Origin of the sequence: Stieleria maiorica (assembly GCF_008035925.1) — a bacterium.
Lineage (GTDB): Bacteria > Planctomycetota > Planctomycetia > Pirellulales > Pirellulaceae > Stieleria > Stieleria maiorica.
The window spans coordinates 6970383-7085725 of record NZ_CP036264.1 but is presented as its reverse complement, the minus strand read 5'-3'; the positions used below and the strand labels follow the sequence as shown (position 1 = coordinate 7085725).

Annotated in this window: 60 protein-coding genes (2 of these 60 cut by a window edge); 26 read left to right on the top strand and 34 right to left on the bottom strand. The window is 61.1% G+C overall.

The features are described from left to right. The 3 genes from Mal15_RS24135 to Mal15_RS24125 all read right to left on the bottom strand — a co-directional run. Nucleotides 1-534: the 5' portion of an IS4 family transposase gene (locus Mal15_RS24135; protein WP_147870102.1), read on the bottom strand. Its footprint begins 819 nt before the window's first position; 534 of the gene's 1353 nt are visible here — the first part of the coding sequence; it begins with the start codon at nucleotides 532-534; its stop codon lies off the left edge, out of view. A 143-nt stretch (nucleotides 535-677) separates the two neighbouring features. Then, nucleotides 678-920, bottom strand: coding sequence for a hypothetical protein (locus Mal15_RS24130; protein ID WP_147870101.1), 243 nt, complete (start codon nucleotides 918-920; stop codon nucleotides 678-680). Then, on the bottom strand, nucleotides 917-39253 hold the full coding sequence (locus Mal15_RS24125) for a CARDB domain-containing protein (protein ID WP_147870100.1): 38337 nt from the start codon (nucleotides 39251-39253) through the stop codon (nucleotides 917-919). Before Mal15_RS24125 ends, Mal15_RS24130 begins: the two co-directional genes overlap by 4 nt. 375 nt (nucleotides 39254-39628) lie before the next feature. On the opposite strand from Mal15_RS24125, the gene Mal15_RS24120 reads away from it, so the two are divergent. Both Mal15_RS24120 and Mal15_RS24115 read left to right on the top strand, forming a co-directional pair. Next, nucleotides 39629-40333, top strand: a complete 705-nt coding sequence (locus Mal15_RS24120; RefSeq protein ID WP_147870099.1) for a hypothetical protein — start codon at nucleotides 39629-39631, stop codon at nucleotides 40331-40333. Between the two features lie 74 nt (nucleotides 40334-40407). Beyond that, nucleotides 40408-41040, top strand: coding sequence for a Uma2 family endonuclease (locus tag Mal15_RS24115; protein ID WP_167547017.1), 633 nt, complete (start codon nucleotides 40408-40410; stop codon nucleotides 41038-41040). 167 nt (nucleotides 41041-41207) lie between these two features. Here Mal15_RS24115 and Mal15_RS24110 read toward each other — a convergent pair whose 3' ends face one another. Next, nucleotides 41208-43418 (bottom strand): PQQ-dependent sugar dehydrogenase, encoded by a 2211-nt coding sequence (locus Mal15_RS24110; RefSeq protein WP_147870097.1) that lies wholly within the window; start codon nucleotides 43416-43418, stop codon nucleotides 41208-41210. 291 nt (nucleotides 43419-43709) lie between these two features. On the opposite strand from Mal15_RS24110, the gene Mal15_RS24105 reads away from it, so the two are divergent. Next, nucleotides 43710-45173: a sulfatase gene (locus Mal15_RS24105; protein WP_147870096.1), complete on the top strand. Its 1464-nt coding sequence runs from the start codon at nucleotides 43710-43712 to the stop codon at nucleotides 45171-45173. A gap of 62 nt (nucleotides 45174-45235) precedes the next feature. Beyond that, complete coding sequence (locus tag Mal15_RS24100; protein WP_147870095.1) at nucleotides 45236-47173, top strand: ATP-dependent helicase; 1938 nt, start codon at nucleotides 45236-45238, stop codon at nucleotides 47171-47173. A 375-nt stretch (nucleotides 47174-47548) separates the two neighbouring features. Here the strand turns inward: Mal15_RS24100 and metX are convergent, their stop codons facing one another. The 4 genes from metX to Mal15_RS24080 all read right to left on the bottom strand — a co-directional run bounded on the left by metX (nucleotide 47549) and on the right by Mal15_RS24080 (nucleotide 53455). Then, entirely contained in the window at nucleotides 47549-49321 is a 1773-nt protein-coding gene (metX, locus tag Mal15_RS24095) for a homoserine O-acetyltransferase MetX (protein ID WP_199773723.1), read from the bottom strand. Then, nucleotides 49318-50622, bottom strand: coding sequence for an O-acetylhomoserine aminocarboxypropyltransferase/cysteine synthase family protein (locus Mal15_RS24090; protein WP_147870094.1), 1305 nt, complete (start codon nucleotides 50620-50622; stop codon nucleotides 49318-49320). Before Mal15_RS24090 ends, metX begins: the two co-directional genes overlap by 4 nt. Nucleotides 50623-50924: 302 nt before the next feature. Beyond that, a complete protein-coding gene (locus Mal15_RS24085) occupies nucleotides 50925-52055 on the bottom strand; it encodes a S1C family serine protease (RefSeq protein WP_147870093.1) in 1131 nt (376 codons plus the stop codon). Between the two features lie 5 nt (nucleotides 52056-52060). Beyond that, on the bottom strand, nucleotides 52061-53455 hold the full coding sequence (locus Mal15_RS24080; RefSeq protein ID WP_147870092.1) for a Gfo/Idh/MocA family protein: 1395 nt from the start codon (nucleotides 53453-53455) through the stop codon (nucleotides 52061-52063). Nucleotides 53456-53692: 237 nt separating this feature from the next. Here Mal15_RS24080 and Mal15_RS24075 point away from each other — a divergent pair, with 237 nt between their 5' ends. The 4 genes from Mal15_RS24075 to Mal15_RS24060 all read left to right on the top strand — a co-directional run bounded on the left by Mal15_RS24075 (nucleotide 53693) and on the right by Mal15_RS24060 (nucleotide 59227). Continuing rightward, entirely contained in the window at nucleotides 53693-54733 is a 1041-nt protein-coding gene (locus Mal15_RS24075; RefSeq protein ID WP_233902989.1) for a TIGR00266 family protein, read from the top strand. A 209-nt stretch (nucleotides 54734-54942) separates the two neighbouring features. After that, the gene (locus Mal15_RS24070) at nucleotides 54943-55344 is read left to right on the top strand and encodes an SseB family protein (protein WP_147870091.1); all 402 of its coding nucleotides are present in this window, start codon (nucleotides 54943-54945) and stop codon (nucleotides 55342-55344) included. Next, nucleotides 55341-56531, top strand: a complete 1191-nt coding sequence (locus Mal15_RS24065; RefSeq protein WP_147870090.1) for a hypothetical protein — start codon at nucleotides 55341-55343, stop codon at nucleotides 56529-56531. The genes Mal15_RS24070 and Mal15_RS24065 overlap by 4 nt, the downstream gene beginning before the upstream one ends. A gap of 380 nt (nucleotides 56532-56911) precedes the next feature. Next, a complete protein-coding gene (locus Mal15_RS24060; protein ID WP_147870089.1) occupies nucleotides 56912-59227 on the top strand; it encodes an efflux RND transporter permease subunit in 2316 nt (771 codons plus the stop codon). Here the strand turns inward: Mal15_RS24060 and Mal15_RS24055 are convergent. Next, nucleotides 59224-60870, bottom strand: coding sequence for a sulfatase family protein (locus tag Mal15_RS24055; RefSeq protein ID WP_147870088.1), 1647 nt, complete (start codon nucleotides 60868-60870; stop codon nucleotides 59224-59226). The genes Mal15_RS24060 and Mal15_RS24055 overlap by 4 nt on opposite strands. A gap of 45 nt (nucleotides 60871-60915) precedes the next feature. Then, nucleotides 60916-61689 (bottom strand): AraC family transcriptional regulator, encoded by a 774-nt coding sequence (locus Mal15_RS24050; protein ID WP_233902988.1) that lies wholly within the window; start codon nucleotides 61687-61689, stop codon nucleotides 60916-60918. Nucleotides 61690-61873: 184 nt separating this feature from the next. Between Mal15_RS24050 and Mal15_RS24045 the strand changes: the two genes are divergently transcribed. After that, nucleotides 61874-62896, top strand: coding sequence for a DUF3500 domain-containing protein (locus tag Mal15_RS24045; RefSeq protein WP_147870087.1), 1023 nt, complete (start codon nucleotides 61874-61876; stop codon nucleotides 62894-62896). A 145-nt stretch (nucleotides 62897-63041) separates the two neighbouring features. On the opposite strand, the gene Mal15_RS24040 is transcribed toward Mal15_RS24045, so the two are convergent. Further along, on the bottom strand, nucleotides 63042-63581 hold the full coding sequence (locus Mal15_RS24040; RefSeq protein ID WP_147870086.1) for an NUDIX hydrolase: 540 nt from the start codon (nucleotides 63579-63581) through the stop codon (nucleotides 63042-63044). Between the two features lie 27 nt (nucleotides 63582-63608). On the opposite strand from Mal15_RS24040, the gene truB reads away from it, so the two are divergent. After that, a complete protein-coding gene (gene truB, locus Mal15_RS24035; RefSeq protein WP_147870085.1) occupies nucleotides 63609-64574 on the top strand; it encodes a tRNA pseudouridine(55) synthase TruB in 966 nt (321 codons plus the stop codon). Nucleotides 64575-64835: 261 nt separating this feature from the next. Next, nucleotides 64836-67547 (top strand): DNA gyrase subunit A, encoded by a 2712-nt coding sequence (gene gyrA, locus Mal15_RS24030; RefSeq protein ID WP_147872424.1) that lies wholly within the window; start codon nucleotides 64836-64838, stop codon nucleotides 67545-67547. Between the two features lie 704 nt (nucleotides 67548-68251). Here gyrA and folP read toward each other — a convergent pair. The 6 genes from folP to Mal15_RS24000 all read right to left on the bottom strand — a co-directional run bounded on the left by folP (nucleotide 68252) and on the right by Mal15_RS24000 (nucleotide 73276). Next, complete coding sequence (folP, locus tag Mal15_RS24025) at nucleotides 68252-69115, bottom strand: dihydropteroate synthase (RefSeq protein ID WP_449336643.1); 864 nt, start codon at nucleotides 69113-69115, stop codon at nucleotides 68252-68254. Nucleotides 69116-69136: 21 nt separating this feature from the next. Further along, entirely contained in the window at nucleotides 69137-69646 is a 510-nt protein-coding gene (gene lptE / locus Mal15_RS24020) for an LPS assembly lipoprotein LptE (protein ID WP_233902987.1), read from the bottom strand. A 188-nt stretch (nucleotides 69647-69834) separates the two neighbouring features. Continuing rightward, nucleotides 69835-71229, bottom strand: coding sequence for a tetratricopeptide repeat protein (locus Mal15_RS24015; RefSeq protein WP_147870083.1), 1395 nt, complete (start codon nucleotides 71227-71229; stop codon nucleotides 69835-69837). After that, nucleotides 71226-71984, bottom strand: a complete 759-nt coding sequence (gene recO, locus Mal15_RS24010; RefSeq protein WP_147870082.1) for a DNA repair protein RecO — start codon at nucleotides 71982-71984, stop codon at nucleotides 71226-71228. The genes Mal15_RS24015 and recO overlap by 4 nt, the downstream gene beginning before the upstream one ends. Further along, nucleotides 71985-72320 (bottom strand): tetratricopeptide repeat protein, encoded by a 336-nt coding sequence (locus tag Mal15_RS24005; protein WP_147870081.1) that lies wholly within the window; start codon nucleotides 72318-72320, stop codon nucleotides 71985-71987. Between the two features lie 2 nt (nucleotides 72321-72322). Beyond that, nucleotides 72323-73276 (bottom strand): hypothetical protein, encoded by a 954-nt coding sequence (locus Mal15_RS24000; RefSeq protein ID WP_147870080.1) that lies wholly within the window; start codon nucleotides 73274-73276, stop codon nucleotides 72323-72325. 306 nt (nucleotides 73277-73582) lie between these two features. On the opposite strand from Mal15_RS24000, the gene Mal15_RS23995 reads away from it, so the two are divergent. The 3 genes from Mal15_RS23995 (at nucleotide 73583) to Mal15_RS23985 (ending at nucleotide 76862) form a co-directional block, all read left to right on the top strand. Further along, nucleotides 73583-74218: a cytochrome c oxidase subunit 3 gene (locus Mal15_RS23995; RefSeq protein ID WP_390623400.1), complete on the top strand. Its 636-nt coding sequence runs from the start codon at nucleotides 73583-73585 to the stop codon at nucleotides 74216-74218. 138 nt (nucleotides 74219-74356) lie between these two features. Beyond that, the gene (locus Mal15_RS23990) at nucleotides 74357-75958 is read left to right on the top strand and encodes an ABC transporter permease (RefSeq protein ID WP_147870079.1); all 1602 of its coding nucleotides are present in this window, start codon (nucleotides 74357-74359) and stop codon (nucleotides 75956-75958) included. 160 nt (nucleotides 75959-76118) lie between these two features. Then, the gene (locus Mal15_RS23985) at nucleotides 76119-76862 is read left to right on the top strand and encodes an ABC transporter ATP-binding protein (protein WP_233902986.1); all 744 of its coding nucleotides are present in this window, start codon (nucleotides 76119-76121) and stop codon (nucleotides 76860-76862) included. A 116-nt stretch (nucleotides 76863-76978) separates the two neighbouring features. Here Mal15_RS23985 and Mal15_RS23980 read toward each other — a convergent pair whose 3' ends face one another. From Mal15_RS23980 to Mal15_RS23970, 3 genes are all read right to left on the bottom strand, one after another. After that, complete coding sequence (locus Mal15_RS23980) at nucleotides 76979-78121, bottom strand: iron-containing alcohol dehydrogenase (protein ID WP_147872418.1); 1143 nt, start codon at nucleotides 78119-78121, stop codon at nucleotides 76979-76981. Between the two features lie 258 nt (nucleotides 78122-78379). Then, nucleotides 78380-79351, bottom strand: coding sequence for a serine O-acetyltransferase (locus tag Mal15_RS23975; protein WP_147870077.1), 972 nt, complete (start codon nucleotides 79349-79351; stop codon nucleotides 78380-78382). A gap of 349 nt (nucleotides 79352-79700) precedes the next feature. Then, nucleotides 79701-80084 (bottom strand): hypothetical protein, encoded by a 384-nt coding sequence (locus Mal15_RS23970; protein WP_147870076.1) that lies wholly within the window; start codon nucleotides 80082-80084, stop codon nucleotides 79701-79703. A 535-nt stretch (nucleotides 80085-80619) separates the two neighbouring features. On the opposite strand from Mal15_RS23970, the gene Mal15_RS23965 reads away from it, so the two are divergent. Beyond that, nucleotides 80620-81039, top strand: coding sequence for a hypothetical protein (locus tag Mal15_RS23965; protein WP_147870075.1), 420 nt, complete (start codon nucleotides 80620-80622; stop codon nucleotides 81037-81039). A 692-nt stretch (nucleotides 81040-81731) separates the two neighbouring features. Here Mal15_RS23965 and Mal15_RS23960 read toward each other — a convergent pair. Further along, complete coding sequence (locus Mal15_RS23960) at nucleotides 81732-83141, bottom strand: Gfo/Idh/MocA family protein (protein WP_147870074.1); 1410 nt, start codon at nucleotides 83139-83141, stop codon at nucleotides 81732-81734. Nucleotides 83142-83436: 295 nt separating this feature from the next. On the opposite strand from Mal15_RS23960, the gene Mal15_RS23955 reads away from it, so the two are divergent. After that, the gene (locus Mal15_RS23955) at nucleotides 83437-84798 is read left to right on the top strand and encodes a leucine-rich repeat domain-containing protein (RefSeq protein WP_147870073.1); all 1362 of its coding nucleotides are present in this window, start codon (nucleotides 83437-83439) and stop codon (nucleotides 84796-84798) included. Between the two features lie 153 nt (nucleotides 84799-84951). On the opposite strand, the gene Mal15_RS23950 is transcribed toward Mal15_RS23955, so the two are convergent. The 10 genes from Mal15_RS23950 to Mal15_RS23905 all read right to left on the bottom strand — a co-directional run bounded on the left by Mal15_RS23950 (nucleotide 84952) and on the right by Mal15_RS23905 (nucleotide 97471). Next, nucleotides 84952-85857 carry a DUF1571 domain-containing protein gene (locus tag Mal15_RS23950; protein WP_147870072.1) on the bottom strand — a complete coding sequence of 302 codons (906 nt, stop codon included), beginning with the start codon at nucleotides 85855-85857 and terminating at the stop codon, nucleotides 84952-84954. A 331-nt stretch (nucleotides 85858-86188) separates the two neighbouring features. Beyond that, entirely contained in the window at nucleotides 86189-87187 is a 999-nt protein-coding gene (locus tag Mal15_RS23945) for a hypothetical protein (protein WP_147870071.1), read from the bottom strand. A 377-nt stretch (nucleotides 87188-87564) separates the two neighbouring features. Beyond that, nucleotides 87565-88716, bottom strand: a complete 1152-nt coding sequence (gene ribD / locus Mal15_RS23940) for a bifunctional diaminohydroxyphosphoribosylaminopyrimidine deaminase/5-amino-6-(5-phosphoribosylamino)uracil reductase RibD (RefSeq protein ID WP_147870070.1) — start codon at nucleotides 88714-88716, stop codon at nucleotides 87565-87567. Nucleotides 88717-88724: 8 nt separating this feature from the next. Beyond that, nucleotides 88725-90896: a tetratricopeptide repeat protein gene (locus tag Mal15_RS23935; RefSeq protein WP_147870069.1), complete on the bottom strand. Its 2172-nt coding sequence runs from the start codon at nucleotides 90894-90896 to the stop codon at nucleotides 88725-88727. A 122-nt stretch (nucleotides 90897-91018) separates the two neighbouring features. Then, the gene (locus Mal15_RS23930) at nucleotides 91019-91531 is read right to left on the bottom strand and encodes a putative molybdenum carrier protein (RefSeq protein ID WP_147870068.1); all 513 of its coding nucleotides are present in this window, start codon (nucleotides 91529-91531) and stop codon (nucleotides 91019-91021) included. Further along, nucleotides 91528-92301 (bottom strand): RluA family pseudouridine synthase, encoded by a 774-nt coding sequence (locus Mal15_RS23925; RefSeq protein WP_147870067.1) that lies wholly within the window; start codon nucleotides 92299-92301, stop codon nucleotides 91528-91530. Before Mal15_RS23925 ends, Mal15_RS23930 begins: the two co-directional genes overlap by 4 nt. After that, on the bottom strand, nucleotides 92298-93572 hold the full coding sequence (locus Mal15_RS23920) for a competence/damage-inducible protein A (RefSeq protein ID WP_147870066.1): 1275 nt from the start codon (nucleotides 93570-93572) through the stop codon (nucleotides 92298-92300). Before Mal15_RS23920 ends, Mal15_RS23925 begins: the two co-directional genes overlap by 4 nt. A 309-nt stretch (nucleotides 93573-93881) precedes the next feature. After that, entirely contained in the window at nucleotides 93882-94391 is a 510-nt protein-coding gene (locus tag Mal15_RS23915; RefSeq protein ID WP_147870065.1) for a DUF6702 family protein, read from the bottom strand. Further along, nucleotides 94388-96862, bottom strand: coding sequence for a M1 family metallopeptidase (locus Mal15_RS23910; protein WP_167547016.1), 2475 nt, complete (start codon nucleotides 96860-96862; stop codon nucleotides 94388-94390). The genes Mal15_RS23915 and Mal15_RS23910 overlap by 4 nt, the downstream gene beginning before the upstream one ends. Nucleotides 96863-97018: 156 nt before the next feature. Beyond that, complete coding sequence (locus tag Mal15_RS23905; protein WP_147870064.1) at nucleotides 97019-97471, bottom strand: nucleoside deaminase; 453 nt, start codon at nucleotides 97469-97471, stop codon at nucleotides 97019-97021. 177 nt (nucleotides 97472-97648) lie between these two features. On the opposite strand from Mal15_RS23905, the gene eboE reads away from it, so the two are divergent. After that, nucleotides 97649-98869 carry a metabolite traffic protein EboE gene (gene eboE / locus Mal15_RS23900; protein WP_233902985.1) on the top strand — a complete coding sequence of 407 codons (1221 nt, stop codon included), beginning with the start codon at nucleotides 97649-97651 and terminating at the stop codon, nucleotides 98867-98869. Between the two features lie 35 nt (nucleotides 98870-98904). Here eboE and Mal15_RS23895 read toward each other — a convergent pair whose 3' ends face one another. Continuing rightward, complete coding sequence (locus Mal15_RS23895) at nucleotides 98905-100185, bottom strand: 6-phosphofructokinase (RefSeq protein WP_147870063.1); 1281 nt, start codon at nucleotides 100183-100185, stop codon at nucleotides 98905-98907. A 121-nt stretch (nucleotides 100186-100306) separates the two neighbouring features. Here Mal15_RS23895 and Mal15_RS23890 point away from each other — a divergent pair, with 121 nt between their 5' ends. The 3 genes from Mal15_RS23890 to Mal15_RS23880 all read left to right on the top strand — a co-directional run bounded on the left by Mal15_RS23890 (nucleotide 100307) and on the right by Mal15_RS23880 (nucleotide 102192). After that, a complete protein-coding gene (locus tag Mal15_RS23890) occupies nucleotides 100307-100606 on the top strand; it encodes a hypothetical protein (protein WP_147870062.1) in 300 nt (99 codons plus the stop codon). A gap of 48 nt (nucleotides 100607-100654) precedes the next feature. Then, nucleotides 100655-101353, top strand: coding sequence for a hypothetical protein (locus Mal15_RS23885; RefSeq protein ID WP_147870061.1), 699 nt, complete (start codon nucleotides 100655-100657; stop codon nucleotides 101351-101353). 71 nt (nucleotides 101354-101424) lie between these two features. Continuing rightward, complete coding sequence (locus Mal15_RS23880; RefSeq protein ID WP_147872412.1) at nucleotides 101425-102192, top strand: class I SAM-dependent methyltransferase; 768 nt, start codon at nucleotides 101425-101427, stop codon at nucleotides 102190-102192. A gap of 127 nt (nucleotides 102193-102319) precedes the next feature. Here Mal15_RS23880 and Mal15_RS23875 read toward each other — a convergent pair whose 3' ends face one another. Then, complete coding sequence (locus Mal15_RS23875; protein ID WP_147870060.1) at nucleotides 102320-103726, bottom strand: hypothetical protein; 1407 nt, start codon at nucleotides 103724-103726, stop codon at nucleotides 102320-102322. A gap of 180 nt (nucleotides 103727-103906) precedes the next feature. Here Mal15_RS23875 and xylB point away from each other — a divergent pair, with 180 nt between their 5' ends. From xylB to Mal15_RS23860, 3 genes are read left to right on the top strand one after another with little or no spacing between them, the layout of a single operon-like run. Beyond that, nucleotides 103907-105430, top strand: coding sequence for a xylulokinase (gene xylB / locus Mal15_RS23870; RefSeq protein ID WP_147870059.1), 1524 nt, complete (start codon nucleotides 103907-103909; stop codon nucleotides 105428-105430). A 2-nt stretch (nucleotides 105431-105432) separates the two neighbouring features. Then, nucleotides 105433-106218 (top strand): enoyl-CoA hydratase/isomerase family protein, encoded by a 786-nt coding sequence (locus Mal15_RS23865; RefSeq protein ID WP_147870058.1) that lies wholly within the window; start codon nucleotides 105433-105435, stop codon nucleotides 106216-106218. After that, the gene (locus tag Mal15_RS23860; protein ID WP_167547015.1) at nucleotides 106209-110153 is read left to right on the top strand and encodes a serine/threonine-protein kinase; all 3945 of its coding nucleotides are present in this window, start codon (nucleotides 106209-106211) and stop codon (nucleotides 110151-110153) included. The genes Mal15_RS23865 and Mal15_RS23860 overlap by 10 nt, the downstream gene beginning before the upstream one ends. Before the next feature lie 322 nt (nucleotides 110154-110475). Here Mal15_RS23860 and Mal15_RS23855 read toward each other — a convergent pair whose 3' ends face one another. After that, complete coding sequence (locus Mal15_RS23855) at nucleotides 110476-110856, bottom strand: hypothetical protein (RefSeq protein ID WP_147870056.1); 381 nt, start codon at nucleotides 110854-110856, stop codon at nucleotides 110476-110478. 113 nt (nucleotides 110857-110969) lie between these two features. On the opposite strand from Mal15_RS23855, the gene Mal15_RS23850 reads away from it, so the two are divergent. The 3 genes from Mal15_RS23850 to Mal15_RS23840 form a co-directional block, all read left to right on the top strand. Further along, complete coding sequence (locus tag Mal15_RS23850) at nucleotides 110970-111350, top strand: hypothetical protein (RefSeq protein WP_147870055.1); 381 nt, start codon at nucleotides 110970-110972, stop codon at nucleotides 111348-111350. Next, nucleotides 111347-115000, top strand: coding sequence for a GEVED domain-containing protein (locus Mal15_RS23845; protein ID WP_147870054.1), 3654 nt, complete (start codon nucleotides 111347-111349; stop codon nucleotides 114998-115000). Before Mal15_RS23850 ends, Mal15_RS23845 begins: the two co-directional genes overlap by 4 nt. Nucleotides 115001-115194: 194 nt before the next feature. Then, nucleotides 115195-115343: the 5' end (the start) of a phosphatidylinositol-specific phospholipase C/glycerophosphodiester phosphodiesterase family protein gene (locus tag Mal15_RS23840; protein ID WP_147870053.1), read on the top strand. 652 nt of this gene lie beyond the right edge of the window; the window shows 149 of its 801 coding nt (coding positions 1-149); the start codon lies at nucleotides 115195-115197; its stop codon lies off the right edge, out of view.

Genomic DNA, 115343 nt, shown 5'->3' with positions numbered 1-115343 from the left:
CAGGCAAGAGACCAATGAGCCATCGACAAGGGTGATCGTCTGGTTGATGCCGTGCAGGCTCTTTTGGCCATGTACCGACTGTGCGTGCTGGCCGAGCTCGGCAATGACTTCTTTGAGACGGTCGGCGTCGAACACGCGCGAAGCTTCGCTCAGTGAGCCAAGGGATGTTCGTCCGCAACCGAGTCGTTTCTTGACTTTCGCAAGTTCCGTGGCTTGAGGAATTGACCGCAACGCGGTAATCGCCGGTTTAAATAGATATAGCAGTACCAGCATGCAGAGTTGGTCGTAGTGCAGGTCTCGATTGCCAGCTTTGTCGCGTTCGCATTGGTCGTCATGAAGTCGCTCCAGCAGAGGAGCGATCATATCGAGATACTTCAGACCTTGAATGTCTTTGCTCTTGAATTTTCGATCTGAGGCATCGGTGGTCGCCTCTTGCTGTGCCTGATCGACCGACAGATCATCTGGAGTACCAGGAGTGACAACTGGTTTCCCACGTTTTGGAACTATTTTGGGCTTGGTTTGCTTGGCGGGCATGACGAATCGTCAGCGACAATGACACTATGGCAGCCGTCCTCTGTGAGCGTGTCCATGGCGCAAACCGCGTGCCAAAATATGCTAAAACTTCGTGCGCAAATCTTGTGCCGAACAGTATTGGGCCTGACCCCTTTGATGCGCCGTTAACTGAACAGTCCGATGTTCTCGGGTACCGAACGATAAAACTCCGACTTCTCTTCGTTAGACTCAGCAGCTTGCTCCACGAATTTGGCGAACTGATTCCGTTCACGCGTGGATAGCTGCTGAAGAAGAAACGCTATTTCTTCGAGCTTGGCCACCGAAACGTCAGGATCCACTAAGTCATCATCACAATTCGCAAAAAAGTCAATCATGTCTAGTGTGAGCTGCATTAAGTGTTTGTTCATACGGGAATAACCTTGATTGCAATGTTCGTAATTAGTTGATTGGCAAGTAGATTTGCTGCACGTTTTGCCTCAGCTTCTGTTGGGACCTCCCAACGTCCCACGTAATTGTTGGCAGATAACGCTTCCGATTGGCGTGTTGCTTGCCGCTTGGACTTTGGAAAGGTCGTAATCGCGCGTTTTCTGTCCACCAAGGTTTCACCATCTACGCCATCAAACTTTGCTCTGCGGCGTTGTCCAGATTTATCAATGTAGTCAAGAGCAGGAGCTTTTCCTTTTCGAGAGCCGGGAGCATTCTCGTCATAGAACCTCGCTTCTTTTGACATATGGGCATGCTCATTAACCCATGTGATCTTTCCCTTCTTGCTTGCCAACCGATGCTGATTTCGAGCTACAAACTGGCGCCAAGTGAGTGTCCCACCGGTTCGTTTGTATTGGCCAAAACGTCCTTTAAGCTGGTTGAGAGTGTACTGGTTTTGGTTGTGGACGAGGACCCCGCTCGTTCCGACGGCGTAAACATGCTCGCCGTGAATCTCTAGATTGAAGACGGTTTTTCGTCTGGGGACAGTGTCCGTTGCGATCAGATCCTTCGCTCCTGAAAACGCCCTTAGGACGGATTGGCAATCCAAACCTTTCGCGTCTACGAATTGTCCTTTCGCTTCATCCCAAAACGGATGGTCGGGGGTAGTTTGGATGGGGGTGGGTTCTCCTTCGATGGTGAGGGAGAGGATTTCGTGGGCGGTGTGGCGGAAGGTCGATAGGATGACTCGGCCGGGGCCGGGGGGGATGGCCGGGCAGGGGTTGATCGCGGTGATCAGGGCTTCGTTGTGGGCGTCGGCCACCGGGATGTCCATCAACGTGCGTTTGCCGACTTGCACGTTGTTGGTCTTCAGCCAGATGTCGGGCTTGAGCGTCGTGAGTTCCAGGATGTCGCCGTTGCGCTTGGTGACTTTGGCCGTCACCGCGACGTATTGACTCCAGTCCGGTTCGATCAAACAGGGATCGTGGCGGTCAATCAGAGGGTTCTCGCCCAGCACCCGATCGCCGACGCAGAGTTGTTCGATCGGTTTGGTGGCGGAGCGCCCGTTGGGATCGCCGGAGGGAATGTGGACCGGTGTGCCGGCGACGAAGCAGGCGATCGTTTTGGCGCCGACCGCGCCGGTGATCATCTGGCCGTAGAACCCGTAGGTCAGGCTGGTCTGCAAATCCTGTCCGGTGGCGATCCCGTAACCGAACCCGATCACCGCGCCGCTCGATTCGACCGCCACGGCTTTGGCCGCATACCCGAGTGCGCCGTCCGTTCCCAGTTTCGCGAGCGCTCGCCCGTAAGCCGAATACCCCGTGCCGGTGACTCCGCCGATCAGGCTGCCAGCCATGTATCCGGTTTCCAGGCTTCCGCCGGCGGCGTAGGCCGTTGCCAATCCGGTCAATCCGCCGCCCAGGCCGGCCATCGCACCGACGGGATGCAACGCGCCGAAGGTCGCTCCAAGTGCGACTTGCCACCACACGGCCCCTTCGCCGAGTTCGCCCTGAATGAAGGCGTCGGCGCCGCCGGCCCAAGCCCCCAGCACCGGCATCAACGCGGTCCCACCTGAGACCACGACGACGGCGGCGCTGGCCGCTGCGAGCGCCGTCGTGACCACCGCCGCTTTGGCGATCCGCGTCGCTTCGATTCCCAGGAACGTGTTGTCGGCGATCCCGGCTTGGCCCGACGCGATCCACGACTGACCGACGTCAAAGCCGTAGAAGTCGGCCACGATTCCCGCGCCGACGATCACCGTGTTGGCCACGTCGGAAACGGCGTTGACGGCACCGGCAAGCGTGTCGCTGATGGACGTGTAAACGGCGCTGCCGACCGCCGACGCCCAGGCGATCTCGTCTTGATACGGTTCCAACTGCGTCGCGATGAACCCCGAGACAGCGTTGTAGATATCTGACCCCGCCGCAACAAACGGCGCCGCCGCCGACTGGGCCGTTTGGATCAACTGGTTCGTCGCGTCGACGACGTCGGCGAAGCCGCTGTTTTGATAGGCTTGGTTGATCACCGGCACCAACGCGCTGCCGTAGGTGAACGTGCCGAAGGAGTCGTTGTGGACCAGGACGAAGTGATCGGTCCCCGGCAGCCGAACGTGGTAGTTGTGATGCCGGGCGACACAGAAGTTGAACACCGGAACCGGCGGCGACGTCTCTTGCGAGATCGCCGTGATCGTTAAGCCATCACCGCTGGCGGTTTTGAGTTGATCTCCGGGGCGGAGGTTTTTGGCGAGGGTCCAGCTTTCATGTTTCAGGTTCCAAGTTTCATGTTTCAAGTGCTCCGATGCGGTGGGCTTGGGGCGGACGTAGAAGGGGTGGCCGGCGGTAGTGGCGATTGATGCGTCACCGAGGTGGATGGTGAGGAGTGGTTGGGGTGAGTTGTGGTAGGTTTCGGTGACGGTCCCGGCGATGAGGTTGCCGGTGTGTGCGTCGTCGTTGAATTCGGCGGAAGCGACGGTGTCGCCGGGGACGATTCGTTCGATCGGTTTGGATCGGCCGTCGGCGAGCAGGATCTCGGTTCCGGCGGGGAAACAATATTGCTCGATCGTCGAGCTGCCGGTTTGGGCGTAGCGGTCGACGGTCGCGCTGGAGGACCACTGGCTTCCAGGCGTGATGGCCGGGATGCCGCTCGATTGCACGTCGCGGAACGCGGCTGCGGAAAGGCTGCCGACCGGTGCGACGGCGCGAGACGAGATCGGCGAAGCGGAGACTTCGCCGAGTGATTCGGCGCCGCCGGCCGTCGGGAGCGTTGGTGCGGTGCCCAGAACCATCGGGACACCGGTCGGTGAATGATCCAGATCGCCGACCGTGCCCGTCGGGGCGTTGGAGGTGTCGACGAAATCGATCAGTGCGTCGTAGCGTCCGTTGCCGGTGATCGTGAGATCGATGTCACCGTCGATGTAGTTGCCCTGCGCTCGGACGATTTGATCGACTGCTTCGGTGAAGTCGGTTGCTGCACCCGAAATCGTGCGTGTCCCCGTCACGCTCCCGTCGACTTCGGTAGATCGATCGAACACGCCGGTTTCGCAGCTGGACGTCTCCGTTTCGGTAAAGCGATCCGTGCCCGTCAATGCGACTTCGTAAACGCCCGCGGCGCCGGTGCCCGATTGTGAAAGCGAATAGGTGTCGGATCCTTCCGTGCGTCGCGAGAGGTCTCCGGTCAGTCGGTTCTCGTCCAGATCGACGGTGTAGGTCTTCGTCCCCGAACCGCTGACGGAGGAGTTTCCGTCGAGGCCGCGGTCGATGGTTTGGGTGAAGGAATAGGTGTCGGTTGCCGTGGTCGCGTGCTCAAAGCTGCCGGTCAAGGTATTGCCGGTAGAGTCGGTTTCGGCGACGTCGGTTGACGTGGAATCGAAGTCGACGGTGAGTCCGCCGACCGTTCCGTCCTGGGTTAGCGTTGTTGTCGTGGTGGTGTCGGCGTGTGACGTGACCGCGCCGGTGACGGAGTTGCCGCTGGAATCGGAGGCGGTTTCTTGGGTCACCGTGTTGACCGCGGTGTGGTCGTGCATTCCATCGGCGGACTGGACCGTTTGGGTCGTCGTGACGGTCGCGTCCGATTGGTCGGAACTTGTGAACACGCCGCTGATTCGGTTTCCGGATTGATCACCAATCGAGTTGCCCGCGGCGTTTTCGGCGATCGCGAGACGGGTGCCCGTGGCGTCGGTCAACGATCGGGTGACGGCCGAGGTGAACTCGACGGCGGTCGCATCATCGAAGGTTCCGACGACGGAATTACCTTCTTCGGTCGATGAAGACGTCGATTCGATGTGCGACGTGGCGGTGTAGGATTCGCTGCGGGTGCCGGCTTCGTTGACGTCGGTCGTGGAGGAACTGGAAGTCGACGCGGTGTAGACGCCGGTGATCGCGTTTTCGGAGGATGATGAAGCATGCGTGCCGCTGCGGGTGACGGTTTTCTGGTCGCTGCCGTCTGCGTAGGTCGTTTGTTTGGTGTAGTTGTACGTCTCGCTGGATGAAGACGTGGTCGACGAGGCCGACGTGATTTCGTTTCCGGTGGTCGAGACGAGTCCGGTCGTCGACCTGGATTCGGTCAATGTGAAGAACCGGTCAGCGATCGTCCCGGATTGATCGCGAGTCGACTCGCGGTCGGATTCACGGGTTTCGTTGAAATCGCCGCTCACGCGGTTGCCGCTGGCGGTCGTGGTGACTGATGATGAATGGTTCGCCTGGCCCGTGACGTTGCGATCGGTGTTGGATTGCGATAGATCGTCGGCGGAGGTCGACGTGGTGGTTGACGTCCAGGTGTACAAACCGGTGATGTCGTTGCCGATTTGCCGAAAGACTTCGTCAACGGTGCGAGATGTCTCGCTGTTTTCAGTCTGGGTCTGGTTGGTGGAGGATCCGGTGCCGGAGGAAACCGTGTTGCGGGCGGTGTCTTCGGTGAAGTCGCCGCTGGTTCGATTGCCGCTGCGGGTGGTGGAGGACTCGGTGGTCGTCGCGGCGGTGGCGGACGCGGAGGAAGTCTGGTTTTGTGACGATTGCGTGGTCGTGGTTGCCTGTGTCGAAGTCGACTCGGTCTGGTAGGTGTCGAAGCGTGTGTTTCCGGTTTCGGTTGACGTTTCCGACGTCGTTTCGGTTTGTGCGGTCGTGGCGACGGTCAGTGATTGGTTTTGGGTTTGTCCGGTCGCGGAGGCGGAGGACTCGATCGTCATCGCGGATGTGTAGTCACCAGTGATCTGGTTTCCGCTAGTTGTGGTAGCGGACTCGGAGTTGCCGTCGCGCTGGAGTGTCTTCGTTTCCGTCTGATTCGTTTCCGTTTCACTCTGCCGGTACGTTTGCTCGATCGTCGAGGTGGATTCATAAACCCCGGTGATCGCGTTCTCATTGCCAGAGCTTGTAGAGGTTGATTGAGTGAATTCGGTGGAGGTGACGGAGAGTGTTTGGTTCGTGTCGTTTTGTAAAACGGTTTGTTCGTCGGTTCCGGTGGACTGGTGGGCGGATGTGCCGGTGATCGTGTTGCCCGAGGACGATGATTCGCCGGTGCCTTCGGAGCTGGTCGTGACGACGCTGGTCAGCGTTTGGTTGGTGGTCGTTTCGGTTTCAGTGCCGTTGTGACTGGAGGTGCCGGATTGCGAGAACTCACCGGTCACGTTGTTGCCGGTTCGCGTCGTGGTCTGGTTGGATGTCCAGGACGCGTTGGACTGGTGGGTCAGCGATTGGTTGGAGCTCGACTCGCTGCCGGAGTTGGTCGCCGCGGTCGTGGTGGTGCTGGAATGGACGCCGCTGATCGAATTGGACGTCGATTCGGTGTCGCTGGTCGAGGAAGCGGTGAATGTCGTTTGGACGGTCACAAGCTGGCCGTTCGATTCGGTGGAGGTGCCGGCCGAGGTTGATTCGCTGTGGTGGGTGACGATTCGTGTGCCGGCGATCTCGTTGCCGGTTTCGGTGGACGTGCTTTCGCGGGTGCTGCTGGAGACCTTGGTCGCGCTCAGATCCAGGTAGGCGAAGGATTCGGTGAAGGTCGAAGCGGAGTTGGACGACCCGGACGACACGTAGGCGCCGGTAATGTGGTCACCGTTGGTGGTCGATGTCGAAGACGACGTGTTGGTGGTCGCGTTGTTCGACGTCGGTCCGATCTGATTCGACTCGGTCGCCTGATGCGACGACGACGTGGTCACCGTGGACCGGTACGTTCCATCGATCGCATTTCCCGATTCGACGGTTTCTGTCGTTGATTCGCTGTTGAAGGTGGAGTCGACGACGAGCACTTGGTTGACGTCTCGGCCCGCGCCCGAAACGGTGTTGATCGAGGTCGATTCGGTCTGATAGACGCCGGTGATGTGGTTGCCGGAATCCGACGCGGTCGTCGAAGTCGTGGCGGACTGCGTGAGCGTGACCGAGAGGGTTTGGTTTTCCAGTGAAGACGTGGAGGTGGTCGTTTCGGAGTGGGTGGATTCGGACGCGTAGCCACCGGTGATCGTGTTGTACGTCGCGGTGGACGACGCCGTCGACTCGGAGGTCGTCGATTCGCTGACCGTCTCGGTTTGCACGGAACTGGACGCGGTGGTTTGTCGGCTGGACGTGGCCGAATCGGTCGATGAGGAATCGCCAGTGATAGAATTCCCGGTGCTGGTCGACTGGGTGGTTTCCGAGGAAGTGACCGTGGCGTTTGATTGGTAGCCTTGATTGACGGTGGTTTCGGAGCGGACGTCGTTGGTGGTGGTTGTTGATTCGCTGGTGAAGTCCCCCGTGAACCGATGATTCGTCGAGGTAGCTTCGGTGTGCGAGGTTGCCGCGGAGGTGATCGCGACGTCGAGGCTTTGGTTCGAGTCGGTCTGAGTCAATTCGGAGGTCGCGTCGATCGTCAACTGCGATGTGCTGGTTCCGGCGACGTTGTTGCCCGCAATCGACTCGGTCGTTCGCTCGGTCGTGTGCAGCGTCGAATCGACCGTCAGCGGCCCGTTCGTTTCCTTGGCGACACGCGTGCGATCGGACTGCGATTGGGACGTGCTTTCGAAGACGCCGGTCGTGTTGTTTCCCGTTCCCGCGTTTTCGTAGGAACTGGATTCGGTGATCGTGTAGTCAACGTCGAGCGACTTGTTTTCGTCGGTTCCGGTGATCTGAGAGGTTTGGGAGCCGACGATCGTTTCGCTGAACGCGCCGGTGATCACGTTTTCGGAACGCTGGGCGGTGGATTCAAACGATGTCGATTCGGACGCTTGGGCGCTAAGCGTTCCGTTGGTCGCGGATTCTTCGCGAGTCCGCGTTCCGGAATTTTCGGTCGTTTGCGTGTTTTCGGCGGCGATCGCGTTGCCGGTGAACGTTGTGGCTCGGGTGACGGATTCGGCGATCAGAGCGGCGACGGACAGCGATTGGTTTTGCAGCGCAGTTTCAAGAGTGCTGATGGTCGATGTAGCGATGGATCCGCTGCGGTCGCCGGTGATCGAGTTGCCGGTGGTTTGTTCGCTGGACGTTTCGGATTCGGTGGCGAGGACGGTGTTCGTCGACGTCTGATTGGTCGTCGATTCGTCGGACTGTCCTGTCGTGGTTGATGTGGCGGTGCGGGAGAAGTCGCCGGTGATTTGATTCCCGGATTCGTCCAGCGCGGAGCTTGACTGTGTGGTGGTCGTGTTCTCGATGCGTTCGGTTTGGTTGGCAGCGACGGTGTGGCGTGTGGATCGGGACTGAATCGACGTCGTTTCGGTGAAGGTGCCGGAGAGGGCGTTGGAGTTGCGGCGGGTGGTTCCGGAGGTTTCGTCGTTGAGGGAAAGCGTGGTGGTTTCGAGACCGTTGGCGGATTGGTCGGCTTGCCGAGAGGTCTCGGAGAATTCGCTGGTGACGTCTTTGGTGCCTTCGATTGTGTTGCCGATCAAGGTCGTGGTGCCGGAGCTTTTCGATTGCACGGACGTTGTGACCGTGAGGGTACCGTTGGTCGTGGTGTCGCTTCGAGTGAGCGCCGATTCGTCGCTCGTGATGCGGGTGTAGTCGCCACTGGAGTGATTGCCCGTGACCGATCCGACGCTGGTGCTGGTGCCGGCAGAGGTCAGTTGGGTGGTTCGTGTTTGATTAACGTTGGTTTGGGACTCGCTGGTGGTGGATTCGTTTTGCCAGGAATCGGAGTAATCGCCGGTGACGGAGTTGCCGCTGCGATCGGACATGGAAACCGTTGTCGCGGTCGACGCGGTGGTTTTGTGGAGGGTCTGGTTGGTTTCGACCGTTGACGCCTCGGTCGTTTGATTCAGCGTCTCGGTGGATTGAAAAAGCCCCGTGGCGTTGTTGCCGGTCGAGGCGCTGGTCGTCGTCGACAGTGTGGTTTCGGTGCCGGTGATGGTCTTGGGACCGTTGGCCGAATCAAATTCGCGGTCGACGGTGGTCGATGCCGATCGGGATTCGCTAAAGTTGCCTGTGTTGGCATTGCTGTCACTGGTGACGGTGATGGAGGAGACCGATTCGGAGATCTCGGTGGACGCGAAGGTTTGGTTGGTGAGGGTCGATTCCGAAGTCGTCTCGGTCGAGAGTTGTTGTTCGGATTGACTGGTGCCGAGGATCCGATTGCTCGATTGGTTCGCCGTCGTGGTCGAGGTCGTTTGGGTGTCGGTTTCGCGGCGGAGTGATTGGTTGATGATGATGGAGTGCGAGGATTGGTTGTCGGTCGAGATGGACTCGCTGGTGAAGATCCCGGAGAGTTCGTTGCCGGACGCCGAAGTGGATTGCGTTGACGTCGCAGTTGATGTCTCGGATCGGGTGAGGCCTTGGTTTTCGTTCGTCGATGAACTTTCCCGCGACGACGATGCCGTTGATGAAGATGTTTGGTCACCCGTGATCGCATTGCCCGATTGACCGGCGGATTCGCTGCGAACGTCGATCGTGTGTGACGTGGTCGTGGAGCTGTGATTGCCCCGACGCGAGCGAGTTTCTGATGTGGAGGTGCCGGACGAACTGTTTTCGTAGACGCCCCGGATGCTGTTGGCGGTGCTGGTCGATGTGGTTTCGGAGGTGGTGGACGAAGCCAATAGGGTTTGGTCGTCGTTGCCCAGGGTGGTGCCGGCGGGGATCGATAGGGCGAGGTCGCCCGCGAGGAGTCCGAGTTCCGAGTGCGGATTGATGCGAACGTTCAGATCCGCGCCGATGTCGATTCTGTTGGGGCCACTGAAGGTGACCGCAAGGGAACGTCGACTGGATTGGGATTCCACCTCACGAACAACGTCACCACGGATCGAGTTTCCGATCGATCGAGTCGTCGAAGAAGACTGGCCGGCCGCGGTTTGGTGTGATGTGGTCGTCTGGTTCGTGTTGGCGGTGGACTGTTGTGATTCGCGGAGGACCGATTCGGTGGACGTGAATGCGCCGGTGACGGAGTTGCGGGCGGATTCCGATTGTGATTGACGGGTCGAGAGGCTGGACGAGGTAGACGACTGCGAGAGCAGGCTGGACGATCCGGTCGAAGATTGTGTCGCCGAAGATTGGATCCGGGTGACGGCTCGGCCGGTGATACGATCCCCTTCCACGTTCGAGTCGGAGTTTTGGTCGACGATCAGCGTCTGAGACGACACGGCGTCCTGGTTCACGTCGGACGTGGTCGTGGTCGACGAAATGCGCGACTGGGTGGACGTGGAGAACAGACCGGACAGCGTGTTGGACTGCGAGACGATTCGACTGGACGAATCGCTTTGGGAAGTTTGCTCGGTGCGGGATGTTTGGTGGGTGGTGGTTTGGGTGGAGGTCGATTCGGACCGATTGTCTTCCTGTTTGGTCAGGTTGCCCGAGCGCGCGTCCCCCTCGCCGAAGTACTCCGATTCGCTGGTCGCTGTCTCACGTGTGTCGACGGTACGCGAGACACCCGACGCGTGGGTGTTGGTTGAACGGCTGGTCGTTTCCGATTCGCCGAAGCTGTAGCCGTTGAAGGTGTAGCGGCCTTGTTTGGCGTTGCCGGATTTTTCGGATTCCGATTCGGTTTCGGTGTGCGTGGTCGAGGTTGATTGAATCGTCTGGTTGTTGGTGGTGGAGGTCGAATCGCCGGTCGAAACGGAGTCGGAAACGATGGTGAACTCGCCGCTTTTCTTGTTACCCGTGGTTTCTTTGGTACCGGTGGTTTGGCCGGTCGCGTGGGTGATGGTTCGGCTGGGGCCGTTGTCGGTGACGGTGTCGGTGGTGTAGGACTGGTCGAACCGTTCGTCGTAGACGTAGTCGCCGCCGAACAGGTTTCCGGACTGGTCGATCAACGACTCCGTCACGCTTTCATGGGTCGACTGCACGCGATAGATCGCGTCGACCGTGTTGGTCGTGACCGTTTCCGTCGTGGTTTCCGAGGTGTTGATGTTGCTGAAGGAGAACCATCCCGTTTGGTCGTTTCCGGTCCCGGTGACGATGGACGTCGAGATGCTGTTGGTGACGGACGTGTTTTGATGGCCTTGATTGGTCAGCGTGGTCGATTGGTTGCCTGTCGAGGTCGACGTGGTGGACAGGTTGAAGGCTCCGGACTGGCTGTTGCCGGACTTTTGCATCGTCGTGACGACTTGGTTAGATCCTGACGTGGTCGTGGTTTGGGGTCCGTTGGTCTGGCGTCGATCGGTGATGATTGCGTTGGTGGTCGTCGTGACGGTGATCGAATAATCGCCGGATTTCCCGACCGAGCCGTTGGACTGGACCACGCGTGTGCTGGTCGCTGCGTCAAGAAACTCGAATCGCTGGCGTCCGCCCTGGTGATCCGATGTGGTCGTCGTCTCGATGCGTAGATTGCGCTGGGCCGAGTCGTTTGAACCAGATTCGGTCAACACCTCGATCGTCGACTCGGTTCCCCGCATGACGAAGTTACCGACCAGCGAGCTTCCACCGCCGCCGATCAGTCCGTCGAGTTGGCCGACAAGATCGCCATCGACGTAGCGCTCGCCGCTGGTGGTGTACTGGGTCTGCTTTTGCGACCGCAGCGTCCATTCGAATTGTCCATCGTTCCACGTCTTCTCGTCGACAAAGTTGCTGGCGATCGTGGATGTGGTGGTGGCGTTCTGGCTGGATGAATTCGATTTGGTCGTCGCGGTCAGGTCGGCGGTTCCGTCAAACGCGGTCTCATAAGAAGCGACGTTGAAGGCGGCGGGGGCAAAGCTGACCCCGTCGACGGAGCCGCGCGCGATGACTTTTCGAACATTGACGCCCGAGCCGTCGCCCCGTTGGCTGGCGTTCGGTTCGCCCTGGCCGTTGCTGCCGGCGGTTTCGTACCCGAAGGCGTAAGAGAATCCGGCCGTTCCGAGCGAGACGACTTCATAGGTCCCCGCGGCGCGATCGAGGGCAACGTGTGTGGACAGACCGAAGGAAGTCGGCGCTGCACCGGTTCCGCCCGATGCGGAGCCTCCGCCACCGCCTTGATCGCGGTCGGTGATCGGTGATGCGAAGCTTTGCACTTGCGGCGTGATCGAGTTGCCGTCGTCGTCGGTCAACGCCAGACGCTGGATGTTTTCTTCGCTATTGACGTCGATGATGTTGGCCAGGGTGACCGCCAGGCCACCGGTTTCGTTTTTCGTGTCGGTGATTTGGACGGTGATCGCGTAGGGGCCTTCGCGGTGATAAGCGTGATCGGCAACGACTTCAAAGCTGAGTGGGATTGCGGCTGAGCCGCTGGTCGTTTGACGCACCCGACCGACGGCGGTTTCTCCGTCACCGAAGTCGATCGTGGCGACGAATTGGGACGCGGATGCGGTGGGATCGCCGGCGATGAAGGAGGCGATCGCGGCGCCGTCGTCACGGGCGAAGGTTGCGTTCTCGCTGATCGGGCGGCCTTCGAGCGCGTAGACGACTTCGCCGGTGGCATACACCGGTGCCGTTGCGCGAACGACTGTCTGGCCGGTGGAGAACACGATTTGTCCAGAGTTGTTGACGATGTCAAAGCCTTCGATCTTGTCGACCGCTCCGATCCCGGGCAGGATTTCACCGAGATCGACGACTTTCCCGTGGCCGACGAACAGCGGCCCCGGCAGCACGTCGCGGTCGGTGTCGGAGGGAAAGTAGAACTGAGCCGAGTGCAGGCCCTGTGTGCCGTTTCCGTCGGCCGCCATGAAGGAGACGGTCAGGAACGGTGTCCCGACCGATGGGGTTTTGCCGCCGGTGAGTTGGCCGGCCAACCCCTGTGTCAGGTCCTCGCCGATTTCACAGAAATTGCCTCCGCCGCCTCCGCCGTTTTCACCGCTTTGGTCGTCGATGTCGCCGCGATCGCTGGTCCCGGTGCTGAGCGCCCCGTTGATCCCGATCGGGCCGCCGAGCAGCGAGGCGATTCCGCCACGGTCGGCGCCGTCCACGTCGACCTCGTTCGCGTCCAACACGCCGTCGCCGGATTCGCCGACCACCTTGACCCACTGGCCCGTTTCGGGATCGATCGCATAGATGCCGCGTCCGAGCGGCCCGTCGGCCGCGGCTGCGATCACGCCGGTGTCGCTGATCGCGATTTCGTCACCGATCGCCGTCAAACCGAAGGACTTGATTTCACCGTCGATCGACATCGCCTTGACCATTCCGTCTTGGACGAAGGCGGACCATCCGGTGTCGGACAGTTGAACGTTCTTGACCGGCGAATCGATCAGGCTTCGAACGTAGGGCTGGTCACGTTCGCGGCTGAACGTCACCAGGCTCAGCCCGGGATCGACTTCGGAGTCATTGGTGTCGGCGACGAAGACCGCTTCGCCACGATTGTTGACCGAAGCAGACTCCGGGTGAATGGATACGAACGGAGTGACGTAAAGCTGGTCGACGTAGATCGGCATCAGCGACGTCACAAGCGCGGTCGATCGCAACGTCGTCAGGTTGATCGCGTCGGGATGTTGAAAGGCGTTCCAAACAGGATTGACCGGTGTGAAGAAGGCGCTGGACCAGACCGGGTCGACGGTCCAGATCCGCGGGACCATGGTGAATTGGGCCGTTGCGGCGGTGCCCAGCAGCGGCGGCAGCACGGCGGTGGTCTGGGCGAACACCATGTCCAGCATCGTGGGGTCGCCCCAACGCAGTCCGGCCGCAGCCAAGCCTTCATCACCGACGGCGATTTGGCGCGGGCTGGCAAAGTTGTTTTCCGCCGGCGGGATACGTTCAGCCAGTTGGCCATCGCCAGTGTCTTCACTGCCGGTGTCTTCACCCCCGGTGTTGCCATCGCCACCAAACGCGGCACAGAAGTTCGTGCCACCACCACCCTGGGCCGCGTCGCCCGATCCGGGAGTCGGCAACGGGTTGTACAACCGATCGGCGTTCCACAGTTCGGCATAGGTCATCGCGACGTTGGTTCCGGTCAACAACGGCAACCCCAACGCGACCATTCCGGTGATCGCGCGGGCGTTGAGTTGGCGTTGCGCATAGACTCCGTTGGCGTCGTTGACTTGAACGGTGTCGCTGAAACGCATCATCGGCGAATCGCTGAGTTCTCCTCGCGGCGGTGTTGAAACACTGTTTTCGCCGAAGACCAACTTGTCGGGGATCAACGGTTTGACGCCGCCGGTTTCATCCCAGATGTACAGGTTGTCTTTACCGTCTTCGGTGGCTGAAAACGCGACCAGGCCATAGTTATTGATCGAGACACCACTGCCGATTCGTTCGTATCCGTCGGCGACCTTGTCAAAGCTGTACGCGGAGGGGCCGCTGCGGAGGACGATTTCGACGACGCCCTGGCTGGAGGCTTGACTGGATGGTGGGGCTGCAAATCCAGATACCAGCGGAGAAGCGATCGGTGATTGCGGTGTTGCTTCGGTGACGGTGTAGGTAAAGGTGTCGATGACGTCGACGCCGTCGGCTTGCAGTTGCCGCAGGGTGTCGCTGGTGGTCGGGTCGTAGCTGAAGCTGCCGTCGGCGTTGACGACCACGCGTGCGCCGTACTGGCTGTATCCGTCAAAGGAGGCCTGCAGCGTGGTGGCGCTGGAATCGGTGTCGGGGTCACGGTCGTTGGTCAAGACGCCTTCTGCGGCCGAGACATCGAGCCGCCGAGAGGCAACCGTCCAGAAACCTCGCTCGATGCCGTCGTCGCCCGCGACGGGGGCGTCGTCGACGCCGACCACTTCGATGGTGACCGTGGCGGTGGAGGTTGCGCCAAAATCGTCGATCACCGTGTAGGTGAAGGTGTCCAGCGCCCGCTCGCCTGCAGCCAACTCGGTGAACACACCCGTCGGGTCGTAATCAAAAGTGCCATCGGGGCGCAGGGTCACGGCCGCGCCGCCGGCGGACAACGCATCGGTCAGACTGGGATCGATCAGCAACGGCAGCGGCGAGTCGGGGTCAGAATCGTTTCGCAGCAGGCCGTCGGCGAGCGTGGTTGTCAGACGCCCGTCCGCCGCGATGCCGTTGTATCGATCGTCGATCGAACGCGGCGCATCGTTGACGCCGATGACCGCAAGCGAGACGGTTTGTGGCAACGAGTTATCCCGGCCGTCGGTCAACCGAAAGATGAAATGATCTTCTGCGGTTTGGCCCGGAGCGAGGGATTGGATCGTGGCGATGTCGGCGGCGTCGTAGCTGAATGTTCCGTCATCGGCGATCATAACGCTCGCGCCCAAGTGACTGGTGACCGTTTCGACAACAGACGCCAGCGGCGGGTCGGAGGGCAAACGATCGGCGTCACTGGAAGCGGCCAACAGGCTGTCAAAGCTTGTCGGATCGATCTGTCCGTCTTCCGTGATGGTTGCCGACAGGGACGCGGCGGTCGGCGGTAGATTGACCTCGCTTTGCACCCAGAGTTCGGCGACGGCGGGCGAGCTTTCCGCTTCGCCGTCGGTGATCGTGTACGTGATCTGGTCGATCAGATGCTCACCGGCTGCGAGGTTGTCAAACAACGCCACACCGGACGGGTCGTAGCGGAACGTCCCGTCGACTCGTGTCACGCTGGCCCCCAAGGCACTGGTCATGGCGATCGATGCAACGCTGATCACATCGTTGACATCCGGATCGCTGTCGTTGCGGAGCAGGTCCGCGGTGTCGATCGCGACTGGGATTCCCGCTCGTGTGTGCAGCGATGGCGTGAAGAGTGTCGGCGTATCCGCGTGCGCGATGGGATCATGATTGTCACCGGCGACTTGGATTAAGACGCTGGCCGAGTGCAGACTGAAATCTGCGGCCCGCACGGTGTACTGTAAGACGTCGGTGATGGATTCGCGCGATCCGACGCCTTCATAAATCCGTCCCGGCGAGAGGGTGAAGCTGCCGTCGGGATCGACCGAGACTGCCGCCCCCCAACGCGTGGTCGAATCGAATTCAACGATTGACGTGACCGCTGCGGCATCGTTGGCGAGCAGACCATCAGCGACATCGACCGACAGCAACGCTGACGCGCTGGCAGCGTAGTAATCGCTGACGGCGATAGTTCCGGCGGCGGATGGAACTGCGATCGCGACGTTGACCAAGTGTGTTTGCCCACCGTCGGCCAGATCCGCGACGGTTTCGCCCGCCAGTCCCGGCGTCGGTGCGGTGTCGGCAGTGAAGCGGAATGTCAGCCGATTCGACCCGGCCAATCCGTCGGCGGGATCGTTGGGCGAAACGACGATTTCCGTGGCACCGGCGGTGTAGGCGAGCGACCAAGCGGGTGGAGCGACGATGTCGGCGAGGGTGACATCGCTCGGGACAGGAAATCGGATTTCATCAAGGCGTAATGTGGGGTCGGCAGCCGCGGTCGCGGTCACCACGTAGCGATAATGGTCGCCGATCGGTGTGACGCTGGATTGCAAATCGGCGTGCCGCGTTGAGTCTTGCGTCCAAGTGACGACTGCCGTTTCGCTTCGACGGCCTTCGCTGTCGCTGGCGCGGAAGTAGATCGCATGTTGCCCATCGAGAAACGGTCCGCCGTGAATTGATTCCAGATCCGTTGCGTCGAGTGTGAATCGGCCGGCGGTGATTGAATCGGTGACGTCGACGACGCGACCGTCAAAGCTCGAGTCGGTGCTGACGAAAACACTTGCGAGCGGCGACTCGGAATCCACTCGGCCCTCGACGATCGGCGGTGTGATGTCACCTTGATCGGTCATCGTCAGCGTCACCACGGGAGGCAGCACGCCGCCGCGTGTGAAGACGAACGCTCGCTCGGTCGGGTTGCCGGCCGGATCTTCCGACGCGACAACAAACGCGTTCGCTCCGATTGCCAAGTCGACCACAAAGAAGAATCTGCCGGACGCATCGGCGATCGGCGTTTCCTGTTGACCGGTCATCGTGATCCGGCTGCCGGGTTCCGCGATGCCGGCCAAAGTGACTTGATCGTCCGTCGTGTGACTCGGATCCACGCTGCTTCGGTGCAGCGGCAGCAGCTCGAGCGAGAGTTCCGCGGGAGGCTGATCATCGATCGACAGCACCAGCGGATCGCTTGGCCCGGCCACGTTTCCGGCGGTGTCTTCGATCGTTGCCGTGACTTGGTAGGTGCCCGACGCGAGTGCCGGCAGCGTGTACTGGGCGACGCCGGTCGAATACACGTCGCCGGATAGGACGCCATCGACAAAAAACGTGACCAATGCGCCACGCTCGGCGAACAACCGTACGGTCGGCTGAATTTCGGCCGTCAGGTTGTCGAATGGATCGTGACCGAGATCGCTGGCGGTCAGCAGATCGGGACCGGATTGAATCGGTGGTGCGTGGCGATCGAGATCAAATTGCAATGTGGCGGACGATTCGTTCCCGAACGCGTCGGTGGCCAGCAAGGCCACTTGATAGCGACCGTCGGGCAGCGGCTGGCCGGCCAGGCTGTCGAGCGTCGAAGGGGCGATGGATAACGTATCACCGGCCAGTGACGCCGAGATGTCGAGTGGCGGGAATCCGTTGATCGATCCGATCAGCGACTGGATCGTCGAGGCGTCGCGGAGCGTTCCGCTGATGGATGGGTCTTGGGTGATCCGATCGTTGTCGCTGCGACCGGTGTCGTTGGTCAAACCGATTTCGAACGTCGGGCCATCGGAATCGATGAAGACGACTTCCAACGGAACCGTTTGTACGTTTCCGGCCGGGTCGGTGGCGGTCACCGAGATCGGATTGCTGCCCGGGGCGAGCTGAACAGCATCGATCGAATAATTACCAAAGCCATCGGCAACGGCAAAGTTGGGCCGGCCGTCGATTTCCAACCGTGTGCCCGGTTCGGCGGTACCGACCAAAGAAACGTGTTGTGAAGCGGTGTGAAAGGGACCGCCCAAGTCATCGCGGCGGTGCGGAGTGTCCAGGCGGATCGTCGGTTCGACCAGTGAGGTGTCGACGGTGATGAAGCGGGGCACCGTGAAGGGGCTGACGTTGCCGGCGGCGTCGACCGACTGGGCGACATAGCGATGCCGGCCGGGCGACGCGTCGACGGCCAGGTGAACGGTTTCGGAAGCCGCGACCCGTGCCACTTCGTCGCCGTCGGCAAACAGAACCACCTCGGCGTCGTCACTGATTGCGCCGCTGATGAAAGTCAGCGTCGTGCTATTGGTGATGGAGTCACCGGCGGTGCCGCTATCATCGTCGCCGTGCAAGACCAACGGCGAGGGCACGGCGGGGCGTGATGCATCCAACAGATAAGTCAACTCCGCGACGTCGGATGCATGGCCCAAGACGTCAGTCGCTCGCGCGCGAATGGTGACTTGACCGTCATCCAGTCGATGCCCGGCGATCGTTTCCAGGACGCTGCGGGTGAGCGTGAAGGTGTTGTCGTGGAGCGATCCCAACGAATTGACAAAGGGGCCGCCGCCCGCGCTGATTTGAAAACTGGCGATCCGGCTGGCGTCGTCGATGGTTCCGGTGACCGTTGGATCGTTCGTCAATCCGTCCGAATCGGACTGTCCGGTGTCGCTGGCCAAGGCCAAACGGATTTCGGGGGCGGACAAGTCGGGTGCGTCAAAGCGGACCGACACGATCGTTTCACTTGCGTTTCCGGCCAAGTCTTCGGCAACCACGCGGAACCGATTGACACCATCGGCAAAGCGCAGGTTGTCGATGCGGAAGCTGCCGTCGGCGGCCGCGATTGCCTCGGCGGCGGCGGTTTGCGAGTCGAGTCCGCGATAGATGCGAACGCTCGCGTCCGGTTCGGTTGTCCCGGCCACCGTGCCGGCGTCGGAGCCCGTAGCGGGCAGTTGCAGGTCGACGACGGGGGACGCCGGTGCAGTGGTGTCGATGCTGACATCCAGTGCCGCGCCCGCCGCTTGCGTGTTTCCGGCAACGTCGGTCAGCGACGCGGTGATCTGGTGCAAGCCTTCCGTCAGGCCGGGCAACGTGACCTCGCCGATTCCCGCCGGCAAGCGGACTTCCGTGTGCTGCGTTCCATCGACAAAGAACGTGACCGTCACCGGTTCGGGCACATCCAATACCACGTTAAGCGAACTCGCGCGAGTAATTCCATCACTCGAATCGCGACCGAGATCACTGGCCGGCGAGAGCAGGATTTCGCTCGGGACCTGGGGAGCAGTCCGGTCAAGCGTGAAGGAGATCGAGCTCGGCTGCGAGGCGTTTTCATACTGGTCCACGGCAACGAGGTGGAAGGTCACCTCTCCATCGTCCAGGGGCAGTCCCAGGATGGCGTCAATGAGCGTTTGGTTGATTTCAAAGGTATCCCCGGTGATGGCGACGGAAACGTCGAACGACCCTACGTCCGAGCGTGTCGATTGGTTGCCGGAGACGGATTCGATGGACAGGAACAGTCCGGTCACGTCGGAGTGGTCGGCAAGTGCGCCGCGGATCGCCGGCGAAGACGTGACGGCATCGCTGAAGTAGTGCCCGGTGTCCTCGGCCAGGGACAACGCGATCGTCGGCGGATCGGATTCCAATCGCGGCCGGAACACGTTAATGCTGCGTGTCCGCTCGTTCCCCAAGACATCGGCGGCGGTGACGGTGAATCGATTGGGGCCGAAGCGGAGCGGAATGTCGCCGAGCTGAAACGTCCCGTCGGCGTCGGCAATGATGGTGTTGTCCACGTCACCTGCCAAAGAAACTCTCGCGCCGGGCTCGGTGATTCCGATCAACGTAATCTGTTCCCGGTCGGTCGTTTGATCGCCCGCGGTGCCCGTGTCGCTGCGTGGATCCAAATCCAGCGATGGGATCAGCGGAGCAGTCGTGTCGATGGTGATGGCAAGCGATTGCGAGGATGCGCTTCGGTTACCCGTGGGGTCTTCGGCGGTTGCGGTGAAGGTGAACGTCCCGTCACCGAGCGATCCAAGATTCACGGGGAAATCGACGGGGCTTTGCGCGATCCCCAAACCGACTTCGCGGCCGTCGCGGTACAGACGCAGGATGCTGTGGGTTTCGCCGATCGATCGAATCATGACGTTCGGATTTGCGACGGTCAAAGCCGATGAGACGTTGCCTTGGTCGTCCAGCAACATCGGCGCCGACGGAGTGGCCGGCGCGGTGACATCGATCGAGAACGTGACGTCCGTGGGATCCGACGCGTTGCCGTATTGATCGATCGCAATCAAGGTCAGCGAGTGTTCGGTCGCGTCGAGCGGTTGCCCGGCGGTCGCAAACAACTCCGCCAGAGGTAACCGCAACGAGTTTTCAGCGGACAAGCGTCCCGAGATTTCCACAGGCGTCGAACCATCGACCGAAATCGTCAGCGAAGCGACCTCGCTGACGTCATCGACCACCAGGGACAACTCCGCGTCGGTTTGAAAGGCGCTGACCAACGGCAACTGATTGTTTGGCAGCGTGACGGCGGCCAAGACTTGGGGCGCGTCCTGATCGGTCGTCAGCCCGAGTCGGTTTCGCCAGGCGACGAAATCATGGCGGTCGATGATCCCTTCGCCCGTCAAATCCCGGTGTCGCAGGTAGCGCGGCGAGTCGGCGTTGGAGTTCAGGCTGATGCGGATATCACGCCAATCGTCGACGTCGACTTCATTGTTGCCGTTGACGTCGCCGAGCAGGCGGAAGAACGGCAGCGGCAGAAACTCGCTGCCCGATTCCGGTCCGCTGGCCAACGTTTGCAACCGGTTCGCACTGCTGGCGATGCCGGCGTTTCGCAGCAACAAATAGTATTGATCGTCGTCGGTGATCAGGTCGTCGACGTCGATCGTCAGCGTGAATGCATCGCGATCATAGGCGAACCGTTGTGGCGGGATTCTGATTTCGTCGCCTTCGTGGTTGACGACAAACACGTCGGCCGGAGCGTCGGCGATCCAGGCGTCTTGATTGAAGGTCACCGATAGTGTGTGCAATCGCGACCGTTGAGTTTCTCCGCCATTGATCTCGAAGGCTCGAATCGACATCGGGCTGACGATCACGCTGCCCACGTCCAACAGCAACGAACGGTCGATGGAGACGGGATCGGCGGACTGGTCGGTCGCGGTGACGGTGACGTCGACGATTGCTTGTCCGCTCCAGCCGGCCGAAGGCGTCAATTGCAACCCGTCCAGATCCTCGACGTCCAGTTGGTATTGTCCGTCGGCGATTCGGATGCCTTGGTTCAGCGTCGCGCCTTGGGGCAACGAAGTGATCGTGATCCGAACGTCTTCACTGTCGTCGATGTCGGTTGCTGCCGCGTCGATTTCCAGTGGCAACGCCGTATCTTGATCGCCACGAACCGTTGTCAGGTTTAATCGCGGCGTGTCGGTGATCGGCGACACGTGGATGCTGACGAAGGCTTCGTTGGACAGGTAACCGTCGGCGTCTTTGACGGTGTAGGTGAAGGCATCGTCGCCGGAGTAGTCGGGATCGGGGGCGTAGGTGATGATGCCCGAATCGGCGCTGACAAACACGTGCCCGTGATCGGGCGCCGTCACGATGGTCAGCGTGGCGGGGTCCAGGGTCGACTCGGGGTCGGAATCGTTTTCCAGGACACGCAGATTGATCGGCACGTCTTCGCCGGTCGTGGCCAAATCGGTGCGGGCGACGGGCGATCGCAAGGGGCCGGCGACCAGGAAGACGTCGTCGATGCGGACGCGACTATCGGAAGCCGCAAACCCGATCAAATCAATCGACAGCACCGCCAGCGTCCCCGTAGGGATCGAGCCGATGTCGATCTGGACGAGCATCGTGCCGTCACCGGGGTTTCCCGCCAAGTCCATCGCCGGATCCAGTGATCGGGCATCGCCGACGATGACGCCCGTGCCACGCTGGTAGGTGCCGTCGGCGGTGAAGTTCAGCAAGGCGTCGCTGTCGCCGATGGGGATCGCATCACCCAGCGGCGCGAAGGTATTGGCGTCAAGCAACGCGATTTCCAAGGCATCGGGTGCGCGATTGGCGGCCGCGGAGAGTTGCAATCCAGAAAGAGCCAGTCGTAAGATCGACGCGCCATCGGAAACGTAGAAGGCTTGGCGAAGCGACGTGCGCTCGGCGGACGTTTCCCGCAATTCCGCGACACCGCCGCTGAAGTCGACGTCGCCGGTGGTTGTCCAGGCGTCGCCATCGATCTCGAATCGGCCGTTGCGAATTCCGAACGTCGCCCCGACCGTGGGCGCCAGGGACGTCGGTGTCAACGTCGGCGGCTCCGTGATCGGCGGCAACTCGGGCTTGGGGGTGATGCGAGTGTCGTCGCCGGTGGAGGGATCGACGGGCTGATCGATCGGCGGTTGCGTCCCGTCGCCCGGTGGCGGTGTGTACGTCGGGAATTCGGACGTGGCGACAAATCGGTCGCCAACCGTCGTCGCGGCGAAGTCGGACGTCAGGCCGAAATTAGCGGCCAGCAACTGTGCATCGGCGATCGTGATCGCGCCGTCGGCGTTGAAGTCCGCGCGGACGTCGTAAACACGGTCGCCGATGAATCCGCCCACCGAACCGGCGAACAATTCGCTATCGATCCCATCAACGGCGCCGTCCTGGTTGATGTCGCCCACCACGTCCAAGTGCAATCGATACTTGCCCACGCTGTCGGCCGATGCCCCTTGAACGTTTATCAAGAATTGATCGGCTCGATCGATCGCGAACAAGGCAATCGTCCGATCGCCATCGACGCTGCGGGCGACCGGCGACAGTCCTGCGATCGTGGGCGTGTCGGCGACGAAGGTGCTGCGGTAACGCTGGACGATCGCTCGAACCCAAACCACTTGCTGGGCGGTGCTGCGAAGCTGCGATTGGTCGATCGTGAACGCGTACTGATCGATCTGGCCGGCATCAAGCTGGCCGATGATCGCGGTGCCGGAAAAGTCGGCGGAGCGTCCCAGGTCGGCCGTCAACGAAACATCGCGCGGATAGGCACGGTGATTTCCATCGCTGCTGACGGCGACCGCCAGTTCCGCGCCGGTCGCAGCGGTGTAACCGTAACGGTGCAGCGATTTGGCTGCGCCGGTGTCTCGGAGCACCTCCACCAGTCGACCGGCAACGTCGTACACATAGTGCAAGTCGCCCGCCGCCGTCCGGACCGATGCAATTTGGCCGTCCGTGTGGTGGACGATCGGCAGAAACAGATCGGCGGAAAGCAAAACCCCACTGTCACTGATCTGCCAGATGTCACCATCCGGCCATGCCACTTGTTTGATGCGGCCCGCGGAGTCGATGGTGTCGATCCTGGCATCGGGATGTCGCAATTGGTAGGCCCCGGTGCTGCCACCGGAGACGTCGTTGGCGGGATGATAGGGGCGACCGGTCGCGTGATCATAAAAGCGTTTTCCGCCAAGGACCAACAGGCGATCGGCTGACGTCAGTTCATATTCGACACCGTCGTCGGCGTTCCAACGCGGCTCGTAAAGCACCAGCGACTCGTTGGCGGGAAAAGGCCGAACCGGTTGGGGATCGAACGTGAATCCGACGCGTCGCCCATCGGGCAGACTCAGGTAGACGCGATCACCGCGGGACAGTGCCGGATGGATCCCGACCGATGCGGTGTCGCTGGAATCCGCGACCGATTGCAAGGCGACGTCTTGGAAGGTGAAACGCCAGGACCTTCGATGGGAATCGTATTGCCGGGCGATCGAAAACGTCTTGTCGCCGATCGCAATTTCTGCATCCACGTCGGTGCGGATGAAGGCATCGGTTTTCGAAGCCGAGTTGATTTCGACGTCCAGCGAGGTCTGCGCCGAGCGGCCGTCGATATCGGTCGCCGAAAGCCGGACGGTGTAGAAACCGTTGGCCAAGGTTGCTGGATCGAGGGTCGCGAGTCGCAAGTCATCGCCGGTCGTCTCGCCATCGACCAATCTCTCAAATGCCCCCGATCCGCGGGAGGCGATTTCCAGCGTCCATCGATCCAGGTTGACGTCGCCCACCGAACCGACCAGTTCGGCGGTCTCGGTGATCGTGGTCGAGCCATCGATCCGCAGCGTCACGCGGGGGGCGTCGTTGTCATTGACGTTTCGGACACGGATCGTTTCGGTCGCGATTCCCGCAAACCCATCGGTATCGATCGCGGTCACGGTGAGTGTGGTCTTTCCGGGCGCCGCAGCCACGATGTTTGCGCGGCCCTGATCGTCGAGCGTGACGTCGATGCCTTCGTAGGTCAACTGAAGCGAATCGATCGGCGCAAAACCGTCCGCGATGACTGCAACGCGGATTGATTGTCCCGGCATGGCGGGAAAGCTGGGTGTGGTCACGATTCGGACGTCCGGCAATCGCGGCGTCGAAACCGATTCGATGACCACGTTGTGCTTGGTTTCCGCCAATCCATCGCTTGCCCGGACGTCGATCAGGTACGTTCCGAGTTGGCCCGGATTGGGGATCCACGCGATCCGCCCCGTTGATGCATCCAGCGTCGCTCCGTCGGGCAAACCGTAGGCGGCATAGGTCAGCGTGTCATCGGGATCAGGGTCGGACGCGCTGACGTCGAACTCCAACAGTTCACCGACGACCACTTGATGGTGCCGGCTGTCGATGACCGGTGCACGGTTGACGTTGTCGACAAAGATCGGGACGGTGATCGAATCGAACGCGCCCTCCGAATCGGCCAGCGTAAAGACGACGTCGTGGTTTCCGGCCTGATCAAATTCTGGTTGCCAGCGGAACAGGCCGCTACTGGCGTCGAACCAGGCTCCGTCGGGCAGGTTGTTCGCGGCCAACGTCAACAATCCGCCGTCGTCATCGGCTCCGCTGACTTGAAACTCGGTCACCGCACCTTCACGCCCAAATTGTTGTGCCGGGTACGCCAGTCGCGGCGCCCGATTGACCGGGTCGACAACGACGGAAATTGATTTCGTGTCCGATGCCGCACCGTCGGACGCGGTCACCGCGATCGCGTACGAGCCGGACGCGTCAAACGAAGGCGTCCATTGCAGCACACCGCTGATGGGATCCAGTGTTGCTCCGTCCGGCAAAGCCGGTGACGTGTACCAGATGGCATCGTCATCGGAGTCGCTTGCCGCCAACTGAAGCGTCAACGTTTGGCCTTCATCGACGCTCGAATCGGGAACGTCTGCTAAAACGGGCGCGGTGTTGTGGTCTCGGACCTGGATCACAAACGCTTGCGAGGACGAGAGTGTTTCCGCCGTGCCGTTGTTTCCCGAATCAGTCACCGTGACGGTCACGTTGTAGGTCCCGATGTCGGCCGCTTGTGGATCCCAGTTCAACCGTGCTTCACCGTAGCCAACCGAATCGACGATTCGGGCGCTCTCCGGCAGCCCGCTGAATGTGTAGTGCAGCGGTTCTTGATCGATGTCGGTCGTCTTCAGCGGCAAACGCAGCAGGTCACCGGCCAGGACCACGGTTGATGGCAGGGGCGAAAGCACCGGCGGGTCGTTATCGGATTGGATGGTGACGACAAAGTCATATTGCGTCGTTTCGACACGGCCTCGCCCGAGACCATTGCCGTCGTCACGTGCGATGATCGATAGCGTGTAGCTGCCCCGATCGCCGGTGCCGGGGGTGAAGTGAAAGAACCCGGTTCCGTTGCCGTTGTCGCTGAAGGTTGCGAAGTCCGGCAGCGGCAGGCCCGGCAGTCCGCTGGCGGCGGTCAGCGTGATCACGTCTGCGTCTGGATCAAACGCGGCGACGGGAAGGTCAACGATTTGTCCGCGCTGGAGCACAAGGTTTTGGATGCTGTCGATCGCCGGCCGCCGGTTGACGTCACGGACAGAGATCGGAACCAGGGACGTGACGGTGACCGGGGCGCCGGTGGCGTCTCCGTCATCGGTCGCTTCGAATCGCACCGTGTACTGGCCGGATTGGTCGTGGTTGGGCGTCCAGGTCAACGTGGCCGTTTCGGGATCGAAGGATGCCCCCTCGGGCAACTGGGTCGCCCGATAGCGGACCGGTGACGTCAAACCGACGGGGACGAGCGCGCCGTGTTCATCGCGGACCGGCAAACGAAAGCCGGGGTTGTCCGGGTCAAAGGCGAAGGCTTGGACGACCAACGTTTGACCTTCGTCGACCGACCGGCCGTGCATCGATTCAAAGCTCGGTGCCCCGTTGGCGTTGATCACATCGACATTGATTTCGCTGTGAACGGATTGGCCGCCCGCGCTGACTGTGATCGGAATGGTTCGTGTCGCGGATTGATCGAACCCGACGGTCCAACGCAACGTCCCGGTGTCCGCATCCAGGGTCGCACCGCCGGGCAGGTCGTCGCTGGCAAACGTCAACGCGTCGCCGTCGGGATCACGCGCCGAGATGCGATAGGTCCACTGGTCGCCTTGCCGCAACGTGACTGGCGGGGGCGGATCGATCAGCGGTGGTAGATCGGCCTCGGCGACGGCCAAATCGAACGCGTGGCGGGTCGTGTTGATGCCGTCGCTGGCGACCAAAGTGACGTCGCGATAGATCCCCGCCGCGTTTTCGCCCGGTGACCAAAACAGGGTTCGATTGGTCGCATCGAAAAACGCCCCCGGTGGCAGGTTGTCGACCCAAACACCGATCGCCGTGTCGTCTCGGTCGATCACGTCGACGTTCAAAACCAGCGATTCGTTTTCCGTCATCACGGCCTGGTCCGGCGGCGCGAGGAATTCGGGAGCCCGATTTCCGCCGACGACGGTGATCGTCCAGGATTGGGTTGTGAAACCGCCGCGTGCGTCGAAGGCGTACAACACGACTTCGCTATGTTCGGCCGTTTCCACGCCGGTTTGCCAAGTGATGTGTCCCGTGTCCGGATCGACCTGCATGCCCGCCGGGCCACGCTGCAACAGGTAAGCGATCGTGGTGGAGTCCGGATCGTTGGCCAGCGCGTCGTAGCGATAGACGGCACCGGCGGAGACGGTTTCCGTTGGACTGGAGTCGAAACGCGGGCGTTGGTTGGCCGCCGCGGCAGCGAGAAAACTTGGCACAAAGTCTGCGATTGTGTCATCCGGGGCCAGCCAACGAATCGATTTGGCCGTCGTCGATTCCCCCGGTTCAAGCCGAACGCCGTCGGGAACGTTGATCGCCAAGTCGAACAGCCAGCGACCGTCGGTCGACGCAATCGCGGTTTGCCCCGGGACGGCACTGTTGTCCCCACTGCTACCTCCGCCGGCCGGGTCGAATGCCAAAGTGGCTGGTAGCAGCAAGTCGTGGTCGCTGCGATTGGTGATCACGACTTCATACGTGATCGCCTGGGATTGACGTTCCAGCCGCGTGCCGGAGAGTTCGATGTCGACGTCGGCCGAAAACTCGCTGACGGTGGTGAACGGGATGTCATAGTTGGCCGGCAGAGAAAACCCGCCAACGTTTTGGATGCCTTTGCCGATGTGCAACGTTTGCTGGCCGACGGAGAATCCCGTGACGAACAGGTAGGCTGTACGAGTGGCTTCGTCATAGCGGACTTCGGTGACCGCGGGAGAATCCGCTCCCTGGCCGCGAATCGCATAGTTGCCGGGGTTCACGACCGAATGCTGCTCGGTTCCCAATCCCGTGAACATGTCTTCGCTGAACGACACGCTGACTAATCCCAACGGCAGCGCGGCAACGGTTTGTGGGGCCGGGTTGGTGGCCAGAATTTCGGGGACGGCGATCGGGCGAAGGACATCGACCGCCTCGGTTTGGCTGATCAAGACGCGACCGTCTCGGGTGGTCGCGACCACATCGCCCCGTGTCCCACCGCTGGCCAAGGCGACTCGCCGCCAACTGGCGACGTCGACCATCGTCAATTCGCTGCCGCCGGTTCCATGTCCGTGACTTGTCGGTCCCTCGTTGTGCGAGACGAACATCAGGCCCTCGAGCGGCGTGTCACGTTGCCCCAGTGCGATCGAATCGATCGGCGTGCTGAACGACAGCACGGGTTCGGTGCGCCCGGACGACGTGAATCGGATCACGGCATTGCGCTGGGGCCACTGGACGCCATACAGCGTTCCGTCGTCGGCAAACGCCAGGCTGCCCACCCGCAGGTTTTGATCTCGGCTGAGTCGTGAAAACCTTCCGCGGGTCGGATCAAACCGTTCGACACCGTAGCGTGATCCGACGACCAGATCGCCTGTTGCCTCATCGACGGCCAGCCCCATCGTCAGTCCGTCGCCGTGCTGGGCCAGCAGAGAGCCGTCGTTCGGGTCGAGTTCTAACAGCGGGCCGCCGCCGGTCGTGGCCCAAAGGCGACCGGAGGCGTCGAAGGCCAGGTTGAAGATCGGGTGATCCAATTCAGCCCACACGCCGTTGGCTGTTCCGCCGTCCGACGTGAAACGATAGATCTGGTTTCGCGCCGGTCCGCCGCTGACCAGGATATCACCGCGGGGTGTTTCCGCGATCGCCATCGGGCCGATGTCGGATTCTGCCGCGGCACCGACCGCGACGTCAAACCCTCCGGCAAAACGCTGGGCCGAAAACGGTTGGAACACGTCGTCAAACGCGGCCGGGTCTGCGTTGCTATGCGGCGACGGAATCCGCTGTTCGGCCGATGCGAATAGCGGATGAATCGACGTCGACGCGGGTGCGGGCGGTTGCCCCAGATCGGGCCGCGTCGTCTCACCTACGGTTGGCAACACGCCGAACAAGGTGGTCGATCCGTCGTCATCGGCGGTCGCACTCGCCGGCGGCGTTTCTCGATTGCCCGCTCGATCGGTGGCAAGTGCCAGGAATTCATAGGTCCTGCCGACGCGTCCGACAAACACGTCCTCGCCGCTGGATTGCGGCAGTTGCCGTTTCCACAGCTTGAAATCGCCGCGGTCTTCGGCCACGTACAGGGAAACGTGTCGAAACCCGCTGCCGCCTTCGTCATCGGCCACGTTCCAGCGGATTCGAAAATCGTTCTGATCATTGAGCGGCGTGACGTCGATGTGACTGGTCGGCGCAACCGCGTCGATGTTGTACGTCAACGCGTCGGCCTGTTCCGGCGGCGCGTTGTCAAAGATCACCCGAGCCCGCGAGGTGATCGTCTGGCCGGTTTCGACCGCGTCAGATAACTGGACGTTGTAGGAGACGAACCCGGCGCCTTGACCGCGGGCGTTGTTCGGTGGTAGCAATCCGCCGTCGCGGCCGGTGCGGACCTGGCCGGTCAGCGGATCGATCGCCTGAATCAACCACGTCGCGGCGCTGGACTTGACGTCGATTCCGCCACTGACCCGCAGGTTAAAACCGAGGCTGTCGTGGAAATCGAATTCGCCCTGGTAAAGCGATCTTCCCTCGGGGATGCGAATGGTGATATCACCGATCTTGATGTCACCGAGTCGGAAACTGCGGGGATCGACGGCATCGTCCAGCGGAACGACAACGCGGACTTCGTTGGCGTCGTTGGTCGTGCCGGGATCGTTTTGGAAGTTGACGGTGAACGGCAACGGCTGGCCGGCCGGTACAAAGCCACCGGTTTCCAACGTGAACGGACCGGTCTGGGACACCGCCCCGGTACTTGAGTCTTCTTGATCGTAATAGCCCGCCAGATTCAGCGGAAAGAAGACGTCTTCATCGTTCGGCGTGATCCCGCTGATCTGATACTCCGCCGGAATCCCCGCGCCGCGATGACCGAACGGCACCCACGGCACATAGACACGCATGGCTTGGAAATGGGTGTTCGCATCGAACGACAAGTCGTAATCATCCAGCGTCGGAAGAGCCGCGACCGGATTGGGGCTTTGCAGGATTCCCAGGAAGGACAGCGAATCGGAGGTGAAGTTGACTTGGTCGGGATCGATCGCGGCCTGCAGCGTCGGGTCGTGTCCGTACCATCGTCGCACGTCGTCAAAAAAGTCGGTCAAGTTGCCGCTGGCGATGACTTGATCGCCGCCGGGACCGGTCAACACGGCGCCGGCCAGGGTGGCCATCAGGCTGGTCAGTTCCTGGTCACGTCGCGTCGGCGGGGGCGTATCGACCGCGCGCAGTGTTCCGCTTTCGGTCAGATAGCTGCCGTACAGCGATCGCCATGCGTCGCCGTCGCCGGCCAAACTGACCAGTGCCGCGTCGGCGTGTTCGTCGGCGAGGATGCCTTGACGAAGACGATCCGCCTGGTCGAGCGCATGTTGCAGGAACTCCTCGCGCGCCATCGAGGTTGCCGACGCGACGACGTGGAACTGGAACGGGATCAGCGGCTGGATCAACAAATCCGGCACCGCACCGAACGCTTCCCAGACCAGTGCCAGACCGGGTGAGATCTTATCGAGCGACTCCGGCCCCTCGGCCAAGAAGTCCGTCGCGGCGTAGTGCGGGATCGCTTCGTAGATCTTTGCCTTGAACGCTTCCCAGGCATGATCGTGCAATTCACGCAGCCCCGGATACGTTTGGACTTGGAACGTGAACCCGGCGAAACCATCGGCCGGATGATCCAGCAGGTAGCCGCCGGCGGTCACGTGCCCGTCGACGTTGACCGCCGAATCGAGTTCGGCCCAGGGCAGGTCGGCCAGCGGGCCGTCCATCCCGCCACGCAGGTTGGATGTGAAATGGTTGTAGGGCAGGTTGTAGACGTTTTGGTTGATGCCCAGTTCGGGAATCGCGACGTTGTAAAACACGTACGGTGCATCGACGTTGCCGGTGTTTTCCAGCGTGACGCTGTACGTGCCGCTGTCGCCGGCCAAAACGTAGCGTGGACCGCCGATGCCGACGGTCACTTCGGGTTCGATCGTGCGTTCGATTTGAAAGCGATACGGCACGACCGCGATTTCGCCGTCCGGGTTGATCACGTGGACGTCGTACAGACCATGCGGTGCGTCGTGCAAGTCAAACGTGGCGATCAAATGCGACGCCGAAACATGGTTTTGCGCCGCCGGAACGAATTCGGCAAAACCCGGACGGACCAATTTGACGATTGCATCTTGATCGAATCCGGCACCGGAAATCGTCGTCGTCACCAGTCCCGAATCGCCGCCGATGTCGGTGCGAATGTCGGTGATCGCCAGCGGCAACAACTCCGCCAGAACTTCCAAGGGCGAATCGTCCGATTCGGTCGAAAAGCCACGAATCAGGACATAGTACGTTCCCGCTTCGGTGGCCGGGACGATCGCCGCGGGAGTGTCGGTCAGTGCGCCGCCGGAATAGGCATCGAAGGTGCGGACCGAGGGGGCTTGATTGTGTCGCAGGAACACCTCATGAATTGAATCGTCAGCGGCAACGGCGGTGACTCGCAGCGTTCGATCCGGCGGGACATCCACGGCGAACAATCGTTGCTGTGACGTCGCCAACGTGGTGTCCAGTGGAACACCCAGTGTCAACGACGGCGCGGCCAGCCCGATCGTCGATGCCGATGCGGTCACGTTGTTGCTTTCGCCGACGTCCTCATAGACTTGATCAAAGATGTCGGACCGCACGATGGCTCGGTAGCTGCCGGGCGTCAGCGACGGCGTGATGATTTCGGTCGACGAGGTATAACTTTCGCCGGCGGCCAACGTCCCGCGAAACTCGACGCGCCCGACCGCGGCATCGTCGATGTCCCAGGCCGCGTCGCTACTGAAGTACAGGCTGTCGGACCAGCGACCGGAAACCGCGACGTCGCTGGTGTTGGTCACCGTCCATGTGATCTGGGTCGGCGCGCCGGCGGTGACGTCTTGCGGAACGTCGATCGCCGTCACTTGCAGGTCGGTCGGTTCGGGCAGCTGGATGACCATCGGAACCGGCGGGACCGCGGCATTGTTGCGTTCCTGCGGGCCTTCGAACACCTCACCGGTCGGGCGTGACCGATCGGGATCGGTGACGACAATCACGTAATACTGTCCCAGCAACTTGGCCGGCAACGACGTGGTCAATGTGTTCGTGTACGAAGCTTCCGCCGCCAACCCGCCTTTGTGCGTGAACGATCCCAGGTAAAGATCGCTATGGAGGTCCAAGAACGAGTCGCGTGAAAGGTAAACACCGTCGATCCAATCGCTCTGCCCTTGGACCGTCGCACCGCCGCGGTTGGTCACAGTGTACGTGACATCGATTTCTTGACCGCGTGTTGCGCGGTCGGGAGCGGTGATGGACGAGACTTGCAGATCGGGCACATCGGACAACGTCACCGGCAAGCTTTGCACCGCGATGTTGTTGCCTTCGGATTGATACTCCGCAACGTCACCGCGCGCCGATTCACGCGCCGCCGCCGATGCCAAGTCCCAAGGGGCGAGAACACCCGGCAGTTCAAATTCGATCCCGACGCGACGAAACCCGATGTCGCTCGGTCGCCCCGAACGATCTCGCATCGCCGCCGAATCGGTGAACACCAGCAGATGGAAATCACCTTCGATGCCGTCGGGAATCTGGACCGACACGCGCTCCGTGTACGATTCACCGAGATCGAGCGAGCCGCGGTGCGACATCGATGCGACTTGGGTGTCCAAGTTGTCCAGCGATGCGTCATGGGACAAAAAGATGCGATCCGTCCACGAGTCCACTCGCGTCGCACGGCTGCCCGTGTTGTGAACCGTGTAAATCAATTCGATCGTTTCACCGGAACTGGCCCCCGCGGGCACTTGGAAGTCGGTGATGGTCAGATCGGCTTCGTCGTAGCGAATCGCCAGGTCGGCCCGGGCCAGGTTGTCGGTGGGATCGTCAAACGCCCAATGCCCAAAATGCGAACGCCACTGGGCATTGTCGCCTTCATCGGCGGGGTACCAATCGGTCAACAAACGCCGCGATTGATAAGGGAACAGAAACGGTGACTGATCGTTATTGGCGTTCAAGTGCACCCACAACGAGTAATCACCGCTGGTGCCTTGGGGCAAGGTCGCGGTGAAGCTGACGGTGTATTGATCACCGGGGTCGATCGTCTCGGCGGGCGCGAAAATCGATGCGCCCAGATACGACGCCCGCTCGCGAATGAAGGTGGGGTCGGGCGAAAGCCACAAAAAATCTTTCCAATACGTCGTTCCGCTCCAAACCGGATGCTCGCCGATGTTTTCGACGGTGTAGCGCAACGTCACTTCTTCGCCGGACCTTGCATCAACGGGAAGATCGAAGCCGACGACTTTCAGGTTGGCTGCGGCGGATCGGATCGACGTCGCAACCGCGGTGGTGTTGTTGGTTTCATCGACTTCGATCACCGGGGCGAATGTTTCGACAGCAGTCGCGGCGGCGAAGAAGCGGGTCAGATCGATCGACGGTTGCGGCGGCAGGTCGTCGTCGGTAATGACGACGATGTAGCTGCCCGCGGCCGAGGGCGACAAATCGACCTCGACCGAAGTGGTGTAGGAAGCACCTTTGGCCAGCGGCAAGTCGCGTTTCTTTTCGGCCAACAGCAACGTCCTCGCGCCGTCGGCATTGGGATCGGGATGGTCACTCAGGTAGACACGATCGATCCAACCGCCCGGCAAGGCATCGGCCAATCCGAGGTTGTCGACCGTCCAGGAAATCGTGACGGACTCACCGCCGCTAGCCGTCACGGGTGCAACGATGTCGCTGACAACCAAGTCCGGCTGTGCCCCGAGCACTTGAATCGGCCGCGCTTTGAAATTGTTGTTGTCGATGTTATTGGGATCGTCGGGGTTGTTGTTCGTCGCCAACGTGTCTTCGGGAACGACGCCCAGCGGGTCGACCCAAGGCGTCACGAACCAGTGGCCCGATTCCAGCTGCGACGGGATGCGGATCGTCGTTTGAGTTTCATAGCCGGCCAAACGCTCCAACGACCCGATGTGTGTGCTCGTCCGCAACAGCAAGTCGCCTTGTCCGGGATGCGGGCGATTCTTGTCGCGAGTCAACCAGACGTTTTCGACCCAGGTGTCGCCATGGGTGGCGCCGCTGCCAAGGTTGGTCACGGTGTAGCGGACGGGAATCTCCGCCCCGGCGACCACTTGGCTGGGCGCGATCACATCGCTTACCACCAGATCCGCCAGCGGTTCGGGTTCGATGAAGATCGATTGGTAGCGGAGGTTGTTTTGGTTGTTGGGCCATTCGGCGATGTTGTCGGTCGCGTCGGTCTGGACGATCACATAGACATCGCCGCGATAGCGAATGGGAATCGTGACGCTGCCCGCTTCGGTGCTGTATCGCTGGCCGGCCGCCAAGGCAGAACCGTGGTCGAGTTCGCCGATCAAAATGTCCGCCTGGTCGATGACCGGATCAAGCGACAGATACGCGCGATCGACCCACGCGACACTGCCCGTGCCGACGGCGCCTTGATTGACGACGGTAAATTGCGGCGCCAGTGTCGCTCCGGCGGGCAGACGTTCGGGGAGGGTGATTGAGTCGACTTGCAGATCCGCTCGCGGACGAACGTCGACGGTGATCGGTCGGGCGGTCGTGTTGTTGGCTTCGGCCGTCCCTTCGTACAGCAACCCTTCGTAGTTGGTGCGGACCAGCAGGTTGAACGCCCCCGTCGACTGGATCGGAATGCGAATCGATTCGCTGCGCGAGTAGTGTTGTCCCGGCGGGATGGGATCGACGAACGGGAACGTTCCCAATTGGATGATTTCCGCGTCTGGATCGCCGGCTGGTTGCAGATAAACGCGGTCGATCCATCCGCCCGCTGCCAGGCCGTCGCCGTTGTTGGTGACTGTCCAGCTGACGTCGACCAGCGTCCCTTCTTGGGCTGCGATCGGAGCCACGAAACCGCTGACGACCAGATCCGCCGACGGCAACAGGGTGATCGGAAACGACGCACCGGCCGCCCGATTGTTCTGGTCGAATATGAATTCGTACGGTCCGTCATCGGCCGCCGTGTGAACGATCAAATAGTGATCCCCGGACAGCCCGTCGGGCACGATCAGATTGCCGGTCCGGGTGTAGCGATCCCCCGGAGCGAGTTGACCGAAGTGTTGGAAACGCGTTTCGGTGCCTGCGACGACCTGTGTTCCTTCGGGATCGGTCGCCAGATAAACCACGTCGTACCAGTCGCCGCGGTTGGTGATTCCGATCCCCGCGTTTTCGACCGTCCAAGAGACACTGGTAACGGAACCGGAGTTGACCGGCAGCGGAATGTCGATGTCGGCAACGACCAAATCTGCAAACGGGACCGGCATGATGTCGATCACACCGGCGTGGGTGGCATCGTTGTTCGCTTCGTTGCCCTTTTCAAAGACCTGATCGCCGAAGTCGCTGCGGACCAGCAAGTTGAAACGACCGCTGGTCCCGGCAGGCAACGAAATCGTTTCGCTGCGCGCGTAAGAACTTCCTGCGTCCAAAAACCCCGTCTGCTGGAACGTCGCAATTACAACGTCATCATCGTCGCCGACCACGTCATTGCGGCTGAGCACGATTGCATCGGTCCATCGATCGGTTAATCCCGTTCCGGTACCGATGTTGGAAACGGTCCAATCGACCGTCATCTGCGCGGGATCTCCCAGTAATTGTGCCGGCGCGGAAACATCGGTCACCGAAAGATCGGCGTAGGGAGAGAGCGTGATGGTGATCGGTACGGTTGCCAGGTTGTTGGCTTCACCGTCGGGCCGCTCGCCGAGTTCGTTCGCGGCGTCGGAGACGACCAACAGATGCTTTGCACCCTGCAAGTGGACCGGGATCTCCAAGTCGCGGTCAATCAGGAGAGATTGCCCGGGCGAGAGCGGCTGAGAGATTTGAAACTGGCCGATCAACGGGTCGTCGGCGGAAACGGTCAGGTCGTCCGACAAATAGATGTGTTGTTGCCACGGTGATGCGACGCCCGAACCTTGGTTGACAAGTTCAAAACGGATCGGCAGGACTTGTCCGGAGTTGGCCGCGGCTGGCACGGCCAAGTTGGTCACAACCACGTCGGGGTGGGTGATTTGGATCGTGTCGCCGACCAGCCGATTGTTCGACTCGTACTGCCCTTCGAACAACCGCCCGGTGTCGTCGCTGACGATAACGATTCGGTAGTCTCCGTCGTCCAGGTCCGGCAAGTCGATCGTCATCATCGACAGATAGCTTTCGCCCGGCGCGAGCGTGCCAGCTTGAAAGACGCCTCCGACCAGATGCGAGATCTCCGGAGCCGCGAGCGATTGCAGGTAGATGCGATCGAACCAGCGGTCCGGGGTCGGTGCGTCGCCTTGATTGATCGCCGTCCAGGTGAACACGCTCGTGGTGCGCGGTTGACCGGTCGCCGGGCCGCTGATCGACGTCGGCATCAAGTCGACCAGCGGCGGAACCGTCAAAGCGAGCGGTGCGGAAACGAAGGTGTTGGCTTCGTCGGTTTCTTGAATCTGCGTGTCGTCGTCGATCGACGCGATCAAGTAGTACGTGCCGCTTTCGAGCGACTGGAGCAGCGGCAGCGATACGTTGATGTCGTGCCGATAGGATTCGCCGGCCGCGAGCGATGAATGGCGAACCGATGTGTGAAGTTGCAGGTCGCCGGCGTCCAGGACGGAATCGGTCGACAGGTAAATGCGATCGGTCCAGGGGCTGCCGCCCGCCACAGCGGTGCTTTCGTTCTTGACATCGAACTGTAACGGGACGTCAGCACCAAAGAAAAACTCGGTTGCCTCGGTGAACAAGAGCGTTCCGTCCAGCTCCAAATTCGGCAATGCCCAGTGGAATCCTCCGGAGGCCTGGTCTTGGACAAGTTCCCCGTTGATTTCGTCTCCGTCTTGATTCATCGGGTTGCCGACCCAGTCGAGCACGTCGGGGCCGATGGTCAGCGAGTAATCTCCGTTGACGAATCGCTGCCTTTCTGGACGCAGGATGAATCGGCGATCTGATCCGGGCACGGGCAGAACCGATTCGATTGCGATCGACGTGCTCCCCGGTCCGACCAATGAGACGTCATCCACGGTCAGCGAATCACGGTCAATGGGTTCGCTGAACTCGATGACGACAAACGGACCGTCGGGATCGTGCGCGCTGTCCGAGGCGGTGATCGAGACGACCGACGCCCCGCTGGAGAACCCCGTGACGAATCGGAGTGCCGTCGGCGACAACTCCGGTGTCAAATTCTGACTGCCGAAGTCGAGCCCCGTGTAGCCCGGCGACCCGCCATGTGACGCGTAGGTCATCACCAAGTAGCTGTCGTCGGGTTGAGGGTTGTGATCATTGACACGGGTGGTTCGGATGGTGCCGTCAAGCGTGACGGTGCCGGTGATATCCAACACGTCGTGATCGTCCACCGGCGTCACTCCGCCGATATCAAAGTTCAATTGCCCCGTGGCGGTCAGTGACAATGAACCGTCCAGGATCAGCTTCCCGTCGGGATCGACCCATCCCGCGACGACGACATCCGCCTGCACTTGTCCGTTGCCGGTGAGAACGGAATCGGATTCCAACGTCACGTTGCCGACGATCAATCCGGAGGGGCCAGCCGTCAGGTGCACGCCGGCAAGTGTCGCGCCGCCGGAAGAGTTACTGCCAAGATCGATCGTTCCGCCGTCGCGTGAGTCAACGGTGGAAAAACGATCTGACCCGGTCAGCGAGCCTGAGGAATGGTCGGAAAATGTCTGCAGGTCGCTCAACACGATCTGACTGCCGACACCCTCGCTGAGCAATTCGATCCGCCGCTGAGACGCATTGCCGACGTCCGGGTCTTGGATGGTTTGAACACCGGACAGATCGACAACGCCACCGGACAGGGCGTCGATGAAGATGCGGGCGTTGAAGTCGTCTCCGTTCTCAATTGCCGTGACCGTAGCGAGTTCAAGGCGGCTGCCCCGTCCTTCGGCACGAAGAACCGCGATTTGATTGGGCGCTGTTGTTGCGTGCCGGATGGATGTGACCGAGGGTAACGTGAGCGTGACGCCATCGCGGGCGATCAGTGTTGCCGAGTCGATGGCCGAAAGCAGCGGCGCGGTCGCCGTGCCGCCGCCAACGAGCGAAAGTTCGCCCGCGGAAAGATCGGTCAGTGCTGGCAGTGCGGCGGCGTGCCCATCGATCCGAATCGCGGTGCCGATGGCAGAGGTGAGGGCTGAAAACGAAAGCGCGGCGTGGCCCACGGCATGCAACACGCTGTTGGTTGCATCCTTGATCGAGTCAAATGCAAATGAACTTCCCGCATCGGCAAAGATCCGCACTCCGGTCAGCGACGCCAACACCGGCGCGATGATCGTGCCACCGCGGGTGACGGTCAGCGACGAGTGGCCGCCGGCGGTGTTCTGGGACGCCGGCGATTCACCGATGTCCACCAGCGAGGTCAGCGAGGACAGATCGATTTCGCTGGTCGGGCCGTCGGCCGAAACGTGCACGCCACGTCCGGACGTGTTTCCGCCGACCGGGTCGCTGATCTGCTGAACGCTGGACAGGTCGATCGCGCCGCCGTCTCGTGCCTCGATCAGGAGTTGGGATCGAAACGAGGAACCGCCTTGGATCTGCGTCAGATTGGGAAACGCAAGTCGGCTGCCGTTGCCGGATGCAATCAGCGTCCGCGTTTGGGAGCTGTCGGTCGTCGCGTGCGAATAGGTCGTGACCAACGGCAGGGAGAGCGCAATGCCGTCGGCGACATCGATGCTGGTTCCATCGATCGTTGCCAGTCGGCTGGTGTTGATTCGTCCGCCGGAGAGCAATTGGAGTCCGCCACGGGTCAACGAGGTTAACGCGGCGGTGTCGATGAAGCCGTTTTCGGACCGCAAGAAGGTTTCATCGGCAGACGACAGCGCGGGCAGTGTGACGGTTTGGCCGGTCACGTCGAGACGTCCGCGATCGAAGCTCTTGACCGCATTCAGCGGCACCCGGCTGTCCGCGTCGATGGTGACCGCGACGCCATCGAGTGTTTCGAGTGAATCGAGTGTGAACGCACCTCCGCCGCGGGCGATAAGTTCTGAATAGGAGAGCGGGTCAGCGGGCACCGACGCTTGGTCACGGAACGACGCCAACGATCGCAAGTCGATCGAACTGCCGGTGTCTTGGGACAGGATCGTGATCCCACGGCGCGCAGTGTTGCCTCCATCTCCATCGACGATCTCAGTCGCGGTCCCCAGATCGATGTGTCCGCCGGAATTGGCTTGGATGTTCAGCCGGTTTCCGAAGTTGGTGCCGCCGTGGATCGTTCGCAAAGACGGAAACACCAAGCGGCTGCCGGCACCTTGGACGGTCCAATTTCGCTGGACGTTGTTGGCGGTCGCGGCGTGATGGTAGGTGGTCAGGTGATTGAAGACCAACTCGGCGCCCTCTTCGACACGCAGGTTGCCGCCGTCGATGGCTTGCGGGCCGTCGACGACGAGCAACGCGCCCGGGCCTTGCGCGAGGAGCGTGGCACCGCCGGACAGGTTGAAGGGGCCGGAGAGCGTCGAGGCGGCGGCGGTGGTCAAGGAGCCGCCGATGAGGTTCAGGCCGCCGGGACCGTTGATGCTGCGGACGACTTGGTCACCGGCGTCGATCGTGACCGAGACGCCGGCGACCGCGAGATCGACATCATCCGACCCGCCGGGGACGACTCCGCCGCTCCAGTTGGCCGGATCATTCCAGTTCCCATCGCCGCCGATCCAGGTGACGGTTTGTGCCGCAGGGATCGATTCGGCGAAAGCGGATTGCGCTGGGGCGTTCGACGGATGTTCGTCTGTTGCTATCAGCGGGTTCGCGCCGGCGTCCGGGTCTGGATGCTCGGGTGCCCGTCGGCTTGCGTCAGACGGCTGATCGTCCTTTGTCAACGTCGTGTTGATCAGCGTCGTCAAGGCGGGCGCGATGATTTCAGCGCCGGCGACATCGAAGGTGGTTCCGCCGTCCCAGTGAAGGGTTGCCAGCAGATGTCGGGCTTCGAGTGTTTCAAACGGTGGTCGAACCAGCCCCTGGCTGATGCGTTTCCGGGCCTTCCTTGCCGCGGCGGTCCGACGCCGGTCCCGCCATGGGTGTCCAAACCCGGGCCGCCGCCGCGACCGGTCCTTTTTCCGTGCCATCAATGATGCCTTTCAAGTCGATTCGGCACTGGAACGGTGAAAGGCAACCGACTAGCACGTGGCCCTTGCGGCGTTCCCGGCCGAGAGATGGGAATAGGGTCGCAAAGGGCGAGGAACGCAAACGAAGCACCATCGGCGTGAATCGCAGCTAAAGTTCGACGCGGAATTTCCGCATCGACTGTTGGTTCGATTCACGCGCGTGCAAGGACAGAGACCAACGATCGCGTGCCCCCCCGTTTTTGCCGCGTCGGCCCATCCCTGCGACCCCCACAGGTTAGTGGTTTCGCCACCAATTGCAAGCTTGCTTTTGATCCCCTCCGGATTTAGCATTGGCGGCTCTGACATCAACGAACCCACAGGCCGATGCTTCACCGAATGCTTGATCACCGATCTCTTTGCTCGTCACTGATCGGAATGCTGGTGTGCAGTTGGCTGGTATGGTTCGACGTGCGCCCCTGCCCGGCTGTCGTCGTCGCCTACCTCACTCCTTCGCGCGCTGTCGCGGGCGAGCAATTCGAAAGCGACTTGATGCTCGCGGGATCGGCCGATGCGATCGGTGATGTGATCGAGTTGATCAATGTGGACATCGTCCAAAGCACCATCAATACGGCTGCACTGTCCGATTACTCACGGGTGCGTTTCGACGCCCGGCCGCAATTCGCCCTGTGGCATGACGGGCAACAATTCGGCAGCGGATCACCGGGGTTCGAATCGCAAATCGTGTTGGATTCCTTTCTACCGTCCGAGCCGATTCCTTATGAGATCACGACAACGGATCCGTTTTCCGTCGGCACGTTAACGTTTGACTTTGGCGGGCTCGGGTTGCAGCCCGGCGACACGATCACGTTGGACATCTTAGGCCGCGATGACGGCACCGCGACGCGGACGACATCGATTGCCATCCGTGCTTCGGGCGCTTCGGAGACGACGTTGGTCAACCCCGCGTTTTCGTCGCCGAACGGATCGGAAAAAAGCGTCTTCACGATCGCGACGGCGATTCCCGAACCCGGCCCGATCGTCTTCCTGGCAACGACGCTGTTGGGCGCTGTTGTCTGCCGACGTTCGCGCCGCCGGGCGTGATTCGGTTACAATCAAAAATGCTGTCCTGCAGGCAACGCTGGCCTTTTTTAAGTTCGATCCCCAAGTCGTGTTTGATGTCATCCTCGCCCCCACCATCGCCGTCCTCTGACGCGGCCCCCGCCTGGGAGTTGGCGAGGTTGTTTCCGCTGCAGGGACAATGGCGTGATGCGGACTTTTTCCGCCTGCCGACCGACCGCTTGGTGGAATTGTCCGCAGGCCACCTGGAGGTGTTGCCGATGCCGACGTGGATGCATCAGATGATCGTGGACTTTCTCGCCGGATTGCTGCGTTCGGCGAGCGCGGCGGTCGGCGATGGGGCGCGCGTGTTACAGGCGCCGCTACCGGTCAGACTTTTCGAAGGGACCATTCGCGAGCCTGACCTGTTGTATTTGACGCCACGGTGCTTTCCCCCATCGCCCACCGATTATCCGAGTCGATTGGATATCGCCGTTGAAGTCGTCAGTGAGGGAGTCGAGGCACGGCACCGCGACTACGTCGCGAAACGCGCGGACTATGCCAGGGGCGGAGTCCAAGAGTATTGGATCATAGACCCCTTTGATCGAATCGTCACCGTCTTGACGCTCGACGGTAACGCCTATGAAGAATTCGGCGTCTTTCGAACAGGAGAGACCGCGAGGGGAATCTTCTTGCCCCCGCTGGCCGTCCGCGTGGACGAGGTGATGCGGTTGGTCGACGACGTGACCTGAAAAGGGGGACGGGGGTGAATGGCACGGGGATCAAACTGAGCCGTCGGCGCTAGCCTCGGGCCTTACAAGCAGGCGCTAGCCTCGGGCCTTACAAGTCGCGAAGGGCAATCCAAGGCCCGCGGCTAGCGCCGTCGGCTCACTAAGCCCGTGCCCTTCGGAAAGCGGTTCTACATTGGGAGCTGCCGCAAGAAACTCTCGCCGAAGCGGCCGTAGTCTTGGCCGTCGACATCGTCGTCTCCATCGGAGTCGAAGATTGCGTTGAACGCGGGGTCGGTTGAGGGTCGCAAGAACGTCAACCCGAAGCGTCCGTAGTCCTGGCCGTCGACGTCTCGGTCGCCGTCGGAGTCGCCGAAGAAGCGGAAGAATTTGTCGGCCGGATCGGTGCCGAAGGTGAAGTCGTCGCCCCCATGTTGGTCGCCGTTTCCGTCCAGGCCGACGCCGCCGATCGTGACATGCGAGGCGTCGATGGTCAGACGATAGCGACCGTCGGCGAGACTGATTGCGGTGCCGAGGAACGATTCGACCGAAGGCCCCGAAGCAATTCCCAGCGTGAGTGTGGTGACGCCGTTTTGCACCGCGGTCGACGGAACGAGCGTGACGCTCTGCTGAGAATCCAGATTCATCAACTCGATCGCACCACTCGCCGAGTCATTGATCTGGACGGTTGAATCGAAGGTGATCTTCAGCGAATCGATGATGGAACGTTGCCGATCGCCGCTGCCGATTTGCACGTCGTCCACTGTGGGAGCATCATCGTTCAAGATCCTCCCCTGGGCTTGGCCGTTCCCGATCGTCGCGCCGACCGAACTGGTCATCGAGACCTCAAAGGTTTCGTGGGGTTCGGGCAGCCGGTCTCCGATGACGTCGACTTGCAGCGTTGCCGATGTTTCGCCAGGGAGGATCATCACCGAATGCGTTGTCGTCTTGTAATCGGCTCCTTCGGAAATCCGAAAGATCTCGCCGCCGATGTCGACGATGAACAGGTTGCCTGCTGCGTCTTCACCAAACGAGGCAATGGAGTTGATGCGTCCCACATCGGGTGTCAGCAGATCGGTCCAATCGGTGAAGTCGTCGTAGTTGGTGCCGTCGTGGGTTGTGGGGTCGGGAGAGTTGGGTCGGAGTGACCAGATGCGATTGTTGGAAAAGTCACCGAAGAAATAGTTGCCGTGAAGTTCTTCCAGAGGGCCGCGGTAGACGTAGCCGCCGGTCACCGAGTTTCCTTCGCGGTCTCCTGACCCGTGTTGATAATCGTAGATGGGATCGACTGCAAAGAGCGGTTTGCTGCCGGGGACATTGGGCGTGTCGATCGTTCCTTCGCGTCGACGCCAACCGTAGTCGATACCGCCGCCGCTGGTGGCCGGTTGGAAATTGATTTCTTCGCGTTGCGATTGGCCGACATCGGCGATGAGCAAGTCGCCGGTCTCTCGATCAAAGCTGTTGCGCCAAGGGTTTCGCAATCCGTAAGCCCAGATCTCGTCGTCACCGCCACGAGCGACAAACGGGTTGGAGGGCGGGATCGCATAGTTTCGCAACGCATCGCCGGGAAAATCGTCTCCATCGACGTCGATCCGTAAGATCTTGCCGAGCAGGTTGTTGGTGATGTCTTGGGCGTTGTCCAAGGGATCATTCCCCGAGCCTCCGTCACCGCTGGCGATGTACAGGTAACCGTCGGGGCCGAAATCGATCCAACCGCCGTTGTGGTTCGGATACGGTTGACTGAATCCGAGCAGGGGACGCGCGGAATCCGGGTCTGCGGTTTCGCCGTTTGCATTTGCCGTGTACTCGCGGATCAAGCTGGCACCGTTGGGGAGGGTCATGTTAACGAAAAAACGCCGGTTGGTTTCGTAGTCCGGGTGGAATGCCAATCCGAGCAAGCCGCGTTCACTGTTCGTGCTCAAATCCTCGACGACCAGAAACGGCGTCGGCGAGACGGTGTTGTCGGTCAGGTCTAGCTTTTTGATCGCCCCGGTCTTCTCGACGACGAACAAGGTGTTCGGTTCACCGGGGGCGTGCGTCACGTACAGCGGGGCGCCCAGACCGCTGGCAATCCGCTGGACAATCAGCGCGTCGGCGGTGTCATTGGCGATTTGAAAGTTGACCGTCACGGTTTCCTCCGCCGCCGCGGACAAACGGACGTCAAACGCCAACGTGGTCGGACCGGCATGGCCTTCGGTGACCGAAGCATCGGTGATGGAGACGCTCGGCGGGGCCGACTGGATCATCTCCTGCGCTACGTATTCGCTCGGTTGAATCGGACCGATAAACCCATCGCCCGACAACACGGCAAGTAATTCGCGCCGCTCCAGAGGCTCGCATCTCAGCTGTCGGACCTGTGGTTGCCTGGGGCTTCGGATCGGCTTCCGATTGTGACGTGACATGAACGCACCTGATGGGCTGGGCGACGAGCAAAAAGGATCGGGGACTAAATCGCACCGGAGTTGTCGCTGGTGTCCACGCCAGATCCGATCCCCTGACACGCGGAATACGAGTGGAGGGGCGGCGAAGGGCTGCACACCGACGGAGGGCCAATCATACCAGGGATGATGCCACGTTTCCCGAGTTTCGCCAGAGGACGCTGACCGACAAAGACAAGCGAGCCTGTGAACAGGCTATCATTGACCGCGTCGTCAGCTTCAACAGAATCCTGCCCCTTTTTCCCGGTTTTTGTCATGCCATCCAAGCTTGCCTCCGTCGTCTATTGCTGCGTCATCGCGTTTTCCGCGGTGAGCCAAGGCGTGATTGCCTCAGCGGCCGACAAGCCGAACGTGCTGTTCATTTTCTTGGACGATTTCGGCTGGCGGGACGCCGGTTTCATGGGCAGCGACTTTTACGAGACGCCGAATCTGGACGCGTTAGCCGCTCGTGGCATGGTGTTTACCCATGCCTATGCCGGCGCTGCGAATTGTGCCCCATCGCGTGCGTGCCTGTTGTCCGGTCAGTATTCACCGCGTCACGAGATCTACAACGTCGGGACGTCGCGGCGGGGCAAGCGAACACACGGCCGCTTGATGCACATCCCCGGTACCGACACGTTGCGAACCGACATTCGCACTTGGGCCCACTGTGTCCGCGAGGCCGGTTACCGGACCGGCACGATCGGGAAGTGGCATCTCAGCGACGATCCGATTCCATACGGGTTCGATTTTAATTTCGCCGGCACCCACAGCGGAAGCCCGCCACGGGGCTACTATCCCCCTCACGGCAACATCCCCGAATTGGCCGACGCCCCCAAGGACGAGTACCTGACCAATCGCTTGACCGATGAAGCGATCGAGTTCATCGGCCAGGATTCCGACCGGCCGTGGTTTCTGTATTTGACCCACTTCGCCGTGCACACGCCGATCCAAGGCGAGCCGGAGTTGGTGAAGAAGTACCAGCAGAAACAGCCCGGCCAGCTGCACGACCATCCGGTCATGGCGGCGATGATCGAAAGCGTCGACCGGGGCGTCGGACGGATCATCGACTCGATCGATTCACTGGGACAGACCGAGAACACGATCATCGTGTTCACCAGCGACAACGGTGGCTACGGGCCGGCAACATCGATGAAACCGCTGAAGGGTTACAAGGGGACCTACTACGAAGGCGGCATACGCGAACCGATGTTCATCGTCTGGCCCGGGGTGACGAAAGCCGGCACGACCTGCGACGCACCGGTGATCAACCTGGACCTGTTCCCGACCTTTTGCGAGATGACCGGGGCGAAGCTGCCCGATCAACCGATCGACGGCGTCAGCCTTTGTCCCCTGTTGGCCGGCGAGCCCGATGGCGTGTTTGAGAGCCGTTCGTTGTTCTGGCACTTTCCGGCATATTTGCAGAGCTACCAGCGTCTCGACGGGCAGCGTGACCTGCTGTATCGATCGCGGCCCTGCAGCATCATCCGCAATGGGACATGGAAACTGCACGAGTATTTCGAAGACGGCGGATTGGAACTGTACGACTTGCAGGCCGATCCGGGGGAGTCGACGAATCTGGCCGAGTCGCAGCCGCAGCAACGCGAGCGATTACACGGATTGCTGAAGACCTGGCGAGAATCGACCGGTGCCCCGGTGCCGACCGAGCCGAACCCCGACTTTGACGCCGACGACGAGGCACGGGAGATCGCCCGACGCCTGAAAAAACGCGACGCTTGAAAAAATCGAGGGGAGCCGATAGCCTGAGATTTGGCAATCGAATTCGCGTGGGAAGGGATGTGATGGAATTAAATACCGAGCAAACACGTGCCGCCGAATTCGATGGGGATGACGTGCTGGTGCTGGCCGGCGCGGGGACCGGCAAGACGAGCACGATCGTCGCGCGCGTCGTCCATCTGACGCAGACCGGCGTCGACCCGCGGCGGATTTTGCTGTTGACCTTCACCCGCCGCGCCGCCCGTGAGATGCGGCATCGGTTGACCCAGCAGATCGGTTCTTCGGCCAAGACCGTGCCCACCGGAACCTTTCATAACTTCTGTTTGCAATACCTGCGTCGTTGGCCGGATCTGTTCGAATGCGGTTCGCTGACGATCATCGACCGCGACGACCAATTGCAGCTGATGAAATTGGCCCGGGCGAACGTCGTGGGCAAGGACGCCGGGTTCCCCAAGTCGGCCGAGTTGGCGAATTATTATTCCTACGCGCGAAACACCAATCGTCCGACGGCGGAATACCTGACCGAATTCACCGATTACGATGAGGACGCGATCAAGCGGATCAGCGCCGTCCTGCAGGATTACACCAAGCGCAAGCAGGAGTGCCGCTACTTCGATTACGACGACATCTTGCATCTGTTTGCCAAACAGTTACACCGCAGTCGGATCGTGCGGGAAAAGATGCAGTCGCGCTATGACCACATCCTGGTCGATGAGATGCAGGACACGAACCCGTTGCAGTGGTTGATTCTGGATGGCATGCGCGACCCGGCGAAGTTGTTTTGCGTCGGCGATGACGCCCAGAGCATTTACGCATTCCGCGGTGCCGATTTTCGCAATGTGCATTCCTTCACCGAGCGTGTGCCTGGGGCACAGGTGCTGAAGCTGGAACAGAATTACCGCAGCACCCAAGAGATCTTGGATCTGTCCAATTGGCTGCTCGACCAGTCGTCATTGGGCTATGACAAACACCTCCGCGCCGCTCGCGGGGCCGGCGTCAAACCGGTTCTGGTCGAAGTGGACAGCGACTTTGAGGAGGCCGACTGGGTGGCGTCGGATTTGATGCAGCGACACGAGGAGGGCGACCCCTGGCGCGAGCACATGATCCTGACGCGAAGTGCGTGGGCCGCCCGCAGTACCGAAGCTGCCTTGATCGAAAACGACATCCCCTATCGATTCATCGGCGGGACGCAATTATTGCAATCGGCGCACGTCAAAGATCTGCTCAGCTTGCTGCGTGTGATCGACAATCCGGCCGACCAACTGGCCTGGATGCGTTACCTGACGCTGTGGCCGCGGATCGGTGAAAAGACGGCGGCCAACACGATCGGCAAACTGCTGACATTGCCGGACATCAAAACGATCGCCAAACTTTTGGCCGACCGCTACAAAACCAATCCACGTCTGGCCGAATCGATCGACGAGTGCCTGAAGTGTTGGCAGCGCCCCAGTGATGTGATCGGGGCCGCGACCGACAAGATGACGCCGCTGCTGGAAAAAAAATACGACGACTGGGACCGACGCAGCAAGGATTTCGTACTGTTGCGTCGCTTGGCGGCCAAGCATCCGTCGGTCGGCGAATTTCTGGAAACGTACACACTCGATCCGATCACCGAATCGGAAGCCAGCAACGAAGACATCGATGATCTGGTGACACTGATCACGGTGCACAGCGCCAAGGGGACCGAGGCGCCGGTGTGTTACTTGATCGGCGTCCAACCGGGGAATTATCCCCACGCCCGCAGCATCGGGGACGACGACAAAGAGGAAGAAGAACGGCGGGTGTTGTACGTCGCGATGACCCGTGCCCAGAACGAGTTGTTTTTGACCGGTTCGCTGCGTTCCCATGGTGCTTACGTCCCACACCACAACCGGTTTTATCAATCCGGCGGCTCGAACACCCAGCCGTATTTTTTGAAGGACTTGCCGCCGGGGTTGGTCCAATCGGATCTGGATATCGACACCGATCCGTTTGACGCGCCGATCACCTCGTTTCGGGGGTGATAGCTGGCGTTTCATTCCCCAAGATGCTCAGCGGGGCGGGGAAGAAATGGCAGAATGATTCGGGGCAGAATGATTCGGGGCAGAATGATGGGGGCAAAACGATGGGGGGCAAAACGATTGCCGGGTGCCGTGCCCCGATTTGTGAGATGATGGAAGTCTGGTGTCAGTGGGCGATGCCTGAGAGACCGATCGACGGCGGGCCGAGCGTGGGCTGGGCAGGACCGATCCGTGTCCATTCGGTCTCGCCAATCTTCTTACCTTCAAAATTTTCCTACCTCTCCATTTGCCACCTCGAAGGGAATGTCGAGTGACCTGGCACAGGCGCCTGGATTCGGAAAAATCAACAAGCCGTTGGCGAATTCCGCTACGGCGGGATCATCCCGCGATCACCAGGATCGCGGTGTCGGCGTTCAGGTTCGGATCGTCGTCGGCGTCGATTCGCTTGCCCTGCGACGCGTCGACGTAGATCTCTTTCTCCAAACGCAGGGACATCTGATCGCAAAGATCATGCACGTCGGCGATGCTGGGGAACCTTCGGTTGGGCGTGTTGTACCACTCAAAGCCGAACTCGCCGGGGGCTTTGGGCGACCGCCCTCGGATGACGTAGTCCTCGCGCAACTTGCGATAGGCGAAGTTGGGAAAACTGATGATGATCCGCCGACCGACGCGAATCATTTCCTGGAACAGCATCTCGACACTGGCGACCGCTTGCAGGGTCGCACTCAGGACAACCACGTCGAATTGGTTGTCGATAAAGGCGGGCAGACCGTTGTTCAAGTCATAGTCGATGACATGCATGCCCCGATGTCCGGTTTTGACGATGCTGTCCTGCGCGACTTCGACGCCGACCAGTTTCTGGTGACCCCGCTCGCGAAGCGCGGCCAACAGGTGGCCGTCACCACAACCCAGGTCCAGCACCGACGCGCCGGCGGGGATTTCGGCCAGAATCAGTTCTTCGACGTCGGAAACCGATGCCGGTGCCGAGTCGATGTCGCCGAGTCGGGCCTGGACCAGCGGAGCGTACTGGGCGATGTCGTCGGCGATCAAGAACGAATCGTGGCCGCGCGGCGTGGTGATTTCTGCGTAGGTCACGGGCTTGTCAAGCGCGGTGAGCGCGTTGACGATGTCGCGTGATTGGTCACTGGTGAACAGCCAGTCGCTGCTAAAGCTGACGACCAAAAACTGGCAGTCGGCATCGTTGAACGTTTCCATCAACTGCAACCGATTGGCACCCAGGTCGTACAGATCCATGGCCATCGTCAGCGTGACATAGCTGTTGGCGTCAAACCGCGTGGTGAATTTTTGGCCCTGGTGCGCGAGGTACGAACCGATGCTGAATCGTTGTTCAAAGATCGTCGCGATCTCGCGTGGGTCGTGTCGATCCGATCCGAACTTTTGTTCCATCGCTTCGGTCGACAGGTAGGTGACGTGGCCGAGCATCCGCGCGATCGCCAGTCCCGTGGTGGGCCGCTTGGGCTGGTCGTAGTATTGACCGCCGTAAAAATGCGGATCGGTTTGGATGGCGTTGCGGCCGATGATGTCGAACCCCAACGCTTGGCTGGTCAACCGGGCGCTGGAGGCGATGACGACGCACAGGTCGGTCGAATCGGGGTGCTTTGCGACCCAGGTCATCGCCTGGTGGCCGCCCAGCGAGCCGCCGATGATGGCGTGCCAGCGGGTGATGCCCAGGTGGTCGGCCAACATCCGTTGGACGGTGACCATGTCGCCGACAGTGATCCGCGGAAAACTGGCACCGAACGGACGACCGGTTTGCGGATCGATGTCGCTGGGGCCGGTCGTGCCGCGACACCCGCCCAAGACGTTGGGACAAACGACAAAGAACCGATCGGTGTCGACCGGTTTGCCCGGTCCGATCAGATCGTCCCACCAGCCCGGATCGTCCTGGGGGTCATGTCGTGCCGCGTGCGAGTCGCCCGAGACGGCATGGCAAATCAACACGGCGTTGGAGGCGTCGGCGTTGAGCGTGCCCCAGGTTTCGAACGCGCAGCAGACGTTACTCAGCCGTCCACCGAGCTCCAGCGTCACGTCGCCGTCGAAGGTCACCGAACGGACGTGCTTGAGCGGTCCGGCGACACGGTCGTCATCGGTGCTGGCGAACAGATCGGTCGTGGACTCGCTTTGGCTCACGTTGCCGCGGCGAGCGCCTGTTTCAGGTCATCGATGATGTCATTGACGTCTTCGATGCCGACCGAAATCCGGATGTATTCGGGAACGACACCCGCTTTAGCCTGTTCTTCAGGTGTCAATTGCTGGTGCGTCGTGCTGGCCGGGTGAATCACCAACGTCTTGGCGTCGCCGATGTTCGCCAGATGCGAGCACAGCTTGCACGCGTTGATGAACTTTTTCCCGGCTTCCATTCCGCCCTTGATGCCGAAGCCCATGATCGCGCCTTGGCCGTGGGGCAGGTATTCCTGTCCGCGCTGGTAATCCTTGTGCGATTTCAGTCCCGGGTAATTCACCCATTCGACCGCGTCGCTGGATTCCAGGAACTCGGCCACCTTGAGTGCGTTTTCGCAGTGCCGGGGCATCCGCAGATGCAGCGTTTCCAAGCCCTGCAGAAACAGGAACGCCGCAAACGGACTCATCGCCGCCCCGGTGTCGCGCAACCAGTGGGTTCGAGCATGAATCAGGTAGGCGATGTTACCCATCGGACGCAGGTGTTCTTCGAAGACCGCGCCGTGGTAGGACGGCGACGGTCCGCAGAACTCCGGCCATTTTTCGGGCTGATCGGCCCATTTAAAATTACCGCTATCGACGATCGCACCACCGATGTGCGTGCCGTGACCGCCCAGGAACTTGGTGGTGCTGTAGATCACGATGTCGACCCCATGCTCGATCGGCTTGAGCAACATCGGTGTCATCACCGTGTTGTCGCACAACAACGGGATCGCGCCGTGGGGGGCACTGTGCGCGGCATCGGCGATGGCTTTGAAATCCGGCACGTCGTTCTTGGGGTTGCCGATCGATTCCATGTAGACCAAACGCGTGTTCTCGTCGACCAAACCATGGATCTGTTCGGGATGGTCGGGATCGAAGAAGCGGACTTCGATGCCCAAGTTCTTGAGTGTCTGCGTGAACAGGGTCCAGGTGCCGCCGTAGAGCGAGGTGCTGCTGACGATGTTTTGTCCGCTGTGGGCGATCGTCAAAATTGCGGCCGTGATCGCCGCTTGCCCGGAGGCAAAACACAACCCGGTCACACCGCCATCGAGTGCCGCCAGACGTTTTTCCAGCACGTCGACGGTGGGGTTCATCAACCGGCTGTAGATGTTCCCGAATTCGGACAGCCCGAACAGTGCCGCGGCATGGTCGGTGTCGTTGAAGGTGTAGCTGGTGGTTGCATAGATCGGCACCGCGCGAGCGTTGGTGGTCGGGTCGGGCTCTTGGCCGGCGTGCAACGCCAGGGTTCCGGGGCGGTAGTTCTCGCTCATCAATTCACTTTCCTGGGGACGGTATTCTGTCGAGAGGGGCGAACAGTGTAGGGCAATCCGATGGGGCTGACCACGGTGCGATCGGTCGCCGGCCGAAGACGAGCGCAGCGAACATCGTCGACGGATTGTTGACTGAATTAGCCGTATGGCGCGAGCCTACGGGCGACGGTCAGCAATTCTGTATGCCGGGTGTCCGTACGCTCGCGCGAAACGGCTGATCCCTCGTGTGACCAGATCAATTCAACTAGCCATCGCATCTGGAACGCTCACGTGAATTGACAGGCTGGAAGCCTATCCCACGGTTACTGCAACACGACGTCGACCGATTCGGTCTGACCCTCTCGCAGGTATTCAACGGTGACGGTCTGGCCGACAGAGTGGCGTTCCAACGCTTCCAGCATGTCGTTCATGTCGCGCACCGTTTTTTCGCCGATCTTTTGGATGATGTCGCCGGGTCGGACCAAGCTGGACTGGCCGATCACGGTTTCCCGCAGTCCGGCGCGATCGGCCGGACCGCCGGGGACGACGTGAAAGATCAACACACCCTCGACGCCCAGTCGCTGTGTGACCGCATCACTGAGTTCGGCGATCACACGGACGCCCAACTGCGGCGGCGCGTAGCGGCCGTTGGCGATGATTTGCGGGACGACTCGGTTGACCGTGTCGACGGGGATGGAAAACCCGACACCGGCCGACGTGCCCGAGGGGCTGTAGATGGCGGTGTTGACGCCGATCAGCCGCCCGGCGCTATCCAACAACGGGCCGCCGGAGTTGCCGGGGTTGATCGCGGCGTCGATCTGGATCACGTCTTCGATCGAACGGCCGGTGGGGCTGTCGATCGAGCGGCTTTTGGCAGAAACCACACCGGTGGTCAGGGTTTGATTGAGCCCGAAGGGATTGCCGATGGCGAACACCGCCTGCCCGACCAACAGGTCACCGCTGGTGCCGATCGCGACGGGAAGCAGCTTTGCCGCCGCCGCGTTGATCTTGAGCACGGCCAAATCGTGGTCGGCCGATCCGCCGATCAGCGTCGCTTCGTAAGACGATTGGTCCCACAGCACGACCTTGGCCGAAGACGCTTCTTGCAGGACATGGAAGTTGGTCACGATGTGGCCGAATTCGTCCCACATGAAACCGCTGCCCGACCCCGCGTCGACTTCGATCGCCCGCCGCGAAAACGGGCTGGCGATTCGCGATCGGGTCGTCAGGTAGACCACCGATGGACTGACCGTGCGGAACAGTTCGACGGTCGACTGTTCGAATTCGGCCAGTTCACCTCGCGGGGTGACCGTGCGGGGCGTGCCGCTGGCGGCCATGCCGACCCCCAGCCAGACGCGAAGGGTCGGCCAGACAAAGACGACGGCCACGACCGTCAACAACAGCCAGGTCAGGCGGAGTTGGCGTCGCAGATCGATCGCGTCTTCGGACTGCATCGGTATCAACCCATGTCGATTTCGTAGCCGCTGCGGTACGGCCGGGCGAGCATGCTGTTGGCTTGCGAGTCGCCGACGATCTGTTCGCTGTGGTCGTCCCACTTCAGCTCACGGCCGCCCAGACGAGCGCTGATGCCGGCCAAGTGGCACACGTTCAGCATTTCCATGTGGGTGTGCACGTCACTGATCGGCTCGGCGCGTTCCTTGGCACAGTGCAGGAAGTTTGCCCAGTGGGCCGCACGCTCGTTGCGTTCCATCGGCAGGTTCTTGTAGACCTTGGCGATCGCGTCTTCGGGCAGCGGGTTGTCTTTCAATTCTTCGACGGGCTTGCCGACCAGTCGGCCTCGGTTGACGAAGATCTTGCCCTTGTCGCCGCTGATCAAGACGCCGTTGTCGGTGTCGTTGCGGATGATCATCTTGGTGCCACCGGGATACATCACGTTGAACAGGAACGAGGTCGCGGTGTTGTAGCGATCGTTCTGTTGCGGGACGCCGTCTTTGAATTCCACCGGATGTTCGGCGGTGCCGCCGATCGACAACGGGCCTGCCGTTTGACCGTTCAACTTGAGCGCCCAGTTGCAGATATCGACGTGGTGCGCGCCCCAGTCGGTCAGTTTTCCGCCGCTGTACTCGTACCACCAGCGGAATTCGTAGTGGCAGTTCGTGTTGCCGCGGCCGCGATTTTTTTCGCTCGGCAGGTTGCGGTAGTCGACCAGGGGCGCCGGGCCCAGCCAGCGATCCCAGTCCAAGCCTTCGGGCACATCGGCGACGGGAATCGGCGGGCTGGTCGGAGCACCACCGATGGCCGCTTGGACTTCGTGGATTTTCCCCAGTCGTCCTTCGTTGACGATCGCCATCGCTTTGACAAACAGATGGAACGTGCTGCGCTGCTGCGTGCCGACTTGGACGATGCGTCCGGTTTCCTTTTGGACCTTGCGAATCAATTTGCCTTCGTCGATCGTCAACGTGAGCGGTTTTTCACAGTAAACATCTTTTCCGGCCAGCATGGCTTCGATCAGCGGCTTGGTGTGCCAGTGATCGGGGGTCGCGATGTGGACCGCATCGATGTCTTTGCGGTCGAGCAGTTCGCGATAGTCGACCGATTCAACGGCCTTGCCGCCGCTGTGTCGCTGGTTGAATGACTGGAGGCGACCGAGGTCCACGTCACTGATGGCGACGACGTCCACCCAGTCTTTGGCGCTGTTCATGTTGCCGCCGGCCATGCCGCCGGCGCCGATCACGCCCATCGCGACACGATCGTTCTTGCTCTTGGTTTCATCGGCCAGAGTTTTCGGCGCCGAATAAAAATACGGGACCGAAGCGGCGGCGGTGGCGGCCGCGGCGGTCTTGAGGAACTGGCGTCGCTGCTGGCCGGAATTCAATTTGGATCGCTGGGTCATCGGACTGCCTGATGATGGGGTGAGTGGGAATCGGGGGATTTGATTTCGCGGTCGCGAGGGTAAAGACCGCCGACGATCGCTGAGAGGATGTTCAAATGAGGGCACATTGGAGATCGCTCGCCAAGCCCTATGGTAAAGTTCCAGCGCCCTATGGTAACTGGAAAGGGGCCCCGTGGGGCAGTCGTTGGACCAGAGAAAAATGACCGTCGCGTAGACGAATGAAAGGAGAAGAAAGCGGTGAGATTCAATTGCCCGATGTGCGGAAAAGACTACCAGGCGGACGATTCAATGGCTGGAAAACAGGTCAATTGCAAGGCCTGTCGACAGACATTCCGTGTCCCCGGTGGAGATCCGGTGGGAACGGCCGGCGGTGATTTCGCGGTGGATTCGACCGCCGACGGCGACGACCGGTTTTCCGCCGGCGAGGTCGAAATGAGCACGGCGCCGGTGACGATGCGCGGCGGTCAGTCCGGCGACGGCGTCAACCGCAGCAGTGACGAAATCGATTACGAAGTCTTCGGTCACGAAACCCAGTACGTCGAGATCACGCTCGACCCGGGGGAGCAGACGATCGCCGAAGCCGGGGCGCTGATGTACATGACCGACGGGGTCGAAATGGCGACCGTTTTCGGCGACCCTTCCAAGCAGGATAGCAGTCTGTTCGGTAAAGTCCTTTCGGCGGGAAAACGGGCGCTGACCGGTGAAGCGCTGTTCATGACGACGTTCACCAACCAGGGCCGCGGACAGGCCAAAGTGGCTTTCGGCGCACCCCATCCGGGACGCATGATCCCCTTGCACCTGGATCAATTGGGCGGAGAAATCATCTGTCAAAAAGACGCCTTTTTGTGCGGCGCTCGCGGGATCACGGTGGACATCGCCTTTCAAAAGAAAATCGGTGCCGGCTTGTTCGGCGGCGAAGGCTTTATCATGCAACGGCTCAAAGGCGACGGCATCGCCGTCATCCACGCCGGCGGAACGATGATGTACCGCGAATTGGATCCCGGTGAGACGCTGCGGTTGGACACCGGCTGCCTGATGGCGATGGGGCCCTCGGTGCACTACGACATCCAGTTCGTCGGCGGACTGAAAAATGCCTTTTTCGGCGGCGAAGGCCTGTTCCTGGCGACCGTCCGGGGCCCCGGCCCGGTCTGGTTGCAATCCCTGCCGTTTTCGCGGTTCGCCGGACGGCTGGCCGCGGCGATTCCCAGCGGCGGAAACACCCGCAAGGGCGAAGGCTCGCTGCTGGGCGGGTTGGGAGAAATGTTTATGGGGGATTGAATCCAAAGGAGCCAGGAGAGGGATGGCAGAATGATTCGGGAGGTGGAGCCTCTAATTTCGTGTGTTCCCAGGCAGAGCCTGGGAACGTGGGGCAAACGGGCATTGAAACCATCAAAGCGTCACGGGTTTGCTTTTTGGGGCCCGGCTGCGATAACTAACCATATTGATCCCACCGGCCACTTTGCCCCAAAACACCTGCGAGCCCTCCGATGTCCGACTCGACCGAATCTCTCGAATCACAATTGGCGACCGCCATCGAACAGCGCGACGCCGTTCTGGTTCGCCAATTGTTTGAAGCGGCAGAGTTCGTGCTGCTGACCATGTCGGATGATGAAGACGACGACGACGAAGGTGCCAACGTCTTCAGCACCGACCTGGATGGGATGCACTTGGTCGTCGCATTCACCAGCGAACAAACCGCCGGCGACTTCGTGCACTCGATGGAAGAGTACTACGAAGAGGGGGACGAAATCGAAGGCTATGTGCTCGACGGTGACGCGCTCTTGCAGTACATGCCGCCCGAACACGGATTGTTCCTGAACCCCGAAAGTGAACAGTCGCTGGTGATCGATCACGAATTGCTGGAACTGGTGCAAAAGTCCGAGGTTTGACCCCCAATCCCTACCAAGCGCCGCCGTCGGATTCCTTTGCCGGCGGGGCTTCGCCGCCGCCGAGTCACTTCGTTCCGCGCCGCTTGGAATTCCAAGGCGAACTGACGCGGCAGCATCATCGCGATGCGGTCACCCGAGCCGGAATCCGGACCGATTACCGCACTGCGACACGCGGCATGTTGGCACTGGCCGGCGCTTACGCCTTGGCAACCGGCATCCTGACGCTGGCACTGGGCGACGTGGATTTCGACAGTGTCGCTCGTGTGACCCTCTCGACGCTCGTATTGGTCGCCGGCATTCTGGTGTTTTGTCGGCATCAACGCTGGTTGATCGGAACCCGGATCCCGGGGTTCCAGCTTGCCACGGGCCCGATCCGAGGCTGGATCGACGGCGACGGTCTTTGGATCGAAACCGAGCAGAGCAAAGCTTACCAGCCGCTTTCCAAGCTCGTCGCCTGTGCCGCCACGCACGACCTGTGGGTGCTCAGCTTTGCCAAAGAGTTGACGTTCTGGCAAACGCTTCCCATCGATGCGTTCACCGACCCGGCTTTGGCACGCAGCGTCGCAGCGGACTTGCAACGAGCCTTTCCACCGGCGCCGCCGCAGATGATCGACCCGCGAAAGCAGGCGTCGCCGGAAGGGGACTGCCTGTTTTCGACGGTGGGAGATGCGGTGCGGTTTGAAGGACCGTTTTATGAGGACGACGCCCAGGGCACCCGGTTGTTAAAGGCGACCAAGCAGACCGTGCGGCGGACTTGGTTCTCGCTGGCCGTGTTGCTGATCAGCTTATTGGTCAGCATCTTGATCCTGGCCGGCTTTCGCACCCTGTACCTCGGACTCGCGTTTGTGTGGATCGGATTCCTATTGACCGGAATCGTTTACCGCGTTCGACGGACGCGGCGTGAGGCGTCCGAAAACGGCAGGCTGATCGCCTGGTGTTCCAAGGGTTGGCTGGATGACGAAGGCTACTTCGCGATGACGTCGCTCGGTCAGACCCGAGCGGCGTGGCAGTTCTTCGATCACTATGAAATCACCGACGATACGATCGGACTGTACCCCCACCCGAACGACACCGCATGCTGCCTGGTGTCGCGAGCGCAGTTTGCCGGTGCGAACGACTGGGATCGAGCGACTGCGATGGTGCGGTCAAAGGTCGCGCCGTCTAAGGACTGCCAGCGGGAAGTGTAACGGGCTGTCGATTTAGTGAGCCGACGGCGCTAGCCGCGGGCCTAGCGGTGCCAGCATCGCCCTTCGAGGCCCGTGGCTAGCGCCATCGGCTCACTCTTGTTTCGGTTGCGATTCAATCGACAGCCCCGTAAGCGGCTGGTTGATTGAATCAGCCGGATGGCGCGAGCCTACGGGCGCCGGTACGTTTTCTTGGTGTCGCAGGCCCGTACGCTCGCGCGAAACGGCTGATCACGTGTGTGATCGGATTCAACCAACAGGCCGGTCGACGAGCGGGACAGGGGCGTCTGTGGGAAAGAAAGAGGAATCGCCGGCGCGGCCACCTCGCCGTGGATCCCCACGCATGCTTGACGAGTCGCGGGGCAGGCACGTAGCCTGTCGCGATGCAGTTCCTGATTCAATACGCGATTCGCTGGCGATTGGCCTTGATGGCCGTCGGGATCTTCACGCTGGCCGCCGCGTATCCGGTCTCCACCCGCCTGACGACCGAACAAAGCGTGTCGTCGTTGTTCGGAGATGAAGACGTCACGCTCCAGCAATACGAAAGTCTGAAACGCTGGTTCGGCGAAGACGACGTGCTGGTCCTGATGTACCGCGACGAAGCCTTGCCGACGCCGGGCGGAATCGAGCGTAGTCGCCGCTTGACCGAAAAGATCCGCGCCCTCGATGGAGTCACGGCCACGCTTTCGCCCTGGGTGCTCAATGAAGCCGCCGAGGGAATGAACAAGGCCAAATTGTTGCCGTTCGGCCTGGGTGCCGATGCCCCGGCCGACGAAACGCCGAAGTTGATGCGGCCGGATGATCCGGTCGGCAAAGGTCTAAGCGACATCTTTTCCGGCTACACCCATTCGGCGGACTATTCGCACGCGGCGGTCGTGGTGATGATCGATGATGCGCAAACCGCCACGACCGTTGCCGGGCTGCGTGAGATCACGTCCTGGTGGTCCGATCAACCCATGGTCGACGGCGTTTCGCTGGTTGGCGAGCCGGTGCTTGTCGATGAAGCATTCGCGCTCGTGCGGCGTGACGGAGCGCGTTTGGCAGTCGTCACCGTCGCACTGCTGTCGCTCGTGCTGACGTTTGCGCTTTTGGACTTGCGATTGGTGTTGCTGTTGGCGTTGGTGATCGGATGGTCGGTGGTCATCACCAAAGCGACGATGTACACCGCCGGCATCTCGCTTTCATTGATCGCATCGATCCTGACGGCCATCGTCACGGTGGTTGCGGTCACCGCGGTGCTGCATTTGGGCGTGCGTTACCACAGTCGCCGCGGACGCGGGTTTTCTGCGATGGAATCGACCGAAGAAGTGATGCAGCGGATGGCCGCGCCGATCTTTTGGACCTGTGCGACCGATGCGGCCGGCTTCCTGGCGCTCTGGTTCTCGGAAATCCTGCCGGTCCGCCAGTTCGGATTGATGGTCGCGTTGGCGGCGATGAACGTGTTCGTCGCCATCTTGCTGTTCACCCCGACCTGTCTGCTGCTACCGGAACTGGGTTGGATCCGGCGAATCATCCCGACACGTCACCTGTTGACGCGAACGCTGCGTCGACTTTGTTTTCGCGTGGCCGCCTGGTTCGCAGGACATCGCAAAGGGACGGTTACGGGTGCCGCCGTGCTGATCCTTGTGGCCATCGGGGTCGTCACGCGGGGAGAAACCGAGACCAGCTTTTTGAAGAACTTTCGCCCCGACAGCACGATTGTCAAAGACTATGGCAACGTCGAAGAGAATCTGGGTGGAGCCGGCGTTTGGGACCTGGTGCTGGACGTACCCGAGACGCTTTCCAATCCATTCCTGGCAAAGGTTCAGACGCTCGAGCGTGACCTGCTGACCGAGCTTGGCGGCGACCAGGGACTCAACAAAGCGATCAGCATCGCCGACGCCACCGAAGTGCTTGGGCGTTCGACGGCCGGAAAGTGGATGCCGGCGCCGGTGCGGATCGCCGCGATGCGGACTCGGTTGCCTTCGTTCATCGGCGCGTTGATTTCCGACCCGGTCGGCCCGCCGCCACAGCGGCGAAAGCTTCGGATCATGCTGCGCAGCGCCGAAGGATTGCCGGCCGACACGAAACGCAAACTCATCGGCGACGTCCAACGGATTGCAACCGAACATTCGCAACGTTGGGAATCCGAATCACGTCAAGAAAAATCCGACACTGCGGCCGACGAAGGCGTCACCGTGACCGGATACTACGTGATCATGACGCGTCTGGTCGACCAGTTGGTGTCGGACCAGTGGCGCTGCTTTCTCGCTTCAGCCCTGTTGATCTGGATGTTGATGGGCATTGCGACACGGAGCGTGCGTCTGGCGACGGCGGCTCTGGTGCCGAATTTGTTGCCGGCGTTCTTGGTCTTGGCCGCCGTTTCGCTCGGCGGCGGCCGCATCAACATGGGCGCGGCGATGATCGCCGCGGTGTCCGTGGGATTGTCGATCGACGGTTCGGTGCACCTGCTGACGGTCTATCGCCGCCGCAGGTCGATCGGCCGCACGCCGGGTCAGGCCTGTGTTTCCGCGGCCGGCAATATCGGTGCCCCCGTGATGCTGGCGACCTTCGCACTGGTCGCCGGATTCAGTGTGCTGTCGACCAGCGAGTTCATCCCGACGGCAACCTTCGGAACGCTGGTCGCCTGGACGCTGGTGATCGGAACGCTGATCAACCTGAGCGTCCTGCCGGCGCTGGTTCGATTCTTGGATCGTTAAGGTTGGGGGCGTCGCTCGTCCAGCCACGCCTGCTCCGGAACACGTTCAGGATGCTCGCGGGCCCAATCGGGCTGGGGGAACCACCGCAGTCCACTGATTCGCGGATACGTCTCCCAGACGTCGGCTTGCTCCGGATCGGTGACGCGGACGTCACCGGTCTGTCGCAGGTAGTCTTCCAGCATTGACGACAAACGGTCACGCAGCGATCCGAACGCTGGATCGGCAGCCAGATTGTTCATGCAGTCGGGATCGCTTGCGATGTCATAGAGCTCTTCGGCCGGACGCAAGGCGACCGACAAATCCAACAGCCGCGCGATGCCCGGCTGATCCTTGTGGGCGATCATCCAATCCAACGTCGGGCAGGCATCGATATCGTGATAGCCGCCGTCGACCGGTCCCAACTGGGCATCGACCAGCTGCCCCTGTTGGTCGTATTTGGCGTGGCTGTATTTTCGCGGCGCGCCGGCCGGAAATCGCTCGGGCGCAAAGTTGCGAATGTACAGGTGGGTGTCCGTTCGGATGCAACGACAGGGGTACCCCAAGGTGTTGAAACGAGACGACGAGTGTCGTTCGCGCCCGCTATACACCGCCGTGCGTGGCGTCGTGACCTTGTCCGCTTGGCTGGCGTAGCGCGGCAGCAAATTGATCCCGGGCATCTGGTCGGATTGCTTTGGCACGACACCGGCGGCGGCAAAGATGGTTCGGGTCACATCGATCAGACTGACCAAATCATCGTTGTCTTGCCCGCCCGGAATTCGCTCGGGCCAGGAAATCGCCAGCGGCATATGGATCCCGTATTCGTACACGTTGGCTTTGGCACGCGGAAACGACATGCCGTTGTCACTGGTGACGATCACCAACGTGTTTTCCAGCTGACCGTCGCGCTGCAGCCGATCAAGCATCCGCCCTAAATGTGAATCGAACCACTGAATTTCGTACATGTAGTCGGCGATGTCGCTGCGAATCTCCGGCGTGTCCGGCAGAAAGCTGGGCACGGAGATCGCGTCGACGTCGATGCCGTTTTGCTGTCCCAATCCCTTTCCAAACACGCGGTGAGGTTCGCTCGCGCCGAACCAAAAACAAAACGGCTGGTCGTCGCTTCGGGCCTGCAGAAAGTCGTCAAAGTTGGCGGCATAGTCGTTCGAGGAAATGCCCTTGGGCGACTTCAGCTTTCGCTTGCTGTAGGCTTTCCCGGCGGGATTGTGGGGCCATCCGACGGCCCGACCCGGTGCCCAGCCTTTCCCGGTCATCCCCACGTGATACCCGCTTTCGGCGAGTTGTTCGGTGAACACCGGCAAGTCGGTGGGGAAGAAACTGGCGTGGGTCCCGGCTTCGCGGATCTGCCAGATTTCACGTCCGGTCAAAAACGCGGCCCGCATCGGGCTGCAACCCGGCGCGGGAGTGAAGGCGTTTCGAAACAGGACGCCGGAGCGGGCCACGCGATCGAAGCTGGGCGTCCGAATGGCCCGGTCGCCGTAGGCCGAAGCGTGCGGGTAGGACTGATCATCCGAGATCGCGATTAGGATGTTCGGACGTTGGGTCTGGGCGTGTGACGATCGCGGCTGGAGCGACGCCCATCCACAAACGCAAACGACCAAACCGACGAGCGTGCGCACTTTAAGCGACTGTCGGGAATGATTCATCAGGAGAGAAATCCGTCAGGGGAACGTGGTTTCAAAGAGACGAGGTCACAGACGCGGCAGCACGCGTTGACGTTTGCGAAATTTTAGCGGGGTTTCCCCGAGGTGTTTTTTGAATTGCTGTGTGAACGCGCTCTGGTCGCAGAAGCCGAACTTGACCGAGATGTCTCCGACGCTGAGGTCGGTATTGATCAGCGCATCACTGGCCGCTTTGATCCGCGTCTTGGCCAGGAACTCTTGCACGTTTAACCCGAACAATTCGACAAAGCGGCGATGCAATTGGCGTGACGAGACCCCCGCGATCTCCGCCAACTCGTTGACACCGATCTTTCGGTCCAGGTTTTGGTGGATGTGATTCAGGATGTCGTCGATTTGCGAGTAGGCCTGGATCTCGGCTCGCGCGCCGTTGTAATCCCGCACCGTCCCCATCACCCCGATCACCTCACCGCGGTTGTTTCGAACCGGCAATTTGGTCGTCACGAACCAGTCCAGCAAACGATGTTCGGTGTACCAGATCTCGACACGATTGATCAACGGCCGCCCCGTTTCGATCACCGCTCGGTCGTCCCGGACAAACTCATCGGCCAGCTGTGCGGGAAAATGGTCATGGTCCTTGGTCCCGATGATCTCCGCTTCGCTGGACAATCCCAGACGGTTTAGGATCGAGTCGCTGACGGCCATCATTCGACTTTCGGCGTCTTTGACGAAGAAGTAGACGTCGGGAAGGTGCGTGAAAAGCTGTTGGAATTGCTGGGGACCGCCCATCGCTTCGAAGAACTGTTCCTGAAGCTGATAGGGGTTGCCGGACGGGGGTGCACTCATGGTCGTTGCTCGTCGGGGACGTCGCTCGTCGGGGAGCCCTTATCGTCGACCATCGGCCCCCCGTTTGCAACCAAACCCTCCCGCAGAGTCGCTGCGGGCAAACCCTGCTGGGTTTCGCGGTCGCTTCGTAGTAGAATCGTCCACCTCCCCTCCGCCCCCCACCTCTCTTTCGAGCGTATCGTCCATGCGAGTTTTCTCCGTTGCCTTGGTTGTGTTGTGTCTGGTCGTCGTCGGATTGAAGGTTGCCGACGATCCGGGCACCCGAGTTGCCGTGTTCGCCAACAACTTTCTGGACCAATTGGACGACGACCAGAAATCCACCGCCACGATGGCTTATGACAGCGCCGAGCGTGTCGACTGGCACTTCATCCCCAAAAAGACACGCAAGGGACTGATGCTTCGCAACATGAACTCCGCACAACGCGTCGCCGCGTTGCGGTTGCTGCGCAGTGCCCTCAGCGAAGCCGGCTACGGCAAGGCCAGTAAAATCATGTTGCTCGAGGGAGTCCTTAGAGAATTGGAAGGCGAGGGTCGCAACTGGGAACGCGATCCGCACAAGTACTTTGTGACAATCTTTGGCACGCCGGGCGACGAGGGAAAATGGGGGCTCAGCTTTGAAGGGCACCACTTGTCGATGAACTTCAGTTTCAGCGACGGAGCGTTGGTCGACAGCACGCCGCAATTCTTTGCCGCCAACCCGGCCACCGTCATGAACGAAGTTTCCGGCGATCTCGGCAAAGGAACTCGCGTGTTGCGGGACGAAGAGCAGTTGGCATTTGACCTGGTCGATTCGCTCGACAACGGCCAGAAAGACGTCGCGATCATCGATCAAGACGCACCGGCGGAAATCCGCTTTGCCGGCGAAGCACAAGCCGATGCCGGAGCCCCCGAAGGCATCACCTATCACGAATTGAGCGACGCGTCGAAGTCTTTGCTGACCAAATTGGTCAACACCTACATCGACGCGGTCGCCGAGCCGGTCGCCGAACAGCGGCGGGCGCTGATCGACGAAGACGGCTGGGACGACGTCCACTTCGCCTGGGCCGGTGCGACCAAGCCCGGCATCGGGCACTACTATCGCGTCCAAGGCAAACGTTTTCTGATCGAATTCGTCAACACCCAAGCCGACGCCGCCGGCAACCCCGCCAACCACATCCACTGCGTCTGGCGTGACCTTTCGGGCGACTTCGACCTGCCGAACGGCTGACCCGCCGTTGAAACGTAGCTACCTTCGCCAGAAGGTGGACCCTCGGACTGTTCCACGCTCTGGCGAGCGTAGCTACGTTCGCTTGGCGTTGCCAAGCAAGAATATCGGCTGCTCGCGAAATGGCCGTTCGGACATGACGTTTCAATCAACCCTTCGTGGTCCCGCCGGACAACCACGCGTACAAGCCCACCAACGTCTTGGCGTCGCGGATGGTGCCATCGGCGATCCAGGTTCGTATCTCGTCCCGCGTGGCGATCCGATTCACAATCGACTCGGTCGCCTCGCGTTCTGGATCGCCGGCGACCAACTCGGTCGCCTGGTAGAGGTGCATCAGCTCGTCGCAAATTCCCGGGGCGGAGTAGAACTGATGAACCAGCTCCAACTTTCCCGCCCGATAGCCTGTTTCTTCGATCAACTCTCTGCCCGCGGTCACCAGCGCCTCTTCGTCCGCTTCGCGTGTGCCCGCTGGCAATTCCAATAACGTCTCGCCGACCGTCGGCCGCGTGTTCTCGATCAACACCACGCGGCCGTCGTTCAGGATCGGCAGCAGGACCACCGCGCCGGGGTGCCGGATCACCTCGCGCTGATAAAGCCGACCGTCATCACCGATCAGCGTCATCTGATGCACGTTGAATCTGGCCCCCTTTAAAAGCATCGGTTCCTTCGGATCGTCGGCTCGGCTCATCGGTCGTCACCCTTGATTGGCAGCGTCTTGTCATGGTGGTTCGGGCGGATATGTTACGCCAGCGGTCTGTTTTTGGACATTCCACCCGTCACCCAAGGAAACATGTTCGGGTTCCTCAACTGCAACAAGCCGGTCGGTTTTTCGTCGCGTGACCTGGTCAACGTCGTCCAGGGGCGATTGCGAGGCCGCAAGGTCAAGGTGGGCCACTGCGGGACGCTCGACCCGTTGGCCAGCGGCGTGCTCGTGATCGGCGTGGGACCGGCCGCCAAACTGGTCCCCTTCGTCCATGAAACGTCCAAGACCTATCGCGCAACGTTTCGCTTGGGAGCGGAAAGTCCGACCGGCGATCTGGAACACGAACCGACCGTCTACCCCGATCACCCGATCCCCACTCCCGGCGCACTCTCGTCGGCGTGTGACGCCCTGACCGGGACGATCGAGCAGATCCCGCCGGCCTATTCCGCGATCAAGGTCAACGGCAAACGAGCCTACAAGATGGCGCGCGAGGGAATGGACGTGGCGATGCCGACGCGGACAGTCCAAGTCGACGCGATCGAAATCCTTGCCTACGACTACCCCGATCTGCAGTTGATGATCACCTGCGGCACCGGCACCTACATTCGCACGCTGGGTATGGACGTGGCCAAAGCGGTCGGCACGGTCGCGGTGATGACGTCGCTGGTCCGAACGCGGGTCGGCGAGTTTTCGATTTCGGATGCAGCTTCGGTGCCGCAGCTCCGCGACCAGGAGCTGACGTCATTGTTGCTGCCTGCGGCCAAGGGCGTATCGCATCTGCCTCGGCTGACCGTCAGCCCCGATGACTGCCAGCGTCTATCCAACGGGTTGTGTCTCGACGATCGACAACCCGAAACGACCGGCGCGGTGGTTTCGGACCCAGCGCATGTTGCCGCCATCACGCCCGCCGGCCACCTGAAAGCGATTTTGGTCCAGAAGCGATCGAGATGGTGCCCGAAACGGGTCTTTCCCGACTAGACACTCGACGAAGGGTTCCCCGGCCGGGGCGGGCTTGCCACCGTTGTGAGCACGGCGTGCAAATGGTAGACTTCGCGACTTGCGCGAACCCGTAATTTACGGTGATTTTCGCGGTTTTCTACCTCTCCGCTAGGACTCCACGTGGCAGACGAAAACGACGAGAACGGCCAAGACGAAGAGAACGGCTCCGGCGACCCACCGGGCCCTCAAGGTGAGGGTGCCGGCAGCGGTTCGGGCAAAGGGGGCGAGGGCGCCCTGCGGATGATCGATCTGCCGATCGAGGACGAGCTGCGCGAAAGTTACCTGACGTACGCGATGAGCGTGATCGTCAGCCGCGCCCTGCCGGATGTGCGTGACGGGCTGAAACCCAGCCAGCGGCGGATCTTGGTCGCGATGAACGACCTGAACCTCGGCCCAGGCAGCAAGCGGGTCAAATGCGCCAAGATCTCCGGTGACACGTCGGGCAACTACCACCCCCACGGCGAGTCGGTGATTTATCCGACGCTGGTTCGCATGGCCCAGGAATGGAACATGCGTTCGCTGTTGATCGACAAACAGGGGAACTTCGGATCGATCGCCGGTCTGCCCCCGGCGGCGATGCGGTACACCGAAGCGCGTCTGTCGGCGGTCGCCGCGGCGATGCTTGATGACCTGAAACTGGACACCGTCGACTTCATCCCGACCTATGACGAGGCGCGCACCGAACCGACGGTGTTGCCCAGCAAGTTCCCCAACTTGCTGATCAACGGCTCCGGCGGGATCGCCGTCGGGATGGCCACCAGCATCCCGCCGCACAACCCGACCGAGATCTGTGACGCGGTCATCAAGCTGATCGACGAACCCGACACGACGATCGACGAGCTGTGCGAAATCGTCCCCGGCCCGGACTTCCCCACCGGCGGGATCATCTGCGGCCGCGCCGGCATCCGTCGCGGTTACAAAACCGGACGCAGCACGATCGTCGTTCGCGCCAAATGTCGCATCGAAGAAATGAAGGGCAACCGGCACCGGATCATCGTGTCGGAAATTCCCTACCAGCAATACCGTGACCGCGTGGTCGAACGGATCGCCGGGCTGGTCAACAACGACCGCATCAAAGGGATCTCCGGAATCCGCGACGAGTCGGACTTGAAGGAACCGGTGCGTTTGGTGATCGAGCTGAAACGCAACGAAGATCCCGACGTCATCCTGAACCAGCTGTACCAGTTCTCGCCGCTGCAAGACACGATCTCGTTGATCTTCTTGGCGCTCGTCGACGGCAAGCCGCGCGAGTTGACGCTCAAGGAGATGCTGCAGGAATTCATCCGGCACCGCATCACCGTGATCCGGCGGCGGACCCAGTTCCTGTTGGCCAAAGCGCGACGCCGCAAACACACCGTCGAAGGCTTGTTGCTGGCGTTGGCCAACATCGACGAAATCATTCAAACGATCCGCACCAGCCGCACGCAGCCGGAGGCCAAGCAACGTTTGATGGGCATCGAGTGCCCGGCATCGATGATGCAGCGGGCCCTGGGCGACGAAGGCTTCCGCCAGTTCCAACTCGAACGCGGCGAATCGGATACCTACACCCTGACCAGCGTCCAAACCGACGAAATCTTAAAGATGCGGTTGGGACAACTGGTCAACTTGGAACAGGAAAAGCTGACCGACGAGCACAAGCAGTTGCTCGAAGAGATCGCCGACTATCTGGACATCCTTGGCAGCCAGGCGCGGGTCTATGGCATCATCAAGGAAGACTTGGAGGAGATGAAGCGGCGATTCGGTTCGCCACGTCGCACCCAAATCAGTCACGAAGAACTCGGCAACATCGATCTGGAAGATCTGATCACCGAAGAAACGATGGTCGTGTCGATCACCCACGAAGGGTACATCAAACGCACGCCGTCGAGCGTTTACAACACCCAGCGGCGCGGCGGCAAGGGGCTCAAGGGCGCCAAGACCGACGGCGCAGACCCGATCGAGCATTTGTTCGTCGCCAGCACGCACGCCTACCTGCTGTTTCTGACGACGTCCGGAAAGGTTCTGTGGCAAAAGGTCTATGACCTGCCCCAGTTGCCCCGCGATGCCAGGGGCCGCGCGATCGTCAACCTGCTGGCGTTGGAAGAGGGCGAAAAGATCGCCTCGTGCCTGGCCATCCGCGATTTCAATCAAGAAGGCGCTTACGTCGTGATGGCCACCCGCAGCGGTCTGGTCAAGAAGACACCGTTGGAACAATACAGTCGCCCCAAACGAGGCGGGATCATCGCGATCAAGTTGCGCGAGGGCGACGAATTGGTGTCGGCCAACGTGATCGGCCCGGGTGACGAAGTGATCCTGGTCACCGCGTCGGGCATGGCGATCCGGTTCAAGGAATCCGATGCCCGGCCGATGGGACGCAACACCTCCGGCGTCAAAGGCATCTCGCTGGTCGGTGATGACACTGTGGTCGGAATGGTCGTTGCCGAGCCCGAGGCGACGCTGTTGACCGTTTGCGAGAACGGCTATGGCAAACGCACCCCGTTCGGCCCCAACGCGATCGCCGATGAAGGCGGTGACGATGCCGAGGGTGAAAACGGAAACGGATCGTCATCGGCCCGCTACCGGACGCAACGGCGCGGCGGAAAGGGACTTCGTGACATCAAGACCAGCAGCCGCAACGGCAAGGTCATCGCGATCGCACGCGTGGACGACAACGACGAAGTCTTTCTGATGACCGGCAAAGGCAAGATCCAGCGGATCGCCGCACGGGACATCAGCGTGATCGGCCGCAACACGCAAGGCGTGCGGATCATGAACGTCGAAGGCGGCGACACACTGGTTGCCGCCGTCCGCATTCCGCCCGAGGAAGAGGCGGAAGAGGGTGTCGGTGAAATCGACACCGGTGCACCGCCACCGGAATCCGCCGCGGTCGTGGCCGATGCCGGCGAACCGAGTCAGCCCGCCGACGACACCTCGAGTTCGGACGCGGAAGCCGACGGGGATGGCGGCGTCTGATCGGCGAGTTCCCTCGTTCCAAGGCTCTGCCTTGGAACGCACTGACAGTGTGGCTCCCGCCACACGAGGCACGGCAACGCGAGGCGGAGCCTCCAGGAAATTACGTCCCCAGGCGGGAGCCTCGGAACGAGGTGTGCGAGGGTTTCCCCACCCTCGTTCCAAGGCTCCGCCTTGGAACGCACTGTCGGTGTGGCTCCTGCCACACAAGGCACGGCAACGCGAGGCGGAGCCTCCAGAAAATTGCGTTCCCAGGCGCGAGCCTGGGAACGAGGTGTGCGAGGGTTTCCCCACCCTCGTTCCAAGGCTCTGCCTTGGAATGCACTGCCGGTGTGGCTCCTGCCACACGAGGCACGGCAACGCGAGGCGGAGCCTCCAGGAAATTACGTCCCCAGGCGGGAGCCTGGGAACGAGGTGTGCGAGGGATTCCCCACCCTCATTCCAAGGCTCTGCCTTGGAATGCACTGCCGGTGTGGCTCCTGCCACACGAGGCACGGCAACGCAAGGCGGAGCCTCCAGGAAATTACGTCCCCAGGCGGGAGCCTCGGAACGAGGTGTGCGAGGGGATCAGCACCCTCGTTCCAAGGCTCTGCCTTGGAATGCACTGCCGGTGTGGCTCCTGCCACACGAGGCACGGCAACGCGAGGCGGAGCCTCCGGGAAATTACGTCCCCAGGCGGGAGCCTGGGAACGAGGTGTGCGAGAGGATCAGCGGATCCCGCCGCAGGCCCGAAACAGTTTCAGCGCATCGACGGTCGGGCGGACGTCATGGACGCGGATGACGTGTGCCCCGGCGGCGGCGACGGCCAGCGACACGCCGATCGTCGCGGCGGTTCGATCGGCGGTCTTGTCGCCGAGCAGCTTGCCGATGAAGCCTTTTCGTGAGTGACCGATCAAGATCGGGGCATCCAAGTCACAGAACCTGGAGGTGTTCCGCAGCAACTGCAAGTTGTGCTCGTGTGTTTTGCCGAATCCGATGCCCGGGTCCAGGCAAATGCGTTCTTTCGACAAACCGGCATCCAGGCAGAACGCCAGACGTTGCTGCAGGTAGTCGACGATTTCCTCGACCACGTTGTCGTACGTCGGGTCATCTTGCATCGTTTGAGGAGTGCCCTTCATGTGCATCACACAGACACCGACCTCTGCGTCGACGGCAAGCTGCGGCATCGCCGGATCGCCTTCCAGTCCGGTCACATCATTGATGATCTCCGCGCCGGCCTCGATCGCCGCTCTTGCCACGACGGCTTTGCTGGTGTCGATGCTGATCGGAATCGACAGCCGCCCGGCCAAGCCTTGAATGACCGGCAAAACGCGATCAATTTCTTCGACCGCGGCGACCGGGTCACTGTAAGGCCGCGTGCTCTCGCCACCGATGTCAATGATGTCGGCGCCGTCGGCTTGCATCGCTAGCGCCAGTTCGATTGCGGCACTCGGATCATTGTGCCGTCCGCCGTCGGAAAAACTGTCCGGCGTGACGTTCAAGATGCCCATCACCAGCGGGCGGGTTTCAAACGTCAGCACGCGTTTGCCGATGTCCCACCGCTTATCAGGCCGGGCTTCGTTCTCAGGCACGCTTCGATACTCCCCGTGATGTTACCAGCGGGATTCCATTTGCGAGACGATCCGTCGGGCCAGGCGGTCGATGGCTTCCTGGTTGGCCGTGTCGATCGACTGGCCGGCCTCGGGGACAAACCGAACACTTTGGCTGAACCCGATGCTGTCTTGGTCAACGCTTGCCAAACTATTTTGCATCAACCGTCGTCCGTCGCGCGAGGTCCAGGTCGCTCCGACCGTGATCGCGCTGTCGAGCGCACGCGGGTCGTCGCTGCTGGTCTCGGTCAATACAACTTTTGATTGCCCCGAGATGGTACACCGCAAAACGGAATCCGCGTGCGGATTGCTGACCACTTTGTAGGGTGTCCGCCGCTCGACTTCTTTGACCAGGGCGTCGGTCAACTGTGGTCCCAGGTCGTGGCGGAACGTGTCGTTGCGGACCACGGGGATATGCACGGTGCGAATGCCGCTGGGGTAAAGTGCCGCCGAACCGAATTGGTAGGCGGCGCAGCCGTTGAGTAGGAGCACTGCGAACAGCGTGCCGAGCACGATTGGGAGCTGTTGGTGTCCAGCCTTTAGGCGTGTTCGACAGGCGAGTCGTTGGTGTTCAGCCTTTAGGCGCCCTCCGCAGCCGAGCAATCGGCTGCGGGAGAATCGGCTAAAGCCTAGACACCAACGGCGCTTGATTGCGTGCACGGTTTGGGGGGGCGACTGAGCGTCCATCGCGTGGTGGCCTGTTAGCGGAGCAGCTTCTTGCCGGTCGTTTCGCTGGGGGTGTCCGTCGGAGATTCCTCGGAGGTCTCCTCGGTCGATTCCACGGAGTCGACGGTCACCAGCGGCGTGGAGCGTTTGGACGATGGAAACGCTTTGGCGATGGCGCGAATGGCGAAATTCTGTGTCGGCGTGGCCGGCAGATCGTCGATCTGTGCCAAGACATCGCGAGCCCGATCGGCCTGCGGCGTGGTGGGGTGGTCACGCAGGATCTTGCGATACAGCTGTGCCGCGGCGCCGTACTCTTTTTTGCGTTCTCGATACTTGGCTCGGAACGCAAGTTTCTCGGCTTTGTGGTAGGCGATTTCCGCGGCCGCCCGGGCGAGCAGCTGGTTGTATTTCTCTTCGCGCAATTCGTTCGGGAAGCGGCGACGTGTTTGTTTGACCAGTTCGTCGGCTTCGTCCAAGACCAGTTCGCTGTACTCCGGTCCGCCATAGATTTCCAGCTTGCACCGAATCCCCAGCAAGTGTGCCAGGAACAGGTGGTCGCTGTCGGTGAACGTTTCACGAAGGTCGGTCAAGAACTCGTCTGCTTTCTCGTACTGTTCATTGCGAATGTGTTCGGCGGCGGCCGCCATGGTCGCGTCATCGGCCAGCTTGCCGGTCGGATCGTCGTATCGAATCTGGTCCAACACCCGGATCGCATGGCCGTCGGCATCGCGTAGCGGACGTGTGGTGTCAAAGAAATTGAGCGAGTACCAGGCATCGTCGCCGGCCTTGGAGACATCGATCCAATACTTGCTGATCGAAAACAGTCGTGCGGCGGCGCGGTCGCCGTGTCGGTTGCGTGGGAAGTCCTTTTGCAGTTTTTCAAAGGCGTCGCGTGCGCCGTTCAAATCATTGGCAAAGAACAACGACTCACCTTGCATGAACAACGCGTCTTGGTTCAATCCCGAACCGGGTGCCTCTTTGCAGGCCCGTTCGAACAACTCGGCGGCCTCGGCGAACATCCCGGTGCGGGTCGCTTTGGGAGCCCTGGCGGCCTGTTTGAAAAGTTCGTCCCCGCGCCGGTACAGCTGCTTCGCTTTGGGGATGTCTTCGTGTTTTTTACCCGTCACATAGCCGACCAATCGATTGGTGCTGGGCAGACCGCTGACCAGGCTTCCGCCGGCGTTGGTGACGGAGTCCGACGCCACGCGGGGCGGATCCTCCGATTGGACCGGCGGCGGTGGTTGCGTGTCCGATTCGCTGGTCGCCACGGATCGAAACGGCAGCTTGGGAAACCAGCTGCGCGTCGTCGACCCGCCGCCGAAACTCTGGCACCCGGCCACGGCCGCCAACAAGCATGTCCCAAAGAACGGTCGCAAAACGCCTCGGACGAAACGTTCGGGGCGGTCCAATTGTTGATGATTCTTTTTCATTCCACCGGTTCCATCCGGGCGGGCAGGTAAGGTTGCATTTTCGGAATTGAGCCGAGGATTGCTTGGATGTATCGGTTGATCAGGCCTCGCATCTCCCGATAAACCGACGAGGGAAGCTCGATCGGCAGTCGCGTGTGGGGGGCCAGCAATCGTTCCAAGTGATCGATGGTTTCACCGCTGACCGTCAACAGGCTGTGCTGGCGCGGTCGACAGTCGCGACACACGACGCCGCCGGCGATCGGTGCGAACGCGATCCGCGGGCTATCCCCGACGCGACCGCCGCAATCAACGCATCGGCGCGTCGCCGGAGCATGACCGAGCAAACGCAGGGCCGAGGTGTCAAAGCCGAGCAGTGCCAAGGCGGAATTTCCCTTGCCGTCGATCTGCCCGAGCGCGTCGAGCGTCAGGTCGTACAGCCCGGGATGGGGATCGTGATTGTCCGTCAACAGTCGAAGCATTTCGGCGATGTAGTATCCGGCATAAACGCGATCCAACGACTTTTCCGCCCCGCGAAAACGACGCTGGAGCTTGGCCTCGGTCAACAGATCGAGCGCATCGGAGGATTTCCGAATCAGCACTACACGACAGACGGCCAGCAGGTCAAGCGAACCTTCGAAGGAACTCTTGGGACGGCGAGCCCCCTTGGCCAACGCCGCGACTTGGCCGAAGTCGCGTGTCAACAGCGTGACGACCAAGCTGGTTTCGCTGAACGGGATCGTCCGCAGAACGACCGCCGTGGTCTGCTCGGCGGCCATTTACAGTTCGTCGTCGTCTTCGCCCAAGTCGCCGAGCGTTGCCAGCAATTCGCTCATTTCCGCCGCGGCATGTCCATCGCCCTGATGACGAGCCTGGTCGATGCCATCGCGCAAGCGCGTCCGGGCCTCGTCGATGCGGCCCAAATCGACCAGCTGTTGGGCGGCCATGAAGAAGGCCGGAACGTAAGGGGGAGTGTCACGCATCAGTTCGCCCAGTTTTCCCAGGCTGCTGTCGTGATCTCCTTCGCTCCGCAATTCCATGGCCAAGCTGTAACGCAAGAACGTGTCCGAAGGATCGTCTTGCAGCATCGCCAGGATCTTTTCTTTGCGTGACATGCCTAAAGCTCCTTCGTCCAACGCTGGCCGCGTTGCGTGTTCTCAAAATGAAGTGACGTGAGTTGTTCTTTGAGCTGCGAATGTTCACCATCGATCGCGGTTTCGACGCGAAAGACACATCGCGTGGCCATCGATTGGATGATCGCGGCGATCAAAAAGGTTTCCGCGGAGGTCAATTCGCCGGGCGTTTCGGTGACCGACAGATCCAAAATGGCCTCCGAACAGCTCATCACCTGTGCCTCCGGGTCGCTCAACCACAATCGCACGTTGGCCAGTCGATCGCCGTTGCGGTGGTTGATCAGTTGGTGGTGTTCGATGTCCAGGTGGGCCATCGCCGAGGCATAGCGTCCTTGTTGCGGAACGACGGCGGATCGCTCGGCCCGCGTCGTGCGGCGAAACTGCATCATTTCGCGGTTGACCGGCGGGCGGTAGGGGGCCGTCGTGACCACCATCCGCTGAAAACTCCTCTCGGGTGAATACCCATGCCGGCTCAACAGCGACGCGGCGCGGACGTCGACGTCCGGGACGCCGATGCCGTGACCGATGGGAGCCAAACCGACGTAGCCGCATTGTTGGTCTCGCATCGGACCGGCCAAGATCGAGTGGCATTGTTCGGCTCGGATGCGTTTTTCGGCCGCGGCGAGCAGGTCGTCACAGCATTTCAGGCCGGCGTGGGTGAAGCAGATCGCCGACAGGATCGCGACATCGCCGGCCGGCATCCCCGACCACTCATCGCCGTGATCGCCCGGTCGGCTGAAATGACACCAGGCTTCGACATGCCCGTCGATGGTCGCGACCAACAAATCCCGGGGCGAAAAAAACGCTCGCGACAAGATTGCACGCTCGATGATGGTCGCACTGATCGGTGGCGGCGATTGGGCCGCCGTCCAATGCTCGCTCCACACCCTGGCCAGCCCGGGTAAGTCTGCATTACAAAAATCGCGTACTTCGCTCATGGGGGGGCTGCCTCGTGAATGACTCGTGGGAAGATTGTCTGAGGAGGCAAAATGCGGTTGGAAAGGTGAGGTGGGAAAGCACACTGCCGCACGGTCGTTGGCCAGGGCAGCGGAACGCTGTCCGCTGGACTATGATTGCCAAGCATACCGCCTGAACCGAAAAAACGTTACCGGCTTTCAACACAACTTTCATCCCCAGACCGGCAGTGTACAACCCCGCCAGAGATTCGCGGGCGCTCCGCCGGGGCGTCGCGCTGATGAAAACAGGGTTCACCGTAACGCACACAGGCACCGAATTCGAAACCGATGGCAGCAGGAACAAGCGTGACCGATCCGCTGGACGACCGAGGTAAAGTTTTGCCTCCCGTGTTGCCGGTGGACCGCCGGGTCAAGCAGGGGGGCTGGCTGTTTCTGCTTTCACTGCTGGTGTTCTTCGTCGCCACGCTGTTGCTGTATGCCCTGTATGCGATGTCACGCAGTGACGACCCGCTGAAACAGGTCCCACTTCCCAAGACCTTTTTGGTCAGCACGGTGTGTTTGATCGTGATCAGTTTTCTGGTCCACGCGGCGACCCGAGCGGTTCGCCGCGATCGATTCCGCACGACGGGCTGGTTGCTGGGGACCAGCACCGCCGCGGCGGTCGTGTTCACCGTGGTCCAGTGCCTGGCGATGACGGAAATCCTGCTCGGTCCGGCGACCTTTGAAGGCCCGGGGCGCGGGGTGGCCGGCATGGTCGTGGTGCTGGCCATTTTGCACGCCCTGCACGTGTTGGGCGGCATCATCGCGTTGGGCATCGTTGCGGCCCGTTCGGCGATCGGGTTGTACGACCACGAACGCCATTGGCCGGTCGATTTCGCCGCCCACTATTGGCACTTTCTGGACCTGGTGTGGCTCTGCATGATCGTGACGTTCTGGCTGACCACCGGCGGGTTCGGGTTTTAAATGGACAACGTTTCTTCTGCGAAGTGGCGTTGTCCAGCCTGACTTCATCTTTACGTCGTCGGCGGCAGTTCCCTAGACTGCGGCCCAATACGGTGGAACGGATGCCACAACACCGACACGAGCCAAAGGACGGGCTAAATGTATCGCTGGTTACTCTGCTTTCGTTATCTCAAAACACGCTACATCGCGCTGGCGTCGATCATCTCCGTCACGCTCGGGGTGGCGACGCTGATCGTCGTCAACAGCGTCATGAGCGGTTTTTCGACCGAGATGCACGAGCGGCTGCATGGTCTGGCGTCGGACGTGATGATCGAATGTCACGCCACCGGCGGCATGCCCGATCCGGACGCCCACCTGCGCGAAATCGAGCGAATCTGTGGTCCGGCCCTGGTCGGATCCTCGGTCAGCGTCAGTGTGCCGGCGATGCTGGGGATCGATTTCCGCGGCCAACAGATCGGACGTCACGTCAATTTGATCGGTTTGGACCCGACGACCTACGACAGCGTCAGCGACTTCGGCAAATACCTGCTGCACCCGGAAAACCAAAAAGCTGCCAGTTTCCAGCTGCGTGAATCCGGGTACGCCCCCGATCGCAAACAGCTCGCCGCGGCCGGTTGGCGACACCGTCGCGATCGCGTCAGCGAAGAACGGCGGATCGAAAAGCTGGTCGCCCAAGAGCGGAAAATGATGGCCGAGCTGCGGCGCAAGGCCGGCGGCGAGCCCGATTCAAGCGAACAGGAACCCGGCGGACAAGACGAAGCGGCGGCCGCGGCGGCCGAAGGGCCTTCCTTCGGGCCTTCGTTCTCGCAGGAATTGATCACCGGCAGCAGTGACCAGTTGGTCGCCGCGGTGGACCCGATGACCGAACAGTTTCCCGGCATCATCCTGGGGATCTCCACCTGCAGCGTTCGCCACCGAGACGATTCCGGCGAAGTCACCGACCATTACTACGCCCAGCCGGGCGACGACGTGCGGATGATCTTTCCCAACGCGGCGGGCGAAACGAAAGTCATCAACCAGAAATTCACGGTCGTCGATCTGTATGAATCGGGGATGAGCGAGTACGACAGCACGTTCGCGTTCGTCCGTCTGGACCAGCTGCAAGAATTCCGCGGCATGATCGATCCCCAGACCGGGGTCCGCAGCGTCACCACGATCCAATTAAAACTGGCCGAAGGCACCGACCTGAACGCCATCCGCGACGCGCTGCGACATCGTTTTCCGCCCGAGTTGTACGCCTACAACATCCAGACCTGGCGCGATCTGCAAGGCCCGCTGCTGTCGGCGGTGCGACTGGAAACCACCATTTTGAACATCCTGCTGTTTTTGATCATCGCCGTGGCCGGGTTCGGAATCCTGGCGACGTTCTTCATGATCGTGGTCGAAAAAACGCGCGACATCGGAACCCTGAAAGCGCTGGGCGCATCGGGGCGCGGTGTCAGCAGCATCTTCATGTCCTATGGATTGCTGTTGGGTTTTGTCGGCAGCGGTGCCGGTTTGGTCGGCGGGCTGTTATTCGTGCACTACATCAACGACATCGCGCGGCTGCTGGAATTGTTCACGGGCCAAGAAGTGTTTGACCCGACGGTTTATTACTTCACCGAGATCCCGACGATCGTTCACCCCTTCACGCTGGTTTGGGTGATGTGTGGCGCGATCGCCATCGCGGTGCTGGCCAGTGTTTTGCCGGCGATGCGGGCGGCACGCATGCATCCCGTCCAAGCGTTGCGTTTCGAATGATGAACAGGAAAGGTGTCCAACAGCCTTTTTGATCCAGACAAGTTGGTGTGCGGGCTTTCGCCGCCCACGGTCGCCGCGTCGCAGCGACCGGGAATCGCCTAAAGGCTAGACACCAACGGTTGCAGATGTGTTCCCCCTCCCCATGCCTTGAGACCGTTTGATGCCGACTCCTATCGTTTTGACCGCGCGCGGATTGACCAAGAGCTATCACAAGGACCGCATCGACGTTCCCGTGCTTCGCGGCGTCGATGTTGAAGTCCGACAAGGCTTGGTCACGGCACTGGTCGGCCGCAGCGGCAGCGGCAAGAGCACGCTGATGCACCTGCTGGCCACGTTGGATCGGCCCGACGCGGGCGAGATTTTTTTTCGGGGCAACCGGATCGACAACGCACCGCGCGCCGTCCGCGATCGCTATCGGAATCATGAAATCGGCATCATCTTTCAGTTCTATCATCTGTTGCCGGAACTTTCGGCGATCGAAAACGTGCTCGCCCCGGCCATGATCGGGCAACGCGTTTGGAGCTATTTCAAGTCGCGGTCAGAAAACCGTCGCCGGGCCGAAGCGCTGCTCGATCGAGTCGGGTTGCTGCACCGCGCGAAACACCGCCCGAGTGAAATGAGCGGCGGCGAGATGCAACGGGTTGCGATCGCTCGGGCACTGATGACCGATCCGAAAATGCTGTTGGCCGACGAGCCGACCGGCAACCTGGACACCGAGACGGGGCAGGAGATCTTAGGCTTGTTGGCGGATCTGAAAGAGTCGGACAATCTGACGATCCTGATGATCACCCACGACGACGAAATCGCCGCCTCGGCCGACGTCTGTTGGCGGATGCAGGACGGACAGATTCACCGCGACGCCGACCTGGACGACGCGCCCGTTTTGGCCACCCAAGCGGCCTAGTCGTCTCCCGTAGCTTCGTTTTCGATTGGGCTGGACCGTCGCCGTCCTCTCCGAGGTCGGCGCAGGGCCAAGCTTCACTTTGTCGCGCACGCGGAGTTCGGAGAACACGGCGACCCTCAGGCCACCGATCGATACAGCAGTTCGGCGTTGGTTTTGTCCAGCGGGACCGGGTTGAAGGTTCCGGTCCATTGTTTGAGCGCTTCTTCGACAAAGCTTTCGATCCCACTGGCGGGAATCGAGAGCGCGTTCAAGCTGGTCGCCAGATCGGCTTGCTTGAGCCAGCGGGTGACCATCTCGGCCAACCGATCGGGCGCCTCGGACGCGCTGACCGTCGGATCGACGTCGCGCAACAGTTCCGCGTACCAGTCGCCGTGGTACTGGCCGTTCAGGCGAATGACGGCGGGCAACATCAATCCGACCGCTTGGCCGTGGGTGATGTCGTGCCGCGCGGTCAGCGGGTTGGCGGTGGCGTGGGCGGCACCGAGCATGGAGGTTTCGATTGCCATGCCGGCAAAGCAGGCGCCGAGTTGCATCTTGCTGCGGGCGTCGATGTCGTCGGGCGATTGCAGCACCCGCGAAAAACCTTCGGCCAACAGCCCGAAGGCACGACGCGAGTACGTGATCGACATCGGATTGCGTCGGTTGGTCACGTAGGTTTCGATGGCGTGTGAGATCGCGTCGATTCCCGTCAGCGCCGTCACGCTGCGGGGCTGAGTCAGCGTCAGCTCGGGATCCAGCAGCGCGATCCTGCACGCCGCCTTGGGATCACCGCAAGCCATTTTGACGTGCGTTTCGGCGTCGCTGATCAAGGCAAACGATTGGGCTTCGCTGCCGGTGCCGCTGGTCGTCGGCACGGCGATCATCGGCAACATGTCCGCAGTCGCTTTGCCCACCCCGTGGTAGTCGTGAATCGTCCCGCCGCCGGAATAGACGAAATTGATTCCCTTGCAACAGTCCATGCTGCTGCCGCCGCCGAGACCGATCAGCAAGTCCGGTTTGACCTGGGCGGCCTTGGCGACCCCTGCATCGACCATCGCCGAAGTCGGGTTTTCGGCGAAGTCGTGGAACGATTCGACGTGCAAACCGGCCGCACGTAAATTGTCGACGCCGTGTTGAAAGTGGCCGGCATCGACGATCCCTGCGTCGCTGACCACCAGAACGCATCGGGGGCGGAATCCTGCGGCCAGCTCACCGAGCCGGGAGAAAACGCCCTGCCCAAAAACGATTCTCGTGCGGGTGATGGCATCAAATGGTGTCAATTCGGTCATCGATCTCGCGGGAATCGGCGAAGCGGCGGTGGAAATCAGTCCGGGGAGGATTTTACCTGATCGGCCAACCCCGGCCCAAGTCAACATGGCTTTTTCACGGATCGGCCCGCCAGGGGGGGCTGTCGTCATTGGCGCAAAAAACACCGACTGGCGTAGGTCGTGCTGAACGAGCCCGAAGCGCAAGCGATTGGATCCGCCTCGCCCCTCGCTTGCGATTCAGACTTGTCTTGGCCGGACCAACTCCGGCCGCTAGATCTGGTAATTGACGTGCTCGTTGACCGCGTCGGCGGCGGCCGCGCCGCGGACCTTCAAGGAGGGCTGTTCCAAGACCACCGTCGTTTTCGGGGAGACGCTGCGAGTGATCCAGACGCTCGATCCGATCACCGAATCGCGTCCCACCACGGTTCGGCCGCCCAGGATGGTCGCGTTGGCGTAAACGACCACCCCATCCTCGATCGTCGGGTGCCGCTTTTGGCCGCGGATCAGTGTTCCACTGTCATCCGTCTTGAAACTCAGAGCCCCCAGCGTGACCCCCTGGTACAACTTGACGTGGTCGCCGATCTCGCAGGTCTCGCCCACGACCACACCGGTCCCGTGATCGATGAAGAAGTACGCGCCGATCGTCGCACCGGGGTGAATGTCGATGCCGGTTTGTTTGTGGGCCCACTCGGTCATCATTCGTGGGATGAACGGGACGTCCAAACGGACCAGTTCGTGGGCGATGCGATAGACGGTGATCGCTTCGATTCCGGGGTAGCAAAAAACGACTTCATCGGTCGTTTGGCAGGCCGGGTCGCCGTCGAACGCCGCCTGGACATCGGTGGCCAACGTTTTCCGCAGATCCGGGATACGCTCCAACAGCTCGATCGCCATCGCCTGGCCCTTGGCCTCGAAATCGGTCTCGCTTTCGCAGTCGTTGTGCTTGTTGCGGACCCGGTCTTCGTGCCGCAGCGCGCGAGCGATTTGCGTCGTCAGCTGATCGTGCAAGGTATCGATCGTGCTGCCGACGTGGTAGGAGATGTTGCCGGCGTGCAACCCCACCTTGCGGCGATAGCCGGGGTACAAGATGTCCTTGATGTTCAACAAGATTTCGATGACCGCTTCGTAACTGGGAAGCGGGCAGTGGCCGAGGTGATTGATCGCATCGTCGGGCGTGTAGGTCGCCACGATGCGCTCGGTCAAACGCGGCAGCTGTTCTTTCAATCGGACGTCGGATGCCACAACAACCTCACGCGTGTGCTTGGAAACATAGGGGCCACGCAAAAAAAGAAAGAGCGTCCAGGGCGACACCTGGTTCGCCATCCTCGCTGGACGGTCGCGGCGATTACGGTAGCGTAACTCTCGTCGACTTTCGAGCGGGGAGGATTTCCGCTGCGAAAAGCGCTGCGAAACACGCTATCGACGCCGCATCCATCGTCCGACCGTCCGCCTGCCAACCGATGGAGCCCCCCTGGGAGAACTCCGTCTGTGTGGCATCATTATACGTTCCGGCCGGCGACGCGTCCCTGGACGATCGTCCGCGTCCACTGACTACCGTCCGCGTCCACTGACTACCGTCCGCGTCCACTGACTATCGTCCGATCGTCGGCGGATCGTTCAGCAAGAAGTCACGCGGACCACGCACCGTGTAGTACGGGTAGGCCACTTGGCCGGTCGGCGGTCCCGGAGTGAAATTCTGGCTGGTCGTCGTGTTGGCGCGACAGCCCATCGTCCCCGGACCCAGATGCGAGCTGTAATTCAGCCCTCCCTGTTGCCAGCCGATGTTGCCGGGGACACACCCCGTTCGGCAACCGCTGCCGCACGCATTGCAGCTCCCCCCCCCCATCTTGCCCAGCAAGCCCTTGCCGCTGGAGCAGGCGCCCGTCGAGCAATTACTGCGGGTGTGATTATGTAAACATCCGGTGCTGACAACGAGCAATCCGGCCAACGATCCAATCCATAACCAACGGTTCATCGCCGAGTCCTTTTGGGCATCTTGCTTGTGTGGCTGCGCCAATATCGCGAACGTGGTTCGAGATCTGACGACGCCCTCTGATATGTCCGGCCAGAGTCGCAGGCGGCTGGTGAGACGCAACGGTCAATCCTTCGACCCTGCCCCTCCACGTCGCCGCCCACCGCGGGATTCTCTGGCACACGTTTTCCATCGACGTTGCGATCAGCTCGGTACACACAATCCGTGCGACCGGTACCAGGGATTCAAAATCGCAAACGAACAAAACCCGCAAATTACCCAGGTGTTGCTAGCAATCGGCAGGTTGCCGATGCGGGGCCATCCATCGCCGGTCAAGTATCGCGACCTTCGCCGGAAGCTGGTTCTCCGGCGTTTTCCAGGCTCGGGCGAGCGTCGCGACGTCCACACCGGTGTTGCGCAACGGTTCTGCCTCTCGCCCCGCGGTCCGCCTTGAATCGGCCGGCACGGATTTGGTAGCAGTCAATCCACGGTGCATTCCGCATCCTCCGAACGCCTCCCCGAACCCACCACAGCTCTGATGAAACTGTCTGCATTAATGACCGCTGTCGCGATGACGCTATCGCTGGTCGCCGCCGGGCTTGCCGGCAGCGCCGCCGCTCAAACCGGCATCACGAACTCGACGGTCGTGGTTCCGACACAAGGAGCGGCCCTGGATGATTATTTGATCAGCCGTCTACGTGCGACCACCGACGACCAGCGTCAGTACATCCGCGAGATCGTCAAGCTGGTCGATCAGAACAAGCTTGAAAAGCGAGTCGTGTTGGCGTTGGAACGCTATGCGCGTCGCAAGAGTCCGTATTTTCCGCTGCCGGCCTACGAACGCGCGATGCGGGTTGAGGCCGCCAAACGCCGCGTCAACGTTCCGACGCTGAAAGAGATTGTCGCCCGCAACGGCGTTTCCGCGGCCCGCGCGGTGCGAGACTCGCGGTTCCGTTAGGGAGACGCTTGGTGGGTTCCACCAAGATCACGCCTGCCTGGTTCCCGGGCCGTGCCTCCGGTGTGTGGCAGGAGCCACACCGGCAGCGCGTTCCAAGGCGGAGCCTTGGAACGAGGGCGGGATGCGGCAGTTTATCCCTCGTTCCCAGGCTCCCGCCTGGGGACGCAATTTCCCGGAGGCTCCGCCTCACGTTGTCGAGCCGCGTGTGGCAGGAGCCACAACGGCAGCGCGTTCCAAGGCGGAGCCTTGGAACGAGGGGGGGAGGGGCAGTTTATCCCTCGTTCCCAGGCTCCCGCCTGGGGACGAAATTTCCCGGAGGCTCCGCCTCACGTTGCCGAGCCGCGTGTGGCAGGAGCCACAACGGCAGCGCGTTCCAAGGCGGAGCCTTGGAACGAGGGCAGGATGGGCAGTTTATCCCTCGTTCCCAGGCTCCCGCCTGGGGACGCAATTTCCCGGAGGCTCCGCCTCACGTTGCCGAGCCGCGTGTGGCAGGAGCCACACCGGCAGCGCGTTCCAAGGCGGAGCCTTGGAACGAGGGCGGGAGGGGCAGTTTATCCCTCGTGCCCAGGCTACCGCCTGGGGACGCAATTTCCCGGAGGCTCCGCCTCACGTTGTCGAGCCGCGTGTGGCAGGAGCCACACCGGCAGCGCGTTCCAAGGCGGAGCCTTGGAACGAGGGCCCGAAAGCTGCGGCTACAGTTCCCAGCCGCTGCGATATTCGCGTGCGACGAACTGATTGACCTCGGACACGTTGGTGCTCTTCAGGTTCTTCGCATCCCACTCGATCCGTTTGCCTTCACCGGCGCGCAGGGCTAGGTTGCCGACCAGGATCGTTTCGGTCAGACGTCCGGCGTAACCGAAGTTGGACATCGTGCCGGGCTCGTACTCACCCTTGATGGTGCTGACGAATTCCCATTTCTGGCGTTGGTCGTTACCGGCCTTGAACGGGATCCGCGGCAGCCACGGGTCGGGGTACTTGAAGTCTTTGAAATCATCTTGGGGCAGGATATCAAACTGGGCTCCGTAGTCGTTTGCCGAGAACACCATGCCTTTGCTGCCGACGACCAACGCGCCGCTGGTTTTGCTGCCGCCTTCGCGCTGCTTGGCGATGCGTTCTTGGAATCGTCTGGGAAGCTTGCTGATCAAGTCTTCGCGGGGCAATTCGCCGCCGTCGTACCAAAAGAAATCGCAGGCCGGCAGACCTTCGCGTTCGGGAAATTCGAACATCAGGGCGCTGCTGGCCGGATAGGTTTCACCTTCGAAGATCCCGGGATTTTTGATCGCGGTGACGGCGACGGGGTCCCACAATTTCAGTGCCATCACGGGCATGTTGGTGGTGTGACAGGCCATGTCGCCCAGGGCGCCGGTTCCGAAATCGACCCAGCCGCGCCAGTTGAACGAGTGGTAGACGCCCTTTTTGAAGGGACGCATCGGAGCCGGGCCGATCCAGGCGTCCCAGTTCAGGTTTTCCGGGACCGGGTCTTCGCCCTCGGGACGCCCTTGGCCTTGGGGCCACACCGGTCGGTTGGACCAAACGTGCACTTCGCTGACATCGCCGATCGCGCCGCTTTGGATCACTTCGACGGCCGTCCGCAGCCCGTCTTCGCTGGTGCCTTGGTTGCCCATTTGCGTCACCACCCCCATTTGCTCGGCGGTTTCACGCATCAAACGGGCTTCGCTGATCGACCAGGTCAGCGGTTTTTGGCAATAGACGTGCTTTTTCATCCGCATCGCACGCACGGCCGCGGCGGCGTGGGTGTGGTCGGGCGTGCTGACGGTCACGATGTCGATTTTGTCGCCGACCTTGTCCAGCATTTCACGAAAGTCGCTGAACTTTTCGGCATCGGGAAACTCGCGAGCCTTCTTGTTGACGGTGTCGCCGTCGATGTCGCAGAGGGCCGCGATGTTGACACCGTTTTCGGCGATGTGGCTGGTGTCGCTGCCGCCTTTTCCGCCGACACCGATGCACGCCGCACTAAGCCCCTGCAGGGCTGATTCTTGAGCCTTCAGAACAGGCGAGGTTCCCGTCCAGTAGCCGACTCCTACCGCGCCGGCGGCGGCGGTACGACCGAGGAAATGACGGCGATTGGTCCGTTTGGTCATGCAAAAATTCCTTGAGTTGGAAATGACGTGGTTGCAAGGCGTCAAAGCGAGCGGCGCTGAAGGTGGGAGGTGGGGTTCCGTCCTTGCCTGCCAGCGCTGCCGAATGCGCAATTAGGAAGACGTAACAGCCTCGCAAGGATAACCTGAAGCCCGCTAATAAACAACGTTCCCAAGGCCGACAGCAGCTTTCCCGACCGAACTTCGTTGTCAAGCGACGTCCGATTTGTCACATTGGAGGCTCCAAGACGAACGAATCACTTTCCCCCTCGCCCCCCAACAAATCCCCTTGATCGCAATGAAACGCTGCCTTCCGTTCCGACTGACTTGCTCGCTCGGCCTTGCTGCAATGAGCCTGATGCTCGTCGGATGTGGACCCGAAAAGATGCCGCCCAAAGAACCGGAAGCTGCCCAAGCGGCGCCGGCGGAAAAGACCATGGCGGCTGCCCAGAGCGTCGAAAAACCCGTGGTGGAAAAAGACGATCCACAGGCCGTCGCCAAGCTGGAGGCGGCCGGCTACCTGATGGAGAAGAACAGTGACGGCCAAGTGGTTTCGGTTTCGGTAGCCAGCGATTCGGATGTCAGCGACACCTTCGCCAACCTGGCCGGGTTGCCGCACGTCAAAACGGCTCGCTTCAGCGGCCCCGGCATCACCGACGAAGGCTTGGACGTGCTGGCGGAAATGGAGCGGCTGGAGCGGTTGGATTTCACCGATTCGGCGATCACCGACGAAACGCTGAACGTGGTTGCGAAACTGCCCGGGCTGCAAGTGCTTTACCTTCGTCGCGTCGGCGTCTCGGACGAAGGCCTGCAGAAACTCGCGCCGCTGCAAAAGCTGCGGATGATCGATCTGCGAAACACCAACATCAGCGACGCCGGCATGAACGCGTTGGCCAAGCTGAAGTCGCTGCAGGACGTGCAGTTGGAAAAATCAAAGGTGACCGACACCGGCGTCAAAGAGCTCGCCGGGCTGCCGCTGAAATCCTTCAACGCGAACTACTGCACGTCGCTGACCAACGAAACCTTGCACGTGTTTGCCAAGATCCCGACGCTTGAACAGATCCAACTCGATTACACCAAGATCAACGACGAAGGGATGGCGTCGCTGGCGGGTTTGAAAAAGCTGCGGCGGCTGCGAATTCGCGGCTGCGACGTGACCGGCGCGGGCATCAAACAAATCGCCGACGCGAAAGAAATGGGACGCTTGGAACTCCGCGACACTTCGATCGATGATGAGGGATTGGCGATCATCGCAAAGTATCCCAAGCTGACCTACCTGGACCTCGGCGAGTGTCGGTTGATCACGCCCGACGGCATCAAACAGCTCGGCGCCGCGACCGGGTTGACCTACCTGGGTTTTTGGGAAACGAAACTCAACGACGATGCCTTCGCATCGCTGGACGGTTTGGTCCTCTTGGAAACGCTGGATCTGAAAGCGACCGACCTGAGCGACGCGGCCGTCGACACGATCTTGAAGTTCCAGAAGCTGAAGGATCTGAACCTTGCCGGCGTCCAGCAGATGACCGACGAAGGCTTCACGAAGTTGGCCGAATTGCCGAACCTGCAAAAGATCAACGTGGCCAACACCAACATCGGTTACGACGCCCTGGACGCACTCGAAGAAGCGAACGAGTCGCTACAGATCATCGACTTCGAGTAGCGGAACTCGTCAACGGCCTGTGGATTTAATCGACAAGCCATACCTAGCGCAATAATGATAGCCCGACGCGTGAGCGAGGGGCGCCACGTTGCCCCTCGCTCACGCGTCGGGCTGGCAGAGGCGGATAACTCGACAGGCCGTCAACGGCTTCGGCTACGGGAACGTGTAGGCTTCGTTGGTGACGTCAAAGTCCGTGTCGGTCAGTCCGACGTTGGTTTGAAGGTCCCGGTACTCATACGACTCGACCAACGGGAGCTGGCCGTCGGGGGAATCCGGATCGGGCCAACCGAAGCTGCGGTAGCTGGTGATCAGCAACCGCTCGGGATCGTACACGATCTCGGCCAATGAGAAATCATCCTCGCCGCCGCCGGGTTTGCTGCGAGTGGCCTTAATCAACTCGCAATTGCGTCCGTCGAATTCGTAGTCGCGGGTGATGGTCACCGTGACGTCGGGATTGTCCAGATCTTTCTTGCCACGCTCGATCAATTTTTCGACCAGGCCGGTGATCCCGATTTCATAGATCGGATAGCGTTGGCCGGCCATGGCGAGCATCCCGTTGGGGTCCAGCCACAGGATTTTCCAGTTCAGCAACACCGTGACTTCGTGCACGGCCATTTTGCCTTCGTACAGGTCCTTGCCCCAGATCACTTCGCGGCCCGCAGTGGCTTCGGGCGCGTGGAATTTCAAGTAGATCCGTATCGGCGCGTCGTTGGTTTCATTGCGGTGACGGGTTTGGATTTTGACATCCATTTCGCTGCGTTCGTTCAACGCGCCGGATTCACTGCGATCCTGCTTGATGAATCGAGCCGTGTAATCCTGCAGCGATTCATCCATCGACGCCAGCGCCTGGTCGGCCAACTGCAACACCTCCGCGATCGACGATTGGCGGGTCCGCGGAGACGATTCCTCGGCATCCGGGGGCAGTTCTTCCATGATCGTCGGCGCCAGGTCCTGGCGGACATCGCTTTTGCTGCGGATCACCGATGCGATCGCGACCGAGCCGACAAGGAGCGCCGGGACCATCAGAACCCAGCCGCGTCGAGATTTAGAGGGTGCCATAGAGATTTCTTTGGGGACTGCTTGAAGGGACGCGTTCTTGATCGCTGCACAAATGTAGCTACCTTCGCCAGAAGGTGGTTCCCCTGGTCGGCCACACTCGCTCTGTTGGGCGTCGCTACGTGCGCAGTGTCACCACGCTCTGGCGAGCGTAGCTACGTGTCGCAGTGCCGCGCTCGCTTCGTCGCAGTGTCGCTGACCACGATTGGCGAAGCCGTGGGGGGGAAACGCAATCACTGTAACGCCAAGGCTGCGTCGGCACCAAGGCCCAAAATGACGGGGAGACTGGATCCCGTTGCGTGATCGCTGCGGCATCGGCGACGCCGAAATGGCGTTACCGCGTCAAGGCGTCCAGGCCGCAGCGGCGGACATGGTCGTTGGCCGCGATCCATTGGTCCCGGTTCATCTTCTTGGCCATGATCTGCCAATGCTGGCGATCGGTCGACAGAAGACAAGCCAGCGACGAGGGGGTGTCTTCGTCGATTCGCGGGCCGCGTGAAATCAGCATCCGGATTCTCGCCCTCTGTTCAACGTCCAAGTCACTCCGCCCCAGTGCCGTGGTCAGATAGGGAATCGCACTGGTCCCGAAACCGGCCAGCGCGGTCGTTGCCGCCCGTCGCTGGGAACTTTTTGCCGCCCGCAGTTGGTCGATCAACGCATTCACCTCGTCCGCCGAAACGATGATCAGCCGAGACGCGTTCTGCTGCAGGAATGCTTCGGTTCGGTGCGCCAGATCGATCACACTGCGACCGAGCAACATGCGTGAAATCAACATGTCCAGATGGATCTGAAATCCGGCTTCGTCCTGCCCCACGATGTGCAACAACGTCGGGCCGCTGACGCGATGATCCAGTTCACTTTCGCCGTTCGGATCGCGACGGACGTTCCACTCGATCTCCCCGGTTTCTCGTTGATCCAAGACGGCTTGTTCACCGGTGGCGATGATCGTCGATTCCATCCGCAAGCTTTTGCCGTGCTCGGCGACCACTTGGACGCGTTGATAGTCATCGGCATAACGGTAGTAAACCGAGGGCACTCCGGAGGACGATGACACCGTGATCGACTCGTGGAAATCGGCCGCGGAGTGTTCTTGCGAGCCCTTGCGGTAACGCATCGGGTCGACATCAAGACGGCCCGATCGAAGACGGAATCGGGCGAGTCCGGATTCAGAAAACACACCGGCGACCTGACGCCGTGAGGCCCGTTTCTTGGGGCAAGGTGGCGGTGAGCCTGCCGCCTTGAGACGTTGATCGGCGGTCGGCTCGTCTGCAGGAGTCGACACGGTCGGCATCGCCATCAACATGGCCAATGCAATCAGGTAAGGATACCTCATCGCTTCACCGATCCTTTTCACGCGACGCGTCGCGTGAAGATCTGCACTATCGAAGACCGAAAGGAAACGTTTTCGATCTCTCTAAAGTGCCCGATAGTGGAATATCGGCGAGCTCGAAAGGCCAGTTCATCCAATCTTTATCGATTGGCGTGATTCACACCTGTTGTTGGAATCTTGGGGAAGCTGTACGACGACTCTTCCAGGACTTCGCGGAGAGTTTTTAGACGACAGCCAGGAATCGCGATGTGCCCCGTCGCAGCTTGGATTTCAGGTAGTGGGCGAGGCGACGTGTCCATTCGTCTTGCGAACTGCGGGGACTCCTCGCGTCGTCCACGACCGCTGAACCGACGATGAAGTGGCGAAGGAATGCTGGAAGCCTATTCCACCCGCCGATAAATCAGACGCACGTCATCGGCAAAACGGTCCACGCCATGGAGAGTCAACTTGGTCGCAAGCTCGATGGGGCCCAGCCCCTCTCCGGCGATGGGGCCTGGCGCCGAGACGCCACCGAACAGTTTGGCGCCGATGTAGACGTGAAATTCGTCGACCAGGCATTCGCCCGTGCGCGGGTCCCAAAATCCGCCCAACAACTCCGCCCCGCCTTCGATCATCACATTGGTCATGTCCTGATCGCCCAGCAGTGCAAGCATTTGGCGAACCATCGCCTGTGAGTCGTCACCATCCAGTGGAAAGACCACGGCGCCGCACTGCTGAAGCGACGCAAGTTCGACCGGATCCACGCGCGGCGACGCGAACAGCCACGTCGGAATTTCGTTGGCCGTCCGGATCAATTTGGACCGGCGCGAGGGTAAACGGCGGCGACAGATCACGACGCGTTTGGCGACGCGCGGTGCCAGCGATTCCGCTCCGTCGGCAGCGGTCGCTCGCGCGTTGAGCATCGGATCGTCTGCCAGGACGGTGCCCATGCCGGCCACGATCGCGTCGACACGCCCGCGCAAACGATGCACATGGCGTCTCGATTCGGGGCCCGAGATCCATTGGCTTTGCCGGGCCACCGTGGCGATGCGTCCGTCCGCGGTCATCGCCCATTTTGCGATCACCCACGGGACCCCGGTTTGCACGCGTTTCAGGTACGGTGCCAACAGTGTCTTGGCATCGTCCTTCAGGACGTCCGATGTGACGTCGATCCCCGCATCACGCAGTTGACGAATTCCGCCGCCGTCGACCTTTGGGAAAGGGTCGCGCATCGCGACGACGACACGGGCCACCCCGGCCTGAATCAAGGCTGCGCTGCAGGGGGGCGTTTTGCCGTGATGACAGCAGGGTTCGAGCGTGACGTAGGCCGTCGCACCGGCGGCTTCCGAGGGCGTCCCGAGCGATCGCAGCGCGTTGACCTCGGCGTGCGGCCCGCCGAACGATTGGTGATAACCGCGGCCGATGCAGCTGCCGTCTTTGACCAAGACACAGCCGACCATCGGGTTGGGTTCGACGTGGCCCTGCCCTCCGATGGCTAGTTCCAGGGCAAGACGCATCCAGCGTTCGTCCTCGTCTCGGTGGACCGGTATCATGCGACCGTTCAGTCCATCCCCGGGACCCACAACTTGCTGCCTTCACCGCCGGCGGACGGATTGGGGGTCTCGGGTGAGTCGGGCGTCCAGACTCCGCCGGAGCGCTCTTCCGGCGGAGCGGCGGGAGTGAATTCGGTCGCCGCGGCTGCCGGGCCGCCTGGGGCCTCACGCAGCGATCCGTCGGGGCGGATGATCCCCAATTGCATCAACAGTTGCTGCACGCGTGCCATGACCGCCGGATCGTTTCCGTAATTCTTTTCGATCTCCATGATCGTTTGGCGGAATCCATCCTGGTCGGACAGTGACAAACAGAGTTCCAATCGGGCCAGCAAGATCGACGCAAAGTTCAGCTGATGTGCTTTGGCGAATTCGATCGCCTTGTCGCCGATCGCGATCGATTCACTCGGCTCCTGCGTCGACATCATTTGCAAGATGTAGCCTTCCATCGCCATGCGGGCTTCGTTTTCGTTGCCTCCGGCGGTGACCTTTTCGACCAACTTGGACGCAAATCGGTTGCAGGCGGTCATGCCACCGGTGGCGCGTGCGTTGCTGGCCAAGACATACAGCGGTGTGGCCGAAAGTTGGTCGGGATTGACGCGGAAAAAATCGATCGCCTCCAAGTCGCCGAAGGTTTCGTCGGTCGGCTGCAATTCGGGCAGCGGATCGACCTTGGAGATCCGGCAGAGGTCCGCGAGTGCCCCGGGCAGGCTGACCAGGCGTTCGCGGCCTTCGAGCACGCGGACGACCACTGCCCGTTCAAAGGCCAGCGTGTCGTCCTCGGCGACTTCGGCCAGCGACTTGCCGCCGAGCATCGGCAGTGGCAACTCACATGCCCGTTTGCCGTCGTGGCTGGCGGCGAACGCGCGATTGAATCGCGCAAATTCTGCCATCGATTTGGGTTGAGCCTGACGGATCGGTCGGTCATCGAGTGCAAAGAACAGCGGGATCGGATGGGGTTCATCCATGACCACTTTGCCGTCGGGGATCGCCGCCAGCAGGATCCCCTTGACCGCCTCGACACGGTCTTCGGTCACTTGATGAACGATCACCTGGGCGCTTCGATCGGTCTGACGCCCGTAGACGGCGGCAAGTGCGATCGACGTCGGGCACTCCGCCGCCGGCACGTCTTCGTCGTTGGATTGCAGTGGGCGATCGGAAACGAAAAACGCACTCCGCGGTCGCACTTCGCCTTCGGGCACCTGGATTTGCGAAAGCCGCTGGGCCGTCAATTGCTCGGTACGGTCGCTCGCGATCAACGCCATCTCGGCTTGTTCGACGTCGTCAAATTCGACATGGACCGACTGGGCGTTGACCGACAGGGTCCCGATCGGGGACAGCAGGCAGCTGATCGCGCGGTAGCGCTGCCGCGTCAACGAATCCAGCGACTCGATTTGCGACAGTTGGGTGGCGGTTTCACTTTGGCGTTCCAGATCCCCACGCCAGACGGCACAGTGGAATAATCCCGACAGGACGGCCGGTTGCTGTGGGGCGGTGCGACGAAGCGATTCGAATTTGTCCTGGGCCAGCAGCACTCGGTTGCTGCGCAGCAATCCGACGGCTTCGTCATAGCGTTCGCCCCATTCCGCATCGGGGGCGCGTTCGATCAACTTGGGAACGCTCTTGAGCAGATGGTTGACGCCGGGCGAGGTGTCCAGTTCCGACAGAAACGCGTTCGCCTGGTCGTTGTCGTAGCCCTGTGAACTGATCGCCAGCAGTGAATAAACGCGTGCCGACAGGATCACGCCGCTTTGGGCCAACCCCATCGCGACGATCAGGGCCACGTCCATCAGGAACGCGTCGATTTCTTGTCCGCTTTCGTTGAGGGCTTCCAACAGCGAATCGGTCGCGCCCTGGACGTCCTGGCGGAACACCTGGGCCGCCGCCCGCTGGGTCAGCGCGAGCGGATTGGAGGGTTGGAGGCGGATGAAGCGTTCGGCATTTTCGCTGAGCGATTCGTATTCACGCAGATCCAGCAGCAATCGACCGCGGATCGCCAGCGCCCAGGCCGCATCGGGATGCTCTTCCAAAATCGACTTCAGCCGATCCATTCCGGGGACGATTTGGCCGCCCTCGATCATCTTGAGCACTTGGTCCATCTGGCCGACGGAGTCCTTGCACTTGCAGAACTTGATTTTTTTGCCATTGCCGCAGGGGCACACGGCGTACAGATCGACAGACATAAAACCGGCCGGGATCGAGGGGTACGGGGGGCGAAGCGGAGGATGTTACCACGATCGGTCCGTCTGGCCAAAGCCCCGCTGGGCAACGCGGGAGCGGTTTTTCACAGGTCCCCCACGCCGATCTACCGCGACACCTCCGTGGAACGGTCGACGAATGCCTCCAGTAAGAACGCCAGGGCGCGCTCGCCGATTCCCGGAACGCTGCTCTCCCTCGGTCCGGCGATGTTCAACGTTTCCGGCTGCACCTGATCCAACCACTGTCGCACCTCGCCGGGCGAGGTCACCTCCATCGCCACCGACAGGCAGGGCTTGTTCCACCGCGCCGCATAGCGACGCGTCAACAGCGTGCCGCCCTTGAGACGCTGTTCGTACAGGATCAATGTTGCGTCGCTGTCGATCACGTTTTGCTCGGTCCGCGGCGGGTACTCGGCCGTGTCCATTTCGACCAGGTCGTAACGGCTGGGGATCGAGCCGTCTTCGGACAAGCGTCCCTTGGGGCACCACCCGCCGTGTTGGATTCGGTGGGCGATCGCCAGTTCCAACCCGGCACGATCGACCCCCGTTTGCCCGCCCGAGATGATGCGACGGGGAAAAAACGGCTGCCGATCAGCAGGGTTGGACGATCGTTTTGTCACTCGTTTCCCTCACCGTTGTACCAATCAGCCGTCGCGACCAGCGTCGACCGGATCGACGATTCACCGGGGACCGAAAACGGAGGGTTCCGCCAGGCGTTTGGGACCGGTGCGCGAAACAATTGCATCTCCGACCGGGTCGGATGCTCTATTAAAAGTTGCCAGCTGTGCAGGGCAACCCCGCAGGGGAAATCGATGCGCGAGCCATACTTGGTGTCGCCTAAAACCGGATGCCCGCGATCGGCGAATTGCAAGCGGATTTGATGCTTGCGTCCGGTCAACAAACGGACCGCCACCAGCGTCCGTGATTGCGATCGGTCAATCACACAGTAATTCAGCCGCGCTTGTTGGGCGTCGGCTCTGCCGCGTCGGTCGACCCGCATGCGATGCGCCGCGTCGTCTTTGAACACCGCATCGGTCAACGTGCCCGAGGGGGGCAGTCCGGAATCGTTTTCCAGATCCCCGGCGACCATCGCGAGGTACATTTTTTGGGCCCGGGTAGACACTTTCTTACTTTTGCCGGGACCGCCGAACTGGATCGTCAGCCGCGACGCCGCCTTGCTGGTGCGGGCCAATACCAGCACGCCGGTGGTCAATTTGTCCAGTCGGCTGACCACACCGACGAACACATTGCCCGGTTTTTGATAGCGTCGTTTCAAGTAGTCCGTCGCCCAGCCGTGGACGGTTTGGATCCCCGCTTCGGCCCCCATCGTCGGCATCCCGGCCGGTTTGTCGACGACCAGCAAATGATTGTCTTCATACAGGACGTTCATGACTCGGCCGTGGGACTCGCTGGCCGTGGGGCAGGACTTTCGGCAAGCGTGTGTCGAAGCCACGCCAGGGCCGCTTTGCCGATCCGCTGGTAGATGATCGACGGATGGCCGCCCAACCGACTGGTCGTCGAAAACACCTCGCCGGTCGGATCGATCACAATCAACGTGACCTCCGCGGCCGGCAGCGGAGAATCGGCGTTGCTCTCCAACGGCGGGTACGCGTCGACCGCGACCAGCCACTGCGCCCCCGCACGTCGTCGGAGTGTCTCCATCGCCGCCGCGTAATCCACCTCCAGGACTGCCGCCAGTTCGTCCAGGTTGGCAAAGCAGAATCCGCCGCGATAGGCCGACGACTGGCCCAGCGATGCGAACCAGTCGGCCAACACCGCCGACCGTCCAAGCTCCAAACTGACCAAGCTTTCCCCTCGCTCGGCCAGCAACTTCTCCACCGCATGGTATTGCTCGAACTCCTCGCCGTCGCCGAAGTGCAGGTCGCCGACACGCTCCAGGATCTCCGCGCGCGTCGATTCGATCTGCTGTCGACATTCCTGGGGTGATTGTCCGATCGCGCTGATTCGCAGCGAGATCGTCGCGGCGCTGACGGTGATGCCGACCCGCGGCACATGATCGCGATCAATCATCTCGCCCAACCGTTGCTCCATGTCGCTTTCGCCGACGCCGAAGAACTTCATGACTTCGTGTTCGATGTGCGTGCGCGAGCCGCCGCTGATTTCCAGAATCCGCGGCGCGACGGTCTCGTCGAACATGCGTTTCATTTCCGCCGGCACACCGGGCAAGGCAAAGATCCGACTGGTGGAATGGTCGCCGCGGCGGACCGTCACGTCGACGCCGGGCGCGGTGCCCTGGGGATTAAGGATCTGCAAACTGCCGACAGGGAACATCGCTTGGATTTCGTTGCGCGGTGGCATCTCGCGATTTCGCCGGGCGAACAAACCTTGGATGTGGTCCAGCGCCGATTGACGCAGTTCCAGTGGTTGATCGACAACCGCGGCCAACGCTTGGCGTGTCAAATCATCCCGGGTCGGCCCCAGCCCGCCCGTGCAAACGACCACGTCTGCCCGGCCTGCGGCAATGCGAAAGACGTCGATGTTGTGCTGCAGCGTGTCGCCGACCGTGCTGTGGAAGGTGACTTCGATCCCCAGTTCACCCAAGCGTCGGCTGAGCCATTGTGCGTTGGTGTCCAAGCGAGCGCCGCTGGTCATTTCATCGCCGATCGAGACGACTTCGGCGGTCAGCGTTTTGGGTTGCATGGGGAAGAGCGTGGAAGGTGTTTACGTCGATGGTCGGCTACGTTAAAGGTAGGCGGCATTCTAGAGGATTATTCATTCAAGACGTATGTGGGGCAATTCGCGGCGGGGCGCGCGGGATTGAGTTCGCGGAACTCGCCATCGGCCCGTTGATCTATTCCGATCACACGTGGGATCAGCCGTTTCGCGCGAGCGTACGGGCCTCCAATACCAAGAAAACACCCTGGCGCCCGTAGGCTCGCGCCAAACGGCTGATTAAATCGACAAGCCGTTGGCGGCTTCCGCTACGGATTCGGCTCACGCGAACCCCACCTACTCCGCGACCACCAACTCCAGCCGCGCGCTCGGCTTCTGTTCGGTCAGCACGATCGAAACGCGTTTGCCGTCATCGCCCGCCGGCCTGCCGAGCACGACGATGTGGTGCCGGTAATTGCGGTCGCGGTCAAACAGCAACCGCGACAGGATCGACGTCGGCGGCACGCCGTCTTCGCAAACGACTTCGAAGAACCACCAGGCGTGACCGCCGTCGGGTTTTCGCCCCAGCCACTTGATCGGACGACCGCTCGGATCGGGCATGTCGCCGTTGTCCGAGACGCTGTTGTCGGAGATGGGATCAAAGAACACCCGCGAGCGCAAGTAATTGCCCCGCCACTGGTCGTCGCTGTCGGCCCCGATCGACCGGGCCATCCATTGTTCATCCAGCACATCGATTCGCAGCGCGACCTCGACGCGTTTGGTTTCCGCATTCCACTCGATTTCACAAACCGTCTCGTGAACCGGGTGCATCAGGAGTGCGGCGGCGATCCACAGCGTTTGAATCATTTCCCTTTTTCCGGCCCCTGTTCGGTTTGTTGATCCGTCTTTTCTTCGGGCGACGCTTGATCCGTCGCGTCCTGCTGGTCGGCCGCTGCTTTTTGCATCGGGTTCTTTTTCTTTTCGTCCTTGAACAGTTTAAAGCGGCTGGGCACCATCTTTTCCGGCCAATGGTTATTGCCTTCGTCGACGTCGGCGGTCTGCCGTTTGGGATCCAGTTCCAATCGGACGATTTCTTTGTCGGTAACGATCAACTTGCTGATGCGTTTGCTGTTGCGACGCCAGATCTGTGCCGGGAACGTCATCATTTCGCTGGTGTTGTCCGCGTAATGCACACGCAACAGGATCGGCATCACCAATCCGCCCACGTTGCGAAAATCGACGATGTAAAAATTGGTGGTTCTGCGGAGGATCGCGCGTTCCTCGCTGCTCAGACCATCGAGAAACTTTTGAAACGACTTTCGATCTTCTTCTTCGACTTTTAGTTCGTCGTACTGGGGGCTGTTGTAGAAATCCTTCAGTCCCGGTTGCCAATCGATCCTTCGTCGCAAGTCCTGGTTGCGGTCCTCGGTGATGGTCGCTTCTTCGCGGTCCCGCTCCTGCCGCGTGCGTTCGGCTTGTTCATCGGGATCCCCTGCATCGATCTTGTACAACTGGATTCCGTCGATGGCGATGTCGACGTGGTCGGTTCCGTAAAACCAACCCCGCCAAAACCAATCCAGATCGACCCCGGAGGCGTCTTCCATCGTGCGGAAGAAATCACTGGGCGTGGGGCGTTTAAACTTCCAGCGTCGAGAGTACTCTCGAAAGGCAAAGTCGAAGGATTCGCGTCCGAGGATCGTCTCGCGCAGGATGTTCAGTGCGGTTGCGGGTTTGCCATACGCATTGTTGCCGAATTGAAGGATCTCTTCGCTGCCGGTCATGATCGGCCGCTGGTTGTTGCCCCGCATGTATCCGGTGATCTTTTCCGGATCCCCGCGGCGTGACGGGTAGTCCTCTTCCCACTCTTGCTCGGCCAGGTATTGCAGGAACGTGTTCAGCCCTTCATCCATCCACGTCCATTGTCGTTCGTCGCTGTTGACGATCATCGGAAAAAAGTTGTGCCCGACCTCGTGAATGACGACGGAGATCAAACCATATTTTGTTTCTTTGCTGTACGTCCCGTCGTCTTCGGGCCGCGGGCCGTTGAAACAGATCATCGGATATTCCATTCCATAGACCGGCCCGTTGACGCTGATCGCGACCGGGTAGGGGTACTCGAACGAATAGCGGCCGTAAACCTCCAACGTGTGCGCGATCGATTCGGTGGAATACTTGCTCCACAGCGGCTCGGCTTCGTTCGGGTAATACGACATCGCCATCACCGTTTGTGATCCGACTCGGACGCCCAACGCATCCCAGATAAATTTGCGGCTGGCGGCAAAGGCAAAGTCGCGGACGTTGTTGGCGTCGAATTCCCAGGTCTTTGTCCTTTGCGTTCGCACGCTTTCATTCGTTTCGGCTTCTTCCGGCGTGATGATGAACACCGGCTTCTCGGCCGACTCGGCTTCCGTCAGCCGTTGTTTCCAGCGATCGGTCAGAACTTCGTCCGGGTTCTCGAGCGTTCCGGTCGACGCGACCACCATTTCTGCGGGGGCGGTGATGCGGACTCGGTAATTCCCCAGTTCCAACGTGAACTCACCGCGTCCCAGGAACGACTTGTGTTGCCAGGCGCCGAAATCGGTGTACGCCGCGACGCGGGGAAACCACTGCGCGATCTCATAGATGTAGTTCTTGTCGTCTTCAAAGAATTCCTTGCCGCCCCGAGCGCGGATGACCTTCGCGTCGACGATGTTGTACGAGTAATCGATGGCGACATCGGTCTTTTCACCAGGCGCCAGCGCGGTCGGCAGATCGATCCGCATCATCGTGCCGATGTCCGTGTGAGGCAGCGGATCGCCGGCCGCATCGGTCACCGATCGGATCCGGTACCCGCCGTCGAATCGTCGGCTGGCCAGGATGGACTTCATCGCGCCGAACGAAATCTTCGGCGACAGTGACGGTGCCGTGACGGTTTCCAAGGCATCGGATCCCTGTCGGAACCGATTCTGGTCCAGTTGAATCCAGAGGTAGGGAAGTGTGTGTGGCGATTGATTGTGATAACGAATCTTGACCACGCCCTTGAGTTGCTGTTGATCGTCGTCGAGCGTGACGTCGATTTCATAGTCAGCGCGTTGCTGCCAATAGGCGGGCCCCGGCGCCCCCGATGCGATCCGCGTCGCGCCCGGCGTCGGCCACCAAGGGTCCAGCTGGGCGAACGGATCATACGGATCGGAATGTTTGCGGTTGGCCGACTCCGGTGACTGCGCCCCGGCATGATTGACGCCGACATGATCGGTCGCGACGACCAGTACGATCGCCAGCAGTGCGATGAATATCGACGCTTGATTACGTGACGCTGCTGGGCGAGGTTCAATGAGCGACAGGGTGGGAGGACGCATGTGGCGAGGGTTAGGTGAGGGCGCAGGTGTCAATTGAAGCCAATCCCTTCGGTGAACACTTCATCGGGGAAATCCGAACGGTGCGAGCCAAGGGTGCGGGTGGCGGAGAGGTGACGACGCGTCAATCTTAGTTCGGACGGTCGCTGCGTGTCGGCGCTACAGCTCTTGTGCGATGTCCTCCGCCCATAGTTCGGGTTTTTCGCGAATAAATCGTTCCATCAGCGCGATGCAACCGGGGTCATTGGCAATCACGACCTCGACGCCACGCTTGCGCAAAAAGTCCTCGTTGCCGCCGAAATTCTGGTTCTCGCCGATCACGACCCGCGGGATGCCGAACTGGACGATCGTTCCGCTGCACATCATGCAGGGGCTGAGCGAGGTGTACAGTGTGGTGTCGCGATAGGTCGTTTGGCGTCCGGCCCGCCGCAAGGCATCCATCTCGCCGTGGGCGATCGGGTCGCCTTGTTGGACGCGTCGGTTCCGTCCGCTGGCCAGCACCACGTCGCCTCGGGCCAGCAGCGATCCGATCGGGCACCCCCCTTCGTCAAATCCGGTCACGGCTTCGTCATAGGCCCTGCGCAGATGAAATTGATCCGTTTGACTGAGCATCAAAGACTCGGGGGTTGCACCGTTCATTCCGTGGCATGTTGCCGTTATCTTGGTGAAGACCGTCGTGCAGGTCGCGGCCACCGGCAGGACCACTGACTGCAGGACCACTGGCTGCAGGACCACTGGTTGCACCACCATTTATCGCACGACCGTTCATTCCTCCGTCATGTTAGCACATTGAACATCTACGATTCAGACCCACACGACGCTCGGTCTCGCCAGATCGGCTATTGCACGAATGTCCATGCCGGTGTCGATTTGAATTCGATCCGCGGCAATCTGCTGGAGTATGCCGTCGCGGTCGGCAAGCAACTTTCCCAGACACACGATTGGAACTCGCTCGGTGTCGGATTGTGGATTCCCGATCAAGCGTCTCGCGAACTGGTCGGCGGCCAACTCGATGCGTTTGCGGAATTCTTGAGTGAGCATCGGTTGAATGCGTTCACGATCAACGGGTTTCCGTTTGCCAACTTCCACGGCGATCATGTCAAGCAACGCGTGTACTTGCCGACGTGGGGCCAGCCAGAACGGCTGGAGTACACGCAGCGGTTGGCGACCATCCTGACGAAATTACTTCCCGACGACCAAGCGGTCGGATCCATCAGCACGCTGCCGATCGGTTGGCCCGGCAACCCGTTTTCATCCGAACCGCCCGGCCGGGATGACGTCGCCGCCGCGGGGGCGCACTTGCGTAAATTGTCAGGGTTCCTGGATCAGCTGTTCGAATCGACCGGCAAACGAATCGTGGTGGCGATCGAACCAGAGCCCGGTTGCATGATCGACACCGTCGACGATTTGGTCGGTTTCTTCGACGCGGAACTGCCCGAAGCGATCCACCGACGCTACATCACCGTCTGCCATGACATCTGCCACAGCGCCGTGATGAACGAACCGCAACGCTCGGTCGTGACGGCGTATCGCGATGCCGGGATCACAATCGGCAAGGTCCAGGTCAGCAGCGCGATCGTGGCGGATTGGGAATCAATTCCCGCCGATGATGTTCCTGCGACACTCGAGCAGCTCGGCCAATTCGCCGAAGACCGCTACTTGCATCAAACCGGCCAGGTCGCGCGGGGCGGCGGATTTCAATTGGCCGAGGACTTGCCCCCGTTGCTTGGCCAGACCTCGCCGGCCGATTTGGAAGCGATCCGTCGTTGGGTGATCCATTTCCACGTGCCGATCTTCTTGCAGCGGTTCGGCCATTTGACGACCAGCCGCGACGCGGTCGTGGAGTGTTTAAAGGCGCTCGACGATGATGAGATCGGTGCGGCGTTCACCGGGCACCTGGAAGTCGAAACGTATGCCTGGACCGTGTTGCCGGCAGCGATGCGGAGCCGCGGTTTGGCCGAAGACATCGCCAGCGAACTGCAATGGCTGGCCGATCAACTCGCGGGATAGGCTTGCGGCCTGTCATGGCGTTCCCGGATCGGACCTCAGCTGTCGGTGCAGGTTTCAAGGAAACGAGCCAAGCGATGAAAGTCGCTGCCACGTTCGATAAACCGGACCTTGGTGACCAGCGTTTGTGGATCGACCAGTTTCTCAAAGGGCACGTAATGTAGGTCCAGTTGGCCGGACACCGAAACCATCACGCCGTTGAGCTTTTCTTCGACCAGGGCGCGGTAGGCACCGACGCCCAGCTGTGACCCCAACATCACGTCGTAGGCGTGCGGCGGTGCGCATCGCGACTCGTAGCCGAGCTGCAGTCCGTTGACTTTGCGTTGGTTGCCGGTTCGCGCGGTGTAAGCGTCCGCCAGCAAACCGCTCAGCAGTGCGGCCAAATTGATGGCGGAGATATTGATGTGGCCGTGGTCGTCTCGCGAAACCCCTTTCAAGTATTCGGCCGGCAAGAACTCGGCCAAACCTTCGGCGACGACGATCGTGCCGTACTCACGGCCTTCGCGTTCGCGGGCGACCATCATGTCGACCATCTTGTCGATCACCTTGTCCAGCACCATGATCTTCCGCGGCTTGCCGGTTTCCGGGTCCACTTCTTCGGCCGCCAAGTCGTCGGCGATGTCTTCGACGCTCATCACCATGCTGCCTTCGCCGGCGATCGCGGCGCCATAGGCCAACCATCCGGCGCTGCGTCCCATCGCTTCGCACAGGAAGTAGGCCTTGCCGGCCGCGGCGTCGTAGTTCAGGTTGCGGATCTCTTCGGCCAGCGTTTCCACGGCGGTGAAGAAGCCGAAGGTGAAGTCGATGCCGCTGTAGTCGTTATCGATCGTCTTGGGCAAGTGGATCACCGGGAACCGACGCGCGTCAGCGGGCAGGTTGTCCTGGAACATCTTCAGCTTGTTGGCGGTCTTCAGGGTGTCGTCGCCGCCGATCGAAATCAACGCGTCGATTTCCAACGAGCACAGGCCTTCGTACACCCGACGCAGCGGGGCGACCAGCTCGGGGTCTTTCAAGTGTTCCGGGCTGCTGACATGTTTTCCGGGGTTTGTCCGCGCCGTTCCGATCATGATCCCACGGCTGCTGCGGGCATGCGTCAGCGTTTCGTGGGTGAATCGCAGGTAGTCGGTGCCTTCTTGCAGCGGGCCGGCGGCGGTGTAGTCGGCCAGGCGACTGTAGCCGTGTTTGATCCCAAACACTTGCGACCCCTCTTCGAGAAACGAGAACGCAGCCGTCGAGATCACCGCGTTGGCAGCCGGTGCGGGGCCTCCGGCAAACAGAATCGCAACGCGTTTGATGTCCAGGGTGTGATGGTCGGGCATGGTGCTCAAATCTCGACTGGGGAAGATGGAGGTTGGTTTATCGCGTCGGACTGTCAATTCAGGCCGTCGGTTTGGTGCATGGGAACGCAAGTCGTCAGGGGACGATTTTAGAGATGCCACGATGACCGCCAAGCCGTTTACACGTTTCGGTGGCTTTGGGCACGACAATCTGGGGGCTGAGGGACGGAAAAGTCACCCAGATTACCGCGCTTGCGACGCCGAGATCGGCTTTGGATGTCGAAATCGCTGCGATTGCAGCTTAAAAGTGTGGAGAACAAGCAATCTAAAACAGCGGCGTGCCGGCGGATTTTTCTTCTTCACCACCCGCTGGCGCGAAAAGCTTGCAGTCGGCCGCCCGATCAATCAAGATCTCCCCAGCGTCGATCCCACGGCCTGTCCGGCGGTTCCGTCGGGCAGGTGATACGGCGCTCTTCTCTCTCGCACGGTTGGAACGATTCGGAACCTCACGATGACCTGGCACACTCCATCTGGCGACCGGTACCTGGTTGGTGAGGAGGCGGAGTTGGTGCGTGATTCGCTCGCGATCATGGTGCAGGAATTGGCCAGTTGCCGTGAGACCGAGGAAGACCCCTGGACGTACGGCGTCACATTGTTCGACGAATTGACCTGGCAACAGCAACTGGCCGTGCTGGATTTGTTGGCGACCAATCTGTTGCAGGAAACCGAGCAAACGCTGGAGTTGAGCGGGGTGAACGAAGCAGCCGTCGCAGCGGTCTACGAAAATGTTGCTCAACAAATCGAACTCGAGATCGAGTTGCAACCCGTTTCGCCAGAAGAATTCCGTTTCCGCTGGCGGCAAGCGGCCCTGGATGCCTATCGCGAAAACGAAGAAGACGACGTTGTGCAGCAAGAATCGTCTGCACAAGACGAGTATGAGGAGTCGGTCTTCGACATCGACGTGCAATCCGTGGAAGTCGATCGGTGGCGCTGGTTGGTTGAACTGTTGGCCGATCGCGTCCTCTGGGATCGCGATTTCGAAATGGTCAACGAAATGATCGACGCGCCGCCCGAACACGCCGCCGCGATGCGCGCCGCACTCGGGATCACCCCCGGCTATTACACCGCCATCGCCCCCGACCCGACCGACCACCAAGTCGATTCGCTGTTCAAGTCGCTCGAGCACCTGACCCGCGCCAAACCTCGCTAACGCCCGCCAACCGAGAGTGTTGTGTGAATCACGACGCAACCCTGGATACCAACCGCCGCGTTTACGACCGCATGGCCGACAGCGGCGATCCGCTGTGTCGCCCGGCCAGCGAAGAAGAATTGTCGCGTCCGTTGTCGGTCGTCGACCAAGCCGGCTGGCTGGGCGGATCGATCGCCGGAAAACGCGTGCTGTGCCTGGCCGCCGGCGGGGGGCGACAGAGCTCGCTGTACGCCGCCGCCGGCGCGGCAGTGACCGTGGTCGATCTCAGCGGCGCGATGCTGGAACTCGATCGCAGGGTGGCGGCCGAGCGTGGCTATCGGATGCGAGTGCTGCAAACGACGATGGAGGACCTGTCGGGATTGGCCGACGCGGAGTTCGACATCGTGATCCATCCGGTCAGCACGTGCTATGTCCCTTCGGTCGCACCGGTGTTTGCCGAAGTCGCTCGGGTCACACGCCCCGGGGGATTGTACATCAGCCAACACAAACAACCGATCAGTTTGCAGGCGGGCTATCAGCGTTCGACCGATGGTTTCCCGATCCGACACACGTATTACCGCGACACACCGATTCCGCCGCCGGACGTGATGTCGGCGAGTGCCAAACGATTGCGTGAACACGGCGCGATCGAATTCTTGCACCGCTGGGAAGACCTGATCGGCGGACTGTGCCGGTCGGGTTTTGTGATCGAAGACCTGATCGAGCCGCTGCACGCCAAACCGAATGCGTCAGCCGACAGTTTCGCCGATCGAGCGACGTACATCCCACCCTATGTCCGCATCAAGGCAAGAAGGATCGGCACGCAATCCACCACCCGCCCGACCATTATCACCGCGTGATTGGGAGTTGGGAGTTGGGAGTTGGGAGTTGGGAGTTGGGAGTTGGGAGAAAAATGCGTGTGGAGGCGGGGATATCGGGAAGAAGATGTTGGCCGGTCTTTGGAACCTGAAACCTGAAACTTGAAACCTACCCGCCGAACCCGAGCGTCCGTTTCCAAGCGACCGATTGCTGGTCGCGGCCGATTGAATCGGTGATCGCGTCCCATTGTGAGGCGGCGTCGGAGAGCGCCTCGGCGGCAGATTGCTCTGCGGCCAAACAGCGTCGGACCTGACGGTCGAGCACCTCGTAGTAGCGATCGGCCCCGGGCAGGACTAACCCCGGTGCCACTTGCAGCGTTTGCAGTCGCTCGACCAGCCAACGCGCATAGGCACTTCCCGACTGCATCGACTCGTTCTCCGGGCTGATTCGGGTTTGCGAGAACAGTTCGGATTGTTGGCGGACCGTTGAAATCCGCTGGCCGCCGGAGAGCCATCCGATGAATTGCTTGGACGCGTTGGTTTGACGACAACCGCTGCTCAAGCAAGCCAGCGGCGTCTGCGGCCCCAGCCACAGCTGATCGGTTTCGGTTTGCCGCGGGCAATCAAAAACGCTGATGTCAAATTCTTCGCGTTCTTCCGGCGGCTGGTCGGCCGAAGCTTCATCGGCCGCGGTCTCGCTTGCGCTCGCCGGGACCTCGTAGCCGATCCCGCCGACCAGTTCCCCGCCTGCGATGGCCTGCCAGATCTGGCCCGGCGTCATTGCCGACGATGCGTACAGGCCCGCCGTCGCGGCCAATTGCTCCAGCACCGCGACGTAGTCCTCGCTGTCGATCTCGGGCTTCATCGTCGTGCGGTTGAACAGCCAGCGACGCGTGAAGGTGGACGCGCATCGATTCAGAAACGAGCTGGCGGCCCAACCGGGCGCCAACGGCTCGGCCGCCTTGCCCTCAAGCCCTCGGACCCAGTCGTGGTACTCGCTCCAGGTCTCACATTGCGATTGAGAGTCGATGGCCAACCGCGCGAGCACTTTGGCGCCGACCGCAACGCCCCAGGTGGATCCGCCGTAATCGCCCAACGAGTTGATCACGGCCGGCAGCGGTTTGCCGTATTCGGCTTGGTACTCCTTCAGCAATTCGGAACCGAATCGAACCGCTGCGTCCTTGGCGTTGATTTCGCCCAGATAGCTCTGCGGCGTGATCGCGACATCCGAGAGCAACATTTGCCGTGTGAAACGCACCGCGGGGCTTTCCCCGGCGGTGATGTCGTCCCCGGCGAGAGCAGCTCCAGCCACCGCAGGGTCGGCGGGATCGAACACCTCGATCTCCAGCGGGTGCTCATGCGTCATCGACCAGGCCAATCGGATCGCTTCGGCGACAGACGCATTCCCGACCAGTAAGATCCGCAGCGGCACGTCGGTGCGAGCGGCCGGGGCCGCATCGACGGCAGAGTCTGCATCATCGGATCCAGAGTCGCCGCAACCGGCGATCAGCGACGCGGCGAGGATCGAAACGGCCGTTCGGCGATCCAGTGGACGGGAACGAAAGTCACCAGACATGGTAGCGTGCCGCGTCGGCCGCGGCGTTTCTCGGAAATTCGGGCGTACGTGCGAGCCTTTTTGGCAAAACCATTCCCGCCGACAGACGATGGAAATTACAGTCTGGCGGCGGCGCGATAACATACGCATCGCCCGGCGATCGGGTTCGGCAGGAAAGTTTCATTTCGAAGAAGGCGCATCATGAGTCACTACTTGGGCATCGACATCGGGACCAGCGGCACAAAAACGCTATTAATTGACGCCAGCGGCAAGGTCATCGCCGAAGCCGATGCGACCTATCCGATGGAGCAACCCAAACCGGGTTGGACACAGCAGGACCCCGAGGACTGGTGGAAGGCGACGGTCAAGACGGTGCGTGCGGTGATGCGAAAATCCGGCTGCAAACCGGCCGACGTCAAAGCGATCGGATTGAGCGGCCAGATGCACGGCAGCGTTTTTCTGGACCGCGACGACAACGTCATTCGCCCCGCCCTGCTGTGGAATGACCAGCGGACGGCGGCCGAGTGCGACGAGATCACGTCGGCCGCCGGAGGACGCAAACGGCTGATCAAAATGGTCGCCAACCCCGCGCTGACGGGATTTCAAGCGCCCAAGGTGCTGTGGCTGCGGAACAACGAAAAACGACACTTTGACGCCTTGGCAAAGGTCTTGTTGCCCAAGGACGACATCCGCCGACGCTTGATCGGCGACTACGTGACCGAAGTCAGCGATGCCAGCGGCACGTTGTTTCTGGACGTCGTCAAACGAAAATGGTCCTCCGCCCTGCTGTCGAAACTCGGACTCGATTCGGACCTGTTGCCCCGCGTGGTGGAAAGCGATGAAGTCACCGGGACGCTGACCAAGGCCGCCGCCAAAACACTGGGACTGACCACCGATTGCAAAGTCGTCGGCGGTGCGGGCGATTGTGCCGCCGGGGCGGTCGGCAACGGTGTGGTCAAAAAAGGAGTGCTCAGCACATCGATCGGCACCAGCGGCGTGATGTTCGTCCACAGCGACCAGCCCCAATACGACGCCGCCGGACGACTGCACACGTTTTGTCATGCCGTCAACGGCGCCTGGCACATGATGGGCGTCAACCTGACCAGCGGTGGTTCGTTGCAATGGTGGGTCGAATCGGTCTTGCAGGGGCTCGCCGGCATGGGCGGGAAAGAGGTTTATCAAGCCGCAACGGCCGAAGCCCGGCAATGCCCGGCAGGAAGCAATGGGCTGGTGTTCCTACCGTATCTGAACGGTGAACGAACGCCTCACGCCGACCCACATGCCCGTGGCGCCTTCGTCGGGTTGAACCTGACGCACACACGCGGTTCGATGACCCGCAGCGTGATGGAGGGCATCACGTTTGCCCTGCGTGACAGCTTGGAGATCATCCAATCGTTGGAGGTCCCGGTCAGAGAGATCCGCGCGTCCGGTGGCGGCAGCAAGAACCCGTTCTGGCGTCAAATGCAGGCCGACGTGTTCGGCAAAAAAATCACGACGTTGAAAGTGGAACAAGGACCGGCCTACGGCGTCGCCCTGCTGGCCGCCGTCGGTGACGGGGCCTACAAGAATGTTCAATCCGCCTGCAAAGCGACGATCGAAGTGGCCGAGCAAACACCGGCCGATCGAAAGTCCGTCGCGGCCTACAACGACCTGTTCCCCGTCTACCGCAGACTCTACACTGACCTGAAGGATTCGATGCAGACCTTGGCCGGATTGCAACAGTAACCATGCAGCACGTTGAATTGACGATCGTCGACCAGATCGCGACGTTGGCGCTCAATCGCCCCCAGGTCTGTAACGCGCTCGATTCGGCGCTGATCACCGATCTGGCCCAGGCGCTCTCCGACGTGCACCAGGAGCGACGCGTGTCGGCCGTGTTGATCACCGGCAAAGGCGACCATTTTTGCAGCGGCGTCGATCTGAAGGCCTTCGCGAAAGTCGCCGAACTGGAACCGATCGACGCCCAGGTGCGGTGGTTCGAATCCTGGCGTGAACTGACGGAGTTATGCGAGACGATTTTGCGGTTTCCCAAACCCGTGGTCGCTGCGGTCGACGGGCAAGCGATCGGCGCCGGGCTGGCCGTCGCACTCGCCGCAGACATGATCGTGATGTCCGATCGTGCGTTCTTGACCGCCAACGCGGCCGAACGCGGTTTGATCGGCGGGTTGACCGCACCGCTGCTGTCGTTTCGGTTCGGTGCGGCAATCGCCGCGAGGATGCTGTTGACCGGATCGCCGATCGAGGCCGCCGAAGCGTATCGATTGGGCATGTGCTGCGAAGTCGTCTCGCCCGACCAGATCTGGGTCACCGCCAGCGACTGGGCCAAACGCTGCGGCGCCGCGCCGCGAGAATCGCTGCAAGCGACCAAGCGGATGCTGAACGAAGGGATCGGCGAGGCGCTGCTGACGAACCTGACCAACGGCGCCGCGACCGGCGCGACGCTGTGCAACACCGAATCGGCGGCCGAAGGGATCCGAGCGTTCGTGGAAAAACGGATTCCCCAGTGGCCCTGACAGTCGACGAAATCGCGACGCACGCGCTCAGCCTGGAGGACCCGGTCGAGCGGCAGGTCTACTTGGCGGCGGCGTGCGGAGACGACCATTCGTTACGGAAGCGAGTTGATTCTTTGTTGGCGGCTTTGGAATCGGTCGACGACGCCAGCTTCCTGGCCTCGGGCCTGTTCGCCCCGCATGATAAGGCGTCCGCCCCCGACAGCTCCGGGGCAGGTGCAGGCAGCGGTTCCGACCGTCGCCGCGTGGACGATTCCAGCGGTCGATTCGAGCTGCGCAGCAAACACGCCGTCGGCGGACTGGGCGAAGTCTGGGTGGCTTGGGACCGGCAACTCGGTCGCGAGGTGGCGCTCAAACAAATGCGCGGTGAGTGGGCCGGCAATTTCAACGCGGCGGCGCGGTTTCGTCGCGAAGCGGAGATCACGGGATTCTTGGAACACCCGGGCGTCGTCCCGATCTATGCGTTGGGGCAACAGGACGACCGCCGCCCGTTCTACGCCATGCAGTTCATCCGCGGACGCACGCTTCAACAGGTCGTCGAAGAAAAACTCAATCGACGCCTCCCGTCCCCGACGCCGTCGTCGCACGATCGATCGCCGCATTGGTACGACACCGACTCCTTGCGGAAACTGCTCGACCACTTTGTCGACGTCTGCCAAACGATCGACTACGCGCACAGCAAGCAGGTCGTTCATCGCGATTTGAAACCGGCCAACATCATGCTGGGGTCCTATGGGCAAACGTTGGTCGTCGACTGGGGGTTGGCCAAATGGCTGGACCCTTCGGCGCGTCCGAGCGATTCGCCGGGAACCGAAAAGGAGATCGACCAACAGCTCGAAGCCACGCTCTCGCTAGATCACCAACATGATTCCTCCGTCGATGAAACCCGCCAGGGCACCACGCTCGGCACGCCCCGCTACATGAGTCCCGAACAGGCGGCCGGAAAGATCGACCAGATCGGGACGGCTGCCGACGTGTATTGCCTGGGCGCGACACTGTATTTCATCCTGACCGGACAAGCCCCCCACTCCGGTGAAGCCGACCTGCAGTCGACGTTCGACCGCATCATTGAAGGCCGGTTCGATCCGCCGCTGAAGATTCGCTCCCAGATCCCCAAGGCCCTGCAAGCGATCATCCTGAAGGCGATGGCCACGCCGATGCCCCAACGCTACGCCACCGCGGGCGCGCTTGCCGAAGACGTGCAAAAGTATCTGGCCGATCAACCGGTCAGCGTGTTCGTCGATCCGCCGATCGAACGCACCTTGCGTTGGGCACGCAATCACCGTGCGCTCACCGCGGCGCTGGCGGTCGGATTGTTGCTGACGTTCGTCGGAACCGTTTCCGGTTTGTTGGTGCGACAGGAAATGAACCGACGGGCGATGGAAGCGGCGCGGATCGATGCCGAACGAGAACGCAAGATCAAATTTCAAGAACAGACGCGGCGGCTGGAAGCCGTCGCCGCGTCGGGCGCCGCGATCCAACGCGGCGACGCGGCGCTGGCGGAAAGCCGCTATGCCGATGCCGCGGCCCTGTTCAGTGTCGCCATCGATCGGATGGAGAACCAGGACGCGTTGGCCGACGAGCGCCAGTCGTTGATCGTCCGCCGCGATCGGATGGAACGGTTGGGACGATTCCATGCGCTCCAACGCGACGGCGAAGATCTGGTCCACCTGTCGCGATCGACCGAAGCCGCGGTGCTGTTGCAAGCGTCCTTGGGTGAGCTGGGTTTTTGGGACAGTGACACCTGGTGGGAAGACTTGCCCGATGACGATCTGACGGCACTGCAACGGGACCGGCTGCGTTGGCACGTCTATCGTATCCTGACCAACCTGAACTCGTTGTACGTGACCCGAATGGCGGTCGCGATGGGCAGCGATCCCGGTGGCGGATCGCCGAGCATGCTGAAATTGATCCGCAGCTATCTGTCATCGAATGTCGGCAAACGGGAAGCGCGGGCGGCGTCGGAGTTGACCAAGCGGATCCAAACGTTTCGCCGCAGCGAAGCGGCACGATGGCTGGGCAGCATCGCCTCCTTTCGGCTCAGCGGCGGCAAACGCGTGGAACCGGCCGAACTGGGTCCGCCCCGCAATCCAGCCGATGGCCAGCAGTTGGCCATTTTCAGTTTGATCGCCAGCGTCGATGCCAACTACCGATCCTGGTTCGACAACTACGGCACGACGTTCATGGCGGCGACCGATGGCGATCCCGCTGACCGGGCGATCGACGTCGCGTTGGAATCGCTGCGACGCGTTTCCGATAACGCACCGGATGATTGCTGGATCCGTCTGCCCACCGCCCAGGCCTATTACTTGAAGGCCCAGCGGGCCGAGGCGGGCGGCGATTTTGACACCGCGCTTGAGTACTACGAATTGGCGCGTGCCGAGTACGGACGCTGCATCGCGATCCGCCCCGACGCCGCATTCGTCGTCGCCGATCGCTCCACCGTCGCGCTCCGTCAAGCCGTCTTGATGCGCGACCATCCCCGGTCCGACGCAATCCTCCACCGCCGCGCAAAGGAACTGTTGCGGACCAGCTTTCGCGATGCCAGCCGGGCCCAGCGACTCGAGCCGAACTTGCACTGGGTGTACTGGCACGTCGGGGCGACCGCCGCAGAACTCGGACAGATCGACACCGCCATCGAAGCCTTTTTCCAGGCCGTCGAGATCGGACTGGACCTGCAAGACACGATGGACGGCCCCCTGGTGCGATTGGACGATCTTCGCGGACGCGCTCAAGCGATCCGATTCGCCTACCAAGGGGCGGATCGGATCGAGAGTCTGACCGGACCCGATCCTGCCGCCGCGAGACGAGCGTCTCTGATCGCATCACTGGAATACTCCCGTGGCAACCTGGATCCAGCGAGGGTCTGGTCGGCCAAAGCGATCGAGTTGAATGCCGACAATTCACGCGGTTATCAGATCGCCGGATGGTGTGCCTTGCAGGACCAGGATTGGGAAACGGCCCGACAACATTTTGCAAACGCGATTCGGCTTTCCCCCGACGACGCGGTCTCCCTGATCGGCGCCGCCCGGGTCGTGGAGCACGTCGAATCACAGGCACCGTCACCTGCGGGGCATCCGGAGAATTCCGATCGCTGGTACCGTGCGGCCGTCGACGCCGCCGTCTCGGCGCGACACCGTTCGACGGCTTGGTTCGGGTTGGCCAAACACCAGTTGCGTCGCGGATCGCTGGACAAAGCGTATTCGGCGATCGAATCTGCCCGCACACTTGATCCGGCTTGCGACGTGGCCCGGTTCATCGATCTGTCGCGCGACCAGGCCCGGCGTTTACTGTTGCGTTCCCGTGAGACGCGCGAGGAAAGCGAGAAGCAGGCGCTGCTGGATCAGATCAAGGCGCTCAAGGAGTTTGTCGATCAAATCGCTTCGATGCCGATCGCCTCGGTCAACCAAATCGTCGATTCGGCGACCGATCGTCCCCCGTCATCCCTGCCGCTACTCGGTGGCGATTTTGAATTGCCGTTGGAAACCTATTGGCAAATCGAAGCGGCCGAACCCTCCGTGGATGCCGGTCGTCAAGTGCTTGGCGGCAGCCTTCCGCTAGCCATCACGTCCGACGCAGCAGACTCTGACAACGCGTGTTTGTTGATCCGCCGGGCCGTCCCCTCACGGGCAACCGGCAATTGGCGACTGGTCCAAACCGTGCCCGCGACAACAGCGCAGGATTACCGTCTTTCAGTGATGGTTCAAACGATCGACGCCGATCGACCGATCGCACAACTGGTCGTTCGTCACGCCGGGAAGGAGCTGAGCCGTTTGGAATTATCCGGCGAACGCGGCGTCTGGACTCGACGAACGAGCGAGTTTTCTGTCCCGCGCGTGGAATCGTCGATCGAACCGCTGGAAATTTGCATTGAAGTCACCGACCCGAAACTCGGAAGTGTGCGGATCGACGACATCGAACTTTCGATCACAAACTGAGCCGCAGGCGCTAGCCTCGGGCCTTACAAGCCGCAGGCGCTAGCCTCGGGCCTTACAAGTCTCGATGGGCAATCCAAGGCCCGCGGCTAGCGCCGTCGGCTCATAGAGCAGGTGCCATTGGGCGTTAGCCTACGGGCTTCCATCAACGCGGGAGCCCGAACGCTTTGGGAGCCCGAACGCTTTGGGAGCCCGAACGCTTGCGTGATTCGGCTGGTGTCACTCGTGTTTCGTCGCCCGATGGCCGCTGTGAGTCGACCAGCCAACGGGCAACGATTGCACCGGCGTTTCAAGGCGGAGCGTTGGAACGAGGCAGGGACGGCGTTTAGCTGGGCTTGTGCTTGCTGTGACAAGCCTTGCAATTGGATGCCTTCTTCAACATCGCAGCCGCGTCGTCATTGCCATCGACGGCGGCCTTGCCGGCTTTCACCAACGCGCCGGTCAATTCTTTCCAACTTTCCTCCTCCCCGCGCGGCGGCTCGTTCTTGGAGAGTGCGACCAGCATCGCGTGCAACTTCTTGACGTCTTCGGCCGATGCATCACCGCCGGCGACCTTCTTCAACAGAGGGCCTTTAAAGGCCTCCTTCATCACTTCTTTGGTCTTGAACTTGGGCTTGTCCCCATCGTCGTCTGCGGCAATCGCAGGCAAACCGAGACAGGCTGCGGCAGCCAAACAGACCAAGCCCCCAAAAATCTTCGCTCGCATCGTTGTCAACTCTCTAAATGGTAGTCTGAAGAAAAACCGACCCGGGCGCTCTTCCGGATGCGACTAGATATAGGCGATCGGCACGTCGTACGCTACAAGCCCCGTGCCGGCGAATGACAAATCCGAAGAAGTTCCATTTCCAGACTGACAACGGCAACCAATTCTTCATGAACGATTCGAATCAAGACCAGCGGGATCGGGACCAAGCGATGGAGGCGGTCGATGCGGCGATCGCTCGCGGCAAAAAGATCGAAGCGGTCAAGCTTTATCGAGAGTTTTCCGGTCAATCACTTCGCCAGTGCAAGGCCTTCGTGGAATCACGGATGAAACAAACACCGCCGGGCTTGGACGACACGGCGGGTGATTCAGCGTCAACCGACCCGACCGCGATCGACTCCCAACGCTCTGGCTGCTTTTCCATGCTGATGTTGATTCTCAGTTTCGCCGGCTTGAGCTGCATCGGCGGGTTGCTGGGAACTATAATCCGCGAATGAAACTTTCATTCGGCCCCAAAAAACGACGTCGCCAATCAAGACGCAGACTCCCGTTGCTGCAAGCATTGGGACACCGGAAACTGCTCGCCGCAGGAGCGGATCTGGCGTTTTACGAGTTTGCCAACCACACCAACGTCACGCCCGAGTTGTTTTCGGTCGACACGCATGCCGAGACGCTCGCCAGCGAGATCAATTCACCGCTCAGCCTGGGGTGGACGGGCAACGGCCAGCCGCCCAACGGCCTCGCACTCGGCGGTGCGTTCAACGAGACCAGCGAACCGACGCCTGCCGGCGGGCAAAACGATTACTTCGAATTGACGGTCACGCCGATCGATGGATACGTGCTGAATCTGGCTCGATTCAGCATGCAAATTCGTCGCAACGACCCGGATTCGAAAGACAGTTATTCGGTCTACTTTGATAACGATCCGGGTCCGGGCGGCGATAATTATTCGACCAGGCTGGCCAGCGGACGGATCACCAGCGAAGACGTTTTTGAATCGGTCCACGTTCCCCTGGAAGGGATCCCAGAATTGACCGGGCAAACAACACCGGTCACGTTTCGCGTGTACGCGTGGGGAACGGTCGGATTGAATGCCATGCGTCTGGACAACATCCGCGTCCAAGAAGTGCAACAGACGGTCGGTGAATCATCGTTGGCGTATTATGGCGACGCCGGCCGATTGGTTCACCCGTTGGACGCTTTGGGCAACCGCATCGCCGACTTTTCATCGGCCGGTTATCGCAACAGCGACCAGCCGCTGCCCGATGTCACCGAAACGATTGATCCGTCACGGGTCGTGACGGTCGCACCGACATCCGGTGACGACATGGCGGCATTGCAAGCGGCGATCGATCAGGTCGCGACCTTTTCCGTCGGCCTCGATGGCTATCGTGGGGTCGTGCAATTGACCGCAGGCGAATATCAAATCAGCGACCAACTGACCATTCTGGACGACGGCGTGGTGCTCCGCGGTGTCGGTGACGGCGACGATCCGCTGACCAGTACGATCCTGCGCGCCACCGGGACGACACAACGCTCGCTGATTCTGGTCGGTCAGCCATCGGGATGGGCGTCGGGCATCTCCAATACGACCCACAACATCGTCGATAAATACGTGCCGGCGGGAGCGACCAGTCTGCGCGTTGATTCGACCGCCAACTGGAACGTCGGTGATCCGATCATCGTCAAACGCCCCAGCACGGCCGAGTGGATTGCAGAGATCGGGATGGACTCGATCCCGCCGCGCAGTGACGGCGGCACGGTGAATCAATGGGAACCGGGCGGGAATTTTGATCACCTGTACGAGCGCGTCATCACACGCATCGAAGGCGATCGCGTGTTCTTCAATGCGCCTTTGATGTCATCGTTCCAGCAGGAGTTTGGCGGCGGCACCGTGTTTCGATACACGTTCCCCCGCATTGAAAACGTCGGCATCGAAAACATTCGCGGCGTCTCGGACTTCACCAGCCCGACCGATGAAGCGCACGCGACGACGTTCATCGAGTTGCAATCGGTCCGAGACGCTTGGGTTCGAAACATCACCGGCCAGCACTTCGTGTTTGCCACCGTTCACGCCACCAGCCGCGCCCTGCGTGTCACCGTGGACGATGCACAAAGTTTGGACCCGGTATCCATCATCACGGGCGCCCGACGATATCCGTTCACGATCGACGGCCAATTCGTCTTGATGCGGAACCTTTATTCGGAAAACGGGCGACACGATTTTGTCAACAATTCGTCATGGCGCAACCGCGGACCGAATGTGTTTCTCGATGGCGTCGCGGTCGACTCCCACGACTCGACCGGACCACACCAACGCTGGTCCTCGGGAACGTTGTATGACACGATCACGACCGACAACATGATCGAAGCTCGCAATCGCGGCAACTTCGGCAGCGGGCACGGCTGGGGTGGCGCGGGGATGGTGTTTTGGAACGCCCGCGCCGATCAATTCATCGTCCAGAACCCACCGACGGCGCAAAACTGGGTGATCGGTTCGACGGGCACGTTGGTCAACGAGACCCGTTTCGGGCCCCAACCCCCGGCAACGATCGACGCCCACGCCACCCCGATCGATTTCGGTGACCCGCTCAACCCGACCAGCAGCCTGTTCGTCGCCCAGCACAATCAACGGATGGCCGACCCGAGCAGCCAAACGCGTGAGTACGTGCTGGGGGATTTCGATTTGCTCCAGTTCGACGGATCGGCGTCCGCCGACGCGCTGCCCGTCGATCCGCAATGGCTCGCCGACGTGACCACCCTGGCCGGCGGGACGCCGATTCGGTCCAGCGACCAGACGACCGACGGCCAGTACGTTCCGTTTAGTTTCCAGTACTCGCTGGCCACTCACGAGGTGGTTCGCTCGGCGGTGTTGTCGCTGGGGCTGCGGGGAACCGGCACAACAACCTCCGGCGACGCGATCTGGATCGAAGACGTCTCGTTGGCACGATCGCTCGCCTCGCTCGGCATCACCGCTCCCTTGTCAACGACCGAGACCACGACGTTGACGGTCGAGTTGACCGGCCGTGATCTGATCGCCTTGCAAGACGGACGGCTGGATGTCTTGCTCGGACAACACAGCGCTCTGGACTGGGCTGTCTTGAACCTGTCGGTCACCGAGCTCGACAGTTTTGATTTCGGTGATGCGCCGGCGACCTATCCCACGACCCTGGCGCAAGACGGAGCACGCCATGGGGCGACGGGTCCGCGGCTGGGCGCGACCCGTGACGAAGAGTCCGATGGCGTCGCATCCGCGACCGCCGACGGCGAATTGGATGATGGCGTGTTGTTCGGTGACATCAAGATCGGTCATCCGATGGCAGGTGTGAACATCGATCTGCAAAACGCGGATGAAGCCAAAGTGGACGCGTGGATCGACTTCGATCGCGACGGGATCTGGCAGCCGAGCGAACAGATCCTTACCGCAGCCCCCGTCTTCGCCGGACTGCAAACACTCAACTACGATCTGCCGGAATCGGCGCCGCTGGGGCAAACCATCGCTCGCGTCCGGCTCAGTTCGGTCGGCGGATGGCAACCGACGGGATTCGCCTTTGATGGCGAAGTCGAAGATTACGCGGTGACCGTTCAAGCCGCCGTCGCCCCGGCGATCGAAAGCATCGTGATCAACGACGGCCAGTCACAACGCTCCCGCGTCGATCGGCTGACGGTGACGTTCAATGGCGAAGTCGAAACGTCCGAAGACGCCTTTACGGTGCGCGACCGCGCAACAGACCAGCAGGTGGATCTGTCGCTTGCGATTGACGTTCAAGACGGAAAGACGATCGCGACGTTGACGTTTTTGCCCGGCCCGGCGGTCGCCACCGCTGCAACCGGCCTCCACTCGCTCCGTGACGGCAATTACGAACTGACCGTCGTCGGCTCCCTCGTCACATCCGGCCCACTGGCCATGGACGACAACGTCACCTTCGGCGACCAAGCATCCGATGCGTTCTTTCGACACTACGGCGACACCGACGGAGACCGTGATGTCGACGGCCAAGATTATGGCCGCTTCGGTTTGACGTTCCTGCGTTCACCGACCGATGACGGCTTCCGCGCCGACCTCGATTCCGATGGAGACAACGATGTCGATGGCCAAGATTACGGTCGCTTCGGCACGCGGTTCCTCAAACGGCTCGATTTTTGATCCCGATGCATCCCATTTTTTTGACAGCGGAGTTGCCGCGTCGACCAAACCGTCCCTGACAGTCCCCAGGCATGCACAGCATGCCCCACCCGCCCATCATTCTGCCCCGTATCATTCTGCCCCGTATCATTCTGCCCCGTATCATTCTGCCTTCTATCGTTTTGCCCCCATCGTTTTGCCCCTCCCCCAAACGCATGCACCGAACCATCACCACCTGTCTGCTCCTTACCCTCACCCTCGTCCCCGCGTCGACGCTGCCCGCCCAATCGGTCACCCCCGTCCACCATGCCCACGCGCACAACGACTACCTGCATGACCGTCCGCTGCTGGACGCCCTCGACAA

Bases quoted from the DNA above. Each gene is read 5' to 3' on its own strand.
- Mal15_RS24130 (WP_147870101.1), bottom strand. From the start codon at position 920: ATGAACAAACACTTAATGCAGCTCACACTAGACATGATTGACTTTTTT.
- Mal15_RS24050 (WP_233902988.1), bottom strand. From the start codon at position 61,689: ATGAGTGCACCCCCGTCCGGCAACCCCTATCAGCTTCAGGAACAGTTC.
- Mal15_RS23955 (WP_147870073.1), top strand. From the start codon at position 83,437: ATGAAACGCTGCCTTCCGTTCCGACTGACTTGCTCGCTCGGCCTTGCT.
- Mal15_RS23935 (WP_147870069.1), bottom strand. From the start codon at position 90,896: ATGTCTGTCGATCTGTACGCCGTGTGCCCCTGCGGCAATGGCAAAAAA.
- Mal15_RS23895 (WP_147870063.1), bottom strand. From the start codon at position 100,185: ATGCCCGACCATCACACCCTGGACATCAAACGCGTTGCGATTCTGTTT.
- Mal15_RS23890 (WP_147870062.1), top strand. From the start codon at position 100,307: ATGACCGCCAAGCCGTTTACACGTTTCGGTGGCTTTGGGCACGACAAT.
- Mal15_RS23965 (WP_147870075.1), top strand. From the start codon at position 80,620: ATGAAACTGTCTGCATTAATGACCGCTGTCGCGATGACGCTATCGCTG.
- Mal15_RS24040 (WP_147870086.1), bottom strand. From the start codon at position 63,581: ATGAGCCGAGCCGACGATCCGAAGGAACCGATGCTTTTAAAGGGGGCC.
- Mal15_RS24120 (WP_147870099.1), top strand. From the start codon at position 39,629: ATGCTTGATCACCGATCTCTTTGCTCGTCACTGATCGGAATGCTGGTG.
- Mal15_RS23990 (WP_147870079.1), top strand. From the start codon at position 74,357: ATGTATCGCTGGTTACTCTGCTTTCGTTATCTCAAAACACGCTACATC.
- Mal15_RS23850 (WP_147870055.1), top strand. From the start codon at position 110,970: ATGACAAATCCGAAGAAGTTCCATTTCCAGACTGACAACGGCAACCAA.
- Mal15_RS24005 (WP_147870081.1), bottom strand. From the start codon at position 72,320: ATGTCACGCAAAGAAAAGATCCTGGCGATGCTGCAAGACGATCCTTCG.
- Mal15_RS24090 (WP_147870094.1), bottom strand. From the start codon at position 50,622: ATGAGCGAGAACTACCGCCCCGGAACCCTGGCGTTGCACGCCGGCCAA.
- Mal15_RS23925 (WP_147870067.1), bottom strand. From the start codon at position 92,301: ATGAACGTCCTGTATGAAGACAATCATTTGCTGGTCGTCGACAAACCG.
- Mal15_RS24115 (WP_167547017.1), top strand. From the start codon at position 40,408: ATGTCATCCTCGCCCCCACCATCGCCGTCCTCTGACGCGGCCCCCGCC.
- Mal15_RS23960 (WP_147870074.1), bottom strand. From the start codon at position 83,141: ATGACCAAACGGACCAATCGCCGTCATTTCCTCGGTCGTACCGCCGCC.
- Mal15_RS23945 (WP_147870071.1), bottom strand. From the start codon at position 87,187: ATGAGGTATCCTTACCTGATTGCATTGGCCATGTTGATGGCGATGCCG.
- Mal15_RS23970 (WP_147870076.1), bottom strand. From the start codon at position 80,084: ATGAACCGTTGGTTATGGATTGGATCGTTGGCCGGATTGCTCGTTGTC.
- Mal15_RS24015 (WP_147870083.1), bottom strand. From the start codon at position 71,229: ATGAAAAAGAATCATCAACAATTGGACCGCCCCGAACGTTTCGTCCGA.
- Mal15_RS23950 (WP_147870072.1), bottom strand. From the start codon at position 85,857: ATGGCACCCTCTAAATCTCGACGCGGCTGGGTTCTGATGGTCCCGGCG.
- Mal15_RS23995 (WP_390623400.1), top strand. From the start codon at position 73,583: ATGGCAGCAGGAACAAGCGTGACCGATCCGCTGGACGACCGAGGTAAA.
- Mal15_RS23865 (WP_147870058.1), top strand. From the start codon at position 105,433: ATGCAGCACGTTGAATTGACGATCGTCGACCAGATCGCGACGTTGGCG.
- Mal15_RS23985 (WP_233902986.1), top strand. From the start codon at position 76,119: ATGCCGACTCCTATCGTTTTGACCGCGCGCGGATTGACCAAGAGCTAT.
- Mal15_RS24080 (WP_147870092.1), bottom strand. From the start codon at position 53,455: ATGACCCAGCGATCCAAATTGAATTCCGGCCAGCAGCGACGCCAGTTC.
- Mal15_RS24125 (WP_147870100.1), bottom strand. From the start codon at position 39,253: ATGGCACGGAAAAAGGACCGGTCGCGGCGGCGGCCCGGGTTTGGACAC.
- Mal15_RS24045 (WP_147870087.1), top strand. From the start codon at position 61,874: ATGCGAGTTTTCTCCGTTGCCTTGGTTGTGTTGTGTCTGGTCGTCGTC.
- Mal15_RS23880 (WP_147872412.1), top strand. From the start codon at position 101,425: ATGGCCGACAGCGGCGATCCGCTGTGTCGCCCGGCCAGCGAAGAAGAA.
- Mal15_RS23885 (WP_147870061.1), top strand. From the start codon at position 100,655: ATGACCTGGCACACTCCATCTGGCGACCGGTACCTGGTTGGTGAGGAG.
- xylB (WP_147870059.1), top strand. From the start codon at position 103,907: ATGAGTCACTACTTGGGCATCGACATCGGGACCAGCGGCACAAAAACG.
- recO (WP_147870082.1), bottom strand. From the start codon at position 71,984: ATGGCCGCCGAGCAGACCACGGCGGTCGTTCTGCGGACGATCCCGTTC.
- Mal15_RS23855 (WP_147870056.1), bottom strand. From the start codon at position 110,856: ATGCGAGCGAAGATTTTTGGGGGCTTGGTCTGTTTGGCTGCCGCAGCC.
- Mal15_RS23845 (WP_147870054.1), top strand. From the start codon at position 111,347: ATGAAACTTTCATTCGGCCCCAAAAAACGACGTCGCCAATCAAGACGC.
- ribD (WP_147870070.1), bottom strand. From the start codon at position 88,716: ATGATACCGGTCCACCGAGACGAGGACGAACGCTGGATGCGTCTTGCC.
- Mal15_RS23915 (WP_147870065.1), bottom strand. From the start codon at position 94,391: ATGATTCAAACGCTGTGGATCGCCGCCGCACTCCTGATGCACCCGGTT.
- Mal15_RS23875 (WP_147870060.1), bottom strand. From the start codon at position 103,726: ATGTCTGGTGACTTTCGTTCCCGTCCACTGGATCGCCGAACGGCCGTT.
- Mal15_RS23920 (WP_147870066.1), bottom strand. From the start codon at position 93,572: ATGCAACCCAAAACGCTGACCGCCGAAGTCGTCTCGATCGGCGATGAA.
- Mal15_RS23910 (WP_167547016.1), bottom strand. From the start codon at position 96,862: ATGCGTCCTCCCACCCTGTCGCTCATTGAACCTCGCCCAGCAGCGTCA.
- Mal15_RS24110 (WP_147870097.1), bottom strand. From the start codon at position 43,418: ATGTCACGTCACAATCGGAAGCCGATCCGAAGCCCCAGGCAACCACAG.
- Mal15_RS24100 (WP_147870095.1), top strand. From the start codon at position 45,236: ATGGAATTAAATACCGAGCAAACACGTGCCGCCGAATTCGATGGGGAT.
- gyrA (WP_147872424.1), top strand. From the start codon at position 64,836: ATGATCGATCTGCCGATCGAGGACGAGCTGCGCGAAAGTTACCTGACG.
- Mal15_RS24105 (WP_147870096.1), top strand. From the start codon at position 43,710: ATGCCATCCAAGCTTGCCTCCGTCGTCTATTGCTGCGTCATCGCGTTT.
- Mal15_RS23905 (WP_147870064.1), bottom strand. From the start codon at position 97,471: ATGCTCAGTCAAACGGATCAATTTCATCTGCGCAGGGCCTATGACGAA.
- Mal15_RS24055 (WP_147870088.1), bottom strand. From the start codon at position 60,870: ATGAATCATTCCCGACAGTCGCTTAAAGTGCGCACGCTCGTCGGTTTG.
- Mal15_RS24000 (WP_147870080.1), bottom strand. From the start codon at position 73,276: ATGAGCGAAGTACGCGATTTTTGTAATGCAGACTTACCCGGGCTGGCC.
- Mal15_RS24085 (WP_147870093.1), bottom strand. From the start codon at position 52,055: ATGCAGTCCGAAGACGCGATCGATCTGCGACGCCAACTCCGCCTGACC.
- Mal15_RS24070 (WP_147870091.1), top strand. From the start codon at position 54,943: ATGTCCGACTCGACCGAATCTCTCGAATCACAATTGGCGACCGCCATC.
- Mal15_RS24060 (WP_147870089.1), top strand. From the start codon at position 56,912: ATGCAGTTCCTGATTCAATACGCGATTCGCTGGCGATTGGCCTTGATG.